The sequence below is a fragment of the Lactococcus sp. dk101 genome, assembly GCF_009601055.1.
GTDB lineage: Bacteria > Bacillota > Bacilli > Lactobacillales > Streptococcaceae > Lactococcus.
Window position 1 is genome coordinate 1 of record NZ_WITI01000005.1, and the last position, 114,892, is coordinate 114,892.

Genomic DNA, 114,892 nt, shown 5'->3' on the forward strand with positions numbered 1-114,892 from the left:
ACAAAAACGACTTCGAATGAAGTCGCTCGTATTGAAACTTGGATGAATCACTATCCAAGAAAAATGTTCAAGTATCAGACACCTTTTCAGATGTTACAGGGTGGCTAGATTAAATTTGCAATTTGCCGATTTTTTTTAATGTCATTTTTGATACAAGCACTGATAAGACGACTGCAAGTCCAAGCGGGAGAAATGCTGAATAGTCCAAATGAATAATTTCCACCATCATAAACATGGACATCAATGGTGCTTGCTGTGTTGCGGCCAACATGGCACAGGCTCCCAATATAGCCACCTGTGCGATATTTAGACCCGGGATGAAGTTGCTTAAGACGATAGCAATGATTGCGCCTAGACTGCCACCAATCGCTATAGATGGTGTCAACGTCCCTCCACTCGCACCAGACCGAATGGTAAATACAGTAACAGCGGCTTTCAGGACAGCACCTAGCAACAATAAAAGAATGAGATTGTGTCCTTTAGCATTCATCGACAACTGAGCCAATGCACGCCCATTTCCCATAATTTGAGGGAATGATATGGAAATAACACCTGTAATCAAAGCGATAAGAGGCAGTTGCCACAAGATTGCGCGACTTTTGGTTTGATTATTCTCTGCCCACTTGAAACTCTTGCGAAACCATGCACCGATAAAGCCACATAGAGGCGCTATCAGCACTGACAGAAACAAGATGCTCAAAGAAAATTTGCCATCAGCAACCAAATAATAAGGATTAAAGCCCTTAACTGTCGCCCCGATAAGCATGGCAATGATGGACATAGACAAGCTGACAGAAACCGTTTTGATGGATATTTTTTTGACCAGTATTTCGATACAAAAAAGCATCCCTGTAATTGGTGCAATATAGACACCCGCAAAACCGGCACCAGCTGCAGCCGCAATCAATAATTGGACATCTTCTTTTGGTAATTCTGCCAAATGGAATTTAGTCAGTAGCTTTTGCCATTTCTGCGCAATCATTGCTCCTGCTTCACGTGGCGCCAATTCGCGTCCGACTGAACCACCAGTTCCCACGTAAAAAATCTGCGTGATAACATGGACAGCCATCACTTTTCCGGGCATTTGTTTGCCCGTCAGCGCTGACGAAATGCTCACCGTTGGCGAACATTTTTCCCGCAAAAACCACCAGATACCCGCAGCAATAATACCACCAATAAAAACAGATAATAAGCGATGGACTGGTAAAGTTCCGACAGCCGCTGGTTGTAGGGCTGTTTCTTCAAAATTTAAAAATAATTTCTCGACAAAGTCCAGTATCAGACTGAGCCCTGCGGAACTCAATCCAACAAGACCGCCTAAAACGAGACAGGACAGGACTAAAATCCCGTTTTTCTGTGTGTTTTCAGTCATTTTCATAATTTGATTATATCACGATATGGCATTTTCGTGCATTTTTATTGAATAAAGTGCTGGAACTACACCAATAATCACAATTCCAGCCATGATAATTGCCATTCCGACACTTCCATAAAGGCTTGACAATGATAATAAAACACCTGACAGGACTGACGCAATGGGTTGTGTCACTGAAAACGCACCTGTATAAGTTCCAACTTGTTCGCCCTGCATCAAATCTGCACGCAAAGCCTGTGAAAATGGCACCAAAATCATCTCGCCGAACGTTGCCACAATCGCTGCAGCAACTTCCCAAGCCAAATTGTGTCCTAAAAAGGCGATGATAAATCCTGCCCCCTGCAAAATGACACCAATTCCAATCCCTGTACTTCTTGACCAATTTTTAGTGAGCTTATTCATGGTACTCATCAATAAGACAATGATGAGTGTATTGAGCATCAAGAAAATGGTTAGCATCCGTTGGCCGTAGATTTCAATGCCTAAAAAATGCGTGGAAGTAAACTCCCCACTCAAATGAACTGGTAAATAATAGTCCACCTGATTGAAAATCATGGCAATAAAAATGGATGCGAAGAGATAATACATGAAAACTTTGTCCTTAGCAACCGTAAAATATGCCTTGAGCATGTTGACGTTTTTCTTTTTCTCTTGCAATTTTGGAACGAAAGACTCGTCAATCCAGAAAAGTACAACAATAAAGCTCAATAATTCTTCAAGTGTAATTGCCAACAGGAGCCACACCAGATAATCTCTGAAAAACCAGCCCGATAAGCCCGAACCAATCATCATGGCAAAATTGATAATCCAATATTGAAGCGAATAGACAATTCGGCGGTTTTCACTATTTGTCAAATCAACAATCATGGCTTGACTCGCCGTGTTAAAGAAGCCAAACCCAAAATTCAAAATCAAAAAGCCAAAAAAAGTAACCCATGGATTGAAGAAAAAGCTTGAATTTGCAATCGTAGCGATAGCAGCACCAATCGTGGTTACGGCTGTTGAAAAGAGCATGACTGGACGTCTTCCACGTTGGTCAGTCAAATGCCCTGCATAAAGTCCGATAAGGAAAACCATAACACTACTGATGATGAGCAAAATTCCCGTAATTCCAGCACCCATGTATTTGTTGTAGTAGATGGTCATTGATCCGCCTACTGTACTGAAACAGAGGCTCCCGATAAAATTCATCAACAATCTGAGTTTGATTGTATGATGTAAGTTTTTAAAATCTTTCATTTTCTATTCTTCTATTTTTCTATTCATTCACTTGCTGTTTTTGCCAATTTTCTTTGGTGGCGATTGACCGCTATCACACAAAGTGTAATGGCAATGATTTCAGAAATGGCAAGTCCCATACTGACCCCTTTGGCACCGATGACAGGCGAAGCTGAAACCATGCTTGCTGCAATAATATTGGCTAAAGGCTGACGGACTGCACCCAATCCATTGTAAGCACCAATTTTTTCTGAATCCATCAATTCCGCACCCAAACTTTGCACACTTGGCGTATAAATAATCTCGCCAAAAGTATAAATCATTCCAGCAATAAATATTGGCGTAAAGGTCGTTGTCATGAAGGCAAAAATCATACCTGCAGTCATCAAAATACTGCCACTGATAAATCCTTTTTTATGCGACCAAGAATGCGTCCATTTGTTGAGTGTCGTCATCAAAGTAACGACCATCACGCAGGCCAATATCAGATAAATCGTCAACATACGTTGACCATAAATTTCGAACCCAAAGAAAGTAACGGTTTGAAAACTATCCGACAAATGAACAGGCAAGAAGTTATCAAATTGCATGACAATCATGGTGGTCAAAATATTGGCCAAAATAAAAATAACATAAGTTTTATCTAATAAAACTGTCTTATAACTTGAAAAAACACTTTCTTTTTTCTTGTCAGCACTGACAGAAGGAGTGAAACTTTCCTTCAACATGAAAATAACAATAAAAAGCGTCAGCACAATCATGACAAGTAAAATAATCAATAAAAGGAAAAAAGCTGGCTTAAATAGCCATGCACCAAGCGCCGCACCAATAATAACCGATAAATTTTGTGCCCAATAATTCAACATAAATACAACTTTTCGGTTTTCAGGTGTCGAGTCATCAATAATCATGGCAGAACCGGCGGTCACATCAAAGTTAAAGCCAAACGAAATCAGCAAAAAGCCTAAAAATGTCGTCCATGGATTGGCATGACCTGGCACATTTGACAGCAAAGCGATGACTGAACCGAGCACTTGAATGCATGTTCCCCATGTCATGACTGGTTTTCGACCAAATTTATCCGCCCAAAATCCAGCAAGCAGTCCTGAAACAAAGGTTGCCACACTTGAAATCGCCAAAAAAGCACCTGTGATGACGGCTCCGAGGTGCTGATTATAATAAATTGTCATTGATGAAAAAACGGTACCGTAACTAAACGATGCCAAAAACACAATCAAAATCCTGACTTGGATATTGCGTTTTAACTTCCAGAATTCCTTCATTTTATTTCCCTAAATACCTAATATATTAATTTATAATTTATCTTTCATTGTAACACAAAAACAGGCCAAAAACTTGATCTGCTTTTTTTATTTTGTCAGCGCTGACAGCTTCTTATCGTATTTTCCAATCGAAATCATGCCTGGTATCATGGCCAAAAGAGTTACCACAATCAAAATGACACCCATGCCAAAACCGCCGTAAAATGCAGACAAGCTGACAAGCAAACCACAAATGATTTGTGCCATTGGTTGAATTGCCGTAAAAGCGCCTGTATAAACGCCGACTTGCTCGGGATCCATCATGTCTGCACGCAAAGATTGTTCAAAAGGCACAAAAATCAATTCACCACAGACATTGATCAAAGCACCTAGTAAACCAAATGGCAAGGTTTGACTGAAGCAGATAATGGCAAAGCCAAGTCCCATCAAGCCAGCACCAACAGCAAAGCCATGTTTGTTTGACCAGTTGCTCGTTGCCTTGCGGACAGTTGATAAAAACATAACGACCATGACCGTATTTAAGATTGCAATAATGGTCAACATACGCTGTCCATAAATTTGCATTCCAAAGATACTGCTGGTCTTAAAGCTATCCGACAAATGCACAGGAATGAAAAAATCCAGTTGTAAAAAGAGCATGGTTACAAACAAGGTGGCAAGCAAATAAAGCATGAATATTTTATCTTTCGAAACTTGCAGATAGGCCTTAAAAATATTGGTCTCCTGATGTTCAACGTGCTTTTTCGGATCAAATGTTTCTTCAATCAAAAATGCCACAATCAGCATATTGAGCAAGTCTCCACAAACCACTAAGATGAGGAGGAAAAAAAGATGATCTCGGAACAACCAACCTGAAATGGCACTTCCAACAGCCATCCCAACATTCAGCATCCAATAATTCAGTGAGAAAACAATTTTCCGATCGGCTGGAGTCGTAATATCAACCATCATGGCACTCGCGCCCGCATTGAAAAAACCAAAGCCAAAGCCCGATAAGACCAGGCCCACAAATGTCAGCCACGGATTAAAGAGCAGCGGCGAATTAGAGAAAGCTGCCAAAGCCGCACCAAAAGTTGACGCCAAAGCCCCAATTAACATGGTCGGCCTACGCCCCTCAAGGTCCGTAAAGTGTCCCGCCCAAATGCCAACCAAAAATGAAATAACGCTCGAAATAATCAATAAAATCCCAGTTATGCCCGCACCGAGATATTGATTGTAGTAGATGGTCATTGAACTCCCGATAGTGGAGTAAGTCATAATGCCAATAAAAGTCATCAAAATCCGCAGTTTCAGATTTCGATTGAGTTGAAAAAAGTCTTTCATGTTATTTTCCCAAAATTCTAATCAATTCTTTATAATATGATTGATTATAGCACAATCAAAGCCATTTGTACGTTTTCAGATGACACAAAAAGCCCTGTCAGTGCTGACGGGGCTTGGTTTTAGAAAGACTTAATAAGCAGTCCATCCTCCATCTACAGGGATTACTGCACCATTAACAAAGCTAGACTCATCATTTGCTAAGAATACAGCAACTTCTGAGAACTCATCTGGTTTTCCTAAGCGTGGCATAACAACCATTCCTTTTTGGAAAATCTTACTGCCTTCTTGGTCAATGTTTGCGGATGTTTCCATGATATTGGATTCGACACCACCTGGCGCAATCACGTTAACGCGGATGTTTCTATCTGCGTAAGTATAAGCCGCATTTTGAGCCAATCCGATAACCGCATGTTTTGATGCAGTATATCCTGCACCTGAACGCGCACCACCAATTCCTGCTGCTGAAGCTGTAACGATAATGTTACCGCCACCGTTTTCAAGATAAAAGTTAATGGCTTCTCGCATTTGCATCATAGGCCCCTTAACATTGATATCAAAGGTTCTATCCCATATTTCATTCGTCATGTTACCGACAGTTCTAAAGCCGTCAATAATTCCTGCATTACAGAATAAAATATCGAGTTGACCAAATTTTTCAATAGCAAATTTAATCATTTGTTTATTGTCTTCTTCTGAACGGACATCCGTACGGATTGTTTCAATTGTTCCGCCAGCTTCACGCACCTCTTTTGCTGTTTCAGCTAAACGCGCTTCATTGATGTCTGCAATTACAACTTTTGCGCCTTCTTTGATAAAACGCTTTGCGACAGCACGTCCAATACCTGAAGCTCCACCTGTGATTACAGCAACTTTATTTTCTAATCTCATGACATCCTCCTATGAGTTTTGTAAATCGCATCATTTGTATACCCTTTCATTATAAAAAATATAAGAAAATAAAACTATCATAAAAATGATATTTTATACCCAAAAATTGCAAAACGTATTGATTATATTGTCACAAAATGCTTTAATAAAGCTATGCAAGAAGATGAATTAAATACAATCCTAAACCAGTATCTTATGTCAAATAATGACGAAGACTCTTCTCATATCAAATATGAAATAGAGCTTCGGTCGCTGACGTGTACAAGACTTGGTATCTCTCTCAAGCCTTACACGAAATGGCTCAAACAGTTCGACGAGAGTCAACCTCATTTTCCACATTATTTAGAGTACCAGATTGCCTCAGCACTGACAAAACATCGAACCGCTATGATTCAAGGAGGCATTTCTCCTGCCGTTGCCTACTCACTTTGTGACATCTATCTTCTTAAACTGTCTCATTGCAAGGATAATGTCGCTTCGATAAAGTTGATGCGCGAGGCGCAACAAGTTTTTGCTGAACAGGTTGAAAATGCTCAAAAAACATTTCAGCATGGCAGCTGGGCTCAAAAAATTAATTTTTATATTGAGCAACATCTGAATATTCCTTTTGACCTCGATCAACTGGCTGACGATTTGTTTGTTAATAAAGCACACCTTTCTCGGTGCTACAAACTAGAAACAGGAAAGACCATTATGGCAAGCACTCGAGAACGTCGCATCGAAGTCGCTCAAATCATGTTGGCCTACTCAGACGCACCAATTGTGACTATTTCAGAAAAGCTCTGCTTTGCCTCTCAAAGCCATTTCAGTAAAATTTTCAAATCGGTTGTTGGAATGACACCTAAGGAATATCGAAGAGTTACTTAAATACTACTTTTCTATCTCAACAAATAATTAAAAGCCCTGTCAGTACTGACGGGGCTTTGTTATTAAGTCATTATTCTGTCACACGATAATAGAAAGTGTTGATAAGTTCTTTTGAGCGAAAGAGGTCGGCACCGCCATTCGTTCCCCAAATCATTCGATCTTTGGTTCGGTCGGTCAAGTCTGTCGATACAGAATTTGTTTCATTTTCTGGTGATTGGTTCGCTTGCGCCATCATAAAAGCAATCACATTGGGCAATTTGTCACTGTTATCAATCGTTGCCGCATTGACATAAACAATGTTGGAACTCAAAGACGCACTTCCAAGTTCATAGGTCTCGTTGTCCATTCCTGACCCACTGACTTCAGCTCCTGAAAATGTAATGCTTTTACCGTTCGCATTTTTCCATGTGCCTTGAATACTACTAAAATCTCCCTTTGCGACTTGTTCGATATTCAATGCAACTTCTTTTTCTTGCGTTGATGAGCTAGAGCTGGAACTCACTTGACTACTGCTTGATGTCGATTTGCTGCTTGATGTTGAACTTGTTTTTTCTGAGCCACAAGCCGTCAAACTCAAAAGACTTCCCAAAATCAATACCGAAAAAATCATTTTCTTTTTCATTTTCATCCTCCCTCTCATTTTATTTTATCATAGAAAGCAGGTAAAAAATAGCTAAATTAACAAAAAAAAGACCTTGTCAGTACTGACAAAGTCTTTATCTATTCACATCTTAGAGACGAGCGTTAAGTTCGTCAGTGAGTTCTTCATATCCTGGTTTTCCAAGAAGTCCGAACATGTTTGCTTTATAGCTTTCAACACCTGGTTGGTTGAATGGATTGATACCGTTCAAGTAACCAGAGATTGAGATTGCAAGTTCGAAGAAGTAAATTGCATAACCAAGTGTGAATTCATCTTGTTCAGGGAGTTCAACAATCATGTTAGGCACGTTACCGTCAGTGTGGGCAAGCAATACGCCGTCAGCAGCTTTTTTGTTTACGAAGTCAACATCTTTTCCTTCGATGTAACGAAGACCATCAAGGTTTTCTTCAAAAACAGGAATATCAATGTTCTTACGTGGTTTAGCAACACGGATAGCTGTTTCAAAAACAGTACGTGTTCCTTCTTGGATCCATTGTCCAAGTGAGTGCAAGTCAGTTGAGAAGTTAGCTGATGTTGGATAAATTCCTTTACCGTCTTTACCAGTTGATTCACCAGAAAGTTGTTTCCACCATTCGCCAAAGTATTGAAGGCTTGGTTCGTAGTTAATCAAGATTTCTGAGAATTTACCTTTACGGTAAAGAATGTTACGCAATGCAGCATATGCATAAGCGTCGTTTTCACGAATATCAGTTGCAGTATATTCTTTACGAGCAGCATTTGCACCGTCCATCAAGGCTTTGATGTCGTGTCCAGCAGCAGCGATTGGCAAAAGTCCAACTGGAGTCAATACTGAGAAACGTCCACCAACTGAATCTGGAACAACGAAAGTTTCCCAACCATTAGCGTCAGCGTTAACTTTAACAGCACCTTTAGCTTTGTCAGTTGTTGCGTAGATACGGCTGTTAGCACCGTCACGGCCATATTTCTTAACAAGCATTTCTTCGAACACACGGAAAGCAATCGCTGGTTCAGTTGTTGTACCTGATTTAGAAATAACGTTAACTGAGAAGTCTTTGTCTTCAACAAATTCAACCAAATCAGCAAGGTAGTTTGATGAAATTGAGTTACCAGCATAAACGATAAGTGGAGCTTTACGTTGTTCAGGTGTTTGGTAGTTTGCAAATGTTGAGTTCAAGAAGTCGTTTGCTGCACGCGCACCGAGGTATGAACCACCGATACCAAGTACAACAAGTACTTCTGATTCAGCAGCAATTTTCTTAGCAGCTGCTTGAATACGAGCGAATTCTTCTTTGTCATAATCTTCAGGAAGATCAATCCAACCGAGGAAGTCAGAACCAGCGCCTTTTCCTTCACGGAGCAATTTATCTGCACCGTCGATTTGCCATTGGATTTCGTCCAATTCATTGTCTGCTACAAATGGAGTTAATTTTGAATAGTCAAATTTAATATGAGCCATGTTAATGTCCTTTACAGTTTTTCTTTGTCTATTTTATCACTTTCTTCTAGATTTCTCAATGGAGAATGTCTGAGAAAGTATTGATATGAGGATATATTTTCTCTTTTTTGCATAAAGCATGAAAAAGTTTTTCTATTTATTAAATATTAAGCGAACATATCAGCCAAAAACTCCGTCAGAACTGACAGAGTTGAATGGTATGTTTATTTCTTCAATTCATCAATACGTGCTTTTGTAGAGTCAAATTTTTCTTGGTGTGCTACCAATTTGGCACGTTCTTTTTCAACGATTTCAGGTTTTGCATTTTGAACAAAACGTTCGTTTGAAAGTTTCTTGTTAACCATATCGACTTCTTTTTGACATTTTTCAAGTTCTTTTTCAAGACGGGCAATTTCTTCATCAATGTTAATCAATCCTGCAAGTGGCAAGTAGATTTCTGCACCAGTCACGACTGCTGACATGCTCTGCTCAGGCACAGTGAGTTCCTTCGCGATTGTCAGTTCTGACGGATTGGCAAAACGTGTGATGTAAGGCGCAACGCCTTCCAAAAATTCCGCATAATCCGATTTGATAAACATTGGCACTTTTTTGCTGAGTGGTGTGTTCACTTCGGCACGAATATTACGAACAGCAGTGATGAGTTCAATCAAAAGTGCAACGCCATCTGTCGCTTTTTCGTCGTTAAATTCAGGGCGAACCACTGGATATGCTGCAACAACGATAGAACCCGTTGTATTTGGCATTTTTTCAAATACTTCTTCGGTAAAGAACGGCATAATTGGGTGAAGCAAGCGCAAAACGTTGTCCAAAACGTGCAAGAGTACCGCACGTGTGACGTCTTTTTCAGCTTCATCTTCGCCAAACATGACTTCTTTTGTCAATTCGAGGTACCAGTTGGCAAACTCATTCCAAATGAAATTGTAAAGAATGTGTCCAGCCACACCGAACTCAAACTTGTCCATTTGTTCTGTCACGCGCTCAATCGTATCATTCAAGCGAGTCAAAATCCAACGGTCAGTCACATTACCGGCAGTCTTGTCAGCGACTTTTGTCAGAGCTGACGAAACTTGGTCAGCTGACATTTCGCCAGCATTCATCAGAATATAACGTGACACATTCCAGATTTTGTTGATGAAGTTCCAAGCAGCGTCCATTTTGTCATAGCTGAAACGCACGTCTTGTCCAGGCGCAGAACCATTTGACAAGAACCAACGCAACGCATCTGCACCGTATTTTTCAACGACATCCATTGGGTCAATCCCATTGCCGAGCGATTTAGACATCTTGCGTCCTTCTTCGTCACGGATTAAACCATGGATTAAAACATTACGGAAAGGTGCTTTCTTCGTGAACTCAAGGGATTGGAAAATCATACGAGAAACCCAGAAGAAAATGATATCATAACCAGTAACAAGCGTTGAAGTTGGGAAATAACGGAGGAAATCTTCGCTTTCCGTATCAGGCCAGCCCATTGTAGAGAAAGGCCACAAAGCAGATGAGAACCATGTGTCAAGCACATCTTCTTCTTGTGTCCAGCCTTCACCCTCGGGAGCTTCTTCGCCGACATAAACTTCTTCGCCACGATACCAAGCAGGGATTTGATGTCCCCACCACAATTGACGTGAAATAACCCAGTCATGTACATTTCCCATCCATTGCATGAATGTGTCTTCAAAACGAGGAGGATAGAAATTTACTTTGTCATCTGTGTCTTGATTGTCCATGGCTTGTTTTGCCAGTTGATCCATCTTCACAAACCATTGTTTAGACAGACGTGGTTCAACAATCACACCCGTCCGTTCAGAATGCCCAACTTCGTGATGAATAGGTTCAACTTTAACCAAAATGCCCATTTTTTCAAATTCAGCAACCACTTTTTTACGTGCTTCAAAACGGTCAAGTCCGTTGTAGTCAGCCCCACAAAGTTCATTCATGGTGCCGTCAGCGTTCATGACATTTGGCATTGGCAAGTCGTGACGTTGTCCGACAAGGAAGTCATTTGGGTCATGCGCAGGCGTGATTTTAACGACACCTGTTCCCTTTTCCATGTCAGCATGTTCGTCACCAACGATAGGAATTTCTTTGTTAATGATTGGCAAAACAACGGTTTTTCCGATGTATTTTGCATAACGTTCGTCGGCAGGATTGACCGCAACCGCCGTATCCCCAAAGAATGTTTCGGGACGCGTTGTTGCGACTTCAAGCACGATAGAACCATCCGCTGAAGCGTAATTCACATGGTAAAATGCCCCTTCGACATCCTTGTGAATAACTTCGATGTCTGACAATGCAGTCATTGCTTTAGGATCCCAGTTGATGATTTTTTCGCCTTGATAAATCCAACCTTTTTTGTAAAGTTCAACGAAAACCTTCTTAACGGCCTTGTTCAAGCCTTCATCAAGCGTGAAACGTTCACGAGAATAATCCACTGAAATCCCCATTTTGCCCCATTGTTGCTTGATGGTTGCGGCATATTCGTCTTTCCATTCCCAGACTTTGTCGATGAATTTTTCACGACCAAGATCTTGTGGCAAAACACCATCTTCAGCCAAACGCGCAGCAACTTTCGCTTGTGTCGCAATCCCCGCATGGTCCATTCCTGGCAACCACAAAGTATCAAAACCTTGCATCCGTTTTTGACGAATGATAATATCTTGCAACGTCGTATCCCACGCGTGTCCCAAGTGAAGTTTCCCTGTAACATTTGGTGGTGGAATAACGATAGAGTAAGGATGTGCTTTTTTGTCGCCACTTGGCTTAAATACGCCACTGTTAACCCATTTTTCATAGCGTCCTGCTTCAACCTCAGTCGGGTTGAATTTTGTTGATAGTTCTTCTGTCATGTTGTTTCTTCTCCTTAAAAATTTATCTGAATTGCTAAATCAAGCCAATTAGCAATTTTCTTTATCGCTGTACTTGTTCCCTTTTTACTTAAGTTGACATATAAATATAAATTGGGCTCAAGTTGTTTTGTTGCAAGTTGTCCACTAGGAAATACATTTTCTTTAGTCCCTAGATTATTTTTAGCTGTGGCTTTATCAATTACAGCTAAATTTCTTAATTTCGTATTATATTTTTCATTAGATAATAAGCTTTCGATAAATTTAACTTGTAAATTTCGAGCAGAACTATCTACAAGCTGTTTTCCATCAAAATTAACAAATAAATCTTTATCAGAAATTTCATCAATAACTTCTTGGCTGTCATCAAACAAATCAATATTTGCGACATTATATAAAATATCAAAAACTGAATCAAGAAATTCTTCTGCAGAAAGTTGGGCATTCAAGCCAATTGGACTCGAATTTCCATTTGTTTTATTCAAAATAATAAAGCTTGAATTTTCTTTATAAAGAGAAATTAGATTTGCTTCTAATAAATCAGCCTGATCTTTTGAAAATTCCTCATTTTTTCGTCCAAAGAAAATGACCTTAGTAATATTTTCCATCCATATTTCTTTGTGTTGCAGAATTCTCATTTTTAAAGACTGACCGACGGCCTGACCGACATATCTTGTCTTATTATTTCCGATTAAAATATAAATTCCTGGTTGTTTCGCTAATTTTAGCTTATTTAATTTCGCAAAATCCTCATAATTTAATAGTGTCACAAAATTTGCAGCATTTTCATAAACAGAAATACTGTCATTTCCTGATTCCGCTATAGATATACTTCTCATTTCTAGTCCTCTCGATACAAATGATAGTCGCCTAATTCCATAATAACTTCCTTCAATTTTTCCACCAAAAAGTGGTATTGATTTTCAAAATCTAATGGGGAAATATCTAATAACTGGATCACTTTTCCAAGTTTCAGGGTATTATCATATCCGAACGGTACTACAACAACATCATCAACACCGATTTCTTCAAGATGACACGTGTCGTAGAAAAATCGCTTCCCTGCAACTTCTATTTCTGCAATGAGTAACGTCTCTTGATTATCTTCGTTTTCTTCACACAAGCTTGCAATTTTGTCAAGTCCAACTTGTAGCTTTTGCGGCGATGCTGAAAGATAATATGATTTATTCCCTTCTTGATTGAGGCCCATCACAATTCCTGTCACACCAGGCATTTCAAGATGAACCTCCTCTTGAATTAGATTGAACAAATCTAGTTCATCAAGCAAACTCAATATTTGTTCAGCATCATTTTTATTCAGGAGATTTTTATAAAACTGATTTTGAACTTTATTCCATGATTGATACAATACTTTTCCATCATAGACTTCGATTTTTTTAACGACATAATTTCCGCTAAAATCAATCTCTGATAAGCTCTGAGCGATATAACCTTCTGTGTTATACCAGATTATTTCCATCTTAGCCGTATCATCATGAGTTAAAAAATCTTCTTCTATTTCTGTTATTGAATACTTGGGTTGTCGAGCTGATTCAGACAATAAGAAAAAATGAATAATATCTTTTGCATCAATTTCCTCTTCAGAATAATTATCTGGATGATATAAGCTAGCATCCCCTTCGACAATCATTTTTGAAGCGATATAATAATTGCCTTGTTTTTTAAACGAAATTTCTTTATTTTTATGACCTGTCCACGAACGATAAAAATAGAGTGTCTCATTTTTCATATATAAGAACCATTTATCATCCATATCTTGCGGAATATAGCCTCTTTTCATCTTTTCAAATTCATCTTCAGAGAAAGAAAATTGAGCTAGGATTTCTTTAGGTTGAATAAAATCAATCAAATTTCCCCAAGAATCTTCATTTGTAATTTTCATTTTTTGACTCCCCCTTTCTTTATAAATTTGATTATTTCCTCTGATAATACCTCATAGCCGGCCTCACTAAAATGAATACCATCCCGTAACAAAAGCCTATCCGGGTTTTCAACACTAAACATTGCTTGGAAAACATCTATAACTTGTAGTTGATTGTCAGAAGCGAAATCAAGCAAGGCTTGTCTGAAAAGCTGGACTTCTGATAATTTGCTGTAATGTGTAGGCTCTGTTTCGTTGTAATAGGGCGGTGTAAGCAATACTGTGCGATCTAATCCCAATGTTTCTGCAATTTTCAATAGATTATGGCAATATTCGTCAGGTCTTATCAAAATGTATGGTGAAGCGTCATTTGCACCCAAAAAAACAATGTTTAAATCTGCATTTTCTGCTTTAACAGAATCAATGCGGAATTGTGCGCCATAAGTATCATCGCCGTTAATACCATGAAGTTTGACCGTAAGATTTGGCTCTTTACCCTCAATCATCTCTTTTAAGTAGTTACGATTTTCTGTTCCGAAACCATTTGTGATAGAATCCCCAAAAATGGTTATTTTCACCTTAACGCTCCTTTTCACAAAAAAATAACGCACATCACATCCCCAAAATAGGACGCTCACGCGCGGTACCACCTAAATTCATACGTTATCGTATGCACTCTTATATTCTTTATAATTTGAGATTTTCAAGCACCCGCGCTAAAACATTTGTCCGTTTTCTCTAATCGCTCGAAAAGATTTGTCCGTTTTCTCTAGTCGCTAAAGCGACTGATAAAAAGGCACGCGCGGTACCACCTAAATTCATACGTTATCGTATGCACTCATTATTATTAAACTGAAGTCATGCAACCTTCAAAACCGTCGTTTGAAGTCTCGCAGCACCGACTTCTCTCTCGAAAACTATGATTTTTACTCCTCATGAAGTTAGCTTTATTTTATCAGATTTGGCGGGCTTTTGCAAACTTAATTTGTTGTAATTCAAAAAAAATACCCTTCCTTTCGATTTCTGTTATAATCGATGTACTACGTTTTTTGGAGGAGTTATGATTGGTTTAGGAACGTTAATAAATGCAACTGCGGTTATTGTGGGAGGGCTCATCGGCTTATGGCTCAATAAAGGACTCGCTCAGCGGTTTCAAGATACCATTACGCAAGCGCAAGGATTGGCGGTCGTTTTTATTGGTATTTCGGGAACATTAAGTCAAATGTTCGTTGAAAGCCGTGGTACTTTAGATACTCAAGGCACCATGATGATGGTAATTTCACTCGTCTTGGGCGCCGTGATTGGCGAATGGTTTAATTTGGAATTATATATCGAAAATTTCGGAAATTTTTTAAAAAGTAAAATCAGCAGCAAAAACGATTCACGTTTTGTCGATGGTTTCGTAACAGCTTCACTAACTGTTTGTATTGGTGCAATGGCAGTCGTTGGTTCACTGCAAGATGGAATGTCTGGTGACTACACAATGCTAGCAACAAAAGCCATTTTAGATGGCGTCATTATTGTCATTTTTGCAGCGTCTTATGGCGTTGGTGCAATTTTTTCAGTCATTCCCTTGGTTATTTTTCAAGGGTCACTCACTTTATTGGCACGCTTAATTGAGCCTTGGCTCAATGCCACTGCGATTTCAAATTTATCCTTGGTCGGCTCAACTTTGATTTTATGTGTCGGCTTGAACATCATGTTCAACACTAAAATAAAAGTCGCTAACCTACTTCCCGCACTTGTTTTTGCAACTTTAGCAGGTATTATTTTTAAATAAAAGCTCTGTCAGCACTGACAGAACTTTTTTATTTTAGCTCTAAGCCATGACGAATGAAATTTTGTTCAATCACTAGCTGTAAAAGTTGTTTAAACTGAACTTCATCAAAGTCATAAGGAACTTGCAAACTGCCTTTGCCAGCAGTGACGCCATTCTCAAAAAAAGACTCAAATGCGGTCAAATCAATGGCTTGTGTTCCATAAATCCCAAGCCAATTTTTATTTGCCATCAGCAAGAACAGTTGTTGTGTTGCTTTTTTTGCTTTCTGCGGGTAAAAGCCCGGCATCGCATAGCTGACTCGTTCCTGAACTTCTGGATAAATGTCATGCACCAGTTTTCTGGTCAAAATCATTCGACTCAGCTTGTCTGATTCCAGTCGTTCATCATTAAAATAATCGTCAAAAGGTTTTGCTTTTTCCATGATTTTCTCATTTCATTATTATTATTTAATAAGATTCAAAAAATCTGTAGCCAAAACATCTGTCTCAGCTTAATATTTAATTTCCCCAAAATCTGGCATTTCATGAAATGGTTTGCCATTTTTATAGTTTTCAAATTTTCCTTTGATGAAATCATAAGCTTCCAAACGGCTTTCATAACGGACTTCCGCAGTTTCTGCCGCTGGATCTTCGTTTGCCATTGATTGTGCTGTTTTCATCGCCAAATCAGAAACCTGAATTTGTTGATCCACCCATTCTGAGAAATCCTTAAGAAATTCTTGTTCGTATGTCATTTTATTCTCCTTTTTATAAACTTTTCATATTTTTATTATTTTTTCGGTTTTATCAAATCGTAACTTTGCAAAATCATCTGCCGAAGCAAATCATCTGAAACATCTCCACCCACGCGAATGTCATTCCAATGCGTTTTGTTCATGTGCCAAGCAGGGTTCAAATCCTTGAAATGCTCCCGCAATTCTTCACTGAGTTCGGGTTTTTGTTTTACCGCAACAATCAGTTGATTTCCCCGCTCTGAAAGATAAGCAAATGATTTCTGATTTTTCAAGTGACGAACGACAATCGTTGGACTGCCTTTTTCCATTTTTGCAAACGGAGTTGATGAGAAAACAGGGCCCACTTCCTCACAAAAATTTAATAATTCATCTTTATTCATAGTTCTTTTTGGTAAGCTCGACGTAAGCCATCTATAATTACTTGACCGCGATAGATAAAGCCTTCACGTTCAAAAACATGTTGCATGATTTGGTTCATCTCATGCGTGTCCACACGAAAATCACGATAGCCTTTTTCATTCATTAAGCTATAAATATTTGAAAATAAGAATTTCGTGAGAGACTGACCTCTAAATTCATCAGAAAGCGCAATGCGATGGACAGTTACATAATCAAGGCTGTCATTTGACCATTTTCCATCAGTAATCTTAGTATAATTTGGTTCTTCACCTGTGATAACTGCACTATAGCCTGCGACTTTTCCATCAATCTCTAGTACATAAGCCACTTGATTGGCCAAATCTTCTTCTATATTTTCAATCGCTGGATATTCACCTTGCCATTGGTCGCTGCCAGATTTTCCGAGGAAAATTTTGGCTTCGGAAATAATTTGCATGATGTCTGTCACATCTGATGATGTAGCTTGTCTTAGATATAACATGTTTTTCTCACATTTTCTTAATTTAATTAAAATTCTTTCTGATAAGCGATGCAGGTTGTTAAAATTTTCTCATCTTTGTAAACGATAAGTCCGCGTTTTTCAAATCCCATCTTGAGCAAAGCTGCTTGCATAATTTTATTGTCCGCGTGGGTATCTGCACGAAAATCTGTATAGCCTTGCGATTTTCCGACTTTAAAGACAAAGTCCCAGATCAGCTTGTTAATGCCTCGACCACGGAAAGCCTGAGAAACCGCCAAACGATGCACTGTCACAAAATCAGTACTTTCGTTGCTCCAACTGCCTTGGCTAATCGTATGATACATGATGTCATCGCCCATAATAATCGCAAAATAAGCTGAAATCTGTCCGTCAGTACTGACAACATAGGCAGCCTCTTTTGACAAATCTGGCAAAATATTTTCGGCGGCAGGATACACACCTTGCCACTGGTCAATCCCCTGCTCTGCGAGGAATTCTCTCGCTTCTTGCATTATTTTTAAGATGTCAGGTAAATCTTCAACTGAAGCTTTTCTAATCTCGTTCATGCTGTTATTTTATCACAAAAAGAGGCATTCGATACCTCTTAAATCTTTCTTATTTTCGTTTATTAAACTTGCGTTCTAATCTGATTGGTTTGTCCCGTTTGGTCATTTTGACAACAGCTTCTGTACGGGCTGTATGTGGGAACATATCAACGGATTGGATGTAATCAACATTATAAAATTGTGAGAGAACAATTAAGTCTTTTGCCAATGTTGACACGTTACATGAGACATAAACCATTTTTTCTGGTTGGAATTTTGTGATGGTTTCAAGCAAGGCAGAATCCAATCCTGTACGTGGTGGGTCAACAAGCAATGCTGTTGGGCGTTGACCAGTCTTGTACCAATTTGGAATAATTTTCTCTGCACGTCCTGTTTCATAATGACAATTTTTGAAGCCAAGGCGTTTGGCATTGGCACGCGCATCAACGATTGCTTCTGGTGTTACGTCCATCCCATGGACAGATTTAACCTTATCAGCTACCGCAAAACCAATTGTTCCGACACCACAGTATGCATCAACAACAGTATCTGTCTTTCTTGGATGTAAGGCTTTTACTGCTTCGGCATACAAAACATTAGCTTGTGTTGGATTAAGTTGGTAGAAGGCACGAGGAGACAGTTCAAATTCATAATCAAGGACACCTTCAGTAATGGTATCTTTTTCATTGAATAAGATTTGCGTACGATCGCCGTAAATTTCACTGGTTTTCTTAGGGTGATAATTGACAGCAACAGTGACGATGTCTTTAAATTCTTCTGTCAGCTCTGACAAAATTTTATCAAATTTGACAAAGCCCATTTTTTCACGTTTCGTGATTTCTTGATCAGCATAAGGTTCTGGCCAAACTTGACCGTCCAAAACGACACGTGTTGAGCTGACGAAAATCATTTGAACTTGACCCGTTTTTTGACTTCTGCGAACCATTACAGTACGAATACCGCGGGTTTTACGTTCATCATCAACAGGAAGTTTGTATTTTTCTATCAAGCGACAAACTTGATTGACGATGGTTTGCGTCATTTCTTCTTGAACAACACAGCGTTCAAGATTGACCAAATGGTGTGAATTTTCACGGTAAAGTCCTGCAATGACTGTCCCGTCATTCAAACGACGAATTTGGTACTGCAATTTATTACGGTAATGACGCGGATTTTCCATTCCTAGCGTATCGCGCAATTCATAGTTCTTCCAACCTGTTGGTTTGTACTTTTCAAGTGCTTGACGCATCAAGTCTTTTTTGAACTCTAACTGCTGTGGGTAAGCCAAGTGCATGATGTGCGAACTTGACAAGTCAGCATAAACAGAGTCTTCAGGTTTCACGCGAAACTTCGATTTTTTATTAATTGTTACAACTTTGGCACGTGAAAAATTACGTGCATTTTCTGTGATTTCCGCCAAGATTGTCTCACCAGGCAGGGCATAAGGCACGAAAACAAGGCGTCCAGAGATTGAAGCAATCCCTTCACCATTAATTCCCATACGTTCAATATTGAGCGGGACTTTTTGTCCAATTTTAAGAGTTATCATGTTGCTATTTTACCATATTATCACTGATTTTTGGAGTTTATTTATTGGAAAATAAAAAGATTTAATTTTTAAAATTAAACCTTTCGAAAAATCATTTTGAATATTTACCATTTATGAAAGAAACGTCTTCTGTGTTTGAGTATGCACCGCCGTAAACTTTTATCAAAGCAATAATCCAATCTACAAATGCCCATATCCCTAAGGTCATCCAACCGAATAAAAGTTTACAAATGCCAACGCCGACTTGACCACGCATAAAGCGGTCAACCCCAAAGACACCCAGAAGCCATGCCCCAACCCAGACAAAAAGATGTTTATTGATTTTTGTCTCTTTGGCATTGACAAAATTTACAGCTCCGCTCACATTCTCAACAGCATTCACAAGGCCTTCTGTTTTAACTTTTGCAATCACAACTGTTGCTTCATTTTCGTCAACTTTTACCTATTCGTAAACTTTAACTTTGTCGCCAACTCTTACGCCTTGATAATTTAGAGAGCTTACAGGATATTCTTTTGCAGTCCCGTCTTCACTACCAATCATCACTTTTTCATCTGAAATGCTAATCACTTCATTCATCGTCGTTTCCTCTATCCTTAATTTAATAATTAACACAATTATTCAAATTTTTAAAAATTATATTTTCATATATTGTATTCTATAAATTATAATCTTTTTTGAACAATTTTGCAATGGCAAATCTCATCTTTTCCTCTAAATCTTGCGTTACAAACCTTCAATTTTTTCGTATAATAAAGATATGATAAAAATTACGGAACTTAAGAAGCTGAAACGTCTATACAAGATGAGTTTAGAGGGCGCAGAACTTGATAAAGTCTATATTTGTGAAGACACGATTGTGCATTTTTTCTTGACAAAAGACAAAAACATGACTAAACAAGAGCTGCAGGAAATTGTCAGCTATGACCAGTTTGCTCAAGGAAAAGCCTTAGCCATTTATTATCTTTCCTTCAAAGCACGTACCAAAAAAGAAGTCCAAAAATACTTGATTGAGCATGAGATTGATGAAAATCAAATCGACCAAGTCCTGTCAGCGCTGATGGACAATGGCCTTATCAATGACAAAGCTTATGCTGAAAATTTCATTCAAGGAAAAATTGCCATGGCATCATCTGGCCCTTTTCAAGTCAAACAAAAGCTGATGGAAAAGGGACTTGCAAGAGATACTATCGATGACGTCTTGGCCGAATTTTATGATGAGGAAAATCAGATTGAGGTCGCCACAAAGCTTGCTGAAAAAGTCGTCCGCACGAAAGCGAGTAGGCTCACGCTCAATCAACTAAAACAAAAGATTGCTCAAAACCTGACGAGCAAAGGTTTTTCGTATGCCATCGCCAGCATTGCGATTGATAGCCTAGAACTTGAAGCCGATGAAGAAAACGAGCTTGATTTACTCGATGCCGAACTTGAAAAGGCTTATCGGAAATATTCGAGAAATTACGAGGGATACGACTTGAAAAACCGTGTCACCCAAGCCTTAGCACGCAAAGGCTTTGACTTTGGAAGCATTGCAAGCGCCCTTCGGGATTATGAGTTTTAAGAAAACCTCTGCACAACGAATGTCCATTCTCGTTCTATCGCTATAGCGATAAGTCGAAATGACAGTCTTGACAGAGGTTTTTTTTATTATTATTATCTTAGGTTATTCGATTTTATTATTATTATTTTATATTAGGTTATTTTATTTTGATGATTGAAATGCTGCAACAAATGCTTTTGCATTATCCGTGACTGCTTGATAATCATCATGCAAAGCAGGTGCTGTTAAACCGCCTCCTGCACTTACTGCCACTGCTCCTGCTGAGAGCCACTCGCCAATGTTCTGAACATTGACACCACCTGATGGCAAAATATTGATATAGGGAAATGGGCCTTTTAAATCCTTAATCATTTTTGCACCAGTAATATCTCCAGGGAATAGCTTGATTAACTCAGATCCGTATTGCAATGCTTCCTGTGCTTCTCGAGGTGTTAAAACACCTGGAACATAAGGAATTTGATAGAGATTACACATTTTAGCAACCTCTTTACTAAACGATGGACTTACAATAAACTGTGCCCCAGCAATAATTGCAAGTCTAGCCGAAGTCGGATCCAACACAGTACCAGCACCAATAACAACATCAGTCCCTTGATATTTAGTAACCAAATCCGAGATAACCTCGTTTGCTCGCGGAACTGAATAAGTAAGCTCGATTGATTTTATTCCACCATCAACCACCGCTTCAACAATTTTCACTGCCTTTTCTGCGCTGTCAGCTCTGACAACTGAAACAATTCCTGATTCAATGACCTTATTCAATAAGGTTGCTCTTTGCATCATTTTTCTCCTTAATTTTCGTCATAAAAGGCATTCAACTGCTTTCTCGTTGGATAACCGTCATTATCTCCAGGAGCCATCACAGCCAATGCTCCAATCGCACATCCACGTGTTACAGCTTCTTTCAAATCCATCCCTTCAATCAATCCAGTCAATACACCAAGCGCAAATCCGTCTCCAGCACCAACGGTATCAACAACTTTTTCAACTCTAAATCCTGGTACAGTGTAAGACTGCCCTGTTTTCAGTTTTACGAAAGCTCCTGAGGCACCGAGTTTAACAATAACCGTTTGAGTAATATCACTTTGATTGAGATAAAAATCAGCAATTTTTTCTGGACTACGAGTCCCTACCAAAATTTCACCTTCTTCAATTCCTGGCATTACAATTTCACCAGCTTTAGCCAATTCATTAATGGTTTGTCGCATAGTATCTTCAGATTCCCAAAGGCTAGGGCGAAGATTTGGATCGAATGTCGTATGTATGCCTCGTGTTAATAATTGTTCAACCAAATAAGAAAAAGTCTCACGCGCTTGAAGTGAAATTGCTGGAAAAATACCCGATAAATGCGCCCATTTAACTTCAGAAAAATCAATATCATCAATACTTGATTTATTCATGTAAGCTGCTGCTGAACCTTTTCTAAAATAAAACGTTTCTGGATCTCCAGCATTTACAAATTCTTTCAAATAAAAACCTGTCCAATGTTGCATATCTTTACTGATATATCGATTTCCAACACCTTGATGAGCAATTTCTTTCACAACAAATTGCCCAAAAGGATCATCTCCCACCTGAGAGATATACTCAGTCGAATGCCCTAATCGCGAAGCTCCAATCATGACATTCAGTTCTGCACCTCCCATTACTTTTGAAAATTCAGTTGAATTAACTAAATTTTGATTTAAATTATTTGAGGCAAACACGACTAAAGGTTCACCAATTGTAATTATTTCCGCCATAATTCTGTCTCCAAATACGAACAAACCTTCGTCATGTCTTCTTCAATAATTTCATGATTAAATGTTGGATATTCTAATGCTATTGGGATTTCTTTTGACACTTTAAATAAGATTTCCCGCCAAGCTAATGTACCGCAATCAATTCCAACTACATCTACTTTTCCATCTTGGATAACAATATCTTTCAAGTGGATATATCGAATATCATCAATAAAAAGTATCATGGCTTCTTGGGCTGATTCACCAACAAATGACCAATTTCCAATATCAAATACAAACCCTAAATCAATTTTGTCAGCCCTAATTGCTTTCAAAAATCGTTGGATTGGTTGGATTGTTCCATTTTCCTCAGATTGATCGTTTTCAACATTTATTTCAATTCCATAATTAATCAATGGTGTTAATGCATCTGATAAATTTCCCTTAAAGTTAGCAAAATCCCCAATATTCCATTTGATTTTTTTAACCCCCATCGCTAACGCTTCATCCAAATAATGAACTAATTCAGGATTTATTTCTCCATCAATAAACACTTTATCTGGAACGCTGTAATATAATTCAACTTGAGTTTCCGAAACTGCACTATTAATCTCCAAGATTTCTGATTGGATATCAAAGAAATACTCTCGTCTAATTTCGACTGTCTCAAATCCTAAAGCTGCAGCCTCACGAATTAGCTGACTCTGTTTTATACCTGATTTCCATTCTCCTTCGAAAATAAGCAGATTGGCAACGATTTGTTTTTTCATTTTATTCCCCTATACGCAGACAACAGTACTTCAAAACAAAGTACTGTTATCCATACTTCAAATTATTTGTAATTACTCAGGTTGTTTTCCGATGTAAGCTAAAATTCCACCATCAACATAAAGGACATGGCCATTGACAAAATCAGAAGCAGGAGAGGCCAAAAATACTGCTGGGCCTTGCAAATCTGAAGTTTCTCCCCAACGTTCGGCAGGCGTTTTTGCAATAATAAAGCTATCGAACGGATGACGTGAGCCATCGGCTTGTACTTCCCGCAATGGTGCTGTTTGCGGAGTAGCAATATATCCAGGGCCAATCCCATTACATTGGATATTATATTTCCCGTATTCAGAAGCAATGTTACGTGTCAACATTTTCAATCCGCCCTTAGCTGCAGCATATGCAGAAACCGTTTCACGACCAAGTTCAGACATCATCGAACAAATATTGATAATCTTTCCACCGCCCGCTTTAATCATTCCAGGAATTACTGCCTTTGATACAATAAACGGACCATTCAAATCAATATCAATTACCTGACGAAAATCACTTGCTGACATTTCAATCATCGGAATACGTTTGATAATTCCTGCATTATTAACCAGAATATCAATTGTTCCCACTTCTTTTTCAACTTGTGCAACCATTGCATTAACAGCATCTTCGTCCGTTACATCGCACACATAACCGTGTGCATTAATCCCTGCTTCTTTATAAGCAACTGCTCCACGATCGACTGCTGCCTGACTGATATCGTTATAAACAATCGTTGCACCAGCTTTAGCGTATGCGCTCGCAAGAGCAAAGCCAATGCCATATGTTGCACCAGTTACAAGTGCAATTTTTCCGTTGAGTGAAAATTTTTCTAAATATGCTTCTGTCATGTATATATACCTTTTTCTAATTAATGATTGAAAAATAATTTTTGAATTTTAATTTTTTTATATTTTTAGGCTGCTTGATGGTCAACTGGTACTTCTACCGTTTTTTGCTCTTCTGTTGCTGCCAATTCTTTTAAGTATTCTTCTTTTTTCGCTGCAACCTTATCCGGAAGTGCCTTACGTCCTAATCGACGCGCACGTTTTTCCATTTGCATGGTAATAATGGGTGTCAAGATTGCTGTAACCAATACTGATGTAGCTACAATTGCTGTCGCTTGTCCTGCAATTGGTGCGTATTGAGGAGCAAGTTGAGCAATGGCACTTGGCACTGCAACTGCTGCTCCAGCCGTTGATGATGCTGCCCATCCAGCTACACCATCTGATCCAGTAATGAAACGATCCAAGAGTGAAAGCACACTTCCTGAAATAACAACAACTGCTACTGCCATCAAAATACCAACAAGACCAGATTTAAAGATAGCAGTCAAGTCAATTGCAAAGCCGAGTGTAAGTGCAAAAAATGGAATCATAGCAGGCACAACTGGTGCAAGGAATTTACGGAATTCCACATCAAGGGATCCAAGAATAATTCCTAAAACAAATGGAATTAAAGTTGAAACAAAGGCGGTGATTGGAAATGAGGCCATTCCTGCAACACCCATTGTAATCATGGTCATGAAAGGCCCAGATTCGATAGAAATAAATGGGAAACCTGCAGCATCTTCATCACGATTCAAAGTCGTCATAATTCCCATGTACAGTCCGCCGTTTGTTTCGTTAAATGACGCTATTACAGCTAGGGCAGACAATCCAGCAAATGCACCTGAAGTAATTCCATTTCCTGGTAAGAGATGTCCAACAACTATTCCTAGTAAACCAGCTAAAAGTACTTTACCGACCAGCAAAGTCAACCCTTTTTTAGCAACATATCCCGATGTCTTGAGATTAATTGTGGCTCCAACACTGACAAACCATATAAACAAAATTACAGAAGTTCCAGTTAGAAATGTACCTGTAAAACCTGGTAAAAACTCTGTCGGAAGCTTTGGATTAGGATAAATCACACGGATTAGTGCCCCGAGAAATAATGGCACAATCATCATCCCCGCAGGGATTTTTTCAATTGTTTTTTTAATTTGCATTTTAATTACCTTTTCAAAGATTTTCCCAAGACTTATCTCCATATTGTCTTGGACAATACAATAATTCTCACTTCAATTCATTGATTGGCACGACATCCATATCATCATATGTAATGTTTTCTCCAGCCATTAACCAGATAAATGAATAGTTACTCGTAGCAACACCACAATGGACAGACCAACTTGGACTAATGGCTCCTTGCTCGTTGTGTAAAAGAAGGTGTTTCGTTTCATCTGGTTTTCCCATCATATGAAATACAGCATCTTCTTCTGGTAATTCAAAATACATATAAACTTCTGCACGGCGCTCATGCGTGTGGCACGGCATCGTGTTCCATGCAGATCCTGGAGCAAGTGATGTTAATCCCATTTGTAGTTGACATGATTCGACTTGATTAGGATGAACGTATTGATTAATTTTTCGCTTATTCATATGTTCATCATCACCTGGAGTCAATGGAACAATATTTGCTAAAGCAATTTGTTTGTTAGGGTACTTGTAATGCGCTGGTGCTGATGCAATGTAAAATTTTGCTGGATTTTGCGGATTTTTTGATTTGAAAATTACATGTTGCGTTTCCTTACCAATATAATATCCATCTCGATGAAGCACTTCATCTTCAACACCATCAATTTCGACATAACCGTCTCCACCAATGTTAATAAATCCAAGCTCACGGCGTTCAAGGAAATATTCCACTCCTAGAACTTTATCTAAAACAATTTCTAATGGTTCTTCAACAGGTTCTACACCTCCAAAAATCAATCGATCATTGTGTGTGTAGGTAAGATGAATCCAACCTTCTTCAAAAATTTGCTCAACGGCAAATTCGCGACGTAATTCTTCTGTTGTGAAATCAGCAATATCACTTGGTGCATGTGTATATCGAGTTTCCATAGTTTGATGACTCAATTTCATTCTCCTTTAAAGCGTTTACAAATTATTTTAAAAAAAATATTTTAAACTTTTTCTTACATGCCGGCGTTGACAAAGTTTAGTTTATCGATTTAGTAAACCGATTTACTTTTATTATAAACGCTTTCATTTTATCTGTCAATAAGCAAATTAATTTTTTCACATTAAAAAACCTTTACAAAATATTAAATTTTGTAAAGGTTTTCATAATTTATAACGAATATCTGATATTTAGTTTTGAGTCAATACAAGTTAATTCCACCAGTTGCTTTTCGCCATTGATTTGCGCCAATAACTGGTCTGCTGCTTGGTACCCAATCGCTACTGGATTCTGTTCGATTGAAGTAATTCCTGGACTTACAAGATCAGCCCAGGAACCGTCATCGTATCCCACTACACCAACTTGCTCAGGAATAAGAATGTTTTTTTCTTTCATAAGCTTAATGATGCCGTATAGTAATCCACCATTAAAAGTATAAATGACGGTTTTAATATCATCACGAATATCATCTCTTAGCTGTTCCCATAAATCGTCATCTCTCGCTATGATATCTCTAATCTCTGTTGTAATGACTTGCTTGACCTCGATATCTGAGTCAGCTAAAAGATTCATCATTCCTTTTAGACGATTTACTCGAGGTGTTGCATATTCTATTGGCGGTGAAACTACGATAACTCTTTGATATTGTTTATCTAAAAAAAGCTGAGCAAGGTTTCTGGATTGGACAAAATTATCTGAAACCACAGCTGGCCATAAAAGCGGTTCAACGTAACGGTCAATTTGAACAACTGGATACTGATTTCCTATAATCTGATAATCCGATGAATGCTTAGCTAATGGTTGAAGGATAATTCCGTCAACTTGTTCATCTAAAAGCTTGTTAACGTTTTTAAGCTCTCGTTCGCGATTAATATCTGAATCCATTATCAAAGTATGGTATTCCGTATTTTTCAGTCGATCCATTATGCCTTTTACCATACGTGATGTGTACGGATTTGAGATGTCAACAACCACGATTCCAATAATCGATGAATGCTGAGCCTTCAAAGCTCTCGCTTGTCTATTTGGTCGGTAGCCTGATTCTGTAATTATTTTTTCAATCCTTAGACGTGTTTCTTCCGACATCCCATCATATTTATCGTTCAAAAACCTTGATACAGTTGTTTTTGATACTCCTGCTAAATTAGCAATATCATTTATCGTTATTTTCTTATTCATATTATTTTCATTATACGACATTTTCTTTCGAATTTTATCATAATTATCTTATCTGATTTTTTGGTAATTCTGTCAGTTCTGATAGAATTTTTGTACTCTCTAAAAGCTAATACAAATTATAACAAAAAAAGAGACCGTTTTGCCTCTTTTTTTATTATTATTATTTAACAAATACACTAATCAACATAACCATACCCAACCCAACAACAGCGATGATTGTTTCAAGGACTGTCCATGTTTTCAGGGTTTGTTTAACATCAAGGTCAAAGTATTCTTTGAACATCCAGAAGCCTGCGTCATTGACGTGACTACAAGCAATCGAACCTGCACCAATGGCAAGAACCATCAGAGCTGCCATATTTGGTGACATATTTGCCATCATTGGTTGAACGAGACCTGCGGCTGTCAGTGCTGCCACGGTTGCTGATCCTAAAGCAATACGTAAAATAACTGTGATAATCCACGCTAAAATCAATGGTGACAAGCTTGATCCTTTAAACATTTCAGAGATTTGAGCAGAGATACCGCCGTCAATCAAAATTTGTTTCAGAGCTGCACCACCACCGATGACAAGGAGTAACATTGCGATTGATTTGACTGATTCAACAACTGTTTCCATCATTTCTGATGTCTTTTTATTTTGTTTCCAGCCCATTGTCCAGAGGGCAAAGAGCAATGAAATCACCATGGCTGAAACTGGATTTCCGAGGAACATCATAACATTTTCAATAAAGCTTGTTGGATATGTCGTTGTTGTAACCACTTTTCCAGCTTTAATTGCACTTGATGTTGCTGCGGCAAATGGTTTCCCATTATTGTAAATAATGGAATAAACAGTACTGATAGCCATCAAAATCACTGGCATCAAGGCTGTCAGAATTGACAGTCCGAAAGATGGCGTTTCTTCAAGTTTCCATTTTTTGATTTCACCAAATGCGGACAATTTTGTTTTGATAACAAAGGCTTCAGGTACCCATTTACGAGCAATTTTAGTAAAGACTGGGCCTGCGATAATGACACTTGGAATGGCAGCAATAATCCCGAATAAAAGAACTGTACCGGGATTGGCACCTAAGGCACCGGCAATCGCGATTGGAGCTGGGTGAGGTGGCAGGAAGCCGTGTGTTACTGAAAGTCCAGCGGCCATTGGAATACCCAAGTAAATCAATGGTACTGATGCTTCAAGTGCGACTGCAAAAACAATAGGAATTAACAAGACCATGCCGACTTCAAAGAAGAGCGCAATCCCAATGATAAAGCTGGCAACCATAATAGCCCATTGAATTCGCTTCTTACCAAAGCTGTTAATCAATGTTTTAGCGATACGATAAGCACCACCGGCATCCGCAATCAAACGACCAAGCATGGCACCAAAACCAAAGACAATCGCGAGTTCGCCCAGTGAGCCACCAATCCCATTTTGAATGGAAACAGGGATTTGTCCCAAAGGCATTCCAAGACCAAGTCCAACTAAAACTGAAACAACAATCAAAGAGATAAAAGTGTTCATTTTGAACTTGATAATCATGACAAGAAGTATTAAAACTCCAATTAAAAGTACGAGTAAATCAAGCATTTAAGCTATCCTCCATAATATTTTAAATAATAATACGCTTACATTTTATGCTTAAAATCAATCCCAAATCAATGGGATAAATTTTATTTTGTTTCTTCCAACCAGCGTTGGAAATTCGAGATATTGGTATATTCTTGGTTCATTGTTCGAGCCAAACGAATAAAGATGGGTGTTAATTCTCGGTAAATATCAAAGTTTTGTCCATCTGGCTGATAAGAATGTGAACTTCCAACCATGTCATCAATGACAGAAAGGCTGTCAACAATTCCAAGTGCTTTTTCAGCCATGACAACTGCTGCAAGACAGCCTGCTTCTCTACTTTCAGGGACATTTATTGGCTGTTCAAAAATATCTGAAAGAATTTGTATCCACAGTTCTGAGCTGGTGAACCCGCCTGTTGCTTGAATCTGATTGAGTTCTCCTGTGACTTCAATCAAACTTAGAGCAACCATATAGAGATTGAACATGACGCCCTCTAGGACGCTCCTAGCCATGTGTTCACGCTTGTGGCTATAGTTCAACCCAAAGAACGATCCGCGTGCGTTAGCGTCCCAAATAGGAGCACGTTCGCCACCTAAATAAGGATGGAACAATAATCCATTTGCTCCTGCACCCGCCTTCTGTGCCAGCTCTGTAATTTCATCAAAGCTTAATTTGCCATCAAAAAGCGAATCTCGTACCCAACGATAAACGTCTCCGCCAGAGTTGACCGGCCCCCCAACGACCCAGTGCTCTTTATCCAAGGCGTAGGTAAATGTTCTCGCCTTGCTGTCTGTTTTCGGTTGATCTGTAACCACACGAATGGCACCAGATGTCCCAATCGTAATCGCAGCAACACCTGGTTTTATGGCATTTACACCCAGATTTGAAAGTGGCCCATCTGCAGCACCCCATACAAATTTAGTATCCACTGGAATTCCCATTTTCATGGCAAATTCATGCTTCATTCCTTGTTCAATTTCGTATGGTTCTACAACTTGCGGAAGCTGAGCTTTCTTGAGTCCTGTAAGTTCAAGTGCTTCTTCATCCCAGTCCAAATTAAAGATATTGAAAAGTCCTGTTCCTGTCGCAATGGATAAGTCCATCTTATTGACATCAAACAAGCGTCCAAAAATATAACCTTTGATGTCTAAATAATGTTTGGCTTGTGCAAAAATGTCTGCTTTTTCATTTTTCAACCAGAGCAGTTTAGACAAGGGTGCCATCGGATGAATGGGTGTCCCTGTCCGCTGATAAATCTCAAAACCTTTCCCTGATGCTTTCAACTCTTCTGTGTATTTAACCGCACGCGTATCCGCCCACGTGATGACTTCTGTCAGCTCACACCACTCTTCTGTCAGTGCAATTAAGCTATGCATTTGTGAGCTAAAAGATACTGCTAACAGCTCATCTGTTTCATTTAGATTGATCGAAACTTCCCGAATTGTCACAAGTACCGCATCAAAAATATCTTGGTAGCTTTCTTCTGCCATTCCTGACAAATCACGGTGCAAATCATACGCCTGACTGCTATTTGCAACAATCTCGCCGTTCACTTTAAACAAAACAGCTTTGGTTGCAGTCGTTCCTAAATCAACTCCGATAAGATACTGCATCATTTCTCCTTTACACCACTGGCTTCACTAAAATGAGTGATTCCACTTATTTTAAATTCATTGTACCGCTTACATTTTTCTTGTAAAATTTCATCGAACTTGCATTCGATGAGCTTTTTTATTATTTACTTTTTGTTACGTCGTGTCCACCAAAACCATTTCGGAGGGCAGCAACGACTTTTCCAGTCATTGTATCGTCTTGAAGGCTACGATTACGCATCATCAATGACAAGGCAATAACAGGAGCTGGAACAGCTAAATCAAGGCTTTCTTCGATTGTCCATTTGCCTTCACCTGACGCTTGAACACGTCCTGCGATTGCATCAAGTTTAGGATCTTTAGCGAATTGTTCTTCCGCAAGTTCCATCAACCAGCCACGAATTACTGAACCGTGGTTCCAAAGTTTAGCAACAGCTTCATAATCATAGTCAAAATCTGAAGCTTCAAGGATTTCAAATCCTTCAGCAATGGCTTGCATCATGCCGTATTCAATCCCGTTGTGAATCATTTTGAGATAGTGACCTGAACCAAGTTTTCCTGTATAAAGATAACCATCTTCTTGTGCCAAAGCTGCAAAAATAGGTTCAATCACTGTCCATGCCGCTTTATCATCGCCACCGACCATAAAGTTTCCGCCATTACGAGCGCCGTCCATGCCGCCTGAAGTTCCAGCATCAAAGAATTTTATTCCTTTTTCGCTCAAGAATTCATTTTGAACAAGATTGTCTTTGTAATTTGAGTTTCCGCCATCAATCAAAATATCGCCAGCAGTTAATTTTTCTGAGAGCATTTCAATTGTTGAGTTGGTTGCCTTTCCAGCAGGAACCATTACCCATACAATTTTTGGTGTTGGCAATTCTGAAAGCATTGCATCAATCGTCGTCACACCTGTAATGTGTTCTGAGTATTGATTTGCTTCTTGCACGGCAGTTTCATTGAGGTCGTAAGCAACCACATCAATGCCATTGTCCGCTGCATTTTTAGCAAGGTTCAATCCCATTTTTCCAAGACCAATAATCGCGAATTTCATTTCTTTGTTTCCTTTTTCGTTTATTCCTAAAAATATTATACGTAAATTATTTTCATTTGTCAAATAATTTGATGTAAAAAATTTACTCATAATAAAACTCTTCTTTTACATTGTCCAAAAGGGCTTCTGTGATATAATATAAAGCAAAGGAGCACACTGTATGAGGACTTTAGTATCACGCATCAATAGTTATTATGACGGTTTGAGCAAGGCAGACCAAAAAATATCTGACTTTTTACTTGAAAATATTGATTCTGCTGCGCGCTTGTCAATTCAAGAATTCGCTGAAGAAATCTCTGTCTCCACAGCAACAATTTCGCGCTATGCGAAGAAAATAGGCTTTAATTCGTTCCAAGAATTAAAATTGGCCATTCATGCGACTGACCAAAAGCAAGAAAACAACTTTTTCAGCGAGCTTTCACCCGATGATAGCAATATGGATATTCTCAACAAGAGTTTTAAGAGTAACATTTCCTCACTCAATTCGACCTTGCAACTGATTTCTGAAAAAGATTTACAAAAAGCCTTGAATCTTCTCTTAAAAGCAGATACAGTCGGCTTTTTTGGACTTGGTGGTTCAAATACGATTGCCAATTTGGCATTTCACAAATTCATTCGAATGCCTGTGAAAACAGTATTTCACCAAGATTTTCATTATCAACAAATGCTAGCAACCAAGCTGACAAAACACGATTGCGCCTTTGTCATTTCACATACTGGCCGCAACAGAGATACCATGCGTATTGTGGAAATTTTAAAAAATCACAAGGTTCCCATCATCGGCATTACTTCTTTTGCAAATTCAGCACTTGCTGTCAGCTCTGACATTGCCTTGGTTTCTGTTTCTGAGGAAATCTCTTTCCGTCCAGAAGCCGTCGCATCAACAGTTTCTCAAATCAGCATTCTTGATGCGATTTCCATGATGTATGGCATGCAAAGTCAAGACCAAACTGACCATACTATTCAAGACATTCGAGAAACAATCAAAAAATCACGTCTCTAATCATATCTATGTTAAGCTTTTAGAACGGAGGTAAAATATGGCATTCACAAATTCACGTCAACGTTTTGCAAGTTTCAGCACCGTTGCTTCTATTCCTGGCGAAGTAATCGATGCATTTTGGTATATCATTGATTACCAGCTAAAAAATGTATTTCCACTTGGCGAAGTGATTGATTTTCAGCTCATCAACTCTGACGGACTCTTGTCCATTCGCTTCAGTCAAAAAAATGACCCAACGACAATCACAGTTGATTTCGATTATCCATTCAACCATGATTGGCCAACACTTTTTCACGCCGTTGATAATAAAGGACGCGAAACAATCGTCACAGATAAAGAAATATGAAAAAAATGTGAAATTACTTTCACATTTTTTATATTTCATAATAAACTATTTCTGGGACAACACCAATTCTGATGGGTAAGAAAGTCAATCCAATCCCGCTGTTAACATACAAGCTGGTTTTTTCATTGATTTCATACTTTCCTTTGTCAAAATATTTTGAGCCTTTGTTATGCAAACGGAAATTGCCGATTCGAATTTGTCCACCATGACTATGCCCCGCAATGATCAAATCAAATGCCTTCAGTTGCTCTAGCTGGATCAACGAGTCTGGTTCATGAACCATCAGCAGTGAAAAATCAGCTTCTTGCGGATAAATCGCAAAATCTGGGACTCCTTCACGCATATCATCAATGCCTGAAATGCATATTTTTCCAGTCGGCTGAGCGTAGTTCGCATTGTGTGATTTGGATAAGACTTCAGAACGGTTGTTGACAATCGTGAAGCCTGATTTTTCTAAAATTTCTCTCACAAAATGAGAATTATTATCTTCAAAATCATGATTACCAAATATAGCAAACTTTCCGAGAGGTGCTGTCAGCTCTGACAAGACCTCGATATAAGCCGTCAAATCCCGTTCCTTTGCCCAAGACACCTTATCAAAAAGATCCCCTGTAAACAAAATAATATCTGGCTGATTTTCTTCGATATTTTTGGCAAATTTTTTCAAACGTCTGGCAGTGGTATGCCAAGTAAAATGGGTATCCGTAAATTGAGCAATTTTCAGACCCTGACCTCTGTCATAATCAATCGTCCGCACACGCATCAAATGTGGCTCAACAAAGATACCGTAAAGCAACAATAGCACAAGTGCTATTAAAATTATAATAATCCAAGTCATTGTTCTATTTTATCACAAATGCAAAAAAATTAAAGAAATACATTTTTGTCAGTGCTGACAGCACAAAAAAAGACATCAAATAATGTCTTTTGTTCATTTCTTAGTTTTCGCTTGATGCTACGAATGGAAGCAATGCCATTACACGAGCGCGTTTGATAGCTGTAACCACTTTACGTTGGTTTTTAGCTGAAGTACCAGTAACGCGACGTGGCAAGATTTTACCACTTTCAGAAATAAAGTGTTTCAAAGTTTCAACGTCTTTGTAGTCAACAACTTCAATTTTGTTAGCTGCAATAAAGTCAACTTTTTTACGACGTTTGAAGTTATTACGTTTTTGGAAAGCCATATTTTTTCTCCTTATATTATTCTTTGTTTTCTAATTTTTTAAATTAGAATGGAAGATCATCATCCGAAATTTCCATTGGTGAGCCACCAGCAAATGGGTCTGCATCACGAGAGAAATTTGGTGTTGAATTTGTTGAATTATTTGATGTATTCGTTGGGCGGTTTTGTTGTGGTGCAGAATATGAACCAGTATTTCCACCTTCGCGTACTTGACGACTTTCAAGCATTTGGAAATTATCAGCAATCACTTCAGTAACGTAAACACGTTGACCTTGTTGATTTTCATAATTACGAACTTGGATTGAACCCGTTACACCAATCAATGCGCCTTTTTTAGCCCAATTTGCCAAATTTTCAGCAGATTGACGCCAAATCACACAGTTGATGAAATCAGCTTCACGTTCTCCATTTGCATTTTTGAAACGACGATTGACAGCCACTGTAAATGTTGCAACAGCAACGTTTGATGGTGTATATCGAAGTTCTGGGTCGCGCACAAGACGACCAACTAAAACAACATTATTTATCATCTAATCCTCCAGTGCTTCCTTTAGGAAGCGACATCCAGTAGTAGTTAATTAAGCTTCTACTTTAACAATCATGTGACGAAGAATGTCGTCGTTGATTTTAGCAAGACGGTCGAATTCACTTGTAGCTTCTGAAGTTGTTTCAGCTTCAAGAGTTATGACGTGGTACAAACCTTCGCGGAAATCGTTGATTTCGTAAGCAAGTTTGCGTTTTTCCCAGTCTTTAGACTCAACGTTAACGGCACCATTGCTTGTTAAGATTTCATCGAAACGTGCAACAAGGGCATTTTTTGCTTCTTCATCAATGTTTGGACGAATAATGTAAAGAATTTCGTATTTTGTCATCGATTTTTCCTCCTTTTGGACTAATGACGTAGGTTGGAGCCTACGCAAGATGTGATATTTTTACCACAATTAGTAATTATATCAGAATTGTCCTCTTTTGGCAAGTTTTTGCCTTGATTTTTCGCCTATTTCATCCAAAAAATATAATTTAGTTTTCTATGATTGCATTTTCGCTAACTAATTTGCTTTATTGTTACCTTAATGATATATTTGAAATATAACAAATAAACAGTTGAAGGAGACTGCTATGAAAAAGATTATACCGTTAACAATGATTGGATTGTCAGCACTGACATTATCTGCCTGCTCAAAGAAAGATGACGCTGCGGCAAAGAAAGCTTATATTAACAGTATTGTCGAAGTAAGTAAGGATGATTACAATCAACAGGAAGTAAAACTTAAGGTTGACAAACTTGAGGTCAGCTCTGACGATAAATCGGATGCTAGCATTGCTAAAATGTTCAAAGATAGTGAAATGAACATTACCATGAATACAAACTATGAAAGTCGCGTCCTTGATTTTGATGGCTCTATCAAAGTAAGCGGACAAAAATATGGGCTCAATATGTTGATGAGTGACAAAGGCTTTTATTTGAACAGTGATGACTTGAAGAGCATTTACAAAGTCGCAAAACCACTCGTTAATGATAAAGTTGGCGATTACAGCAGTATTTTTGACAGTATGGTTGACGGCATCGACAAACCTTACTTGATGATGGATAAAGCAAGTATCAACAGCTACTCTGATGAGGCTGACAGTGATGAAAGCTGGTCTGAAACCATCGATGATATTTTCAAATCTCAAGAACTTTCAAAATCAGACATTGAAAAAGAGTATAAGGATGTAGATAACTCTGCCTTTACTCAAAAAGGGAATGAAGTAACATTTAAGATTTCTGAAAAAGATGTCACTTTTGATGCCTTGCTTAAAAAATTGCCTGGTGCAACTGCTGAACTTTCAAAGACACAGTTGAAAGACTTGATGAGCCAGATGAAAGATTATAAAGTTGAACAAATGGAATTTGTCTCAACGAAAAATATCAAGACCCAAGAAACAAAATCAACAATCACAGCTAAAATTACTGATGATGACAAAAACAGCATTGATTTGAAACTTTCAACGGATGCCAAAGCTTCAAAAGCAAGTAAAAAAGCAACTGAACCTGCTACCTCAAAAACAATGACACTCGAAGATTTACAAAACAAAGTTATTGAAAGCTTAACCGCTTCAACGGAACAAGCCAGCTAATCAAAAAAGCCACAAGATAACTTGTGGTTTTTTTGCGCAGACAGCGAACTCTGACTCAACTATATTTAGATTAGCTCAACTAAAATTTGTAATCGTCGTGAGATCGTAAAGTGTCGTCGATTGTTGACCTCCAGGCCCGCCTGAACTTTGAGTGCTACTTGCGGAAGTACTTGAAGTGCTTGAGCTTGTCGTTTTGGCACTACTTGATGCTGTTGGTGCACCTGATGGGGCTGAACCTGTTGGAGCCGTCCCTGTCATTCCTGTTGGGGCAGTGCCTGTTGGAGCTGTTTCTGTCATTTCTGATGGCGCTGTTCCTGTTGGGCTGTACTTGACGCACTTGTGGTCTTGCTGCTTGTCGATAACGCGGAGGTGCTAGAAACCGAGGTTACTTTTTTCGCGTTAGCTTCAATCCAAGATTCTATGGCCGAGATTTGGCTTGAGCTTCCGCCACCAGCTCCCATGCCTCCACCAGCAAGGAAGTATTTTACCTTTCCTTCTTTGACTAAAGTTTTGAATTTAGCCAATGTGATAGATGGGTCAGAGCCTGAAAATCCTCCCAGCGTCATTACTGCTTTGCCGGATTGGATGATATAAGGCTCTGAGGTTCCAGCACTCACTGTTGCAAACAAATAAGTTGCCGAACCTTGATGGGCTTCCGTATATTTCAAGACATTGGTGTCAAGATTTGACCCCATTCCGCCGCTTGCACCTTGGCCGCCGGACTGATAAAGACTTGGCCCAACTGTTGGTGTTTCAGCAGATTCGCTTGACAATGTAGGAGTCAATGCCCACCAGAATGTAAAGATAGATAGAACGGCAATACTTGCTGCAGCACGCGCCTTGAGTCCATGCTTACTTGGAATAAGCCAAGCAAGTGCAATAGCAATCGCCAGAACACCGACGACAAGCGTTGGTATCTTATAAGTTGAATAAGTAAAGCTAGCTTGCACGCCGTATGTTGCAAGGACAAGCAAGGCGCCAACGATATTTGCCCAATTTAATTTTGCCTTACTGGCTTTTGCAGAGCGCACTAATTCGACAATGGCAATTCCTGTTAATGCTGCGATAGGCGCACCCATCATGTCCAAATAATAACTATGGAAGAAACCTGCAACACTGAAGAATCCTCCAACAGGAATTAACCAACCTGCCCAAAGCAATGTTTCTTTCTGTTTATCTGTCAGCTCGTACCATTTTGATTTGCGTTTACGTGTTGCAAAGAAACCGATAAAGAGTCCAAAGAGAGCGGTTGGAAGGAACCAGCTTGACGTTGGGCCAAGTTCTGCATTGAACAGACGGAACAAGCCGACACCACCGTTATTAAATAAGCCACCACCTGCAGAATTTCCGCCGGAGCCGCTTGGGCCACCTTGATTAAATTGGCTAGATTGATTACTTTCGAGTGCTGAAGCAAGTTGACTTGTTGTGATACCTGCCTTACTGAGTAGACTTGTCAGTTGCGTTTTCTGTGTGCTTGTCAAACTTTCAAGACTTGTCAGTTCTGAGCTAGTCAATTTTTTGCTGGCTTGAGTCAAAAGACTGCCACTCAGACCGGTCATACTGCCAGAACTTGTCGGTGCCGTTGAAGATTTACTCATTGATGTTGTGTTTGACGTTAAACTGCCACTTGGCATACCGCTTGGTTTAGTTGAACTAGAACCACTCGGCGCACTTGAACTACTTCCTGAGCCACTTGACATTCCAAGTAAACGCTCGACACCATTGTAACCAAATGATAAGGAAATTTCGCTATCATCCGAAGTTGACCCCACCCAAGGACGTTGACTTTGCGGAATGGCATCCACCACCACCGAATAAGTCAAGCTGGTCACACCCAAAATGGCAAGTGCAGCAAAGAAATTAACCAGCAATTTCTTCCAAGGGAGTTTAATAGCAATGAAGTAATAAAGGAACATGCCAGGTACAACCATCCAAGCTTCCATCATTTTTACATTGTAAGCAACACCAATGGTTGCCATCGCAATAAAGACATAACGAATTTCTTGTTTTTTGCCTGCCTTAAGCATGAAATAATAGGCAAAGACACACAAGAAAACCAGCGTTGCATCCATATTATCAACCCGATTGTCAGCGACTGCCATTGGAACAATCGTCATCACAAGGGCAGAAATGCGTGCTGCCCATGCTCCCCAACGAGGTTTGATCATAAGATAAATCAAATAACAGGTTGCCACACCAAATAAAGCAGAGGGTAAGGTAACGGTCAGTGCATTAACACCAAAGATACGCCCGAGTAGCTCTGGTATCCAGAGGGCAACCGGTGGTTTATCCACCGTAATATAGTTTGCGGGGTCTATTGAGCCAAAGAAAAATGCTTTCCAGCTAAGTGTCCCTGATTTAATGGCTGCTGTATAAAAGGCATCCGCTGTGCCTGCATTCCAAAGATTCCAGATGTTCAGAAAGCCAGCGAGGAACAAGATGCTAACTAACCAATAATCCAGCCGCTTATACCAAGACAAATTGTCCTGATGTCTGTGCTGTTGTTTCATAATAAGTTCGCCTTTCGATTTGAATAAACTTATTCTAAAACTTACACGATAAAACAAGCTTAACCGCGTAATAAATAGAACTTAAATGTTTAAACAATTCAAATAGATCTTTTGATTTTCTTTCTAACGAAAAAACAACAAAAAAAATCACAAGCTGCACTTGTGATTTCTATATTATCAAGAGAAAATGGCACGAAAGCCTGCATAAATCAATAAAACGACACCGAGAACAATTCGATATTTACCAAAGAAAGTGAAATCGTGTTTTTTAACATAGCCCATCAGCCATCTGATTGCAAGCATTGATACGCCAAAAGCAACCAAACAAGCAACAAGTAAAATTCCAATTTGATTTAAACTGATGCTATTGTGAGCAAAGAATTTCACCATCTTCAAAAGGGACGCGCCAAACATGATTGGAATTCCCAAGAAAAATGTAAATTCTGCTGCAACACTACGGCTAACGCCTAAAAGCAAGCCTCCAATGATTGTAGCACCTGAACGAGATGTTCCTGGCAGCAATGACAAGATTTGGAAAACACCAATCAAGAAAGCCGTTCGGTAGGGCAGGCGATCAATGTCTGTCACCGTAAATTCGTGTTTTGGTACCCATTTTTTTTCGACATAAATAAAGATAAAACCATATAAAATCAGCATCAAAGCGACAAAGACAAAGTTATAAAAGTGTGCATTGAGCCAGTTGTCCAAAGCCAGACCTATAATCGCTGCTGGAATACAAGCAATGATAATTTTTGCCCAAAGACGCCACGTATATTTTACTTCACGTTCTGATTTTGTTTTTTCAAAGGGATTGAGCTTGTGGAAGTACAAGACCAAAACGGATAAAATCGCACCAAGTTGGATTACGACGTCAAACATTTCTTTGAATGCGGCAGATTGATTGAGTTTGATGAATTCGTCAGCAATGATCAAATGCCCTGTAGATGAAATGGGCAACCACTCCGTGATCCCTTCAATAATTCCGAGAATAATCGCACGAATATAGTCCATGTTTTCTCCATTTTCTATTTTTTATAAAATAAATTTCGTTTTAACACATTCCACGATGCACCACTTTTTAGATAAGGTATCGTGAAACATACCTATTATAGCACAAATAATTCTGTCAACTCTGACAATTTCTTTAAAAATAGATTGCATGATTATTCATGCTTGACAAGTTATCTAAATTGTTTTAAGATGTACCTTATACACATCGATAGAGGTTGCGACCAATATGAACTTACGTTGAGCTAAAAGCAAGCATTGACACGTAAGCCGGAGCGGTTGCCGAAAGGTTAATGTTGGCTTTAAACATTGACTTTGGGACAGCTCGAAATACGGGCTGGACTGTCGCGAATATATCGCGGGGGGCTATTCGTATTATAAAAATTCTATTTTTTATACGTTTAGCAATCTTCTGTTTAGTAGATTGCTTTTTTATTTTTTATTGATGTAGAAATTTTTTATTTAAGGGAGAGAATAATGGAAAATTCTCAACAAGAACACACACAAGTCAATCGTGGCTTGAAAAAAAGGCATTTAGAAATGATTGCCCTCGGTGGAACAATCGGAACTGGCTTGTTTGTCGCTTCTGGTGCTACCATTTCACAAGCAGGGCCTCTTGGCGCTCTTGTTGCCTATGCGGCAATCGGACTGATGGTCTTCTTCCTGATGACTTCACTTGGTGAAATGGCATCTTATTTGCCAATTTCTGGCTCTTTTGCTTCATTTGCTGACCGTTATGTTGATAAAGCATTTGGATTTGCAATGGGCTGGAACTACTGGTTTAATTCAGCCATTACCTTTGCTGTTGAAATGGCAACCGTTGGCGTTGTCATGCAATTTTGGCTTCCTAATGTTCCAACATGGATTTGGTCAGCCATTACTTTAGTTTTGATTTTGCTTGTCAACTTAACTTCTGCTCGTGCTTATGGCGAGACTGAATTTTGGATGGCAACCATCAAAGTCATTGCCGTCATCGCCTTTATCGCGATTGGACTTCTGTCCATCTTTGGTGCTTTCTCAATTCACACGGATGTCGTGCATAATCTGACTGCTGGTGGACAATCTGGCTTCGTTGGTGGATTTGGTGGAATGGTTGCCGTCTTTATGGTTGCTGGTTTCTCTTTCCAAGGAACAGAAATTGTCGGTATTGCAGCTGGTGAATCTGAAAATCCTGAAAAAGCAGTTCCTGCAGCGATTAAAACGACTTTCTGGCGTATCTTGCTCTTTTACTTTGTATCTATCTTTATCATTGGCGCATTGATTTACTATAAAGATCCTAACTTGCTTCGTTCTGCAAACACCGGCGATATCACTGTTTCTCCATTTACGCTTGTATTTGAACGTGCTGGACTTGCAGCAGCTGCTGCTGTTATGAACGCTGTTATCTTGACTTCTGTTATTTCAGCTGGTAATTCATGGCTTTATGCTGGTTCTCGTATGCTTTTCGGAATGGCACAAGAAGGACACGCTCCTAAGATTTTTGCCAAAACAAACAAACGCAATGGTATCCCACTTTATGCTGTACTTCTTACAGTAGCCATCGGTTTATTAACCTTCTTGACAAGTATTTTTGGTCCTCAAATGTACATTTACCTCGTTGCAGCATCTGGTTTGTCTGGTTTCCTCGCTTGGATTGGGATTGCCATTTGTCACTATCGTTTCCGTCGTGCTTTCATCAAGCAAGGACACAAACTTTCTGAACTTGGTTATCATGCAAAATGGTTCCCTGTAGGGCCAGTCTTGGCACTTGTTTTGTGTGTTGTCATTGTTATCGGCCAAATCACAACAACAAGCAACTTACAATCTGTTATTACAACTTATTTGGCATTGCCACTTTTCTTAATCTTGTATCTCGGCTACAAATTTACCAAGAAAACGAAACTTATTCCACTTGATGAAGTGAATTTGGATCGAAATTATAAATAAAAAAAGCTGCTCATTGAGCAGTTTTTTTATTGAAAAGTTAGTTCTCTTTTGGCTTTCTTTTCTGAGTAAATTTCCAACATTCCTAGAGGAGATTGAACAAGATAATCGCCAATTTTCCCAAATACTGGAACCCTCGGCTGATTGACTACCAAATAAATATTTTCTGGAAATGCATTTGAAAAGGAACCTATGTCAGCATAAAGGAGCAACCAGCTCAATGCTGCTTCCGTCGGATTAGCAACTTTTCCCTTCATACCTTGCACTTTTAATTTTGCTTTGTCTTGGGCATCCATGACGAGTTTGCCACTCCAAGCCAGTTGATGCATTTGAAATGCTTCAAGAAGCCAGTCCTCATTTTCTGGTTTATCCATCGAAATCTGCCAAACGTTGACCTTATCATTTCCTAATTTTGCTCTCATTTTTCCCCTTTCTAATTGCTTTTGCTTAAGTTCATTATACCCCTTTTCTGTCAGTCCTGACAGCTTTTCTCAAAATAAAAAAAGCATCGCATCGATGCTTTTAATCTTGTATTTCTTTCACTTTGTCGCCAAACAGTTCTTTCGCACGCGCTAAGCTTTCATTTTCAACTTTTTCAGGTTCTGCTTCAACTTGATTTTTCTTGGCCTTATATTCTGCAGCGTATTCGCTACGAATTTCTTTCCAATCTGTTTCAGCTAAAGCAATAATTTCTGGTGAAAACCCTGCTATCGAACTGAGCAAATTGCCACATGTTAGCTGTAAATCAGCGTTTTCCGTGACCCGTTTTGCTAGATTGACATGAGGGAAAGTGACCACCAAATAATTTGCACCTGCTGCGGCAGGTTTCGTGTTGTTGAGCAAGGCTTTTTCGGCAGGCATACTAATGCTGGCAACCAATTCTGGCCACGCTTCTGTAGCTGCATTGAGCGCTTCTCGCGTCGCTTCTCCTAAAGCCTTATAAATCAATTCGCGATTGATTGGACGTGCCTTTTCAGTCGCTTTTGGCGCTTGTTCTGCTTTCGGACTTTCTGTCAGTCCTGACAGACTTGCTCCGTTAGCGAGTTGCCCTTTCAAAGCCGTCATTTCTGTACTCAAAGCTTGGTATTTCTGCGTTAATTGAGCCAGTTCCTGAGATAAAGCTTGAACAGCTGTATCGTCAACGCTGACAGACGCTGAAAATTTACCAACTTCTGCCAAACGCATGGTCATCACGTCTGCTGCAATCTTAGTTTGCGTTGTTTCTTTGATGTTTTTCAAAGAATCAATCGCAATATCAATCCAAGCAAAAATTTGTGTGCGGTCTCCTTCGACAGCTTTCAATAACATGTCTCGGAAATAAGCCAGCAAATCTTCTGTGAAGCGCAGCATATTTTTCCCCTCGAGGAAAATATTATCCAAAGCGGTCAGCGCTGACGCTTCATCGTTTTCACTCAGGGCATTGACATAAGAAACCAAGGCTTCATTGGCAATCGATCCAGTCACTAACAGCGCATCTTTTTCCTGCAAATCCCCTTTAGAAAAGGACAAAGCTTGGTCAAGCAAAGACAAGGCATCACGCATACCACCTTCGGCTGATTTGGCAATAACATCTAAAGCTGATGCTTCGAATTCAATGTTTTCATCTGCCAAAACGGTTGCCAAATGACCTTTAATATCAGCTGTTGTGATTGATTTGAAGGCAAAACGTTGCACACGAGAAATGATTGTGGCTGGAATTTTTTGTAATTCAGTCGTTGCCAAAACAAAGACGACATTTTCAGTTGGTTCCTCAAGTGTTTTCAGAAGTGCATTAAAAGCACCTGTCGAGAGCATGTGAACCTCGTCAATGATATAGACTTTATAAGTGGCATGCGTCGCAGCATAAGTTGATTTATCCCTGATTTCACGAATTTCATCAACACCGTTATTACTTGCCGCATCGAGTTCGATGACATCCTCAAGCGTTCCCTTTGTGATTGAATCACAAATAAAACAGTTGTTACAAGGTTCGCCGTCAACTTGATTGGGGCAGTTGATTGCTTTCGCAAAAATTTTCGCAGCTGACGTTTTTCCCGTTCCACGAGGGCCACTGAAAAGATAGGCATGTGAAATCTGATGGTTAACAATCGCATTTTTAAGCGTCGTCGCTACAACCTCTTGCCCGACCATCTCGTCAAACCTCTGGCTGCGGTATTTTCTATATAATGCTTGGTATGACATGAATGCCTTTCTGTTTTTATGTGTTTATTATGATACTTAATACTGTTTCATTTTAGATGAATTCTTGCTCAGAAATGCCGCCGACATCGTAACCGTCAACGCCACCGATATAATGATAATCTTCTAAGATTTCTGTTAAACTATCACGCGATTGAATCAATTCGTCGATATCATCAGAATGGTACAAGTTCAAACCATTGCGAAGCGCCAAAAGACGGGCTCTGTCAATGCTCGCCTCATCTGCATCTGCTGCTGAGAAGAAAATTTTTCGTGCTTTTTCATCAAAAATCAGCCATGCGACTGCCAAATCCCACGCAGGGTCAGCAATAACTGCTTTGTCAGTGCTGACAATATTGGCTAATTTTCCATCAGTAGTGACTAAAATGTTTTTTGGCAAAAATGAGCCATGAACCCAGACTTTGTCAGCTGTCCAAGGCTTTTTAGCTGCCTTGTCAAACTTTTCATGTAAAAATTCTGCAGGAACGAGCTTTTCGTTTTTTAAGAGTAAATCATCAAATTCAGCTTCGAAAAGCAACAAATCGCTTCCGATAAATCCATTGTCAACGTTGGGCAATGGCGCATCCGTCGTATCAAGTTTATGAAGTGCCGCAAGGAAACTTCCTAACTCTTGTGCAAATTTTTTTGCATCTTTCATATTTCCGGGGTTGACTGCTTGACCAGTTGCATTTTTAAAACGGTTTTCAATAAATTCATGAATAGATTTTGACATCTTTTTCTCCAATTTTTATTATACTAGTTAACCTCTAAACGACTTTTTAGTCGTTTAGTAGATTAACTGCAAATATACTGCCTTGCGCTAGCGCAAGAGGTGGTTTGCGTAAGACGCAAACTTTAACTTCTATGCTTTTTAGAAGTTAAACAGTATTAATAATTTTTTATTTTCCGACCTTGAAAAACTCAAAGTCTGTTAAATCACATAATATTTGTACAAATTCAGTTAAATATTTTTGATCAATTTCATCATAAAATCCAATTTCGGTGCTGTCTAAATCAAGGACACCAACGAGTTCGCCATCTTTAAACATAGGCAAAACAATTTCTGACATGGCCTTGCTATCGCATGAGATATAATTTTTATGATTTTTGACATTTTCAACAATAATTGTCTGACCTTCTTCGGCTGATTGTCCGCAAACGCCTTTCCCCATTGCAATTTCAACGCAGGAAACAGACCCTTGAAAGGGGCCTAAAATCAACATTTCGCCATTAAACAAGTAAAAACCTGTATAAACCTGTTGGGGCAATGTTGCCCAAAGCAAGGCAGCAGCATTGGAAAGATTGGAAATCGTGTAATTTTGTTCACTCAAAAGTCCTTTGAGTTGCAAATTTAACAATTCATAAGCGTCTATTTTTTCTTGTTTATTCATTTTTCTCTCACAATCTCATATAAAACTAAGTTTTTTCACAAAATAAAAAACTCCCAATGATATTTACATTATTATACCATTTTTTAGGACGAAATTTATGGCTGGATTGACCAAAAATAAAAAGAGAAGCAATTCTCTTTTGAATATCATAACCAAAGTTCTAAGCCACGGCGTTGCGTTTTGAAGCCATTCTCTTCGTAAAAATGTAAGGCAGAGCCTGGGAACTCCCAAACATTGAGCTCAATACGGGAGCAGTTTTCTTCTCTGGCGAAGGTTTTGATGGCTGTCATCAGCTGGCTGCCAATGCCTGATTTTCTATCCTTTTCATTGACGCACAAATCATCCAGATATAGCACGCGAAACGGCACAAAAACAGAATGATCCTTTCGTTCACGGATTTGGCACATGGCATAGCCTTGTACATTATCAAGGGCATCAACGGCGACAAATATGGGTTTGTCAGTACTGACTAGCATTGTTTTGACTTGTTCTGCTGTATATTTTGAGCTGTTCGCTGTGAAAATGTCCGGCCGTGCTTCAAAATGATAGTCGGCAATCGTTGTCAGCAATGACAAAAGCTCTGGAATATCCTTTTCTTGTGCTTTTCTAATCTTCATTTTAGTCACACTTTCTTTTTTAATATTATACACTTTTAAATAAAATTCTGATATAATAAACACATGAATTTAGAAGAAATTAGAAAGCAAATCGACAGTACAGACAAAGCTTTGACTGCCTTGATTGAACAGCGAATGGCACTCGTTTTGCAGGTTGCCGAGTACAAAAAAGCAAGTGGAAAAGCGGTGCTTGATCCCTCTCGTGAACAAATCGTTTTGGACAAAATCGCTACTTACGTTGAAAATCCCAATTATACGCAGACCATTGTCAGTACTTACAAAGACATTATGGCGCATTCGCGTGAGTTCCAAACAGCTTATCTCAAAAAATAAAATCTTGCCACAAGTGCAAGATTTTTTTAATCAGCTGAGAAAAGATAAATTCTCGCATGAGGCGATTTTATTTTAATGAAATTCGATTATGCCAGAAAATGCGTCGCGCAAGGTCATGAATTCGATGGTTGGCAAGTCAAGTAAAACAAGTTTCGTGTCTTTCAGCAAGTCTTTTGCCAATAAAGTATTGACGAAAACTTTAATTTCTGTTGTTCCCAAGAAAAGACATTCAACCAAAACCAAGTGTTTTTTGGCTGTCATTTGATTGACATACCAGTCAATGTCAGATTGTGTCATGGCTTCATCTTCGTCTTTACGGCGGACAATCAGCAAGTCTTCATCTTCAGCCTTGATTTCAGTCGCAAGATCTGTGAACTTACTTGATTTGAACTTTGAGGCACAAGATGTTTCATCTGCTTCTGGCTCTGCGACGTCTTCAGGTTCAGCATAAGCCCCGCGTTCAACCATTGCTAAGGTTGCAACTTTTCCGTATTCTAAGCCCAAAAGTGAGGCTTTTATGTTCTCCATATTATCCATATCATTGATCCGCTTTCTTATGTTTTTCTTATTTAATTTTAACGGATAATAAACAAAATTACAAAGAAATAGCCTGTTAAATTGGCAAAGTAAGCCATTACAAGTTTGTTCGCTTTTTCTCTATTTTTTTATAAAGAATGAAGGAAATATAAATAACACGGTCATCAGCATCATTACCATCAGCGCTGACAGATAATATCCGATTTGGAGTTCAAGCCTTAAAACCACGGGCAACTGATTCCTCAGCACTGAAAAATCGTTAAATTGCAAGGACTGAAACGGTAAACTATAAAAATATAACAAAACAATGCTAATCAGACTCGCTAACAGAAGCTTGATTTTTTTGCTCTCAAAGCGTATCCAAAGAACAAGCAAAAGAACTAAAATCATAAAAGTAACCCAATGATATGAAACAATCGTCCATCCCGAAAGCGAAACTTGACGATAAGTTTTCATGCTAATCGTACGACTAAATGGCAAAAACAGCGTTAATAAATATAAAACAAGTGTCAGAAATAGCCCTATTTTCTTCATGTGTTGGCCCTTTCTTATTTTAATTGAGTGTTCACAAGCCTATGGATTTCTCTTTAAAAAATTATATTTTTTACATGCATGAATGACTAGAAGAGTAAAAAGAATTGTCATTAGTGACAAATTTAGATAAAATCCCCAAGTAAAGCTAGGTGCAACATTCCTCATGTACCAAGTGAATTCTTCAGTATTCATAGTCAAAGCACCACTAAAAAAAGAGGTTTGCTAAGAAATAAAGGTAGGCAAAATATGTGCATAGGAGTAAGAGAATTGAACCTTTATTTCTTAAACTTAAAATAAGAGTTAAACTGAACAAGAATAAAAATGGAAGAAGATAGAGAAAACGAATTTCAACAAATTGAAAACCAGAAAAATAGAGTGTCTTTGTAGCCTTACCTGTTTCTGTAATCACGCTTGACGAAAAAGGAAGAAAAAAACTGATGAGCGCCAAAATAAATAAGGCGATTGGAAAAGAGAAATAATGAATTTGCTTTTTCATGTTAAGTTCCTCCCATCGATTTTATAGCCGATTGAAGCGCAGCACCACCAAGCCCTCCGCTCCATAATGTATTGTCAATATGCATTGACCATGTAGAGCTATTTCTCTTCAAATTTGCATAATAATATGTGTACCCTACACTTCCATTTGTCGTTGTATTAGGGAAGTTAGTAGATTTATTCCATGAACTTCCTGTACCACTATTAAAAGCTAACGCGTTACAAGCACTAGTCATTGGAAAGCCCTGTTTCGCTCCAGCACTTGAACCTACTACTGAAATAGATAAATCTTGTCTAGTATATCCTCCTGAAATACTAGTGATTTTTTCCTGATTGCCTTCTACTTGCCAATGAGAAGTTAGACTGAAATTAACACCTAACGTCGAATCGCTTTTACCATATGTACTCGTTTGATAATTTGTATCAGCAAAAACCTTATTACCAAATAGCAAATTCTAAAATAGGTAACCAACACTCAAGCTTGGCAAGCTTTGAGAATCATCTGGTACTGCTTGACTCAAATCAGCAGTAATTGTTGATGTTCCTTGAACATTTCCAGCTGTATCGTTGTTTTCTTGACTATCAACTGTAATAGGTGCAGTAAAGGACTGCCCCTTGCTATTTTTTAACTTCACAGCATTGTTTACCGTATATTTTACGTGATTTGAATCATTTTGGCTTATGCTACTCGCATTATTAGGAACTGTTAAATCAAGTTTATTTTTATTTGAATCAGCGTATGATGAAAGTGTGGTTACACTAACAAAACCAAATAATACAATTGTTCCAAAACATAATTTAGTTAATTTATACATATTTCTTCTCCGAATTTTCTAATCAGCTCTCCTGACTCATGTGATTATAAGCATTCAGATTTTTATAACCACCGCTACTTGCAACATTTCATTAGTATGTTGTTCCTCCTCGTTTTTTTCTATATGTTTATCTTACATCAAAATTTCTTTGATTTAAAAAAAGCACCGATTTTGATTGCTATTTTTTGAATTAAAAGGAGAAATAAACTATAATATATTTTATAGAATACATAATAAAAATTGGAGGTGTTGTTATCGTTTATTATAGATATGGTCGGATTTTTCGCTTCTTAAGAGAAGAACGGCAGCTAACACTAAATGATTTCAAAGCATATCATATTAGTAAATCAACGCTAGAAAAATTTGAAAATGGGCAAGGAAACCTTCCCTTTGATAAACTTGATGAAGCCCTTCAAGCGATGAATGTCACGCTTCATGAGTACAGTTACTTGCTCAACAATGGAACGAATGATTATTTTATTGAAATTTTTGAAGAAATCGACCGCGCCTTTTATTTAGAGGATAAAAGTACGCTAAAACAAATCTATGACGATAACATTATTTATCCTGAAGGTTGCTATTATGCGCTCTGTGCAAAAGCGTGCTACACTGCTTTAGAAAAGGAAGAACAAGAAAAGATAGCCGACCTCCTAATCGGCACTGAATACTGGGGCGCTAAGGAATTATGGATTTTCACAGACACCATCGATCAGCTTTCTAATCCACTACTCCTCTCACTTTTAAATGAATTTTTAGCCAAGTCGAATTATTTCCATCGTATTGTTGACTACAACCGCTTAATCACTCAAGCAATCAATACTGCTGTTCTAACCTTAATCAATCGAAATATGGGCAAAGAAGCAAAAATGGTATTGGACAAAACAGCTCAAGACTTGTGGGAGGTTGACCTTTTTTCACGAAATGTTCATCTTTTTTTACTTGGATTGTGGCTTTACTCTTTTTCCAATCAGACAAACGGCGAAGAAAAAATGAAACATTCTATTCAAATATTCAATATGCTCGGTTCTACTCATTTAGAAAATAAATATCAAAAAATTTATGACACGACATTAAAAAAACACGCCTAAGCGTGTTTTCATTTTATCTTAATAAAGTTCCAAGTAGTTGTCGATTTCCCATTGGGTAACGAATTGTGCGTATGACGCCCATTCGATTTTCTTTGCTTCGACAAAGCTTGTGAAAACGTGAGTTCCCAAAGCTTCAATGACAACTTCATCTTCGCGCAAGGCTTTAACTGCATTGTGCAATGTTGAAGGCAAATCAGTGATACCATGCGCTTTACGTTCTTCTTCTGTCATCACATAGATGTTTGATTCGATTGCTTCTGGAGCTTCCATCTTGTTATTGACACCGTCAAGACCTGAGGCAAGCAATACTGAAAGTGCAAGATATGGGTTAGCGGTTGGGTCAACTGAACGAAGTTCAACACGTGTTGAAAGTCCACGTGAAGCAGGAACGCGAATCAATGGTGAACGGTTGCGACCAGCCCAAGCCACATATACAGGTGCTTCATAGCCAGGTACCAAACGTTTGTATGAGTTAACTGTTGGGTTTGTGATAGCTGTAAAGTTATAAGCGTGTTTCAAGAGACCAGCGATAAAGCTATGTGCTGTATCTGAAAGGCCCATGTCGCCAGCTGCATCAGCAAAAACATTTTCACCTTTATCATTGAAAAGTGACATGTTGCAGTGCATTCCTGAACCGTTAATTCCAAATTTTGGTTTTGCCATGAATGTTGCATGAAGTCCATGTTTGCGTGCAATTGTCTTAACAACAAGTTTGAAGAGTTGGATATTATCGCAGGCTTTCAAAACATTAGCATATTTGAAGTCGATTTCGTGTTGACCAACCGCAACTTCATGGTGTGAAGCTTCAACTTCAAAGCCAAGTCCTGTCAATACATTAACGATTTCACGGCGTGTATTGCCGGCAAGGTCTGTAGGAGCAAGGTCGAAATAGCCACCTTTATCGTTAACTTCAAGAGTTGGTTCGTTGTTTCCGTCGAGTTTGAAAAGGAAAAATTCTGGTTCTGGGCCAAGGTTGAAACTTGCAAAGCCAGCTTCTTCCATTTTCTTAAGGTTGCGTTTCAAGACGCCACGTGGGTCTCCAGCAAATGGCAAACCTTCTGGTGTGTAAACATCACAGATAACACCCGCAACTTTTCCATATTCGTCTCCCCAAGGGAAAACAATCCATGTATCAAGGTCTGGGTAAAGATACATATCTGATTCATTGATACGAACAAAACCTTCGATTGATGAACCGTCAAACATCATTTTGTTTTCAAAAAGTTTGTCTAATTGTTCGTCTGTTGCTGGAACTTCAACGTTTTTGAGAGTTCCAAGAATGTCTGTAAACATCAAACGTAAAAATTTAATGTCTTTTTCTTTAACATCGCGACGGATGTCAGCTGCTGTGATTGTCATACAAAATGCTCCTACATTTTAAGTTTAGCGATGAAAGAAAATTCTTACATCCTATGTTGACTAAAGTTATTGTGGTCAGAATAATTATTGAAGCGGCCTTGTTGAGCAAATTCGCGCTCCAAAGCAGCGTGAACTTCATTGAGCGACAATGTCTGTGCTCTTTTAGCTTGCTGCTTGGTGAAAATTTGCTTGATTTCAGCGATGTTGTTTCCTTCAGAAAGTAAATCACTAATCTCAAAAAGAACGTCAATATTATTGAGCGAGTACATTCGTCGATTTCCCTCATTTCGTTCGGGATAAATCAGGCTTTGTTCTTCGTAATAACGAATTTGTCTGGCTGACAAGCCCGTTAATTTCATGACGGTTCCAATCGGCAGAACTGCCATTGAATGTCGTAATTCACGCTCTCTCAATATTCATTCCTCCATGTCGTTTATTATATCCCTTGAATGTGCAACTGTCAAGCAACGATGTTATAAAATCTAACATCAGTTATATTTTATTTTTGTGTCAGCGCTGACAGCACAAAAAACTGCTCAAAGAGCAGTGATTTTATTCTTCCGTTGGATAGGCGTAGCCCAAATGCTCATAAGCACGGCGGGTCGCTTTTCGACCTTGTTTGGTTCGCATGATAAAGCCTTTCTGGATCAGATAAGGTTCATACATATCTTCCACTGTTTCACGATCTTCAGCGATATTGACGGCGATAGTTGACAAGCCGACCGGCCCACCATTGTACATCTCAATCATATTGCGCAGGATTTTTTGGTCAATATAATCAAGCCCTTCATTATCCACATCAAGAATGGTCAAAGCCTTGTCTGTGATTGCCTTATCAACAATACCATTTCCCATGATTTGAGCAAAATCTCGCACACGCTTGAGCAATCGATTGGCGATACGTGGCGTCCCACGACTCCGAAGTGCAATTTCAAGTGCCGCTTCATCAACGGTCTCAACCTCAAAAATGTCAGCTGTTCGTTTGATGATTTCTTCCAAATCTTTTTCTTGATAATACTCCATGTGTGCCGAAATTCCAAAACGTGCCCGCAATGGATTTGACAACATGCCTGCTCTTGTTGTTGCTCCAACAAGCGTAAATGGAGGCAGCTCCAAGTGAACCGAACGTGATCCGTCGCCATTTCCTAACATAATATCAATATAAAAATCTTCCATCGCCGAATACAAAATTTCTTCAACCTGCATCGGTAAACGATGGATTTCATCAATAAAAAGGACGTCTCCAGGTTCCAATTCATTCAAAATTGCGACCAAATCGCCTGGCTTTTCAATCGCGGGACCAGCGGTCTGCTTGATATGAACACCAAGTTCATTTGCAATCACAAAAGCCATGGTTGTCTTCCCAAGTCCTGGAGGGCCAAACAAAAGAACGTGATCCAGCACTTCTTCACGCATTTTTGCAGCTTTAATGAATATTTCTAGTTGTTCTTTAACTTTGTCTTGACCAATATATTGACTAAAAAGTTGAGGACGGAGCGATTTCTCCATCGCCACTTCATCGTTCATTGGTTCCTTATTTAAAATATCGTTCATCTTACATTTATTATACCAAAATACCAAAGATTTGGTATTTTGGGTGCTAAAGTATTGAACTATGCGAAAAGAAAAAAGCACGGGAAGTGCTTTTATTTTCTTTATTTTTGTTTGCTTAAAATGCGACTAAATAGAACAAAGTTCAAGAGACCAAGCACGAGGAATAAGATGAAGACATTTTGAGTTCCTTGCATCATGTTTCCTGTTTTGGTCACAATCAAACTTGAAATAACTGTACCTGCTGAAGCAGCAAATTGTTGCGCTGTCTGGAATACAGCATTTGCAGAGCCTTGTTCTTCACGGCTGACTTGCGTTACTCCGTGTGTATTTGACGTTAAAAATCCCATGCTTCGTCCTAAAGTAAACAGAATATAGATAAGAATAACACTAATCAAGCCTAGATTTTTTGAGAAAATAACAAACAAGAGCAGTGACAAAACGTACAGGCTATTCCCAGCCCAAAATCCAATTTTTGGCCCTTTATTATCATATAGCGATCCAATCGAGTGATTGGATAAGGCACCCACCAATGTCCCTGGCAGCAATGACAAACCAGCCAAAGCACTTGTCAGACCAACTGACAACTGCAAGAAATTAGGAATAATCATATTTGCCCCAATATTTGAAAATTGGAAAATGGCGTAAGCAATGACAGAAAGTGTAAAAGCTGTGTTTTTAAAGACACGAATGTCCAAAAATTCTTTGTCACTGTGCAAAGCACGGTAAATAAATGCAACGAGACTCACGACAAAGACAATCAACCAAGCCCATTCAAAATGAACGGCGGTTAAAGAATTGAGGGTCAAAAGCAAGCTCACTAACATCAATGACATCAGCACAAAGGCAATAAAGTCTAATTGAGCAGGAGATTTCTTTTCGGAATTTTCAATGGATTTGGCACCCAGAATAAATGAAATCACTGGCACAATCAAAATGAAAGCAAAAATTGCGCGCCAACCTAGATTTCCAATCAAAAGTCCACCATAAGTTGGGCCAATGGCTGGTGCAATACTCATAATCATACCACCCAAGCCCATCCAAGCACCAACGTGACTGCGTGGAACACGCGCCAAGATAATGTTAAACATCAGGGGAACTGCAATCCCCGTACCCACACCTTGAATGAGACGCGCAACAATCAACATTGAAAAATTGACCGATAGCATGCCGACAATGTCGCCGACTGTGAAAAAGAGTAAGGCCGCAAAAAAGAGCGGACGTTCACGAAATCTTCTGTACAGATACGAGCTGGTTGGCATAACGATGGAAACCGCCAATAGATAGGCAGTCGTTACCCATTGGATACTAGCTAGCGGCACATTGAAAACTTCCTCTAATTTTGGAAAAGTAACATTCATGCTGGTTTCAGATAAAATTCCTGAAAAGGCAACTAATGCGAGTGCGATAATTGAATATTTTGTTTTTGATGAAACAGTCTGTTCATTCATTTTTTTCATTTCCTCCTTGATGATTGATAATACCCGTCAAAAAGCTCTGAATTAAAACAGCTTCATCTTCTGTCAGCCCTGACAGAATACTGTCATCGTGATGTTGAATAAAGGCCTTGATATCTGAAACCAATTTTATTGCTTTTTCTGTTAATTTCAGGACTTTTTGACGTGCGTCTTTGCTCCCTTGGCAACGGTCTATCAGTCCATTTTTTTCCATTCTTTGTAAAATAGCAGTTGTTGCAGAGCGCCGGATATTGAACTCATATTCGACTTGATTTTGTATAATGTCTTGAGTGTTGTTATTGTAGAGAAAATCAATGATCAGCATTTGCTGACCAGTCAATTCAAACTTTGCGGCAAACTTATCAAATTCTCTTGAAATTTGATTGTTCGCTTTCTTTAACAATCTTCCGATTGGATCATATTTTGTTCGCATACGAACTATTATAACACAACAAAAAAAGTTCGTCAACGAACTAATTTTGTTATTTCATCATTTGTTTCAATGCAGCTTTAATATATTCCTCGCTCGTCATATTTGGTTCAGTTTGTAAGCTCTTTTTAACTTTTGTCAGCTCTGACGCACGATAACCCAGTGCTTGCAAGGCTTCCAAGGCTTCGTCAAGAGCAATATTTCCAGCAGGCGTTGCGTCCAATAAAGAAATCCCGACGCTACCTGATGCATCAAATTTACCAGCCAAATCCAAGATCATTTGCATGGCTGTCTTTTTGCCAACCCCTGGGAATTTTGTCAGGTATTTAATGTCGTTATTGTCAATCGCATTGATCAAGCCTTCATTATCGCTAGCTGCAATGATTGCAAGGGCAGACTTTGGCCCAATGCCCGAAACACTAATCAGGCGCAAGAACAAGGCTTTTTCTGCTTCATTAGTAAAACCATAAAGCGTATGCGCATCTTCACGAATGACTTGATGCACATAAATCGTGATGACCGTATTCATCAATCCTGACCAAGCGTAAGGATTGGCAACATTGATAAGATAACCAATCCCATTTGCTTCGACAACAATATAGGTTGGTGTGATTTTTGTTAATTTTCCATTAAAATATTCGTACATCTTATTTTTTCTTTTCTATCATGCTCATTTAATTGTAATCTTTCCAACTTGCTGCTTTGGAGCGGTGATTTTCCTGAATACGTCTAAACATTTTTTGAACATCTTGGTCTGAAAAATGAATAATCGTTGGACGACCGTGCGCACAAGAATAAGGATTTTCGCATTGTTCGAGTGATTTAATCAGTGTCCTTGCGGACTCATCATCAAGTGGATAGCCAGCTTTGATTGAACTCTTACAGGCAACCATTGCCGCCAAATCATGCCTATATTGCTTAAGTGAAAATTGATTTGATGAGAGAACGATGTCAATCATCTCATAAACAACTTTTTCCAAATCAGCTTCTTTTAACCAAACTGGATTTTCTCTTAGAATAAATTTATTTTCTCCGTATTCTTCTAAGAAAATTCCTGCTTCATGCAACTTGTCTTTTTGTTCATTGAAAAGGAGTGCATCATTTTTTGGCAATTCGAAATAATAAGGAGTCAACAAGATTTGCTGATCAATACTAACTTCTCCAATTTTTTCTTTCCAATATTCATAATTCACACGTTCCTGAGCAGCGTGCTGATCAATCAAATACAACCCTTCAGGCGCCTGACAAAGCAGGTATGTCCGATGAAGCTGAGCCAGATATTCCAAGTGTGGAAATTCTGAAATTCCTTCTTTTTCTTGAATAGGCGCAACCTGATCAGCTACAGAGCTGTTCTCTTTTACTGGATTTTCAAAAAGATTTACTTCTTCTTTAACAAGCATTGAAAAATCGTTTGTTTTCTCATTTTTTTCTTCTTTAATAAAGAAATCTCTTTTTTCTTTATCATAATAAAGTGAACTTGATTGGAGAGGAAGTCTTGTTTGGCTTGCTTTTTCGACTGGCTTTGCGGGGCGCATCGACGTCGGCGTGAAATTTTCCAAGGCATCTGGAATCAAAACGCCTTCTGAAAGTGTCTTTACAATCGCTTGTGAAATCAAAGCCATCAGTTCTTTTTCTTTTGAAAGTCGGATTTCTTGCTTGGTTGGATGAACGTTAACATCAGCTAATTGCGGATCAATTTCTATGGAAAGCACGGCAAGCGGATAGCGGCCAACCATAATTCGATTGCCGTAGCCTTCAAGAATGGCTCTTCTCAATAAGAAATTTTTAATGTATCTGCCATTAACTAATAAAGTCATGTAATTTTGGTTTGAACGTGTCAGCTCTGGCAGACTGATGTAACCTGTCACTTTAAAATCAAGGTCTTCTGCTTCGATGTGACGCATTTTTTTGGCTTGACCAATCCCATAAATGGCTGCAATCACTTGACGTAAATCACCAGAACCAGTTGTTTTCAGTAGTTCATGACCATTGTTGAGCAAACTAAAGGAGATTTCGGGATGAGCCAAGCTCAAGCGGTTAAGAATGTCCGTAATGTGTGACAGTTCTGCCTGCAATGAGCGAATGTATTTCAGACGTGCCGGCGTGTTGAAAAATAAATTTTCCACACTGATTTTCGTACCCGCGCGTTTAATGGTCGGCTCTAATGTAGCAATCACCCCACCATGTGCCACAAGCTTGGTTCCTGAAGCCTCAGTATCAACACTTGTTTCGAGTGAAAAATCACTGACCGAAGCAATAGACGGAATGGCTTCGCCACGAAAACCGAGCGTACGAATTCGAAACAAGTCATTTTTGTCTTTAATTTTACTCGTAGCATGTCGTTTCAGTGCAACAGAGACGTCTGATTTTTCAATTCCCGTTCCATTATCGACAACTTCAATGCGTTTGAGCCCCGCTTCTTCAATCTTGACCGTAATTTTAGTGCTTCCTGCGTCGATTGAATTTTCGACCAATTCTTTGACGACACTGGCTGGACGTTCAACAACTTCTCCTGCAGCGATTTGATTGGCAAGTGCTTCGTCAAGCTCAATAATTTTACCCAATTTTATGTCTCCTTTCTCATTTTTTCTAGCATTTCCCGTTCAATTATAACATAAAAAAAGCGGTCTCCCGCTTTTATATTTTAAGCAAAATCATCGATAAATTTCGCATCAAAGGACATGAATTAGTTGAAACTTTGTGAAATTCCGTATTGGAAATCAGGACTATTGACGACAAAAGTAAGCATGATAATAACCAGCAAGATGAACAATAATACTACCGCAATCATAACGATGAAACCAATTAGCCCTGCACGGTTCCAGCTGTCCATGATTTTGCGGAATTCTTCCTCATCGCGATAATGATTGTCTCGATTTTCAAGCGCCCATTTTTCGCCGTGGAAACCAAAGACGATAGACCAAACCAATGCAAAAATTGGGCCAATCCATGGAATCATGCCGAGCAAAATCAACAAGCCGAGGTAAGCACGATGTCCGACACCAAAGAACAATGGAAAGGAAAAGGCTCCCCAGTTCCACTTGGCCTTAATCGGTTCTTGGCTGGCAGTGTCACTATCATCTGTCAGCACTGACGAAATCGTTGTCGCCGCAATGACAGGCTCAGCAATATCAGCCTCAGAAATAATAGGTTCGGAAATAACAGGTTCAGAAATCTCAGCTTCTGCAATTTCAGGTTCAGAAACTTCTGATTCTTTTGCTGCGAAATCGCCCCATTCTGGTTCAAAACCAGTGACATCTTCTACTTTTTCAGTTCCTAAATCAATCTTATTTTCTTCTTCCATTGTTATCCCTTTCTCTGTTTCATTGATAGGTTAAGTATATCAATTTTATAGCCTAATTCAAAATTTTTTATGTCTTTTTTATAATAAATCTTTCAAATCCCAAAGGAAGTTCATGGCTTCTCTAGCCGTCATGCTATCAACATTCGCCGCTTTCAATTTTTCAATGATTTCTGATGACGTTTCATCGAATTCAAATAAACTTAGTTGTTCTTCATGTTTTTCTAATGATTTAACAGGGAGAGGTTGATGTTCTAATTTTTGCAGGATGACATCCGCTCTCTCTAACAGTTCTTGCGGTAAACCTGCAATTTTAGCAACGTGAATCCCGTACGACTTGTCAGCAGCGCCTTTTGCAATCTTGTGCAAAAAAGTAACATCGCCGGCTTGCTCAATGGTTGCAACATGGACATTTGTCAGCCCTGACAGCTTATCTTCAAGCGTTGTCAGCTCATGATAATGCGTTGCAAAAAGCGTTTTTGCTTTTATTTTGTCATGAACAAACTCAACAATGGCCTGTGCCAGCGCCATTCCGTCATAAGTCGCTGTCCCGCGACCTAATTCATCAAAAATAATCAGTGAATGACTGGTTGCATTTTGAATGGCATGATTTGCTTCAGACATTTCAACCATAAAGGTTGATTCACCAGAAATCAGATTGTCGCTCGCACCGATACGGGTAAAAATAGCATCAAATATTGGAAGTTCAGCCACTTCAGCCGGAACAAATGAACCAATTTGCGCCATGATTACAGTCAACGCAAATTGACGCATATAGGTTGATTTACCTGACATATTTGGCCCTGTAATCAGCTGAATGGATGTGTCTTGGTCAAGGTCAATATCGTTTGGTACATATTCTTGCGCACCCATAACGGCTTCTACAACTGCATGTCGTCCATTTTTGATGTTCACTTGTTTGCCATTTTCCGTTAAAACAGGACGAATGTAGCCCCCTTTTTCCGCAACAGTAGCAAAACTTTGCAGGCAGTCAATCTCAGCAACTGCTTTGGCAACTGCTTGGACGCGTGAAATATATTGCTCCGTCTGATTTCTTACTTCTAAGAAAAGGTCATATTCAAGAGCGCTTGATTTTTCCTTGGCTTCAAGCATGATTTCTTCAATTTCAGACAATTCTTTCGAGCCAAAACGTTCCGAATTTTTGAGGGTCGCTTTGCGATAAAAATGCTCAGGAACGCTATTGAGCTGACTTTGCGTGATATGGAAATAATAGCCATCTTTCCTGTTGTAATCAATACGAAGGGTTGGAATGCCACTTTTAATCTTCTCATCTGCTTCTAATTTAGCAATCCAAGACGTTCCATTTTCTAAAGCTTCACGATACTTGTCAAGTTGCTCATTGTATGCTTTCTTGATGATCCCGCCCTCAGTAATCGTCCGACTCGCCGTGTCATCAATCGCCTTTTCAATCAAAGCAATCAATTCTGGAACTTCATCCAAACGCTCTATCAGCTCTGACAAAACAGGTTCTTGCATACTTTCTAAGATATTTTTAATCAAAGGAACATTAGATAAGGAATGTGCAAGCTGTAAAAAGTCAACCGGTACAGCTTTCCCGAAAGAAATCCGTGAAGCCAGTCTCTCCAAGTCATAAACACCTTTGAGCGACTCAATCAAATCCGCACGTTCAAAGAAATTGTCAATGAAAACTTGAGTAATTTCCGCACGTTTACTGATTTCATTTGCTTTGAGTAAGGGACGTTCAATCCAAGAACGAAGCATTCGCGTTCCCATCGCCGTTTTGGTTGCATCCATCAGCCAATACAAAGTCCCGTGTTTCTTGCCTTCACGCTTGTTTGTTGTCAATTCTAAAGATGATTTTGTCGCAAAATCCATTTGCAAAAAGTCTTTAATTTCATAATGTTCGAGTTCTTGAACATGGCTCAAATCACGCATCTGCGTCCGTTTGACATAAACTAATAATTTGCTTGCCACCTGATTTTCAAGTTCTGTCAGCTCTGACAGGTCAATGCGTAAATTTTCATCAAAATCTAATTGTTCGGAAAGAAGCAAATTCAACTGTTTAGACAATAAATTTTGCTCTTTTTCAGCCAACTCATAACCAACAACGATTTCCCTCGATTTGAGCGAAGCAATTTCACCGATAAGATCTGAAAATGTCGTCAAGCTTGTGACTTTAAACTCGCCAGTGGACAAATCCATGTAAGACAAGGCATAAAGATGATCAAAATCGATTGCAACAAGGAAGTTATTTTCCGAACTGTTTGAAGAATCGACTGCTGTCCCAGGTGTAATCACTTGTGTGACCGCCCGTTTAACAATCCCGACAGCTTTCTTCGGGTCTTCGATTTGGTCAGCAACAGCGACTTTGTATCCCAAATTGACTAATTGATCAATGTATTCTTGAATGGCATGGTGAGGCACGCCTGCCATTGGCACAGGGTGTTCCGAATTTTTATTACGTGAGGTCAGCGTCAACTCCAAAATTTGAGCTGCATTGACGGCATCCTCATAGAAAAGTTCATAAAAATCTCCCATGCGAAAAAGTAAAAAGGCATCAGGATAGTCTTTCTTGATGTCCAAATACTGTTGCATTCCTGGTGAAATTTTCTCAGGCATTTCTTTCTCTTTTCTTATTATTTAACCTTTGTCAGTACTGACAAAGGCTATTTTTCATCATTTTCTAATAAATGGTTCACTTTTTGTTCAATTTCATGCGTCACATACTGAACTAAGTCATTGACATCTTTCAACTTGATAAAATATTGTTCAACGAGCGGGTCTTTCTTCAGTTTTTTTTCAATTTTTTGTGCAGCTTGTGACGTTTCTTTAAAGGCCTGCATTTTGCCAATTTTTTTATATAAGACGGCATCTTTCTGGAGTTGCTTCATCTCATTTTGTAATGAAAAAAGCTCAGTATTGGCACGCAATTTTGCTTCTGTTTTTCTAAAATCTTGAACATAATCAAGCTCAGAGACAGCTTTTGCCAACTGAGCAACTTTCTCATCGTAAGGCATCTTTTATCTCCAAAACTAGCGTTTTTGCAGCAGTTTCTGAAGCACATGTAATCAGCAAGGTGTCCGCACCCGCAATCGTTCCCAAAATGGTTGGACGGTTTTCAGCATCAATCGCGTTAGCAAGTAAATCTGCTTCCCCAAGATGCGTATGAACCACGACCATCACGCTCGCAGTTGCTACTTTAACTACGAAGCGAGCAAAATGAAGCTGTAAATTTGAACGGTTTGCACTTTTCTCGTCAGTCAAAAAAGAGTAAAAACTTTTGCCATTTTCACGTTTTTTAATGATATTTAATTCGCGAATGTCGCGTGACAAAGTAGCCTGTGTAATTTCGATGCCTTGTTGCTCCAAATAAGATTGTAAATCTTCTTGCGTCGAAATTTGATAACTTGAAATAATTGATGTGATTAGTTTTAATCGTTCCGCTCTCTTCATGTGTATAATTATAACATATTTACTACAGTTTTTTAACAAAAAACATACCGAAAATCAGGAATTAGCGGGAATTTTCTGCTTAATTTCCAAGAAGAAGAATTATCATGAAAAATGGATATTTAATAGCTTTTTTTACTGCAAAATATGATAAAATAAAAGCATGAATGAAAAAAATTTAGTATCGTTAGCTCTTTTTAACGCACTTGACGGAGCGTTAGAATTAGAACAAATTGAAAAACTTATCGAGAAACCAAAAACTTCTGAGCTTGGTGACCTTGCTTTCCCAGCTTTCCAACTTGCAAAAATCATGCATAAAGCACCACAGATGATTGCAGCTGATGTAGCTGAAAAGATTGACACAACAGGCTTCGAAAAGGTCGTTGCAACTGGGCCTTACGTCAACTTCTTCCTTGACAAAGACGCCGTAGCAACTACCGTCATCAATGAAATCACTGACAAAGAAAATTATTATGCTGATCAAAATGCTGGAAATGCGGCCAATGTAACGATTGACATGAGTTCACCAAACATTGCAAAACCTTTTTCTATCGGTCATTTGCGCTCAACTGTCATCGGTGACAGCCTGGCAAACATTTACCAAAAGATGGGCTACAATCCTGTCCGTATCAATCACCTCGGTGACTGGGGCAAACAGTTTGGTATGCTGATTACGGCTTACAAACTTTGGGGCGATGAAGCTGCTGTAAAAGCTCATCCTATCGATGAACTCTTGAAACTTTATGTCCGTATCAATGCCGAAGCCGAAGAAAAACCTGAACTTGATGAAGAAGCACGTAACTGGTTCCGTAAACTTGAAAATGGCGACGAAGAAGCTCTTGCCTTGTGGAAATGGTTCCGTGACGAATCACTCGTTGAATTCAAACGTATTTACGACAAGTTGGACGTTGATTTTGATAGCTACAACGGTGAAGCTTTCTATAATGATAAAATGGCTGAAGTTGTTGAAATCCTTGGACTTAAGGGATTGCTCAAAGAGTCTCAAGGCGCAACCATTGTTGAACTTGAAAAATATGACTTAAATCCAGCATTGATTAAGAAATCTGATGGCGCAACGCTCTACATCACGCGCGACCTTGCTGCTGCTATTTATCGCAAACGAACTTATGATTTTGCGAAATCATTGTATGTCGTTGGTGGCGAACAAACTGGCCACTTCAAACAACTCAAAGCTGTTTTGACTGAAATGGGCTACGAATGGGCAAAAGACATCGAACATGTTCCATTTGGTCTCGTTACACGTGATGGCAAGAAATTGTCCACACGTAAAGGAAACATCATCCGCCTCGAACCAACGATTGACGAAGCTGTTGAACGTGCTTTGAGCCAAATCAATGCGAAAAATCCTGACCTTGCCAATAAAGAAACAGTTGCTCACCAAGTCGGTACTGGTGCCATCAAGTTCTATGACTTGAAAACTGACCGTACAAATGGATATGACTTCAATCTTGAAGAAATGGTTTCATTTGAAGGCGAAACAGGGCCTTATGTACAATATGCTTATGCGCGCATCCGTTCAATCTTACGTAAAGCCAATTTTGCACCAAGCCAAGTTCAATTTACTGAACTTCCTGCTGAAGCCTGGGAAATCGTTAAAATTCTCCAAAACTTTGGCAATACCATTGGACGTGCTGCTGACAAATATGAACCAAGTATTATTGCTAAATACGCCATCACATTGGCCCAAGCATTTAACAAATACTATGCACACGTTCGTATCTTAGAAGCCAATGAAGGCTTGCAAAGCCGTCTTGCACTTGCCAATGCAACAGCGATTGTATTGAAAGAAGCACTGCGCTTGCTTGGAGTGGAAGCCCCTGAAGAAATGTAATTTCTCAAGCGCTGATAAAAAACTGTCCTTATCTGAGGACTGTTTTTTGTTGTCATTTTTATTTAGTTGCATAACGCTTTAACATTATTAGTCTTTTTTCGTAAGAAATATAACTAATAAAACAATGAGCCACAAGCCTCCTGTGATAAAAATTAAAAACAAGTGAAGTAATAACTTTCCCATATTTTTTATCCTCTCTGTCTGATTTCATAAAACTAGAAAAATTCATATCTTTAATTTATCATATTCAACACGCCCATAGGTTCATTCTCTATACTTCACGGGTGTGCTAGTTGTCATAAACTATAGAGAATGAATTCGCAAGTTTTACATCGCGTACAGTAGGAGGATTTCATATCATGAAAAAAATTACCTCCGCTGGAGGACAAATGTCAACTGAATTTATTGCAATGCGACTATCCGGATTACGTAAATCCCGCAAGTTAACACAAGCAGAACTTGCCTCAAAAATTGGATGTGCTGAAGGAACAATCGGACACTACGAGCAAGGGACTAAGCTTCCCTCAATGAATAACTTTGTGAAAATTTGTGAAGTATTAAATTGTAGTGCAGACTACCTTTTAGGCCGTACGGATGATTTAAATTTCTACCTGAACGGTGGTTTACCAAATGATTTAGGTAATGCACTTAATATAATTGTTGCTGCGTTGGAAAATCAAATCTAGTTATAAAAAATAGGAGAATAAATTCAATTCTCTTATATTTTTCTAACTTTAACCATATCATGTTATAATTAAACCACTATAAGCTGTCAGCGCTGACAGTCAAAATCAATAGAGGAGCATCAATGAAAGCATTGGGAAAAGCTTTAGCAAATAAAGTCGCAACCATTATTATCGTCGTCCTTGTCCTAGTCATTGGATTTTTTGTCGCAAAGTCGTATTTTAAAGGACTTAATCCATTTTCTGGTACTACAAGCGCCGAATACACGAGCGTTGTCAATAAATTTTCACAGAAATCAGAACTCGTTGTTGCTGCTGCTGAGTCTGACACTACAACCACGCAGACCTTTACCAACAATGCTATTAAAGACTGGCCAAGCTGGTCTCAACCATTAACTTCATTTTTCGTTAGTCGAAACTTGACTGTTGAAGTCCCTGTTAAAACGGAGTTTAAACTTGCGCTTCAAGACATTACGGAGCAAGACGTCAACATTAAAGACAATGTTTTGACCTTCAAAAATCCGATTACTGTCAATGTTGATTCTCAGCAAAATGGAACAATCACGACGGTAAAAACAGGCGCAGGACTTGTGGATCGAGTGGTTGATGCCGTCACAGCTGGAGCCGAAGCTCAAAAATTCTTCAGTGAAAAAACACAAGAAACAGTTTCAAAAACGACAAACACTGTCATGAATGACAAAGATCGCCAAGAAAAAGTGCGTAAATATGCTCAAGAGGACCTTGAAAATCTACTCAATCTCAAATCAGGAGAGCAACTCACTGTAAAATTACAAGCCAGTGATTTAAAGTTCGTCAATAGTGACAATTAACCCCGTCATTACTGACAAAAATAAAAACGACTGATGTTCAGTCGTTTTTATTTTTAGAAAAGTTCACGCAAGATTTTACAATATATTATTTTGCTTATTTTTATCACTATTATTTACACAATTGTATTATTTACATGTTTTTGTTACAATATATACGTATTGAAAAGAATAAATATTTTTATTTTCTCGGAGAAAAATTTATGAAAAACACATCAGATGGCAGAGCAAAATTTGGCTTCTCAAAGATTAGGAATTTTTTTAAAAAATATCTACTCATTGGCATTCTTGCCCTTGTACTCATTTTAGTGGGTCCCTTATTATTGAAACAATGGATGAGTGTCATGATTGACACCTTCAATCCATTCCACGATCAACAAGTTGCTGTTGCAAAACATAATAGATCTAACGATGCTTTTTCAGCAATTCAAGGCACTTCAGTTGATAGTATACCTCTCAATGGCATTGAAAAGATGTTTAATTGGACAAGTAAATCTAAAGATGAACTTATTATTTCCATTCCAAAAGTTAACAACACCAGTTCCCTTTTTTCAGACGATGCCTATAGCAAGGAACTCAAAGAAGCCTGGATTAACTCTATTAACTCAGACGAACTGGAAAAGGAAGCAAAAAATTATCAGATTGATTATAATGGTTCACCAGTTAAAACCTATAACGATGGTGTTACCACAACTTATGGAGATATCACTAAAAACCAAGAAAATGATCTGACAAGCAAATTCAGTAAATATCTACACAACAACACAAAATTGGAATTTGGAAGTTGGGAAAAAGTTGACAAGACTCCCAATGTAGAATTTACACGCAACAAAGATAAAAGCATTACGGTTAAAGGAATTTCATTGTAAAACACAATACTTTAAATCTTTTTCGTAAGATCAAAAATGACATCAGACACGTCTCGATGACATTTGACAAAAAGGATAGTACTTATCTCCTTGATGAAAAAACAGTAGAAATCAAAGGAGTAGAATGAATGAAAACTTCAAAACGAACACACGTCATACAAATAAGTATTGTCTTACTCGCTCTTTTCGTAACAATTTTCATTGCTTATTCCAAAGGGAAAGATGATGTCGTCAATCGCTATAATACTGAGGAAAAAATTGAATCTGAGCTTTTTACAAATGTAAAAGGGACAACGGTCACTGGAACACCGCAAAGTAGCTTTAGTTCAAAAAAGACTTTCAAAAATCTGAAAATCGAAATTCCTAGTTTCGCTTCTGTTTACGATGATAAAAAAGCAGAATCTGTCAAGGCAACACAAATTATTAGTCGAGAAGATTTAGACCGCGATATCACAAGCTGGTTAAAAAAATCATATAATAAAAAAGAAGCTGCAAAAATTACTGACCATGTTGAAGTCTGGTATCGTGACAACAAAATTATCGATGAATCCTACAATTAACCCCGTCATTACTGACAAAAATAAAAACGACTGATGTTCAGTCGTTTTTTATCATTTCCCGTTACGAAAATAAATTCACTTCACAATTTTACTTACAATCAGGACGCTTACCGTCCAGCCACCACAATTTAATCAGGGCTTGTGTGCCATCATTTTCGAAGCCTTTATCTGCCAACTGATCATATAAGCGCTTCGCTCCAGCAGTAGCAGGAAGATCAAGCGACATTTTCTCCGCTTCGGCAAGTGTAATGCCTAAATCTTTGATGAAATGTTTGACGAAAAAGCCAGCCGTGAAATCCTCTCGCAGGATGCGAGGGGCATAATTTGTCAAGCTCCATGTAGCCGCAGAGCCACCACCGACAGTGGTCAAAACAGTATCAAGATTGAGTCCTGCTTTATCTGCATAAACCATCAGTTCAGTCATGGCGGTCATCGTTCCAGCAATCGCAATTTGATTGGCCATTTTTGTATGCTGTCCGTTACCAGATTTACCTTGATAAGCAATCGTTTTTCCCATGATTTCAAACAGAGGTTTGACTTTTTCATAGACTTCTTCGTCCCCACCAACCATGATGGTCAAACTTGCATTTTTTGCACCAATATCACCACCAGAAACTGGCGCATCAAGGCTGTCAGCGCTGACGGCTTTTGCTTTTTCAAAAATTTCAACAGCAAGAGCTGGTTCTGATGTCGTCATATCAACAAGAATTTTGCCAGTCACATCAGCTTTAAAAACACCCGCCTCGCCAAAGTAAATTTCGCGTACGTCTTTTGGATAACCTACCATCGAAATGACAACTTCTGCTGCCTCAGCTACTTCTTGAGGGCTAGCGCAATAGGTTGCACCACGCGCAACCAAGTCATCTGTCTTTGCTTTTGTTCGATTGAAGACAAAAAGTTGATGTCCACCATCGAGCAAATGCCCCGCCATGCTAGCACCCATAACGCCCGTGCCAATAAATCCAATTTTCATTTTTGACCTCCGCCAATTTTTTTATATTAGCAAGCACGAATCGTATCAAGAAACAAGAAAACTTCTTGATGACAAAGCGTCCATTGCAAAAAAATCAATTTTATCGTTCTACATTATCTTTGCGTTTGCGTCCTTCTTTACGACGCAATTTCTTAATTTTTTCTAATCTGTAAGCATCTAATTTATAAGTTTTCATCAATTTTTCGATGTCTGCTCTTGATTGACCAACCGTCTCACCGATATTACTGAGCGAGCGGAGCGGGTTCTCATCTATCAATGCTTGCAATTCTGTTTTACTAATTCTCATCTTTCCCTTTCTACACAAAAAGCGACCAGCTTTCCAGCCAACCGCCTTTCATTATGATGGGGAAGAGGGGATTTGAACCCCCACACCCTAACGAGTACATGCACCTGAAGCATGCGCGTCTGCCATTCCGCCACTTCCCCAATAGGTCAAATGTCAAGCTTTTGAAAACTCAAACATTTTATCAACCTCTCTATGATACCAGTTTCATGGGAAATTTGCAAGAACTTTTAAAGCAGAAGCTTAGTTAAACATGAGTTTAAATACCGTTGCGGCAATGACACCACCTAAAAGTGGAGCAACAACAGGAACCCAAGCATACCACCATTTTGAGTCTGTTTTTTCGCCCAAAACAGATGTTGGCATGAACTTATAAACCAAACGTGGACCGAGGTCACGCGCAGGGTTAAGCGCTGCACCAGTTGGGCCACCAAAACAAGTGATAAGACCAACGAGCAACAAACCGATTGCCAATGCGCCAACCATTTTAGAGGCAGATGCACCTGAAACAGAAGTCCAGATTTGACTTACAGTGCTGCTTGATGTAATGTCTGCACCTTGTTCTTTAGCGTAATTCATATACCATTTGATTGATTCTGCACCGAAGAAATTGGTTGTGAATCCCATAATACCAAAGACAAGAACAAATGTACCAATCATTTCGTTAACAAAACCATTGATCATGGCTTTTGTACGACCTAAATCTTCAAGGGCATTTGTTGTAGCAAATGTGCCTAAAGCTAAGTCGCCATCGTTTGTTTTAAGGTAATATTGGTTGTAAATCGCAACAACGAGTAACTGACCAACAATAGCCCCCAAAAGTTGCGCCAAGATATATTGTGCAACGTGTGCCCAAGGGAAAAGTCCTGCAGAAGCAAGTCCGAGTGTCAACGCTGGGTTGACATGTGCACCTGAAACATTTGCAAAAACCAATACAGGAAGCATCAACGCAATCCCATATCCCCAAGCGATAGACAAGCCGCCCATCCCTTTGTTCTTAGATCCTTTCAACGTTACTGCAGCAATGGTCCCATTACCAAGCAAAACGAGAAACATTGTACCGATGCCTTCAGCAAGGTACTTAATCATCCATGAATCTGTCATAATAAGTTCAATATCCTTTCAAATTGAAATATACCTTTATTTTATCATATAGAACTTAAATATAACTAATTTCATCATCTTTTTTTAATCTTTTTTTAATTTGTCGATGAGTTGTTAACAATACTCGTATTGCCTCTTGATGTGATATAATTAACTTAACTTATTTTAAATCATCAAAGGAGGCGTCATGACTAAAGAAGAACTTGAAAACCGACTGAGAAAAGAACTCAATTTGCCTTTTTATAATGCAAAAATCGCAAACCGTGATTACACTGAACTTGAGTATCAAGATTTTAAAGCCACTCTACAAAAAGAGTATCTGGATTATGTCGATGAATACATTGATTATGCTGAAAATGATGTGTAATACTGTTTAACTTCTAAAAAGCATAGAAGTTAAAGTTTGCGTTTTACGCAAACCACTTCTTGCGCTTAAAAGATTTGACCGTTTTCTCTAGTCGCTGAAGCGACTGATAAAAAGGCAAGCGCAAGGCAGTATATTTACAGTTAATCTACTAACCGACTTAAAAGTCGTTTAGAGGTTAACTAGTGTAAACTTGAGCATAAAATGTGTAAACTTAGTTTACAGTGATTGATTTAAAGATGGAGAAAAGGAGAAATCATGAACGACAGTCAAGCTGTTTTATTTACTATTTTTGGAGCAACAGGAGATTTGGCAAAGCGTAAACTTTACCCCTCCTTGTTTAGACTTTACAAAAAAGGAGAGATTGCAGAAAACTTTGCAGTGATTGGTACAGCACGTCGTCCGTGGACAGATGAGTTTTATCGTAGCATCGTCCTTGATTCGATCAAAGACTTGATGCGTTCAAAAACTGAAGCCGAAGAATTTGCAAGTCACTTCTTCTATCAAAGTCACGATGTTTCAGACGCTGAACATTACATCACTCTGAAAAATTTAGGCGAAAAATTAGCTGCGGAATACAAAACCAACAGCAATCAGGTCTTTTTCTTAGCCATGGCACCACAATTTTTTGGAACCATTGCAGAACATCTGAAATCTGAACAAATTTTGACTGGAAAAGGTTTCGAGCGTATCGTTATCGAAAAACCATTTGGAACAAGTTTTGAAACTGCCAAAGCACTCAACGATAGCTTATCAAAAGTATTTACTGAAGAACAAATTTTCCGTATCGACCATTATCTTGGTAAGGAAATGATTCAGTCTGTCTCTGCTGTTCGCTTTGCAAATCCTATTTTTGAAGCCTTGTGGAACAACCAACACATCGACAATGTACAAATTACATTTTCTGAATTCATCGGTGTCGAAGATCGTGGAGGCTACTACGAAACTTCTGGTGCTTTGAAAGATATGATCCAAAATCACGTCTTACAAGTCTTGAGTTTGATTGCAATGGAAAAACCTGTCAAATTTGACGAGCAACATATTGTTGAAGAAAAAGTAAAGGCGCTCAAAGCCATTCGTCAATACTCACCAAAAGAAGCACTCGAAAACTTCGTCCGCGGACAATATGCAGTGGGTAAATTTGATGGCGAAACTTACATTGACTACACGAATGAAGACTCTGTCAGCACTGACAGCCGCACAGAAACTTTTGCAGCAGGTAAATTCTTGATTGACAATGAACGTTGGGCAGGCGTACCATTTTATGTTCGTTCTGGAAAACGAATGACTGAAAAAGGAACACGAATCAACATCGTCTTTAAGAAATCTGATGATAATCTTTTTGACACTTCATACGGACAACCCGTCCAAAACGTGTTGACCATTTATATTCAACCGACTGAAGGATTTTCTCTTTCAGTCAATGGAAAGGCTGCTGGTCAAGGCTTCCACTTGGATCCCCTGCGTTTGAGTTTCCGTCACGATTCAGAGTTTTTGGGAAATTCTCCTGAAGCTTATGAAAAATTGTTCTTGGATGTGCTTCAAGGCGATGGAACGAACTTTAGCCATTGGGAAGAAGCTGCTCGCGCTTGGGAACTGATTGACGTGGTACGTCAAGCTTGGGACAATGAAGAAGGATCATTGCCAACATATCCTGCTCGTTCTATGGGCCCTGTCGAAGCGTTTGATTTGCTCGCTCGTGACGGTCGCGAATGGGCATGGCAACCAGATATTTGGTACCGTGAACGCGGTTATTTCGATAAATAATATAAAAACACCCTTTGTCAGTACTGACAGAGGGTATTTTTTTATGCTTATCTCTCAAAAAGCATGATATGTATAATAAATAGAATTTAGCATTTATCTATTAGATTTTTTATCTGTCAGTTAAGCGCATGCCAAGGAACAGATTGGGTGCCTGCGTAGAATGGAGGTGCCATGATTTTTCCTAAAATATTGATATAAACTGTATTGTAAGTATTCCTTGCATTTGGAAAAGCGAGGTAGAAATTTGGATTTGAACATCCAATATAAACTTGATATTGTTGGAAATTCATTTGAGGATAGTCAACCGCAGCAACACGCTTTAATTGGTCAAGCACATTGAGTGTATAGCCTCCCATACTACCTGCAAAATAGTAAGAAAGTCCCTTTGTTTGGTCATGAGTTAAGCTGTATTCCACAAAATTGTACACAACAGCTCGATAATCAATCGGCGCAATAACTGTGTTTCCTGAAGCATACCAAGCAATGGCGTTGCTTCCATCTGCTTTCCAGCCTTGCTTTAAAAGGGCATTCTTTTCATTAACATCAGCCGTCTGAAAATGAGAACCAATCCCTGCTTTTGAATTGTACAAGCCGTAAACAGGAATGCTTCCATTGGAATAAAATACAGGATTTCCACCGTTATCTTTAGTCCAACCTTCTTGTGTGGTTAAAACACGGATTTGATTGAGGTCTTTCGTATAAAGATGTTCGCCTGAAGCTGGATTATAGACACGATAAATCGGTGTTCCAGTTGATGAAGTCTCAAATTTGACACCTTCTCCTGTCCAACCATTACCATCTAGCGTCATGTATTCATTGGTATCTGAGGTGTAAAGATGTGCACCTGTCGAGCTTGATAAACGGTAAATGTTAGTGTCAGCTTTGACCGAAATACTTATTATTCCAAGTGCAAAAACAGTAGAAATAAACATGAGTGTTTGTGATAAGATTTTATTCATGAAATCATTCCTTTAAGTTTTAATTAAGGACATTATAACATAAAAAAAGAATTTTGTCTTTTTTTTATTACAGTTTTTTTGTTTTTTGAGCATAACTAGCTTATTTTATCCACAGTTTTCCACATTTTTGTGGAAACTACCCTAAAAACTGTGGATAACTGTTAATAACTTTTAACAAACCGCCTAAAATCAAGCTTTAAACTGTGAATTACTTTTTGGGCCACTTATCAACAGAAAAAAGATTGGAATTTTCCAATCTTAAAGTTTCGTTTTCCACACTGGTTGTCCATCTCGAGCAATGATTTTTTTCCATGTTCGACGCTCGCGCCAACGATTGAACTGAGTGTTCCATGCGTCAGAGCTGACAAGTGGCTGAACCAAGATACTTTTGACGCCTGCACGGTGAGCAGCACGAATATCGGTCATCAACTGATCGCCAACCATGACAACTTCTTCTGGCTTTTCGCCAAATTGTTTGAGTGCCTTGTTAATCCCAAAAGCAAAGGGCTTCATTGCCCGCCAAATATAATCAACGCCAAACTTTTCCACAGCACGCGCCACACGCGCCTGCTTATTATTTGAAACAACGATGACTTTGACTTCATTTTCGCGCATTTTTTTGAGCCAGTCGAGTAATTCTGGTGTTCCGTCTGGATTGTTCCAAGCAATCAAAGTATTGTCCAAATCAACCATGACCGCCTTAATTCCCAATTTTTTCAAACTTTCAGCATCGAGCTGATAAACAGCTTCAATCATGTAATCTGGTTTATAATTATCAATCTTCATAAATTCATTATACCAAATTTTTGTGTATTTGTTTGAAGCCTTGACAAGCGTTTTTTATTAAATAAAAAAACCTGTCAGTACTGACAGGCTCTTATTTTATTTAAATTTGTCAAAGAAACCTTTTTTCCCGTTCGAAACTTCGATACCACTTGCTTTAGCAAAGGCTTGAAGGGCTTCTTTTTGTGCATTATTCATGTTCTTAGGCGTTGAAATCGTAACGATGACATATTGATCGCCGTTTCCTGAACCACGAAGTTTTGGTGCTCCTTTTCCTTTCAAGCGGAAATTAGCACCTGTTTGTGTTCCAGCAGGGATTTTCAATTTGACATTGCCATGAACTGTTGGCACTTCGATTTCATCACCAAGCGCAGCTTGTACAAATTCGAGTGGCATCTTGTAATAAATTTCAGAACCATCACGTTCAAATTTATCTGAAGCAGCAACTTGGAAGATGACATACAAATCGCCGTAGCCACCACCATTTGTACCAGCATCACCTTGACCTTGAAGTCGCATCCGTTGACCAGACTCAACACCAGCAGGAACATTGACTTTGACAGTGTGAGCTGATTTTTCGTGACCAGTTCCACGACAAGTTGTACAAGGTTCCTTGATTTCTTTACCTGTTCCATGACATACATCACACACTTGTGTAGATTGCATCCGGCCAAGTGGTGTATCACGAACAACGTTGACTTGACCGCGACCATTACATTTGCGACAAGTTTCAGCATGTGTACCAGCTTTTGCGCCCGAACCATCACAGGTGTGACACAATTCTTCACGATTATACTTGATTTCTTTTTCAGTTCCAAAGATTGCTTCTTCAAACTTCAAATTAACGCGATACTGGAGGTCATCTCCTTGACGTGGAGCGTTTGGATTGACTTGACTTTGGCCACCACCAAAGAAACTTGAGAAAATATCCTCGAAGCCACCAAAACCACTTCCGCCACCGCCGAAGCCTGAGAAGCCGCCGCCTGCACCGCCACCAAAGCCAGCGTTGGCACCAGCAGAGCCGTATTGGTCATAAGCGGCACGTTTTTGGTCATCAGAAAGTGTTTCATATGCTTCTTGAACATCTTTATATTTCTGTTCGGCACCCTCCTCTTTATTCAAGTCTGGGTGATATTTTTTAGACATCTTCCGATATGCTTTTTTAATTTCATCTGGGTTGGCATTTTTATCCACACCTAATCGTTCATAGTATTCTGTGTTATCCATTTATATTCCTTTATCATCATTTTTTCAATAGCACTATTTTAACACTTTTTCTTCAATTTGGCAAAAAAATTAGCACTCTTTTTGATAGAGTGCTAATTTTGCTTGTTTTTTAAGTCGCTGGCTTGTAATAAACATTATAATCAAGCTCAAATGCACTCAAAATTGATTTCGATGCATCATCAAATGCAATTTCTTTTGTCAAATCACCCTGTACAATAATACGATCATCTGATCCACGTGTTTCACAGGTTACTAAAGTAATCATCTTGCGATTTGCCACGTCATCAATCACTTCAACGTGAGAACGATTGACCACTTTGACACTGGTAATTTTATACTCATAAATATGTGCTTTATCAGTAATATAAATCATCATGCCGTCTTTCGCATTTTGCAGTGGCGTAAACAAGTTATTCTGATTGATACCAGCAAAGCCACTTGAAGTATGACTAGCAAGGGCGTAATTGCCTTTCCCCATCACTTGATCAGCTTTCATTGTGCCAGCACCATACATGAGTGAAGTGTTGTTGACCCCTTTAAAAATCGGAAGATTAACCTTCAAATCAGGGATTGCAATTCCTCCAATAACTGGAAGAGGTTGACTATCCATCTGCGAAGCCAAGACCGACTGAATGCTTAATGACTCAACCGCGTCAAAATCAAAGGAAACATCCTTTTTCGTGTTTGCTTCAATCTGTTTTGTTGTAACGTGTGCAATCTGATAACGATTTGTATTTTGAGAAATGATAAAATCTCTTATCTGAGCGTTAAAAATCAACGCCAAACCTGCTAAAAATAAGAATACAATCGCTAGATTTATCGGCCATTGCCGTTTTTTCTTTTTTTTGTCCATATTTTATCCTTTGGTAAAAGTATAACATATCTTGCTAAAAGCACAAAATACCATCATAAAAACTTCTGACTTTCAGAAACTTAAAAGCCTGATTTTGTAAGTTTTGGATAAAATGTTCTAAATTTCTTGATTTGTTTTAACATGGCAAGATATTGATAGATCACGCGTTTCAAACTTTTATCATTTTCATTCAAAGTAGGATTGATTACATTACCATCACGATAAAGGGCTTTGATTTCTTTGCGCATCGTAGGATTATCAATATAACGCAAGAGCAAACGCTTTGGAATAATCGTATAAAGAACTTTTTTAGAAGCAATTACGCGTTTCTTTGGGTCATTTTCAATGATGTCAGAAACCAAAAATTCCATTGGATTTGCACCAGCACCAGTGATATAAAAATGATTGCGCCCAATACGTGGATTGACTTCGAAGAAGTAAAATTCGCCCGTTTCCTCATCACGTTTAACATCAAAATTAGCAAAACCAAAATAAGTAAAGCCTTGCTTCTTTAATTCTGCAAAGAAGCGTTGCACTTGCTCAAAAAGCATCGGATAAGATGTCGTAATCATTGAACAAGGAATTCCAAGCGTCGCTGGTTGATGTTCCTGCAACAATACGTGAGCTGAGCTCAACAAAGTAACATCGCCTTTAGAATCCACATAAGTGGTAATCGAGTAAAGTGCTGTTTCGGCACCTTGTACAAATTTTTGAACGATAAATTTATCATCAAATCCTGCTTCGAACAAATCATTCCAAAGTTGTAAGAGCTGACTTTCATTGTCCAAAACATAAACTTTTTTGAAGCCATGATTGAGACGAAGTAAATCATAAGCCGAACTGTTAGCTGGCTTTGCTATCAATGGATATACAAAATCAGCAGATGGAAGTTGGGTCATCAATTCTTCTTTGGTCATCTTGTCAAAGCTGACATAAAAGCTGCCTGGAACTTTCATTCCAACAGATGTCGCTAATTCATCGAAAGATTCTTTATCAGCAACTTTTTCGATTGCATCAAGTTCAGGTACGGGTACGATGAAATATTTTTCCAAATCTTTACGATGATGAGCCAATAAAACAATCAAATTGTCCGAATTGGCAAGCAAGAAAAGCTTTTGAGCTGGATCTTCTTTTTTCAATCGTGAACCCAAGAATAACAATTCTTCAATCGTTTTTTCATCTGTTGAAGTATCTGCTTGATAAGTTGTAACAATCTGTGAATCAATCAAAACAGTCTGCGTAAAGCGACTGAAAATGATTGGTTTGATGCCATAAGCGTCATTTAATTCGCGCGCAAATGCGTAAGCACTGATATCAGAACCTACAATTACGGCTTGAAATTTTTCTGTCATAGCTGATTTCTTTTCTCTTTTTATCACACGTGCTTTTTACGCATCATGTATAATTTGTTAACGATAGGATACATCAATGGATTGACAGCAATGTCAAATTCGCCAACATATTCTTCAATTTTTGGATTGAAATTCTTTTTAAACTTCAACAAGCCATTTGTTTCAAGCAATGAATTTTCAAGTCCACCCATGTTTACTGTTTCAGCGCCACGGTCAAACATATACTGAATTGACTCAAACCAAGCCAAGTAGGCAGTATAATATTTTTGGTAAGTCGTATCGGTTCCTGCATATAAATGCTCCGTATGTACTCCAAAATTCACTGTCAGTGCTGACGAAACCGGGATAACATCGCCGTTAATTAAAATCAAATCTGTCAGCTCTGCCACATCTTTTGTAGCCTTGGCAAGTGCTGCTTCAAGCTGTTTGATTTTCTTTTCATTCGTCGTTTCTTTGGAAGCCAACGCTTGTTTTGCCTTTGCAAATGCTTCTTGAGCATCTGCAAGTAAAGCCTGCAAGTCCAGATAAACAATTGTGATATTGGCGTCTTCTTCATAAGTGTCCACCAATTTTTCAAAATAATCACGATTGCGCAAACTAATGCCTTTTCGACTTTCAGTCTTAGCAATCATATTGGCAAAATCATCTAGCAATTCATCGCGGCCAAATTTGACAATCGTGTGCGAATTTCTTGCTTTTCTGAGGGCTTGTTTTGTCTTTTTATTGAAATTTTCTTCAGCAAAATCGTCTTTATAAACGACAGCATTAAAACGAGGCTGAATCGTATCGTGCATTTCAGCAGTCAGGCCCATCCACTTTGCCCCTAATTTCTTTAATTTTTTGATAATGTTATCATTTTCTGGTTTATTCTCAATGGCTGGATCAAATTTGATGAAAACAGCTTTTTGAGTCTTACCGTATTTTTTCAACTCTGAAAAAACATAGGCCAATAATTTCTCATCATTATAATCCATCGCAATGCCACGCGGAATGTAAAGCATGGTATAACCAAGTGGCAAAGGGCGTATCAAGACTGACACGCTGGCTACTAATTTATCATCGTCAAAAAAACCGATAAGCTCGGAATTCCAGTTGTCCTTAATTTGATGCCATTTTGAAGATTGCAACAAATGGCTTAATGGTTCTGATTTAATGTAACTATCATGAATAGCTGGCTCTAAGCCAATTTTTGTCGTGTACATGGTTACAATTATAGCAAATTTTCAAGCAAAATTAAAGCCTCCTTTTTCAAGGAGACTTTTATAAATTCTTTGATTAGATACCACCAGAAACGAATGTTGCTGGAGTACTTGCTGCAACGTGATATGAGAACACACCAGCAGTTGAACCATTATAGATTTGGTAAGAACCATCAGCATAAACGGCTGTTACAACGGCAACGTGTCCATAAGGAGATGACGTTGTAAATCCGCCACCACCAACGAATTGGATATATGTTCCACCTGAGTATGATACAAGCGCACCTACGTGTTTGCTTGTTCCAGGTAAGCTGTATGCCCAGTCTCCACCATTACCAAGTGATGCTGGAAGCTTGATGCCATAATTGTTATACATATAGTTCCAAGCGTACCAAGTACAGTTGTAAGGCGCATAGTTATTATAACCATTACCAGTAATTGTACCAGAACCAGAACCTGAGTTACTGTTACTGTTGCTGTTTGAGTTCGAATTGCTGTTATTGTTGCTATTGCTATTTGAACTATTATTTGAGCTTGAGTTGTTTGAGCTTGTGTTGCTAGATGATGAGCTTGAGCTTGAGCTTGAGCTTGAGCTTGAGCTTGAGCTTGAGCTTGAGCTTGAGCTTGAACTTGAAGCTGCATTTGAAGTTGAACTTGATACAGCAGCAGATTGAATTGCTTTTTGTTCAGCTGCATATTTAGCTTTAGCTTCAGCAGCTTTCTTAGCTGCTGCTTCTGCAGTTGCTTTTTCAGCAAGCAATTTATCTTTTTCACCTTGAGCGCTTGTGATTGTTAATTGATAATCAATCGTTGCAACGCTAAGTTGTGCTTGTTGATCAGTCAAAGTTTTAGCTTGTTCAGCCAAATCTGAATTCAATTTGTCGTATTCACCAACGTTTTTTTGCATTGCAACAAGTTTTGTTTGTAATTCTTTTTCTTCTTGTTGTTGTTGTTCCAACATTTGTTGGCTAGCTCCAGAAACTGTTGCCATTGCAACAACTTTTTGAATAGCATCAGTCAATGATTTTGAATCCAAAAGTGTTGTAATGTTGTTTGTAGCTGAAGTATTTACCTGTGCACTACGCGCTTGAGCTTGAAGTGAGATATTTCTTTGTTTAATACTATCACGTAATTCCGCTGTTTGAGTATTGAGTTTCTCAGCCTCTTTTACAGTTGCATCAAGTTTTGCCTTGGCATCTGCTTGTTGAGACTTCAATTTATCAACAGATGATTGCAAGCTTGACATTTTTGCTTGAGCCTGAGCTTTAGCACTTGTTGCACTTGCAATTGTTTTATCTTGTTGAGCAATCTTAGAATCTGTAGTTGCAGCGCTGACAGAAGTCATGCTTGCACCAGCAGATAGGATAACTGTAGATAACAATAGAGTTGAGATAATTCTTTTTTTCATAACGATAATTTTAATTTTCCTCCCTGTTAGGTTCGGTGATTGATTTAAGTATAACACTCTAGGATAGAATGAATGTTACAAAGCAGAAACAATTTCATTTCAGTTTATAACGAGGATGACTTTTTCTTAATTTGTAAAAATACTCTAACGGATATTGCAACACTAATGCGAAAAAGATATTTAGAATTAAAGTTGGTGCCAATTGATAGACAACAAAGTTAATAAAATTCAGGCTTGAGAAGCCAAATGCACTTGTTATCACTGCACTTGCAACCTCAAAACTACTGATAATTATGATTATTGTAAAAAGTCGAGTCCAACGGTTTGTAAAAACCGTACTTTGTATATTATATACAAAAAGAGCGATTAGAGGAAACAATAAGGTTGCGATGCCGTAAATTCCGACGTAATAACTGTCGTAAATAATCCCTAAAAAGAGGGCTACAATCACCATATAACTGTGACGATGTTGAGTGATTGAGTACACCAGAAAAATCAGCATTAAATGACTGACTGGTGTCAGAGTTCCGCCACTCAAACTTTGAGCAACACTTGTAATTTGTCCATCAAGCAACATCAATAGAAAGAGCAATATTGGCGTAAAAAATTGAAAAGTAAAGCGGCTCATCAATTTCCTCCAATCATTTGTTTAACAACAAATACAAATCGGATATCATATAAATTACTTGCAGGTTTGATGTAAATTTGACGATCAAGACCATCATTGGAGTTCTTTTCACCAATCACGGTACCAACGAGTAAGTCGCGGACGCTACCCACACCACCACCAAGACCAGATGTAAATACTTGGCTGCCTTTGGCAAATTTGGTTGTTGTCGTTACTTGGCTGACAACATAAGCGTTTTGAGTGCTATCGTAGCTTGACAAAATACCATATGAAGGCGATCCATTTGAGCTGAGATAAACTGGAATTTTATTTTCAATTCCTTTTGATGAGCTCAATAATGAAACTTTGGCTGTGCTTTTATTGACTTGGCTGACACGACCGATGAGGCCACCGTTTGCCATTACTGGCATATTGTTCTTTATGCCGTCATCAGAACCGCGGTCAATCACAAGGGTGTCATTCCATGAAGCAGGATTTCTTGTAATTACATTAGAAGAAACTGTTTCATAATCTGTCAATGTTTGTTGCAATTTCAATGCTGTTTTTAATTCTTTATTTTCTGACTCCACACCTGTCAACTTATTCTTTTCGTCTGTCAGAGCTGACAACTGAGTCTTTAAGCTTTCATTTTGCTTGTAAGTGTCCATCAAATTGGAAATGACATTGACTTTATCCTGTACAAAATGAATTGGTGCAGAGATGACTTGGTCAACAAAACCAGTGCCATCATTGATGGTTTGAGTCATTGCCGCAGGATTTTTGTCTGTTTTAAAGTTTTTCGCTGAAACGATAATGGCTGACATCGCTGCGATAACAATGATTAAAGCAATAATAATCAATTTACTCAGGTTGAATTTTTTCAATTTTTATATCCCTCTCGAATCAGAGCAATTTTGCTCTCACTAGTACTTTATTTTATCAAATTTCAGCAATTTTTGATAGAATAGTGATAAATATTTTTCGTGTAAGCGGTTTTCAACCTGTAAAGTCACGATTTTATAGGCTTTTATCGCAAACGAAACTTGATTTTCAATAACAAAAATGATTTGGAGAAAAAAGATGAGCGAAATCCCTTATTTTGGTGAAAAATTAACTAACGTGACTTATGTGGAACGTCTTGGTGTCTATGGCATTGTTTCTCGTTTTGATAACAGTGAAATCTGTCTCATTCAAGCCCCTAATGGTTCATTTTTCTTACCTGGCGGTGGCATTGAAAGAGGTGAAAATCAAGAAACTGCACTCAAACGCGAACTCATTGAAGAACTCGGCGTTCATGCAGAAGTCGGAACTTATTTTGGACAAGCTGATGAATACTTTTATAGTTCACATCGCGATACTTATTATCACAATCCTGCCTTTATTTATGAAACAACAAACGCAGCATTTGATCAAGCACCACTTGAAGACTTCAACGGAATTTTCTGGTTTGATGTCGAAACGGCTATCGATAAGCTCAAACGTGGCAGTCACAAATGGGGCGTTCAACAATGGCGCTCACAACTTTAAGCAGAAACAAAAACGAATTGACTTAACAATTCGTTTTTTCTATTATATTGTCTTGATAAGCTCGACAAATCGGAAGCTCTTGTTTTTTTCGTCATATGTAAAATGCAACAGATCCAAATTGTGCAGCCCTTGAAAAGTAAGTGGCTCAAATGCTGTTTTTTCGTGCATGAAATACCAGATAGCAGCGCCATGACTCAAACAAAAAACATTTTGATGACTTTCATTTTCCATCAGCGCTGACAGACAGTCAGCCATGCGGTCAGCCACCTGATAATGTGTTTCTCCACCATACTGACCAAAAAATGTTGACTTGCCCTCTGTTGTCTGAGGTTCCAGATACTGCTGGTGGCCCTCAAATGCCCCAAAATTGGCTTCTTTAAGTCCTTTGAGTCGATCATAGCTCACACCTGGAAAAACAAGCTCAAGCGTGTCTGAGGCCCTCTCCTGAGTCGAGCTGTAAAAATGATCAAAAGCCACGGGATATTGCTTCATGAAGTCGCCTGATTTTTTTGCATCAGCAATCCCTTTTGCAGTCAATGGCGAATCCGACCAGCCTTGTGTTCTTCCTTGAACATTAAATAAAGTTTCTCCATGTCGCATCAAATATAAATGTTTCATCTTCTTCCACTTTTCTATTTTTCAAGTTTGTCAGCACTGACAGCCTTATTTTGAGATGACACGCACGCCATCTTTACCTGCTACAATCACTTTTTTGACCATGTCAATAAATAAACCATGCTCAACCACGCCAACCATCAAATCAAGTTCACGCGCCAATTTTTCAGGAGCATCAATTTCATCAATGTGCAAGTCAATAATATAATGATGCATGTCAGTTACTAATTTGTCATTGCTGTCAGCACTGACAAGACGCCAAGTAGGCTTGTATCCTGATGCTTCAAACTTACGAAAAACCTGTTCAGAGCCATAAGGAATCACTTCAACTGGCACTTTGAAAGAACCAAGCTTTTCTGACAGTTTGCTCTCATCAACAATCCAAATATAATCATGCGAATAAGTAGCCACAATTTTTTCCATCAACAAGGCAGCACCGCCACCTTTAATGCCATTGAGCTTGGCATCAATTTCATCTGCGCCATCAACCGTCAAATCCACAGATTCGACTTGGTCGATTGATTTGAGCGGAATGCCTAATTGACGTGCTTGTTCACTTGTAACACTTGATGTGGTTACACCAGTGATTTCAAGACCTTCTTCACGCACACGGCGTCCCAATTCAGCCACAAAATAATAAGCCGTTGACCCCGTGCCAAGTCCTACAGTCATGCCAGATTCCACAAATTCTGCTGCTTTAATCCCAACTTGTTCTTTTAAATTTGTCATTTCATCTCCAATTTTGTAAACGTTAGCTTTATTATAGCAAATAATTCAAACAAACTCTGCAGTAAAGACGATTTTTCTATTAAAATAATTTCCCTGTAGCTTTTTTACTTTTTAGCAATCATTAATCAAAAGATAATAAATAAAACAGTTGTTAAAAATGAAATCTCATCTGCTAAATGAAGTTACTATTTTTCAACGCCCATTATATCAAATTTTTCATTACACACTTCTTTGAGATTTGTCCTTTAGAATAAAAATAATAATCAAAACAAGCAGGCAAACTAGAGCAATCATATCAAAAGTCCATCGCACACCAATAAAATTCGCAAGAAGAATAAAAAAAGAACTCCCAATCGGAACAATAAAAGTAAATAAGGAATTAATTCCCCCGCCAATTTGCCCTAGATTCTCCTCCGATACATTTTCAACAATTAAGCTATTAATTTTAGGAACTATTTTTGCCGCAACATAAGCCATCAATAAAATCACAACTGGTGCAAGAAAGCTGATATTCACGATGAAAAAGGAAAATAACACAATTAAAATAAAAGTGATTTTCAATAATTGCTCAATTTTCAAATTTGTAATTTTATCTTTAGTGTTAAACGATCCCAAAATCATTCCAACTGAGAGTGCGCTATTAAAAATAAGTACAGAAACTCCATATTGCCCCACAAGAAGTGGAAAACGAATCATAAATAAATCCGTAAGCGGACCAATTCCAGAAAAAATAAAATTTGCAAAAACAATCATGAGTAAAATGACCACAAAATAAGAGGAATTTTCTCCCTCAAAAACTTTCTTTATTTGCCCAAAATTACTTTTTAAATTAAACTTTTGATTGTCAAGTCTTTCGAATACTAGTTTCTCTGACATTTTCACCAGAACAAGTCCAGAACAAAGATATAAGATAGCATTTATTATTCCAACAAAATAAGCTGACGAGCCTAAGAAAGTAAACACTGAAACCCCTAGTGGCTGTCCGATAAGTTCCATAATTGAATTTATTCCTTGAAGTTTTCCAAAGGCGCTCGATATTTCATCATTTCTTAAAATTCGTTTCAAGATTGGCAACCTCAAACCATTTTTGAATGTTGCTAGAGTATCAGAAATAAGCTTGATAAAAGCAATCAATGCAAAAGTAGTAATACTTCCTTGTTGAATGATTAAACTCCCAATTCCCAAGAATAAAAGGCTTTGTATCCAACTCGTCCATTTCAACAATTCTATTTTTTTTGAACATTTATCTGCTAAATATCCCGTATATACTGACAAAATAAAAGGCAATAAAATAACAAACTCAGCAATGGAAACAAAAATCGAAGAATGAACAAATCTTGATGCATAGACCAAAAATACAATATTAAAAAAGCTCATTCCTAGTGTATTAAATGCACTATTTATGAGAAGTAGATTGTAACTTTTATTTTTATATATCATCACTCTCCAATTTCGTAAGTAATAAGGTTTTGTCTTTCAAGAAGTAGTACCATGTCTTTAATCCTATTCATATCATATCTTTTATTTTCTCTTGTAGAATCAATTTTATTAAGTGGACATCTATTATTTAGACAATATTCCATTATTGAACAGGTTTTAATTTTTTTTCATCAAAATCTTGTAACCAAAGCTCTTCTTTCTTATTGTTGATTCTAAGATTTCCCTCCTTATCGATTATACCCAACAAGTTTTTCGCATTATAGAGTGCCACTGTACATTTATATACACATCCTGTTGAGCCTATTACATAGTGATTCTTTTTCGAAGCATAGCATATACTCTCGTTAACCATATTCCACAAAATAGGAGCAGAGTTTCCTCCTTTATCAATAACTTTATTTAACAGTTCTATTTTTATGTCTTGCTTTATAATATCTGTCTGGTTCTGACCCCAGTTACCAATGTTATGAAACGATAGATAAATTTGCTCGCTATCTCCAAATAGTCTTATTAGGTTATCTATATGTCTATCCATATCATTAAAATTGTCTTTTCCAACATTTGTTCTAACAATAATGCAGGTTTCACTAGGAATTACGCTTTTAAACGATTGAATATTATTTATTATTCTGTTAAATGTTCCATGACCATTTTTTAATATTCTTTGCTTATCATGGTAATCTTCTGTACCGTCAATTGTTATTTGAAAAGTATTTATGTTGAATTTTATCAACTTACTGAAAACTTTTTTATTTAATAAATATCCATTCGTTGTTATATCTGAGCTATATTCAATATTGTTTTGTTTGGCTATATCCATAAATTTTAAACTCATATATTCAATCATATTTAAATTTAATAATGGCTCACCGCCAAACCAAGAAATTTGAATTCTATCATAATCTTCCTTATGATTCTCTATCTCATTTGAAACGTATCTTATAACTGAATCACCAGTTTCTTTTTTCATTGCTCCACGCTCAAACTTTTCATAACAATACGTACATCTAAAATTACAATCTTCATGTACAAGTACTATTAATTGTAAGGTTCTGGACATTTCCTTTTGCAAATCAAACACTTTTAAATCCAAAAAATTTTCTGATTCCAATAAATCAAATACTTCTTCTTGACTTATGAAACTACCCACATCTTTAAAATCTATTTTTGAATACTTGATAGAAATACCATTATAATAATTGAAAAGTATAACCTTATTTCCATCCTCGATTTTTACAACATATTTATTTAATTTCACCATATTATTTTTCCTTTGAAAAAGAAGGCCCAAGGCCTTCTTTGGAGTTATCAGCAAATATTGATAACGTGTTTATGATTAGAGTTAGATTTTGGGTTCTTTTTAATCGTTACTTTCATGATGCATCCCCCTTTCAATAAAACTATTTTATCACTCAAATTTTATAATTCTGTATCGTCACTTATTTGTGACTTTGTTTCATTGATTTCATTAGTTCCGCTGTTTTTGGATAGTCTAGTAAAGTATAAATTTGATATAATTTATCAAAAATTTTTTCTCCTTTGCTCATATCTCCAATCAAAAAATAATATTTTCCTTCCACAACCATATATTCTTTTCGATTATAAATATCAACTGTTGTTCTAGCGATTAGATTTTTATAAATTTCTAGCATAATTTTAGCTTGTTTTTGCTCTGATTTTTCAATGAAATAAAGGACACAATCTCTAATTGTTAAAATTACTTGCTGACGATAATACGATGATTTACTATTGAAGTTTGTTCGCTTCACAATCTCTTGAGAAAATTCGAAGACTTGAAAAATCGATAAAAAGGGAATAAATTCACCAAATAATGATAATTCTGTTTCTCCCCAATTTAGAACAGAGAAAAGATAATCGCTTACCTCTTCAATATCATCTTCCGTAATATAATAAGACTTATATGATTTTAAAGCTAAATATGATTTATATTTTAACTTATCCCATTTTTCCGAGTCCTGAAATTTTAAATACCACTGTTCTATCATTTCTAGATTATTCAATTCTTGATACTCAGAAAGGAGCAGATTTATATTTTTTTCGTGTTCGAGCTTAAATCCTCTCACATGGTAAAGATATTCTTCAAAAGAAACCCCAAGATTATTGAGTAAAGCTGATATTTTAGTTAATGTAATATCCGATTCTCCAAGCTCAAATCTTGATACTTGCTGTTTTGAAGTAATATATTCTGACGCCCCTTTATAATCTCCAGCTACTTTTGAAAGAGATACATTTTTAGATTCTCTAATTTCTCTAAAAATCGCCCCCCAATTTTCATTACTCATTATTTTTCAACCTTTCAAATTTTTTAATCATGCGCCGTGTGGCAGGAATTAGAACGGCGGTGCTTCCTATCCAAGCGACACTTTCTGAGATAAAAACAATCCAGACATTTTGGAGCATGACTCCGATAATAGCGAAAATCGTGCGAAAAACAAGTTCCATCGTTCCAGCAAGCGTTGGTGCCTTGATGTCGCCGAGTCCTTGCAGCATATATCGCGTCACAAATAAGACGCCCAAAAGCCAGTACAAACTGCCTGTTGAGATGTAATATTGCATGGCCACATGATAGATTTCAGGATTACTTTGTGCGTTGAGGAAAAGGCCCGTGAAAGCGCGATTAAAAATGAGCAATACACTCGTAAAAATCACACTATAGCCAATCGCAAGGGCAAGTGCTTGTTTCATTCCTTTTTCAATTCTTGAATAAGCGCCTGCGCCGAGATTTTGTGCCGCAAAAGTAGCCATCGCAATCCCCAAACTCGATGTAACCATGCCTGCAAAGCCATCGTATTTTTGTCCAATCGTCTGCGCAATAATTACGACAGTTCCCATTTTATTTAGGGCTACTTGTTGAATGATGGAGCCAAGCGAAATTACACTGGCTTGCAGGCCCATAGGCAAGCCAATCCGAAGATGTGCTTTGATGTCCGTCCTCGAAAAATGAACCAAATGAAAACTCAAAATCTTTGCTTTAAATACGATATAAACAACTAAAAAGACAACAGAAACAAGCTGAGCAGCCACCGTTGCAAGTCCTGCACCTAAGACACCCAGATGAAAATGCATGACCAAAAGTGCCGAAAAAGCTGCATTAAACACATTGGCAATGATTAAAGCTACAAAAGAAATCCGAGAATTTCCCAATGCCCGAATACTAGCAGAAAGATAATTGTAAAGATTAGTAAAAATCATTCCAGCAAAAATCGTACTCAAAAAAGTCCGACTCAAATCAAAAATAGACGATGGTGTTTGCATCAATAGCAATAAAGGATTGATAAAAATTAAACCCAAACTGGTCAGCACAATGGAAATACCAACTGAAAAACAAAGCCCAATAGTAAATGACCTTTGAACATTTTCCTTGTCTTTAGCACCAAAATAACGGGAAATAAGCAACGACATTCCCGTTGTGACACCTTGTCCTGAGCTAATGATTAAACTAGAAATAGAACCCGTCGCGCCGATTGCACCGACAGCTACTGCTCCAATGGTCTTGCCAACAATCAAAGCGTCAACCGTTGTGTAAAACATTTGAAAAAAATTCCCTAAAAGTAAGGGAATGACAAACAGCAATATGCCTTTTAAAATCGAGCCTTTTGTTAAATCTTTCATGAACTGACTTTCTTGTATTTTATTGATTTGATTATAGCATTTAAGATGTAAAAAAACCGCCAAAAGAGCGATTTTTTCTGATTTATTTTAACTTTTTTTGCAGACGTTCAACAAATTCATAAGTTGCAGGACAATAAACTTCATTTTGAATGGTTAGATGATTGATTTGATAGATTTTTTTACGATCCGTATGTGGAAAATCACGACAGGCTTTCGGCCGAACTTCATAAATGGTGCATAAGTCGTCAAAGCCCAAAAATGGACAAGGCATACTTTGGAAAACCTTGTCGCCGTCCTCATCGACGCGTAAATATTTCGCCTCAAAATCAGAAACTTTCATGTGTAAATATTTGGCTATCCGCTCAATATCTGCTTCCTTAAAATCTGGCCCCAGCGTTTTGCAACAATTGGCGCATTTGGTACAATCAATCTCACGAAAAACTTCATTGTGGATTTCTTGTGTTATTTTATCCAAATTCTTAGGTGCTTTTTTCTTCAATGTCCCTAAAAACTTACTGTGTTCTTTTTGTTTTTGGAGCGCAAGATCTCGATAATGCTCCACATCTATCGTGTATTTCATGGTAATTTTATTTTATCAAAAAAGTCGCCTATTAGCGACTTTAATTATCATTTTTTAGTGGGCACCCATGGACATGATTTCAATTTTCGGATTTTCCTTATCCATGCGCTTTTTTGCCGTTGCCATCATCAGACGGATACGGTTGAGTTGATTGACCGCAGAAACGCCTGGATCATAGTCAATCGGGCTAATATTAGCGCCTGGATATTGACGACGCAACTCTTTCATCATTCCCTTGCCAACGATATGATTGGGCAGACAGCCAAAAGGTTGGAGACAAACGATGTTCATGACGTCTTTTTGAAGAAGTTCAATCATTTCGCCTGTAAGGAACCAGCCCTCACCCGTATGATTACCAACTGAAATCACTTCTTCAGTATTTGCTGCAATGTCATAAATACTTTCTATTCCGTCAAAACGTTTCGAAGCCTGAAGTTGCTTGTTCATTGGCTTTTCCATCATATTGATAATCCCGATAAATGTCTTAGCAATCAGTTTGTTTTTCTTGGCAAATCCGATTTCGTCTGTGCGCCAAATTTGATTGTACAAGGAATAATTCATGAAGCCAATCAAATCAAGCACAACAGCTTCGCCACCTTCTTCTTCAATAATACTGACAATATCATTATTTGCCGTTTTACTGTATTTGACTAGGATTTCCCCAACAACCCCCACACGTGGTTTCGAACCATCGTTGGTCAGGCTAATTTCATCAAAATCACGAATGATTTCTTTCATGTTTTTGTTGAATTCGAAGATACTTGCTGATTTGACATTGTGCTGCGCTTTCTTAAGCCACTGGCCATGGAGCGCGTCAACAGCCCCCGCAACCGATTCATAAGGACGCGTCCGATAAACCACACGTTCAAACAAATCGCCATAGAGTACCGCAATCATAAACCGTGTCAGCAATGGCACTGTAAATTTAAATCCTTTTTCAGTTCCCTGATTGCCCATCGACAGACTGACAACAGGAACTTGAGGGAAGCCAGCGTCAATCAATGCTTTTCTAAGCAGTGGAATATAGTTTGTCGCACGACAACCGCCACCTGTCTGAGTCATCATAACAGAAGTGTTATTGACGTCATACTGACCAGATTGGAGTGCTTCAATCAGCTGTCCAATCGTAATAATGGCCGGGTAGCAGCTGTCATTGTTGACAAAGCGTAAACCATTGTTGACAGCTCCTGTCGTTTCAGGCAAGCTTACCACATGGTAGCCGGATGCTTCAAAAGCACCATCGAGCAATCCTTCTTGATGAATTGGGCTGAGCATTGGCATCAAAAGTGTGTGCGTTTTTGCCATTTCTTTGGTAAATTGTGGCGTTTGAGCTGTCACGATTTCTGTCAGCTCTGACGGTTCGATATGATGTTTGGTTCGCTCTGCGACTGCTGCCTTGAGACTTCTCAAGCGGATACGTACCGCACCCATATTGGAACCCTCATCAATTTTTAGGACCGTATAGAGCTTGTTATGGGCACGCATGATTTCTTCAACTTGGTCAGTGGTGACAGCGTCAAGCCCACAGCCGAAACTGTTGAGCTGAACCAGTTCCAAATTCTTATTTTTACAAACAAATTGAGCAGCAGCGTACAGGCGTGAATGATAGACCCATTGATTGACCACACGCAAACCTGCTACATCTTCAAGATGTGAAATACTATCTTCCGTCAGAACGTGAAAACCTTCTTGCGTGATAATATCCGCAATGCCATGATTGATTTCAGGATCAAGATGATAGGGACGACCAGCCAAAACAATCGCTTTTTCTTGGTTTAAATTGATTTTTAAAAGCAAATCTTCTGCCTGTTTGCGTAAGTCTTGCTTAAAAGCTTCCATCTCTTCAAATCCGTGATTGACAGCAGCTTGTACTTGCTCCAATGACAAATCAAATCCCGCTTTTGTCAGTGCTGACAGAACATTTTGCGCAACTCCAATCGGATCTGCAAGATTGATAAAGGGATGAATATAAGCCACTTGGCCATTTCTAATTTCATCAATATTATTTTTGATGACTTCTGGATAGGACTGAACTATCGGACAGTTGTAATTATTCTGTGCTGCTTTTTGTTCCTTTTGTTCAAATAAAACCGAAGGATAAAAGAGCGTTGGAATTCCCGAATTGATCAAACTCATAATATGCCCGTGTGCCATTTTTGCTGGATAACAAACGGTATCAGATGGAATTGTCTCAATCCCTTGTTCAAATAATTCTTTATCCGACTTGGGAGACAAAACTACCCGAAAACCAAGATCTGTCAGCATGGTGTGCCACAGTGGATAGTTTTCGTACATGTTGAGCACACGAGGAATGCCGATCTCGCCAAGCGTCTGCTTTTTCTTCGTCAAACTGCGATATTTGAACAATTTTTTATATTTGTAATCAACTAAATTAACTTTTTTATCTTTGCGATCAATTTTGATTTGCGTTGCTTTTTCGGCACCGCGTTCACAACGATTTCCTGTGACAAATTTTGAGCCATCATTAAAGACCGTCAATGTCATCTTACAGTTATTTTCGCAAAGCCCACAAACCATAAATTCTTTATGTGTATTGAATGCTGTCAGCTCTGACAGGGTCAAAAGATTGGATTGCTTGCCGATTTCTTCCTTATCAAGTGAAATCAAAGCACAGCCGTAAGCACCCATCAATCCAGCAATGGATGGACGGACAACTTCACGCTCCGAAATTTTTTCAAATGCCCGTAGCACGGCTTCATTATAAAATGTGCCACCTTGAACAACGATTTTTTCGCCCAATTCTTCAGGCCTTTTCACTTTGATGACCTTGTATAGCGCATTTTTGATAACACTATACGACAAACCAGCCGAAATATCTCCGACAGTTGCCCCTTCTTTTTGAACTTGTTTTACTTTGGAATTCATGAAAACAGTACAACGAGAACCAAGATTGACAGGATGTTCAGCGAGTAATGCTTTTTGAGCAAAATCACGCACATCATGCTTCAAGGAATTGGCAAAAGTCTCGATAAATGAGCCACAGCCTGAACTACACGCTTCATTGAGTTGAATGCTAGACAGGGCACCATCACGAATACGCATGGCTTTCATGTCTTGACCACCAATATCAAGGATAAAATCAACACCAGGATTAAAATAATCCGCAGCTTTATAATGCGCCATGGTTTCCACTTCACCGTAATCAACGTGTAAACCTGACTTTATCAAATGCTCTCCATAGCCCGTCACCGTTGACTTTGCGATGTAAACTTCAGCTGGCAACTTACTGTAAACGTCTTTTAAAATCTCAATAACAGACTCCAACGGTTCTCCATTGTTTGAACCATAATGGTCATATAAAATATTGCCTGCTTCATCAATCAAAACCAGTTTTGTCGTTGTTGAACCAGCATCAATTCCAAGAAAAACAGCTCCTGAATGTTCGGACAGAGGCTTATAATTTGCGGTTGCTTTTGCGTGTCGCGTACGGAATTCATCAAGTTCATCTTGATTTTCAAACAGTTTGTCCATCGTATCTTGAGGAATTAAACTGTCACTATCATCATTTTCAAGGCTATGAATTAATTCATTTGCCGTTTTTTCAGTCGTTTCATCAGCTAAAGCAGCTCCCATAGCGACAAAAAGTTGCGGATTTTCTGGGAAAATCACATTTTCTTCAGCTAAATCAAGCGTCTCAATAAATCGTTTGCGAAGTTCCGACATGAAAAACAATGGGCCACCTAAAAATGCCACATTTCCTTTGATTTTACGTCCTGAAGCGAGTCCTGCAATGGTCTGATTGACCACTGCCTGAAAAATAGAGGCCGCAATATCTTCACGCCGAACGCCTTCATTTAAGAGTGGCTGCACATCTGTTTTCGCAAACACGCCACAACGTGAAGCTATGGGGTAAATTTTTTCATAGTGCTTAGCAAGCTCGTTGACACCATTGGCATCAACCTTTAAAAGAGCTGCCATTTGGTCAATAAACGCTCCAGTCCCACCGGCACAAGTCCCGTTCATACGAAGTTCTTGCATGCCGTTATCAAAGAAGGTCATCTTGGCATCTTCACCACCAAGTTCAATCATAACATCTGTTTGTGGAATAAATTTTTCAATCGTAATTGAGCTTGCAATCACTTCTTGAACAAATGGGACATCAATCACCTCAGCCAGCCCCATACCACCTGAACCTGTAATGGCAAGTGACAAATTTAAATCGCCCATTTCAGCTACAAAGTCGTTCAGAACTTTAATCGTCGCTTGTTTGACATCAGAAAAATGGCGTTCATACCGCGAAAAAATGAGTTGATAGTGTGCATCAAAAACAACGAGTTTGACCGTTGTTGACCCGACATCAATTCCTGCTTTATAGATTTGTTTCATGTGCGTCTCCTAGTTATGTGAGAAAAACATCATATTTTAGACATTCTGTTGCATATCTTATTCACTGTCTATTTTATCATGACAGATTTTTATTTCAACCAGCAAAAAGGCTGATTTTGTCCAGTTAGACAACATTTGGCAACAGCTTGTCGCTTTTGGAAAAGTTGTTTGACATTGATGGAAAATAGATTTTACAGCACTCTTTTGTGAAATAATTATCAATAAAGTTTATAATTAAGACAACAAATAGATTTAAAACGTTAGTTAAAAGACAGAGTATGGAGATAAATGATGGCTAAAGTTGAAGATTTAAGAGTAAAACGAACGCGAAAATTGATTACCATGGCTTTTTTCAACCTGTTGCGCACCAAAAAGTTTGAAAAAATATCCATTCAAGAAATTGCAGACAACGCCATGATTAACCGAGCGACCTTTTACGCTCATTATGCGGATAAACAAGACTTATACGATAGTTTGATTGAGTCATTTTTCCTTGATTTTTCAAACATTTTGGACGAAAGCAGCCTTGTTGATGGCCATGATGTTCATGTGCTTGAGATTGAAGGTATTCTGTCACGCTTTTACGAATTCGTCCGTATTAATCCTGAAGTGGCTCAGATTGTGATTGATAAGTCTCAAGATCAGGTTATTCTTCAACGCTTTTTGCAAATTCTAACTGCAAGATATGCCGAACTTTTTGAAAAACTTGAAGTACGGGAGCAAGATGTCCTTATCCCAAACAATTTTGTCATTAACTATATCACTGCGCTCCTCGTTGGCACTTTAAAATGGTGGGGCACCGACTCACAAGACATGAAGCCTGACGATTTTGCCCATCTAATGATAAAACTCATCTCAAACGGACATTTGACCGTACTGGGAGTAAATATCAATAGAGAAAAATAAAGCACTGTCAGCTGACAATGCTTTTTATTTTTCTGTCAGTACTGACAGTTTAAGTGCGGCGGAGCGATTTGAGTGCAACAACATTAAGACCATATAAAATGACTGCGATAAGCACTAAAATCAGCAAATCAAACCAAATCATTGAAAAACCAAGTCCCTGTTTGACAACTTTTGTCAATGCATCAATTCCGTAATACAGTGGCATGATATGTGCAATCCATTGGAGTGGTTGTTCCATTGTGTCAACATTGATTAGTCCACTAAACAAAACTTGTGGCACAAGTGCAATCGGAATAAACTGAATGAATTGAAATTCATTTTTGGAAACAGCAGATAAAAGTAAGCTAAACATTAAGGCAATAATTGCCAAAACCAAATTGATGACGATAACCCAAACAAAGTTCCCCACAACTTCCATGCCCAAAACGTAACGGACAAAGAACAAGACCAATAAAGTCTGCAAAATCGCTAAAATCCCATAAGCAACCGTGTAACCCAAGACTATTTCTTGGCGTTTGACTGGCGAAATCAACTGCCGAGTCAATGTCCCTGAACTTCGTTCGCCCACCAAACTAATGCCCGAAATTAAAAAGACAAAGAAGAAAACAAAGACGACGACGAGGACTGGAGCCAAGCTATTAAATGGGTTCAATTTTGAATTGCCATAAAGATAATGACTTTCGATTGTTGGACTCGATAAAGTGGGCAGTTTAGGTGTTTCAGATTGATTAAGGTCAATGGCAACACCTGCTTCTGCTGCTGATTTGACGACAGATTGGACTGTCTTTTCTGACGAAGTCAAAATCGATTCAATCGTTGCTTGCACGCTGGCTTGCGATTTTTGACCTTCAACTTTTTGCACCGTTTGTGCTAACAAACCGCTAACAACTTGCGTTTTCGAATTATCCGTGTTGGCATAAGTAACGCTAATTTTTTTGTCAGTAATGACAATGGCAGCAGCCAAATTTTTATCATTGATGGTCTGACGATTGGCGTCTGAAACACTGATTACATCTAGCTTGTCTGATTTTTTGAGCTGATCAACTAGGGCAGTACTGTTGCTTTGATTATCTACACCAACACGATAAGTCAGATTACTAGGGATTTGCAAGAGAAAATACAACAAAGTCAAAATCAAAAGTGGAGCAATAAACATCAAAGCTAAACTCCGCTTATCTCCCTTGCGTTGCAACAAAATTCGTTTAATAAGGGCACGCGTTCTCATTTTTCTGCCTCCTTGTGTAAGCTCTGACCAGCCTTGATGAAGGCTTCTTCAATCGAATTGACCCCATAAGCTGCTTTCAAGTCTGCTGGACTTCCTTGAGCCACAAAATGACCTTCTCGTAACATCAAAACACGATCACAACGCTCTGCTTCGTCCATAACGTGTGTCGTTACCAAAATTGACTTCCCTTTTGTCGCCAAATTTCTAAGTTCTTGCCAGATTTCTTGCCTTAACTCTGGATCAATCCCAACAGTCGGCTCATCTAATATGATCAATGGCGCATCAGTTTGGAGGGCAATCGCCAATGACAAGCGCCGTTTCATACCACCAGAATATAAACTTGCAGCTTGATCCAAATCATCTGTCAAATTGACCATTTTAGCAACAGAAACACTCACTTCAGCGCATTCTTTTTTGGAAAGACCTTGTAAGCTCCCAAAAAACTCCAAATTCTGTCGTCCGGTTAATTCACCAAAAAGTGCATCTGATTGACCCATAAAGCCAATTTTTTCCATCACTTTTCGATTGGGCATGGTTTTTTCAAAAACCTCCACTTTGCCCCCACTAACTTTCAACATTCCCAAAATCGCATTGATTAAGGTTGATTTGCCAGCTCCCGATGGCCCGATTAAGCCAACGATTTCGCCCATTTTTAACTCAAGTGACAGTTGATCTAAGATTTCTTTCCCATCAAATTTTACTGTCAACTCTTTCACAACAACTGCAGTATCCATATGAATTCACCTCATTGCTTATTTTCAAGTAGTGAGTGAACACTCACTCACTTCAAAAAACATTATATGCTTTTATTTAAAACTTGTCAAAAAAAACATGTTTTATTTCTGTGGACGAAAAGCTAGCAGTAATAACTGGCTACTCTCTTCGATTTCTTTTTCAACATCTCCTGCAAAACCAAACAACAACTTCCCAAAATAACTAATAAGAGTGCCGAACACCAACTGAACAACATTGTCATAAGATATTTTATTCATTTCTTGATTTGTTTGATACTGGCTTAAAACTGGAGACAGCAAATGTTCAAACTGTTGCGCAAAAAATGCTTGAACTTCTCCTCTGAAGTCTTCATTAGTTAAGATTTGGCTCAATAAAAGCTGAATGGCCGGAAAATTATCCTGAATAAAATAAAAACGGTCTCTCACAACTGCCTGAACAAATTCGTCTAAGCTTGGATACTTTTTATTTAAGGTTTCATCAGCCAACTCATTTACGACTGTTTGCAGAGTGCCTTGAAAAAGAGGCGCTAACACCGCTCTCAACAATTCTTTCTTATTTTTAAATTGCTTATAAACAGAGCCAGAAGCAACGCCTGCTTCTCTGGCGATTTGGCTTGTCGATGTGGCCTCAAAGCCTTGCGATGAAAATAATTTTAGCGCTGCTTTAAGGACTGATTTTTGTAGCTCTGTCAAATGCTCCTGTTCACTCAAGGTTTTTTCATACAATGTCACTAAATTTTGCTCTGTCATTTTTTCTCCTTATGATGCCATATAAAAAAGTGAGTGCTTACTCACTCACTATTATATCACTTTTTTAAACTTTCAATTTCATTTTCTGTCAGTGTTCGATATTGGCCCAAAGCTAAATCATCATCCAGCTGCAAATTTCCCATGCGAATGCGTTTCAGATACAGCACATACATCCCCACAGCCTCAAACATCCGTTTGACTTGATGAAATTTTCCTTCATGTATAATAATACGAATTTCACTCATCATGCCACTCTGCGTCTGACTTTCCATTGTTTTTTCAACAAATACTTCACCAGGCTTAACTTTTTCTCCATTTTTCAAAGTCAACCCATCAGCAAATCTTTGTACAATTTCAGCTGTAACCTCGCCATCAATATGCGCAAAATATTCTTTTTCCACATGTTTTTTTGGCTGTGTCAAATCATGCCCTAAAGCACCATCGTTGGTCAAAATCAACAAGCCTTCTGTATTTTTATCCAATCGGCCAACTGGAAAAATATCTGATCGAAAATCTTCAGCCGCTAATAAGTCAACAACCGTGCTATCCAGATTGTCTTTCGTTGCAGAAACAACCCCCTGCGGCTTATTGAGCAAATAATAATAGTATTCTTGATAAATCAAAGGTTCCCCTTCAAAAGCAACCTCGGTCGAATTTTTATCGACTTGAAAACGGCCGTCTTTGATAACGAGCCCTGCTACTGTTACTTTTCCCTTTTTCAAAAGTACTTTTACTTCACTTCTAGAACCCAAGCCAGCTTCTGCTAAAAATTTATCTAATCTCATGTTCTTATTTTACCAAAAAATAAAAATAATACACCACACAAAAGCCATAGCAATCACTATTATTGGAGAAGATGATTGAAAAAACACCTAATAAATGTTACAATTTGTATCAATAGTTAGTAACTTAAAACAAAACTTAAGAATCTTTTAAGGAGTATTATCATCAATGAGCAAATACATTATTAGTTGTGAATCAACTGCCGATTTAACAAAGAAACATTTAGAAGAACGTAATCTTCAGTACATTTGTTTCCATTTTGAATTAGATGGCAAGCAATACCTTGATGATTTGGGCGAATCACTGCCATTTTCTGACTTTTATCAAGCCATGCAAGACGGTGCCGAAACCAAAACTTCTCAAATCAATGCTGAAGAATTCCAAGATTATTTCGAACCATTTTTGAAAGACGGCTATGATATTTTACACCTTAGCTTGTCATCTGGACTTTCTGGTGTTGTTAACTCAGCAAACATTGCAAAAACAATGCTTGAAGAAAAATATCCAGACCGCAAGATTTTGATTTCTGACTCTTTGGCTGCCTCATCAGGTTTTGGCTTATTAGTTGATAAAGCTGCTGATCTCCGCGATTCTGGCATGGACATGGACGAAGTTTATACATGGATTGAAGCCAATAAACTGAAGTTGAACCACTGGTTCTTCTCAACGGATTTGACTTTTTATATCAAAGGCGGACGTGTTTCAAAAACATCTGGTGCAATTGGTAATATCTTGAATATCTGCCCTTTGCTTGACATGAATAACGCTGGGAAATTGATTCCACGTTTCAAAATCCGTGGCAAACGTAAAGTCATTCAACAAATTGTCAAAAAAATGCAAGAGGGTGCTCAAGACAAGCTTGATTATTCTGGAAAATGCTACATTTCGCATTCAGCTTGCTATGATGATGCCCGTGCAGTAGCTGATTTAGTTGAAGCTTCTTTCCCTAAATTAAATGGAAAAGTTGAAATCTACGATGTTGGCACAACAATCGGTAGTCATACTGGACCTGGAACGGTGGCCCTCTTCTTCTGGGGGGAACAACGTGGAGATGAGTAAAAGTGATTTACTTGCCAAAATTATTCGCGTGGTTTCTATTCCACCATTGATGGTAATTTGGCTCCTTCTTGTTCTTGCTTTAAAAAGACCAGATATTTTTAGCCAACCAAGTGAGATTTTTCTTTGCTTTTTAATGCTTGGCATCGTTCCTATCTTGGCTTATCCATTGCAAATGCTTATCCCAGCCTTGAAAAAAGGAGGACGAGACAGCCAACGTAAATTGGCTTTTGTCCTCAGCTTAGTTGGATACACTGCTGCTTTAATCTGGTCTATCCTGGCTCAAACAGCAATCGAAATTAAACTTATTTGTTTGACTTATTTTATTTCTGTCGTTATTTTGACGATTTTTAACAAGCTATTTCATATCAAAGCAAGTGGCCATGCCTGTAGTTTTACTGGCCCACTGATTTTCTTTGTTTATCTAGTGGATTGGAAATTGATTATCCCTTGTCTTATTTCTGCTGTGTTGGTCATTTGGTCTTCATTGCACCTCAAACGACACAGTTTAAAAGATTTGAGTTTCGGTATTTTGACTTGTTTACTCGCATTTGTTATCGCAAGACTTATATATTAAAATAAAAGCTACTTCTTTGGAAGTGGCTTTCTTGTATGAAAAGAATAAATAATAACATTTGCTATCGCACCTCATTTTGACTTATAATAGAACTAAGAACTGATGACTGTTTGAAATAAACAGATATAAAGGATTATTAAATGACATTAACACAAGAATTCGATACAATCGCGGCAATCTCAACACCACTTGGTGAAGGAGCGATTTCGATTGTTCGTTTATCAGGAACAGAAGCTGTAAAGATTGCGACTTCTGTTTTTAAAGGGAAAGACTTAACTCAAGTCAATTCACATACCATCAATTATGGTCATATCGTTGAAAAGGAAACTTTGATAGATGAAGTCATGGTTTCTGTCATGCGTGCGCCAAAAACATTTACGCGTGAAGACATTGTCGAAATAAATACCCATGGTGGTATTGCGGTAACACAAGAAATTTTGCAAGTTCTGCTCAGAAACGGGGCTCGATTAGCTGAACCTGGTGAATTTACCAAACGGGCTTTCTTAAATGGCCGCATTGACTTAGCTCAAGCCGAATCAGTCATGGATTTGATTCGTGCAAAGACAGACAAGGCTGCAAACATTGCGATTAAGCAACTTGATGGTTCACTTTCAACATTGATCAATAACATTCGTCAAGAAATTCTCGAATCACTGGCTCAAGTTGAGGTCAATATTGATTATCCGGAATACGACGATGTTGAAACGATGACTTCACAAATGTTGCTTGAAAAGACGGCCCATTTCCAAAACTTGTTGGAAAATCTTTTGTCAACGGCTAAACGTGGTAAAATTTTGCGTGAAGGTTTAAAAACGGCAATTATTGGACGACCAAATGTCGGAAAATCAAGTTTGCTCAATCAACTTTTGCGTGAAGAAAAAGCGATTGTAACTGATATTGCTGGAACAACGCGTGATGTCATTACAGAGTTTGCCAATATTGGTGGCGTGCCACTCGAATTGATTGATACAGCAGGTATTCGTGATACAGAAGATATTGTCGAAAAAATCGGGGTCGAACGTTCTAAAAAAGCGCTCAACGAAGCTGATTTGGTGCTTTTAGTGCTTGATGCGTCGTCAGAGCTGACAGACAAAGATTTGGAACTTTTGGAGCTGTCTGCTTCAAGCAACCGCATTGTCCTATTGAACAAGACAGATTTGCCAGAAAAGATTGAATTGGACAAGCTTCCAGCTGATTTCATTCGTATTTCTGCTTTGAAAAATGAAAACCTTGATGCTGTTGAAGAAAAAATCAACGCCATCTTTTTTGCTGGCGAAATCGAAGCCAAAGATGCTACAGTCCTTTCAAACGCCCGTCACGTTGGCTTGGTCGAAAAGGCATTGTCAGCATTGACAGAAGCAAATGAAGGCCTTGCTGCAGGCTTGCCTGTTGATTTAATCCAAGTTGATGTAACGCGTTGCTGGCAAATTCTTGGAGAAATTACTGGGGACGCCGCTCCTGATGAGCTGATTACGCAACTCTTCTCACAATTCTGTTTGGGAAAATAAAAAAAGAGCGTTTTTGCTCTTTTTTAGTTTAAAAAATTTGTTAAAATACCCCATATGGTATATAATTTGATTATCAAATAAAACTTATTGGAGAAAACAATGAAATCTGTCAACATGCAAGAGCTTATCGAAGCAATGAAAGATGACGCTATAGTCATCGACGTCCGCGAATCATTCGAATATGAAGCAGGTCATGTTCCAACTGCTAAAAATATTCCACTTAGTGAGCTTGACAGCCGCGTTTCTGAAATCAAAGACGGTAGCTACATCATTTGCCAATCAGGTGCGCGTTCAATGACGGCCTGTCAATATTTAACTGCTCAAGGTAAAGAAGTCATCAATGTACTTGGTGGAACTTCTGCTTGGGACGGTTGCTTGGCGGTGTAAGATGTTTGGATTTACAAAAATAGACAGCGTCAGTACTGACGAACTTTCTCAACTCTTACAACAACACAAAACTCAGTTAATCGACGTTCGTGAACCAAGTGAATTTCGTGCTGGTCACATCAAAGGGGCAAGAAATATCCCACTTGGTCAGATTGGTCAATTTTCAGCACCATCAGACACTAAAGTTTACACCATTTGTCAATCTGGTTTACGTAGTAAAAATGCTTATAAAATATTAAAAAAGAAAAACATGAATGTTGTCAACGTCAGTGGTGGCATGAATTCATGGCGAGGTAAGGTTATTAATGGCTCATAAATATCTCATTGTTGGCGGTGTTGCTGGTGGCATGTCAGCTGCGACACGTTTACGTCGTTTACAGCAGGATGCTGAGATTATTGTCTTCGAAAAAGTCCCCCATGTTTCATTTGCAAACTGTGGACTTCCCTATTATGTAGGTGGCGAAATCGAAAAACGGGAGAAATTGATTGTCCAAAGTGCTGAAGCATTGACAAAACGTTTTGATCTCGATATTCGTGAAAACTCGGAGGTAATCGAGATTCATCCAGACAATCATGAAGTAGTTGTCCGTGCTGACGGAAAAGTTTATACGGAAACCTATGATCAACTCATCTTGTCTCCTGGGGCAAAACCAATCGTTCCAAATCTCGAGGGTCTGTCAGAAGTGACAAATGTCTTTACGCTGCGTAATATTCCTGATGTTGACAAGATTGTTGCACATATTGAGCAACGTCCTTTAAAAACTGCGGTTGTTGTTGGTGCTGGATTTATCGGCTTGGAAATGGCTGAAAATCTTGAAAAACGTGGCATGAAAGTTACCATTATTGAACGAGCTGATCATGTCTTACCAACATTAGATATTGAAATGGCAGCTTTAGTTCGAGAAGAACTTGTTAAAAATCATGGCTTGATTGTTTTAACAGGTAAATCAGTCGTTAAAGTTGCGAAAGACCGTGTTTTTCTTGATGATGGCTCTGAGATTTCAACTGATTTGACCATTCTTTCTGTCGGAATTCAACCTGATGGAAGCTTAGCCGAAAAAGCTGGTGTAAACCTTGGTTTACGCGGGGGTATTTTGGTTGATGAAAACTATGAAACTTCTGTCAAGGATATTTATGCTGTAGGTGATGCCATTGTGGTTAAAAATCAAATTTCACAGCAAGATAGTTTGATTTCTTTAGCAAGTCCTGCAAACCGTCAAGGTCGGCAGGTTGCAGACATCCTCTCTGGATTGCCTGTTAAAAATAAAGGAAGTATTGGGACAGCCATTGTTCGTACTTTTGATTTGGCTGCTGCTTCCACAGGACTTTCTGAACAGACTGCGATTCAACTGGGATTGACACATAAAGTGGTTCACATTACCGCAAATAACCACGCTGGTTATTATCCTGGAAGTAGCTCTATTTTGTTAAAATTGATTTTCAATCCTGAAAATGGTGAAATTTACGGTGCTCAAGCGGTCGGAAAAAATGGTGTTGACAAACGAATTGACATTCTCTCAACGGCTATCAAAGCTGGCTTGACCATTTACGACTTGCCTGAACTTGAATTTACATATGCTCCTCCATTTGGCTCTGCAAAAGACCCTGTCAATATGATTGGTTATGCCGCAATGAATATCGCAATGGGAATTTCTGATAATATTCAATGGCACGAATTGAAAGCTGAGTTGACAGCCGGTAAACTTTTGCTTGACGTCAGAAATCCAGGAGAAATCAAACGCGGAAGTTTCAAAAATTCAGTAAATATACCACTTGATGAGCTTCGCGGTCGTCTATCTGAACTTGACAAAAATCAGGCTTATATCGTAAGCTGTCAATCTGGTTTACGCTCTTATAATGCCGAACGCATTCTTAAAGCGGCTGGATTTGATGTGAAAAATCTTGACGGCGCTTTTGGACTTTACAGCAAAGTTGACAATGAACTTCTTAATAAATAAGATTGGATAAAAATGAACCATAATATCACAGATGCAACATTTAAAGATGAAACACGAAATGGACTTGTATTGATTGACTTTTGGGCAGAATGGTGTGGCCCTTGTCGTATGCAATCCCCTATTCTTGAACAACTGGCTCAAGAATATTCAGAAGACCAACTCAAAATCGTCAAATTAAATGTCGATGAAAACCCAAATACGCCATTTAATTTCAATATCATGAGTATTCCAACTTTGATGTTCAAGAAAAATGGACAAGTCGTTAAAAAAATTGTTGGCGTCCATACAAAAACACAACTTCAGGAAATCATTCAACAACTTTCCTAATATAGAAAGGGCATCACATGGAGATTTATGACAAAAAAATGGTCAACCGACTCAAGCGAGCTGACGGGCAACTTCATGCCGTTTTGCGAATGATGGCGGAAGAACAAGACTGTATCAATGTCATTACTCAGCTGACTGCGGTTCGCTCAAGTATTGACAATTTGATTGGGGTAATTGTGGCAGAAAATCTCAAGAATTGCCTTTTAACAAGTAATCCTGACAATCAAGATGCAAAAATTGATCAAGCAATAAAAATGATTGTCAAAAAATAAAGCTGTCAGTTCTGACAGTTTTATTTTGCATTTTTTTAAAAAGGTTGTATAATGACGCTATCTGAAGTAAAGAAGGTTACTCATGAAATCTATCCTACTGGTCGATGATGAAAGTCGGCTGCTCAATTTACTAACTTTGTATCTCGAAGACGCTGGTTATCACTGCGAAAAAGAGCTGTCAGCTCTGACGGCCATTGAACGTGTGAAAAATGAAGCATTTGATTTGATTTTACTTGATGTGATGATGCCAGAAATGGATGGCTGGCAAGTTTGCAAGCACATTCGGGAATTTAGTCAAATTCCAATCATCATGCTAACGGCTAGAGATGCTGCTGATGACATGGTTTTCGGTTTGGAAAATGGTGCCGATGATTATATTACAAAGCCCTTTGATGAGAAAATATTGCTGGCTCGGGTTGCCGCTTTGCTCCGCCGATCAGACAAGACTGATGGACTCAACTTTCAAGGTATTTCTCTCAATCCGACGACTTTTCAAGCGCGCGTCAATGCTCAAATTCTGGTTTTTACGCCAAAAGAATTTGAATTATTGACTTTGTTTTTGGAAAATCAGAACCAAGTTTTCAGTCGTGACCACTTGATAGAAGCCGTTTGGGGATATACTTCAGATGTTGACAATCGCACGGTTGACTCGCACATCAGAAATCTACGTGAAAAATTGCGCGACACTGGTTTTCAAGTCGATAATTTCCTAAAAACAATCTATGGAGTGGGATATAAATGGGAAAGTTAAGAAATTTATTTGTAAAAAATGATAAAACGCACCGCTTCCGCGATAAAATATCTGTCAAAATTAGTTTTCTTTATTTAATCCTCATTTTACTGATAGAATTATGGCTGTTTGTCGGATTTTATCTGTTCATTTTCAATTCGGTCATCAACAACCAGGTTAATTCATTGGTCAATCGTGGTGAAAATTTTTCTTCCGTTTTAAGTATGGAATTTGATACAAATATGGTCAAACACGCCATTATGCTTGAGAAAAATAGCAGCCAAGAAATTGTCATCCAAAATGAAAATCACGACATCATTGGAAGTTCGAATGCTGTCACTGCTCAAATGCAAACTCACATTAAATCCTTAGAAAATGTTAATTCAAGTCAAAAAGTCCTCCATTATCAGCTTTTCAAAGATGATTATATCGTTTCGATGAATCGAATTGAGAAAGATGGAAAAATTTTGGGGACGGTTTACTTATTCTTAGAAACGAAACCAATCCGTCAAACACTGCTTCAAATTGGTCTTGTTTTCCTACTTCTTCTGTTTTTAACATTCATTTTGACTGCCATTTTGACATATTATCTGTCTCGAAAAATCACAAAACCTTTGCTCGAATTGAAAGATACGACCGAAAAAATAGCCAATGGTGCGTTTGATTTGACAACTGACATTCATTCGCAAGATGAAATTGGAGACTTGGCTCATGCCATTGAAAACCTGGCTTCACGGCTCAATCAGTTACAAAAACAACGCAACGAGTTTTTGTCAGCTGTTGCCCACGAATTGCGAACACCGCTCACGTTGATTAAAGGCTATGCTGATTTTGCTAGCCGAAAAAATGTTTCAGAAAATCAGCGTTCGGAGTACTTGTCCATCATCAAAGAGGAAATCGAGCGTCTGACAAAGCTCGTCGAAAATCTAATGACGCTGGCAAGATTAGAAGAAAATGAATTTACCATTAGTAAAAAAGAGACCAATCTGGCAGAACTTATCCAACAAGTTGCGACCGACATTACGCTTCTCTTGAAAGACAAACAAATGCTGCTAAATATCCAAGGTAACGCCAATTTTTCTGCCCAAATTGACCCGGTTCGCATTCAACAAGTTCTGACCAATTTATTAATGAATGCTTACAAATATTCACCTGAAAAATCAACCATTACGCTGTCTGTCAGAGCTGACAAAGCTGATTTTTCGATTGTCATTCGTGATGAAGGCCCCGGAATTTCTGAAGAAAATTTGCCTCATATTTTTGACCGTTTTTATCGGGTAGATTCGTCTCGAACACGAAAAACGGGGGGATTTGGTCTCGGTTTGAGTATTGTCAAAGACATCATTTCTCTTCATGGCGGACAGATTTCAGCGGAAAGTATCGAAAATCAAGGTACCAAAATTAAAATAAGATTGCCTTATCATTAAAAAAAAATCAGTAGTACTGATTTTTTTTATTTTATTTTCAAATCTGCACAAGTTCTGCACATTTGAGTTTTATAATGAATTTATCAAGAAAAAGAAAGAAGAAAAGCAAATGGGACTTTTTGGATGTGGAAGTATTTTCCGCGACATGGCGTATATGGGAGAAGCCAGTCATCATCAGCATAATAGCATAATGACACAAGGATCTCGGATGACTGATCAAGAATTACGAGATGAACTCGCGCGACGCAATCAAAATCTTGCCTTACAAGATGAAATCGCAGCCCTCCGTCAAGAAATTGCCGACATGAAACAAGCAAAAAATGACAACTGGTCAAATTTTTAAAATTTTTTTCAAATCTGCACAAGTTCTGCACATTTAAAATTTATAATGAATTTATCAACAAAGGAAAAAGGAAAAATTTATAATGAACACTCAAATGACAATCGAATATCTCGTATCACTCCTCGCAATCTTAGCTGTTGCAATCGGAGGATTTGCACTCTATCGTGCAACGCGGCCAACAAGTCAAACTGAAATCGACAGTCTCAAACATGAAAACGAAGCATTGTTCCAAGAAAATGTCATGCTGAAACAGAATCTTTAAATCAGCAGCTCAATGAGCCAGCTGATTCAGCACAAGTCCCCCTAATCAAATAATAATAATCACTACTTGTGTTGAACCAACTGACTCAACATCCACACATTCACAAATGAAAAGAGAAACTAAAATGAAAAAAACACTCCTTATCGGCGCAAGCCTCGTCGTTCTTACTGCAGCTGGCACATTTGCCCTTTCACAAAATGCCCAAAAAGTTGAAGCTCAAACAACAACCAGCAGTTTTAACCAAGAACTGTCAGCAATGACACAAGCCATGAAAGCTGGAAATTTTGCAGGAGCGAAAGCTGATTATACTCAAGCACAAAACGCAATGGCACATATTTCTAGCAAAAAATTGCAAAACACAAACTGGATTAGCCAAATGACAAAAATCATGAGCGAAAATCAAAACACCTTATCAGCCATGATGACCAATAAAACGGCTCTGTCAGCTATGACAACGGCTATGAAAGCTGGTCAAACGGTAAATGCTTCGACTGACTACAAAAATGCTGTCAATGCCATGACAACAATTATGCAAAATGCTAATCTTAAAAACTCAACTTGGGTCAACCAAATGACGCAAGCCATGACCACATATCACAGTCAGCTCGGCTCAATGATGACGGGCACAACAGCTTCAAATGCTACAACTTACAGCAATATGATGAGTGGACGCACGACTGGAACTGCTTCAACTTATAGCAATATGATGAACGACACTTACACGTCAGGAGCAACTTCAAATGCCACTTCAAATTATAATTCAATGATGGGAAATAAATAATATGATGAGTTCAAGTTACGGTTATGGCGATATGATGGGCAGCTTTGGTATCAGTACTGGCGCCATACTCATCTTAATTTTGATTGGGGCGGTGGTTTATCTGCTTTGCAAAAATTCACACAATGGTCGCTCGAAACACAATGAAGCACTCGAAGATGAAATCAGACAGTTGAAAAAGGAAATTCAAGACCTAAAAAAAGATAAATGGAAGGACTACTAATCATGATGTCAGGTTGGTTTAACAATAATAATGCACAAAATTTCCGCAACTTCTGCGGGTCAAATGGAAATAATGGATTTACTGCAAACAACGGCTATACAAACTTTTTTTAACGGAGGAATGATTATTATGATGATTGCTATTTTTGCATTGCTGATTGGCGCAGCTTACTTGATTTGGAAACAGACTCGGTCAAACACAAGTGGCCACCAAAGCGTGTCAGCACTGACAGAGCAAGAGTTGCGCGATGAATTAGAACATCGCAAATCGAGCAAAGATTTAGAGCAAGAACTCGCTGATTTGAAACGTGAAATCAAAGCATTAAAAGAAAAATAAAAAGCTAGCGCAAACTAGCTTTTTATTTTGAGTACAAAAAAATGAGCCTTAGCTCATTTATTGATGCGGTGGAAGGGACTTGAACCCTTACAGCCTAAAGCGGCCACAGGATCCTTAATCCTGCGCGTCTGCCAATTCCGCCACCACCGCAAAACAGTACTCAACTATAATACCATTTTTAAGCCTCCAGGTCAAGAATTAAGTCATTTTTTAATTCTTTTATGCGAAAACATTCGGTTTTGTCAGTACTGACAGCCTTTGTTTCATGAGAAACATCAGTCAAAACTTCCATTCACATCGATCTGATCCAGCAAATCTTTGAAATCTTCACTGTGTTTAAAAATCCCCACAGCTTCTGCTCTTGCGACTTCCAAAATATTGTAATCATTAACCAAATCTGCTGCAATAAATTCTGGGATCCCCGATTGGCGAACGCCAAATATTTCACCAGACCCACGCATTTTCAGGTCTTCTTCTGCTAAAGTAAAGCCATTTTGCGTTTCGGTCATGATTTTCATTCGCTTCTTACCTGTGTCTGATTTGGGATTTGCAACCAAAATCGTAAATGATTTCTTACTTCCACGTCCGACACGACCACGGAGCTGATGGAGCTGAGAAAGCCCAAAACGATCAGCATCCATGATGACCATGATTGTGGCATTTGGCACATCGACACCGACTTCTATTACCGTTGTTGAAACAAGGACATCAAGCTTTTTCGCTTTAAAATCCTGCATAACAGCATCTTTTTCATCTGCCTTCATTTTTCCGTGCAAGAGCCCAATCTTTGCAAATAAACCAAAATAATCCATCAGTTCTTCATACAAAGCGACTGCATTTTTTAAGTCCAATGCTTCAGACTCTTCAATCAATGGCGAAATAAAATAAACTTGAGCTTCATTATCAAGCTCTGTCTTTATCCATTTCAAAACTTCACCGAACTGCTCATGCTTGACCCAACGTGTCGTAATCGGCTGACGGCCTTTAGGCAATTCATTGATGATTGAAACGTCCATATCACCAAAAGCAGTAATCGCAAGCGTTCTTGGAATTGGCGTTGCTGTCATCATCAAGACATCTGGATTTTGTCCTTTTTCACGAAAAACCTTACGTTGATTGACACCAAAACGGTGTTGCTCATCTGTGACAACCAGTCCAAGCCGATAATAATCCACATCGTTCTGGATTAAGGCATGCGTCCCAACAATCATATGACTTTTTCCACTTGCAATATCCTCAAGTGCAAGGCGTTTCTCAGCCGTTTTCAAACCACTAACCAGCAAAGTAATGTGCAATTCTGGAAAGAGTTGACGCAAGTTTACCACATGTTGACGTGCCAAAATTTCCGTTGGAACCATGATGGCTGCTTGAAAATTTGCCAAACAGGCTGCATACATGGCAAGACTTGCGACGACTGTTTTTCCTGAACCCACATCGCCTTGCAAGAGGCGATTCATGTGATACGGACTTGCCATATCAGCCAAAATTTCTGTCAGTGCTGACGACTGAGCCCCTGTCAATTCATAAGGAAGCTCTGCCATTTTGGCATTGACCTCTGCTTGTTCGAAATCAATCTGTAAGCCCGATTGACCCACTTTATCTTTGTTTTTAAGTGCCTGAAGCTTGAGTTGGAAGAGAAACAGCTCTTCGAATTTCACGCGCCGTAAGGCCTGCTTATGAGCCTCCATGTCTTTCGGGAAATGCATGGCTTGGACAGCTTCTTGACGTCCCATCAACCGATATTTTTCAAGTAAATACTGAGGCAGATTTTCCGAGAGTTCATTTAGCAATCCAGCTTCCAAAACCTGCTGAATGGCCTTGACCAACGTTGACTGTTTCAGGCCAGCCACCAGATGATAAACAGGTTCAAAACCCAAATCATCATCTGTTTCTGTATTTGTTTTGCTGGCAACAATCTTCATTCCTGAGAGTTGCTGTTTAGCCTGTTCCCATTTGCCATAGACGGCAATTTCGCTTCCAACTTCGACTTTATCTGCTAAATAAGGCTGATTGAAAAAGCTGATGCCGACAACAGCTTCATCTTGTTTTATTTTAAAAGTCAACCGATTGCGTTTAAATCCATAATACTGAACATTTGCTGGCGTAACCACCGTTCCCGAAATCGTTGCTTTTTCACCATCAAGCAAGTCAAAAATACTTCGACTGGCAAAGTCTTCATAGCGAAATGGAAAATAAAGTAATAAATCTTGCATGGTAAAAATGCCTAATTTATGAAAATTTTCCGCAGCTTTCGGCCCTACACCTTTCAAAAATTGGATACTATCTGTTAGTTTCATAACTTTATTATATCAGAAAATGCAAGGCTTTTTCTGACATTCAATATTTAAAGTCAAATAAAAAAGCATGATTACCACGCTTTTTAATTTCGTCTTGATTTTTTATTTTTTCAATTTCACAACATTGAGCAATAAAGAACTCACAACCACTGTAATCGAACTCAAAGCCATAGCAAGACCGGCAAATTCAGGAGATGCTGTAATTCCCCAAGCCACGAAAACACCCGCTGCAATCGGAATTCCAATCACATTGTAAATGAAAGCCCAGAAAAGATTGAGCCGAATCCTGTTAAAAGTCTTTTTGGCCAACGACAAGGCGACCACAACATCTTCCAGATCATTCTTGACCAAAACAATACCACCAGATTCGATTGCAATGTCCGTTCCAGATCCCATTGCAATCCCCACTGTTGCTGTTGTCAGTGCTGGTGCATCATTGATTCCATCGCCCACAAAAGCAACTGGTGCTTGCATTTCTAAACGGTGAATGGCTTCTGCCTTTTCACTTGGTAGCACGCCTGCAATAACTTCATCAATGCCAACTTCATTTCCAATCGCTTGTGCAACAAGTTGATTATCCCCAGTCAACATGACCGTTCGTAAGCCACTTTCCTTCAAGGCATGAATTGCTTTTTTCGAACTGGCTTTTGCAATGTCTTGAATACCAATCAAGGCAATAATTTCGCCATCAAAGCCGACAATAACAACCGTTTTTGCTTCCGACTGCAGACTTTGCATTTTTTCAACAGAGGACTTGTCCATCTCGAAATCTTCAACAAGTTTATCATTTCCAATAAATGCTGGCTTGCCGTCAATCAATGCGGAAACACCTTTTCCTGAAATGGCTTCAAAGTTTTCGGCTGAGTAAGCGGCTACATTATCCTCTTTAGCTCGATTCATGACCGCCAAAGCCAATGGATGCTCAGATGGCTCCTCAAGTCCTGCAGCAATCACCAGAATTTCAACTTCAGATTTACCACTCACACTGACAATATCCGTAACCTGCGGTTTTCCCACGGTGATTGTCCCCGTCTTGTCAAAAACAACCGTTTTAACATTGTGCGTTGCTTCGAGAACTTCTCCATTTTTAATCAAAATCCCAAGTTTTGCTGACCGACCTGTCCCAACCATCAAAGCCATCGGCGTTGCAATCCCCAAGGCACACGGACAAGCAATGATCAAGACAGAAACAGCATAAACCAGAGCATTTACGAAACTATCGCCGATAAAGACATACCAGATGGTAAAGGTCAGAATGGCAATAATCAAAACAATCGGAACAAAAATATTAGAGATTTGATCCACTGTTTTTTGGATTGGTGCGCGCGAACTTTGCGCTTGACGAACCATTTCAGCAATATTTGCAAGAAGCGTGTCGCCACCAACTTTCGTTGCTTCAAAGCTAAACGTCCCTGTACTATTTACTGTGGCGCCAATAACACTGTCCCCAACTGACTTTTCGACCGGCATTGATTCGCCAGTTACCATTGATTCATCAAGCGTTGATTTACCTTCACGAATGATTCCATCGACAGCAACCTTTTCGCCTGGCTTCACACGAATCAAATCGCCAACTCGAATTTCATCAAGTGGTAATTTGACATAGTTGCCATCACGAAAAACTTCTGCATCTTTGGCTTGCAAATCCATCAATTTTTCAACAGCACTAGAGGCTTGTGCCTTCATCCGTTCTTCAAATAAGCTTCCAAGCAAAATCAAAGTGATGACGACAGCAACAGCTTCAAAATAAGTTCCTTTATTGACCGTCATGGCGTAAAGACTATAAAGATAAGCAATACTTGTACCTAATCCAACCAACGTATCCATATTGGCATGGTGGTTTTTAAAGGATGCCCATGCTGATTGTAGAAAGGGCAGACCTGATCCAAAAAACACCAATGAACCAAGTACAAATTCAAGCCAAACAGGAAGCATCAATCCGACAAAACCTGTAAACATACTGATAACTAACGGAATTGATCCAATCAAACCAATAACAAAACGTTTTGTGATTGACATTTATGACCTCCTTATTTTACTGTGTAGCTCCCATGAACCATTTCCATTCCACAAGAAAAGCCAAATTTTCCTTTTTCTTCTGGTGTAAAATCAAATGTAACTGGTGTATTCAAGGGCAATTCCCGTTTTTCTCCGTTGAAAATTACTTCATCAAGACAGCCTTTTTCGCTCATTCTCTTAAATGTAACTTTTGCAGCTTGATTTGCTTTAAGTTTGAAATCTTTTGGTTCATACCCACCGTCAACAATGACAGTAACTTCATTTGATGTTTTTAATCCGAACATTTTAATTTTCTCTTTTCTTTTTATAAATTTATTTGACAATTATTTTCCCGTGAAACATATTCATGCCACAGGCATAATTGATTTCACCATCTTTTGATGTCTCTAATTCAATGACATGATCTTCATTTTGTGGCAAGAAATCATTGATACCAAAATCTGGAAAGACCACATGATCCAAACAACTTGATGGATCTTTACGATTGAAGGTCACGCGCGCTGAAATGCCTTTTTTCAAGGTTAGCACTGCCGGATTGTAGCCACCATTGACTGAAATGACAGCTTCCTGAATGCCATCATGAATTTCTGCTTGTGCCGTACTTGCTTCGTGATTTCCAAAAAACCACCATAAAATAAAAGCAATCAAGGCAAGCGCTATAAGTACGATAAGTACTGACACCATTGTTTCTCCTCCATTATTCTAGCATGAGCAGATATCCATCTTACTCATACAATCACAAGTGACTTGCTCAACACTTTCCTTTTGAGCAAGTGTCTGCTCAAGCAAGTTTTTATCAGCTTTAGTAAAATCACTTTCTTGAACGGCTTGAAGCAAAACGGAAATATGTTTTTTTGCGCACACTTTTCTCAAAAATTCACTGGTCATGGTGTGAATGGCTTCATCTTCTGTGCAAGTGGGCGAATAAATATATTTGCGTCCATCGCGTCGAGTAACCAATAATTCTTTTTTGACCAGCCTTGCTAAAAAGGTTTTCACCGTCGATATTGACCAATCAAAACGTTGCAAAAGCGAGTCGTTAATTTGATTTAGACTTCCCTCACCGAGTGACCAGACCACGCGCATGACAACCAATTCGCTGTCTGATAAATTGAGTTCCATTTTTTCTTCCTTTCTTTTTATATCTACAAGTGTAGTTTAACATTAATTTTTTTGTTTGTCAATAATGAAACTACGTTTGTAGATTTATTTAAAAAAAAAAAAAAACAGTGCTGATTGACATTCATCGTTTGTCAGCACTGACAGTCTTATTCTATTCAATTGCTTTATCAATAATCGATCTGACAACAGACTCTCGTTTTTCAAGAGAACCAATTTTATCCTTTTTCTCGTAGTATTTAACAAGCATTTCACAAATAAAAAGTTGTGAAAACTTACCAGAAAGTGAACCACCATCAAAAAAATCATCCGTTGCCGTTTGCAAAACAACATCAGATAATTGAGCAATCGGAGACAATAAATAATTGGTAATGGAAATTATTTTTGCCTCATTTTTTCTTGCGATTGATAGTGAATCGATAATATCTTTAGTTTTACCCGAAAGTGAAATCCCAATGACTAAATCATCAGAGCGTAAGATTGAAGCAATTTGTGCCTGAAAATGCGGATCTGTAACTACTTTCAACTGAACACCTATTCTTAGAAACATCGCTTCCAAATCACGACCGGTATTTCCGCTACTTCCAACACCAAAAATATAAGCAGGTTTTGCCGTCGGAATAAGGTCAACAGCTTTTTCTAGTGAATCTTGATTCAGCATTTTTTTAGTGATGCTAATTGTTTTATGCAGGTCTAACTCACTCTGATCAAACAAATCATTATTGGTAGAATGTGTTTCCTTTTCGTAGTAATCATCTTTCGCAATATCAATTTTCAAATCTGAATAACCCGAATAGCCCAATTTTTGACAAAAACGAATGATTGTTGCATCTCCAACATTCGTATATGTCTTGATATCATTCATTGTACCGTGTACAACGCGATCACTTGCAGATAGAACGTAATTCGCCACTTTTTTCTCAGACTTAGTCAATGTATCATATTTTTCTTTAATTAATTGCTTAACATTCATATCTGTTTCTTTCCTTCTTTTCATTTTTTATCTAACACTATATTTAGCATATATTTTTTTTTATTTCAACTATTTTTCTTATCTTATTTGTTTAAAGAAAATCCCGTCAGTAATGACAGACTCTCTCTTTTGTTTTTAACAAAAACATTTTATTTTTAATAATGTTATAAAAATAGCAAAAATGAGCTTGACAATAATGTAAGCGTATGCTATATTATTTGTGGAGAAACAATCCGAAAATAATAAATTATGGAGAAAAACTGAATGGTGAATGAAAAAGCGTTCTTGGAAAAAGTTAAATCTGGCATCATTATTTCTTGTCAAGCACTACCTGGAGAGCCATTGTACACCGAAGAAGGTGGCGTAATGCCTCTTATGGCAACAGCTGCAAAAATGGCTGGTGCAGTCGGTATCCGGGCAAATTCCGTTCGAGATATTGAACAAATCAAAGCCGTTGTCGATCTTCCAATCATTGGAATTATCAAACGTGATTATTTGCCGGAAAAACCTTTTATCACGGCAACTATGAAAGAAGTCGATGAACTCGCTGCAACAGGTTGTGATGTGATTGCCTTTGATTGTACCCTTCGAAAGCGTCATGATGGCCTTAGTATCAACGCATTCATTGAACAAATCAAAACTAAATATCCCGACCAACTGTTAATGGCTGACTGTGCAACATTTGAAGAAGCTGTCAATGCTTACAAGGCTGGAGTTCATTTTGTTGGTACAACTCTCAGCGGATATACTGATGAAAGTATCAAACAAGAAGGCCCTGATATTGAACTTATTTCAAAACTCGTCAAAGAAGGAATTCCTGTCATTGCTGAAGGGCGTATCCATACTCCTGAACAAGCACAAGAAATCAAAAAATTAGGTGTTGTCAGCATGGTCATCGGGGGTGCAATTACACGTCCTTTGGAAATTGCCAGTCGCTTCATCGACGCCGTTAAATCTGTCTAAGTATTTCATGATTTTATTTTATAGAAATCAAAACCATCCTATTGATACGGTCTTCCAATCTATCTTCTAGATAGAAAGCAACAAAAATATTTCACTACCAATAGGTCTTTTTTTAAGTTTTAAATGGAAACGCTATCACAAGTTGTATTCTCGTAAACAGCGCTGACGAGGAGCTTCCAATTTTTGTGAACTTCGTTTCAAATATTTGCATCTTGGCGACTTGATTCGTTTACTTTTTAGTAAGTCCCAATTTTTAGTTTTAAAAATATCGTTTAAATCATGAATAAATCAATGATTTGAGCAAGGAGATTAGAAAAATATGAGAATAAAAACCAAAAACACGAGTGGTTCTCGAAGTATTGACAATCCATTATCAGGCTATGCATTTATTATCCCCCAAGTCCTTTTGATGGTTGTGTTTATCATCTACCCTGTCATCAAAGGTTTTAAAATGAGTTTCTTCGCAACTTACGGCATGGATTCGTATTTTGTTGGATTCGACAATTTTAAAACACTGTTTTCAGATCCTATCTTTTTGAAATCAATCGTCAATACCCTGCTCTTTGTTGCAGCTATTGTTATCTTAACGATTGTTTTTGCTTTATTTGTTTCAACAACTGTTTACGATAAAAATCCCAAATACATTTCATTTATTAGAGCAAGTTACTATCTACCTGTTATGGTATCCATGGTTGTCATGAGTATCATCTGGAACTTCTTACTCACACCAACAAGCGGATTAATCAGCTATCTGATGGGAAATATGGGAATCCACAATGTTAATCTTCTAGGAAGTCCAAACATTGTCATGTGGGTCATCATCTTCGTTACATTTGTTGGGAATGTCGGACAAGCAATCATCTTGTACTTAGCAGATATGATTGGAATTCCTGAAGATTATTTTGAAGCTGCTCAATTAGACGGCGCTTCAAGATGGGAAAGAATTCGTTACATTTTAATTCCACTTTCAAAACCAACAACAATCTATTTAGTAGTCATCAATTTCATTGCTGTCTTAAAGATTTTCGTTGTTATTCAATTATTGACTGGCGGTGGACCAAACAATGCTTCTGTAACAATGATGTACTACTTGTATCAAAATGCGTTTGTTTATAACCATACTGGAATTGCCGCAGCC

General features: G+C 38.4%; 121 protein-coding genes, 2 tRNA genes and 1 riboswitch (1 of these 124 cut by a window edge). Of the genes, 35 read left to right on the top strand and 88 right to left on the bottom strand.

Going from position 1 to position 114,892, the window contains the following annotated elements; genetic code table 11:
- Positions 1 to 109: 109 nt before the first annotated feature.
- The 5 genes from GHI45_RS05240 to GHI45_RS05260 all read right to left on the bottom strand — a co-directional run bounded on the left by GHI45_RS05240 (position 110) and on the right by GHI45_RS05260 (position 6,087).
- Positions 110 to 1,378 carry a chloride channel protein gene (locus GHI45_RS05240; RefSeq protein WP_370450747.1) on the bottom strand — a complete coding sequence of 423 codons (1,269 nt, stop codon included), beginning with the start codon at positions 1,376 to 1,378 and terminating at the stop codon, positions 110 to 112.
- Positions 1,379 to 1,390: 12 nt separating this feature from the next.
- Positions 1,391 to 2,614 carry an MFS transporter gene (locus GHI45_RS05245; RefSeq protein WP_147779774.1) on the bottom strand — a complete coding sequence of 408 codons (1,224 nt, stop codon included), beginning with the start codon at positions 2,612 to 2,614 and terminating at the stop codon, positions 1,391 to 1,393.
- 23 nt (positions 2,615 to 2,637) lie between these two features.
- Positions 2,638 to 3,876, bottom strand: a complete 1,239-nt coding sequence (locus tag GHI45_RS05250) for an MFS transporter (protein ID WP_147779775.1) — start codon at positions 3,874 to 3,876, stop codon at positions 2,638 to 2,640.
- 87 nt (positions 3,877 to 3,963) lie between these two features.
- Positions 3,964 to 5,199, bottom strand: coding sequence for an MFS transporter (locus GHI45_RS05255; protein WP_147779776.1), 1,236 nt, complete (start codon positions 5,197 to 5,199; stop codon positions 3,964 to 3,966).
- 129 nt (positions 5,200 to 5,328) lie between these two features.
- The gene (locus GHI45_RS05260) at positions 5,329 to 6,087 is read right to left on the bottom strand and encodes a glucose 1-dehydrogenase (protein WP_147779777.1); all 759 of its coding nucleotides are present in this window, start codon (positions 6,085 to 6,087) and stop codon (positions 5,329 to 5,331) included.
- 153 nt (positions 6,088 to 6,240) lie between these two features.
- Here GHI45_RS05260 and GHI45_RS05265 point away from each other — a divergent pair, with 153 nt between their 5' ends.
- The gene (locus tag GHI45_RS05265) at positions 6,241 to 6,954 is read left to right on the top strand and encodes a helix-turn-helix transcriptional regulator (RefSeq protein ID WP_147779778.1); all 714 of its coding nucleotides are present in this window, start codon (positions 6,241 to 6,243) and stop codon (positions 6,952 to 6,954) included.
- Between the two features lie 70 nt (positions 6,955 to 7,024).
- Here the strand turns inward: GHI45_RS05265 and GHI45_RS05270 are convergent, their stop codons facing one another.
- From GHI45_RS05270 to GHI45_RS05295, 6 genes are all read right to left on the bottom strand, one after another.
- Entirely contained in the window at positions 7,025 to 7,576 is a 552-nt protein-coding gene (locus GHI45_RS05270) for a DUF6287 domain-containing protein (protein ID WP_147779779.1), read from the bottom strand.
- Between the two features lie 109 nt (positions 7,577 to 7,685).
- Positions 7,686 to 9,032, bottom strand: a complete 1,347-nt coding sequence (locus GHI45_RS05275; protein WP_147779780.1) for a glucose-6-phosphate isomerase — start codon at positions 9,030 to 9,032, stop codon at positions 7,686 to 7,688.
- A 203-nt stretch (positions 9,033 to 9,235) separates the two neighbouring features.
- A complete protein-coding gene (locus GHI45_RS05280; RefSeq protein WP_147779781.1) occupies positions 9,236 to 11,875 on the bottom strand; it encodes a valine--tRNA ligase in 2,640 nt (879 codons plus the stop codon).
- Positions 11,876 to 11,889: 14 nt separating this feature from the next.
- Positions 11,890 to 12,711, bottom strand: a complete 822-nt coding sequence (locus GHI45_RS05285; protein ID WP_147779782.1) for a hypothetical protein — start codon at positions 12,709 to 12,711, stop codon at positions 11,890 to 11,892.
- A 2-nt stretch (positions 12,712 to 12,713) separates the two neighbouring features.
- The gene (locus GHI45_RS05290; protein WP_147779783.1) at positions 12,714 to 13,775 is read right to left on the bottom strand and encodes a hypothetical protein; all 1,062 of its coding nucleotides are present in this window, start codon (positions 13,773 to 13,775) and stop codon (positions 12,714 to 12,716) included.
- Positions 13,772 to 14,332, bottom strand: a complete 561-nt coding sequence (locus tag GHI45_RS05295; protein ID WP_187230082.1) for a GDSL-type esterase/lipase family protein — start codon at positions 14,330 to 14,332, stop codon at positions 13,772 to 13,774. The genes GHI45_RS05290 and GHI45_RS05295 overlap by 4 nt, the downstream gene beginning before the upstream one ends.
- A gap of 482 nt (positions 14,333 to 14,814) precedes the next feature.
- Here GHI45_RS05295 and GHI45_RS05300 point away from each other — a divergent pair, with 482 nt between their 5' ends.
- Positions 14,815 to 15,534: a DUF554 domain-containing protein gene (locus GHI45_RS05300; protein ID WP_147779784.1), complete on the top strand. Its 720-nt coding sequence runs from the start codon at positions 14,815 to 14,817 to the stop codon at positions 15,532 to 15,534.
- A gap of 28 nt (positions 15,535 to 15,562) precedes the next feature.
- On the opposite strand, the gene GHI45_RS05305 is transcribed toward GHI45_RS05300, so the two are convergent.
- The 8 genes from GHI45_RS05305 to GHI45_RS11505 form a co-directional block, all read right to left on the bottom strand.
- Positions 15,563 to 15,955, bottom strand: coding sequence for a DUF1801 domain-containing protein (locus GHI45_RS05305; protein ID WP_147779785.1), 393 nt, complete (start codon positions 15,953 to 15,955; stop codon positions 15,563 to 15,565).
- 69 nt (positions 15,956 to 16,024) lie between these two features.
- Positions 16,025 to 16,267 (bottom strand): DUF1912 family protein, encoded by a 243-nt coding sequence (locus tag GHI45_RS05310; protein WP_147779786.1) that lies wholly within the window; start codon positions 16,265 to 16,267, stop codon positions 16,025 to 16,027.
- A 35-nt stretch (positions 16,268 to 16,302) separates the two neighbouring features.
- Positions 16,303 to 16,647, bottom strand: coding sequence for an MmcQ/YjbR family DNA-binding protein (locus GHI45_RS05315; RefSeq protein WP_147779787.1), 345 nt, complete (start codon positions 16,645 to 16,647; stop codon positions 16,303 to 16,305).
- The gene (locus GHI45_RS05320; protein ID WP_147779788.1) at positions 16,644 to 17,147 is read right to left on the bottom strand and encodes a GNAT family N-acetyltransferase; all 504 of its coding nucleotides are present in this window, start codon (positions 17,145 to 17,147) and stop codon (positions 16,644 to 16,646) included. The genes GHI45_RS05315 and GHI45_RS05320 overlap by 4 nt, the downstream gene beginning before the upstream one ends.
- 26 nt (positions 17,148 to 17,173) lie before the next feature.
- Complete coding sequence (locus GHI45_RS05325; protein WP_147779789.1) at positions 17,174 to 17,692, bottom strand: GNAT family N-acetyltransferase; 519 nt, start codon at positions 17,690 to 17,692, stop codon at positions 17,174 to 17,176.
- 49 nt (positions 17,693 to 17,741) lie between these two features.
- Entirely contained in the window at positions 17,742 to 19,220 is a 1,479-nt protein-coding gene (gene rlmD / locus GHI45_RS05330) for a 23S rRNA (uracil(1939)-C(5))-methyltransferase RlmD (RefSeq protein ID WP_147779790.1), read from the bottom strand.
- 91 nt (positions 19,221 to 19,311) lie between these two features.
- Positions 19,312 to 19,632, bottom strand: coding sequence for a TM2 domain-containing protein (locus tag GHI45_RS05335; RefSeq protein ID WP_255514338.1), 321 nt, complete (start codon positions 19,630 to 19,632; stop codon positions 19,312 to 19,314).
- Between the two features lie 30 nt (positions 19,633 to 19,662).
- On the bottom strand, positions 19,663 to 19,797 hold the full coding sequence (locus GHI45_RS11505; RefSeq protein ID WP_255471391.1) for a hypothetical protein: 135 nt from the start codon (positions 19,795 to 19,797) through the stop codon (positions 19,663 to 19,665).
- Positions 19,798 to 19,978: 181 nt separating this feature from the next.
- Between GHI45_RS11505 and recX the strand changes: the two genes are divergently transcribed.
- Positions 19,979 to 20,779: a recombination regulator RecX gene (recX, locus tag GHI45_RS05340; RefSeq protein ID WP_147779791.1), complete on the top strand. Its 801-nt coding sequence runs from the start codon at positions 19,979 to 19,981 to the stop codon at positions 20,777 to 20,779.
- Between the two features lie 141 nt (positions 20,780 to 20,920).
- Here the strand turns inward: recX and GHI45_RS05345 are convergent, their stop codons facing one another.
- From GHI45_RS05345 to gnd, 10 genes are all read right to left on the bottom strand, one after another.
- Complete coding sequence (locus tag GHI45_RS05345; protein ID WP_147779899.1) at positions 20,921 to 21,559, bottom strand: bifunctional 4-hydroxy-2-oxoglutarate aldolase/2-dehydro-3-deoxy-phosphogluconate aldolase; 639 nt, start codon at positions 21,557 to 21,559, stop codon at positions 20,921 to 20,923.
- Positions 21,560 to 21,570: 11 nt separating this feature from the next.
- Positions 21,571 to 22,521, bottom strand: a complete 951-nt coding sequence (locus GHI45_RS05350; protein WP_147779792.1) for a sugar kinase — start codon at positions 22,519 to 22,521, stop codon at positions 21,571 to 21,573.
- Positions 22,509 to 23,270 carry a sugar phosphate isomerase/epimerase gene (locus GHI45_RS05355; RefSeq protein WP_147779793.1) on the bottom strand — a complete coding sequence of 254 codons (762 nt, stop codon included), beginning with the start codon at positions 23,268 to 23,270 and terminating at the stop codon, positions 22,509 to 22,511. Before GHI45_RS05355 ends, GHI45_RS05350 begins: the two co-directional genes overlap by 13 nt.
- A gap of 72 nt (positions 23,271 to 23,342) precedes the next feature.
- Positions 23,343 to 24,152 carry a gluconate 5-dehydrogenase gene (locus tag GHI45_RS05360; protein ID WP_147779794.1) on the bottom strand — a complete coding sequence of 270 codons (810 nt, stop codon included), beginning with the start codon at positions 24,150 to 24,152 and terminating at the stop codon, positions 23,343 to 23,345.
- A gap of 65 nt (positions 24,153 to 24,217) precedes the next feature.
- Positions 24,218 to 25,291, bottom strand: a complete 1,074-nt coding sequence (locus tag GHI45_RS05365) for a 2-keto-3-deoxygluconate permease (RefSeq protein ID WP_147779795.1) — start codon at positions 25,289 to 25,291, stop codon at positions 24,218 to 24,220.
- Between the two features lie 67 nt (positions 25,292 to 25,358).
- Entirely contained in the window at positions 25,359 to 26,189 is an 831-nt protein-coding gene (kduI, locus tag GHI45_RS05370) for a 5-dehydro-4-deoxy-D-glucuronate isomerase (protein WP_187230085.1), read from the bottom strand.
- Between the two features lie 229 nt (positions 26,190 to 26,418).
- Positions 26,419 to 27,447 (bottom strand): LacI family DNA-binding transcriptional regulator, encoded by a 1,029-nt coding sequence (locus GHI45_RS05375; protein ID WP_228386021.1) that lies wholly within the window; start codon positions 27,445 to 27,447, stop codon positions 26,419 to 26,421.
- Positions 27,448 to 27,586: 139 nt separating this feature from the next.
- The gene (locus GHI45_RS05380) at positions 27,587 to 29,002 is read right to left on the bottom strand and encodes a gluconate:H+ symporter (protein ID WP_147779798.1); all 1,416 of its coding nucleotides are present in this window, start codon (positions 29,000 to 29,002) and stop codon (positions 27,587 to 27,589) included.
- A gap of 83 nt (positions 29,003 to 29,085) precedes the next feature.
- Complete coding sequence (gntK, locus tag GHI45_RS05385) at positions 29,086 to 30,597, bottom strand: gluconokinase (protein ID WP_147779799.1); 1,512 nt, start codon at positions 30,595 to 30,597, stop codon at positions 29,086 to 29,088.
- 121 nt (positions 30,598 to 30,718) lie between these two features.
- Complete coding sequence (gnd, locus tag GHI45_RS05390; RefSeq protein WP_147779800.1) at positions 30,719 to 31,627, bottom strand: phosphogluconate dehydrogenase (NAD(+)-dependent, decarboxylating); 909 nt, start codon at positions 31,625 to 31,627, stop codon at positions 30,719 to 30,721.
- Between the two features lie 160 nt (positions 31,628 to 31,787).
- Between gnd and GHI45_RS05395 the strand changes: the two genes are divergently transcribed.
- Positions 31,788 to 32,630 (top strand): MurR/RpiR family transcriptional regulator, encoded by an 843-nt coding sequence (locus GHI45_RS05395; RefSeq protein WP_147779801.1) that lies wholly within the window; start codon positions 31,788 to 31,790, stop codon positions 32,628 to 32,630.
- A 37-nt stretch (positions 32,631 to 32,667) separates the two neighbouring features.
- Positions 32,668 to 32,976 (top strand): DUF960 domain-containing protein, encoded by a 309-nt coding sequence (locus GHI45_RS05400; protein WP_147779802.1) that lies wholly within the window; start codon positions 32,668 to 32,670, stop codon positions 32,974 to 32,976.
- Positions 32,977 to 33,004: 28 nt separating this feature from the next.
- Here the strand turns inward: GHI45_RS05400 and GHI45_RS05405 are convergent, their stop codons facing one another.
- The 4 genes from GHI45_RS05405 to rpsF all read right to left on the bottom strand — a co-directional run bounded on the left by GHI45_RS05405 (position 33,005) and on the right by rpsF (position 35,031).
- Entirely contained in the window at positions 33,005 to 33,814 is an 810-nt protein-coding gene (locus GHI45_RS05405; RefSeq protein WP_147779803.1) for a metallophosphoesterase, read from the bottom strand.
- A gap of 100 nt (positions 33,815 to 33,914) precedes the next feature.
- On the bottom strand, positions 33,915 to 34,160 hold the full coding sequence (gene rpsR, locus GHI45_RS05410) for a 30S ribosomal protein S18 (protein WP_147779804.1): 246 nt from the start codon (positions 34,158 to 34,160) through the stop codon (positions 33,915 to 33,917).
- Positions 34,161 to 34,203: 43 nt separating this feature from the next.
- A complete protein-coding gene (gene ssb / locus GHI45_RS05415) occupies positions 34,204 to 34,689 on the bottom strand; it encodes a single-stranded DNA-binding protein (protein WP_147779805.1) in 486 nt (161 codons plus the stop codon).
- Positions 34,690 to 34,737: 48 nt separating this feature from the next.
- Positions 34,738 to 35,031 carry a 30S ribosomal protein S6 gene (gene rpsF, locus GHI45_RS05420; protein ID WP_147779806.1) on the bottom strand — a complete coding sequence of 98 codons (294 nt, stop codon included), beginning with the start codon at positions 35,029 to 35,031 and terminating at the stop codon, positions 34,738 to 34,740.
- 247 nt (positions 35,032 to 35,278) lie between these two features.
- Here rpsF and GHI45_RS05425 point away from each other — a divergent pair, with 247 nt between their 5' ends.
- On the top strand, positions 35,279 to 36,280 hold the full coding sequence (locus GHI45_RS05425; RefSeq protein WP_147779807.1) for a hypothetical protein: 1,002 nt from the start codon (positions 35,279 to 35,281) through the stop codon (positions 36,278 to 36,280).
- Positions 36,281 to 36,355: 75 nt separating this feature from the next.
- On the opposite strand, the gene GHI45_RS05430 is transcribed toward GHI45_RS05425, so the two are convergent.
- From GHI45_RS05430 to GHI45_RS05440, 3 genes are all read right to left on the bottom strand, one after another.
- The gene (locus tag GHI45_RS05430) at positions 36,356 to 36,577 is read right to left on the bottom strand and encodes a hypothetical protein (protein ID WP_147779808.1); all 222 of its coding nucleotides are present in this window, start codon (positions 36,575 to 36,577) and stop codon (positions 36,356 to 36,358) included.
- Positions 36,574 to 38,790 (bottom strand): glycosyltransferase family 39 protein, encoded by a 2,217-nt coding sequence (locus GHI45_RS05435; RefSeq protein ID WP_147779809.1) that lies wholly within the window; start codon positions 38,788 to 38,790, stop codon positions 36,574 to 36,576. The genes GHI45_RS05430 and GHI45_RS05435 overlap by 4 nt, the downstream gene beginning before the upstream one ends.
- Before the next feature lie 177 nt (positions 38,791 to 38,967).
- Positions 38,968 to 39,801 carry an undecaprenyl-diphosphate phosphatase gene (locus GHI45_RS05440; RefSeq protein ID WP_147779810.1) on the bottom strand — a complete coding sequence of 278 codons (834 nt, stop codon included), beginning with the start codon at positions 39,799 to 39,801 and terminating at the stop codon, positions 38,968 to 38,970.
- Between the two features lie 201 nt (positions 39,802 to 40,002).
- Positions 40,003 to 40,175, top strand: a riboswitch (Lysine riboswitch).
- A 100-nt stretch (positions 40,176 to 40,275) separates the two neighbouring features.
- On the opposite strand from GHI45_RS05440, the gene GHI45_RS05445 reads away from it, so the two are divergent.
- Positions 40,276 to 41,724 (top strand): amino acid permease, encoded by a 1,449-nt coding sequence (locus tag GHI45_RS05445; protein WP_147779811.1) that lies wholly within the window; start codon positions 40,276 to 40,278, stop codon positions 41,722 to 41,724.
- 26 nt (positions 41,725 to 41,750) lie between these two features.
- Here GHI45_RS05445 and GHI45_RS05450 read toward each other — a convergent pair whose 3' ends face one another.
- The 5 genes from GHI45_RS05450 to GHI45_RS05470 all read right to left on the bottom strand — a co-directional run bounded on the left by GHI45_RS05450 (position 41,751) and on the right by GHI45_RS05470 (position 45,907).
- The gene (locus tag GHI45_RS05450; RefSeq protein WP_147779812.1) at positions 41,751 to 42,143 is read right to left on the bottom strand and encodes a hypothetical protein; all 393 of its coding nucleotides are present in this window, start codon (positions 42,141 to 42,143) and stop codon (positions 41,751 to 41,753) included.
- Positions 42,144 to 42,243: 100 nt separating this feature from the next.
- On the bottom strand, positions 42,244 to 43,902 hold the full coding sequence (gene dnaX, locus GHI45_RS05455) for a DNA polymerase III subunit gamma/tau (protein WP_147779813.1): 1,659 nt from the start codon (positions 43,900 to 43,902) through the stop codon (positions 42,244 to 42,246).
- A gap of 52 nt (positions 43,903 to 43,954) precedes the next feature.
- Positions 43,955 to 44,632 carry a phosphotransferase gene (locus GHI45_RS05460; RefSeq protein WP_147779814.1) on the bottom strand — a complete coding sequence of 226 codons (678 nt, stop codon included), beginning with the start codon at positions 44,630 to 44,632 and terminating at the stop codon, positions 43,955 to 43,957.
- A 166-nt stretch (positions 44,633 to 44,798) separates the two neighbouring features.
- The gene (locus GHI45_RS05465; RefSeq protein WP_147779815.1) at positions 44,799 to 45,290 is read right to left on the bottom strand and encodes a GAF domain-containing protein; all 492 of its coding nucleotides are present in this window, start codon (positions 45,288 to 45,290) and stop codon (positions 44,799 to 44,801) included.
- Positions 45,291 to 45,436: 146 nt separating this feature from the next.
- On the bottom strand, positions 45,437 to 45,907 hold the full coding sequence (locus tag GHI45_RS05470; protein WP_147779816.1) for an N-acetyltransferase: 471 nt from the start codon (positions 45,905 to 45,907) through the stop codon (positions 45,437 to 45,439).
- 63 nt (positions 45,908 to 45,970) lie between these two features.
- Here GHI45_RS05470 and GHI45_RS05475 point away from each other — a divergent pair, with 63 nt between their 5' ends.
- Positions 45,971 to 46,240 carry a chorismate mutase gene (locus GHI45_RS05475; protein ID WP_147779817.1) on the top strand — a complete coding sequence of 90 codons (270 nt, stop codon included), beginning with the start codon at positions 45,971 to 45,973 and terminating at the stop codon, positions 46,238 to 46,240.
- Between the two features lie 72 nt (positions 46,241 to 46,312).
- Here GHI45_RS05475 and GHI45_RS05480 read toward each other — a convergent pair whose 3' ends face one another.
- From GHI45_RS05480 to GHI45_RS05495, 4 genes are all read right to left on the bottom strand, one after another.
- On the bottom strand, positions 46,313 to 46,768 hold the full coding sequence (locus GHI45_RS05480) for a hypothetical protein (RefSeq protein ID WP_147779818.1): 456 nt from the start codon (positions 46,766 to 46,768) through the stop codon (positions 46,313 to 46,315).
- A 129-nt stretch (positions 46,769 to 46,897) separates the two neighbouring features.
- Positions 46,898 to 47,311: a hypothetical protein gene (locus GHI45_RS05485; RefSeq protein ID WP_147779819.1), complete on the bottom strand. Its 414-nt coding sequence runs from the start codon at positions 47,309 to 47,311 to the stop codon at positions 46,898 to 46,900.
- 497 nt (positions 47,312 to 47,808) lie between these two features.
- A complete protein-coding gene (locus GHI45_RS05490; RefSeq protein WP_147779820.1) occupies positions 47,809 to 48,258 on the bottom strand; it encodes a hypothetical protein in 450 nt (149 codons plus the stop codon).
- Positions 48,259 to 48,261: 3 nt separating this feature from the next.
- Positions 48,262 to 48,621, bottom strand: coding sequence for a hypothetical protein (locus GHI45_RS05495; RefSeq protein WP_147779821.1), 360 nt, complete (start codon positions 48,619 to 48,621; stop codon positions 48,262 to 48,264).
- A 278-nt stretch (positions 48,622 to 48,899) separates the two neighbouring features.
- On the opposite strand from GHI45_RS05495, the gene GHI45_RS05500 reads away from it, so the two are divergent.
- Positions 48,900 to 49,709 (top strand): helix-turn-helix domain-containing protein, encoded by an 810-nt coding sequence (locus tag GHI45_RS05500; protein WP_370450749.1) that lies wholly within the window; start codon positions 48,900 to 48,902, stop codon positions 49,707 to 49,709.
- A gap of 18 nt (positions 49,710 to 49,727) precedes the next feature.
- Here GHI45_RS05500 and glnA read toward each other — a convergent pair whose 3' ends face one another.
- The 11 genes from glnA to argR all read right to left on the bottom strand — a co-directional run bounded on the left by glnA (position 49,728) and on the right by argR (position 61,242).
- Entirely contained in the window at positions 49,728 to 51,068 is a 1,341-nt protein-coding gene (gene glnA / locus GHI45_RS05505; RefSeq protein WP_147779823.1) for a type I glutamate--ammonia ligase, read from the bottom strand.
- Between the two features lie 44 nt (positions 51,069 to 51,112).
- The gene (locus tag GHI45_RS05510; RefSeq protein ID WP_147779824.1) at positions 51,113 to 51,481 is read right to left on the bottom strand and encodes a MerR family transcriptional regulator; all 369 of its coding nucleotides are present in this window, start codon (positions 51,479 to 51,481) and stop codon (positions 51,113 to 51,115) included.
- A 139-nt stretch (positions 51,482 to 51,620) separates the two neighbouring features.
- Positions 51,621 to 52,622, bottom strand: a complete 1,002-nt coding sequence (gene ruvB / locus GHI45_RS05515; RefSeq protein ID WP_147779825.1) for a Holliday junction branch migration DNA helicase RuvB — start codon at positions 52,620 to 52,622, stop codon at positions 51,621 to 51,623.
- Between the two features lie 101 nt (positions 52,623 to 52,723).
- Entirely contained in the window at positions 52,724 to 54,079 is a 1,356-nt protein-coding gene (locus GHI45_RS05520) for an MFS transporter (RefSeq protein WP_147779826.1), read from the bottom strand.
- Complete coding sequence (locus GHI45_RS05525) at positions 54,063 to 54,509, bottom strand: MarR family winged helix-turn-helix transcriptional regulator (protein ID WP_147779827.1); 447 nt, start codon at positions 54,507 to 54,509, stop codon at positions 54,063 to 54,065. Before GHI45_RS05525 ends, GHI45_RS05520 begins: the two co-directional genes overlap by 17 nt.
- A 49-nt stretch (positions 54,510 to 54,558) precedes the next feature.
- Positions 54,559 to 55,152 (bottom strand): Holliday junction branch migration protein RuvA, encoded by a 594-nt coding sequence (gene ruvA / locus GHI45_RS05530; RefSeq protein ID WP_147779828.1) that lies wholly within the window; start codon positions 55,150 to 55,152, stop codon positions 54,559 to 54,561.
- Between the two features lie 28 nt (positions 55,153 to 55,180).
- Positions 55,181 to 57,070 (bottom strand): DNA mismatch repair endonuclease MutL, encoded by a 1,890-nt coding sequence (mutL, locus tag GHI45_RS05535; RefSeq protein ID WP_147779829.1) that lies wholly within the window; start codon positions 57,068 to 57,070, stop codon positions 55,181 to 55,183.
- A 122-nt stretch (positions 57,071 to 57,192) separates the two neighbouring features.
- Entirely contained in the window at positions 57,193 to 57,810 is a 618-nt protein-coding gene (locus GHI45_RS05540; protein ID WP_147779830.1) for a hypothetical protein, read from the bottom strand.
- A gap of 78 nt (positions 57,811 to 57,888) precedes the next feature.
- On the bottom strand, positions 57,889 to 60,408 hold the full coding sequence (mutS, locus tag GHI45_RS05545) for a DNA mismatch repair protein MutS (protein WP_147779831.1): 2,520 nt from the start codon (positions 60,406 to 60,408) through the stop codon (positions 57,889 to 57,891).
- A gap of 47 nt (positions 60,409 to 60,455) precedes the next feature.
- Positions 60,456 to 60,806 (bottom strand): YlbF family regulator, encoded by a 351-nt coding sequence (locus tag GHI45_RS05550; protein ID WP_147779832.1) that lies wholly within the window; start codon positions 60,804 to 60,806, stop codon positions 60,456 to 60,458.
- Positions 60,793 to 61,242 (bottom strand): arginine repressor, encoded by a 450-nt coding sequence (gene argR, locus GHI45_RS05555; RefSeq protein ID WP_147779833.1) that lies wholly within the window; start codon positions 61,240 to 61,242, stop codon positions 60,793 to 60,795. Before argR ends, GHI45_RS05550 begins: the two co-directional genes overlap by 14 nt.
- 160 nt (positions 61,243 to 61,402) lie before the next feature.
- On the opposite strand from argR, the gene argS reads away from it, so the two are divergent.
- From argS to GHI45_RS05580, 5 genes are all read left to right on the top strand, one after another.
- Complete coding sequence (argS, locus tag GHI45_RS05560; RefSeq protein ID WP_147779834.1) at positions 61,403 to 63,091, top strand: arginine--tRNA ligase; 1,689 nt, start codon at positions 61,403 to 61,405, stop codon at positions 63,089 to 63,091.
- 359 nt (positions 63,092 to 63,450) lie between these two features.
- Entirely contained in the window at positions 63,451 to 63,777 is a 327-nt protein-coding gene (locus tag GHI45_RS05565; protein WP_147779835.1) for a helix-turn-helix domain-containing protein, read from the top strand.
- Between the two features lie 122 nt (positions 63,778 to 63,899).
- Positions 63,900 to 64,604: a hypothetical protein gene (locus GHI45_RS05570; RefSeq protein ID WP_147779836.1), complete on the top strand. Its 705-nt coding sequence runs from the start codon at positions 63,900 to 63,902 to the stop codon at positions 64,602 to 64,604.
- Positions 64,605 to 64,804: 200 nt separating this feature from the next.
- The gene (locus GHI45_RS05575) at positions 64,805 to 65,470 is read left to right on the top strand and encodes a hypothetical protein (protein ID WP_147779837.1); all 666 of its coding nucleotides are present in this window, start codon (positions 64,805 to 64,807) and stop codon (positions 65,468 to 65,470) included.
- A gap of 128 nt (positions 65,471 to 65,598) precedes the next feature.
- Positions 65,599 to 66,030, top strand: coding sequence for a hypothetical protein (locus GHI45_RS05580; RefSeq protein WP_147779838.1), 432 nt, complete (start codon positions 65,599 to 65,601; stop codon positions 66,028 to 66,030).
- Between the two features lie 88 nt (positions 66,031 to 66,118).
- On the opposite strand, the gene GHI45_RS05585 is transcribed toward GHI45_RS05580, so the two are convergent.
- From GHI45_RS05585 to GHI45_RS05600, 4 genes are all read right to left on the bottom strand, one after another.
- Complete coding sequence (locus GHI45_RS05585; protein WP_147779839.1) at positions 66,119 to 67,003, bottom strand: NAD(P)-dependent oxidoreductase; 885 nt, start codon at positions 67,001 to 67,003, stop codon at positions 66,119 to 66,121.
- Between the two features lie 100 nt (positions 67,004 to 67,103).
- Entirely contained in the window at positions 67,104 to 67,310 is a 207-nt protein-coding gene (locus GHI45_RS05590) for a hypothetical protein (RefSeq protein WP_147779840.1), read from the bottom strand.
- A 57-nt stretch (positions 67,311 to 67,367) separates the two neighbouring features.
- A tRNA-Leu gene (locus tag GHI45_RS05595) sits at positions 67,368 to 67,450 on the bottom strand.
- Positions 67,451 to 67,550: 100 nt separating this feature from the next.
- Positions 67,551 to 68,411, bottom strand: a complete 861-nt coding sequence (locus GHI45_RS05600; RefSeq protein ID WP_147779841.1) for an MIP/aquaporin family protein — start codon at positions 68,409 to 68,411, stop codon at positions 67,551 to 67,553.
- A gap of 187 nt (positions 68,412 to 68,598) precedes the next feature.
- Between GHI45_RS05600 and GHI45_RS05605 the strand changes: the two genes are divergently transcribed.
- Both GHI45_RS05605 and zwf read left to right on the top strand, forming a co-directional pair.
- Complete coding sequence (locus tag GHI45_RS05605) at positions 68,599 to 68,778, top strand: hypothetical protein (RefSeq protein ID WP_147779842.1); 180 nt, start codon at positions 68,599 to 68,601, stop codon at positions 68,776 to 68,778.
- A 255-nt stretch (positions 68,779 to 69,033) separates the two neighbouring features.
- On the top strand, positions 69,034 to 70,542 hold the full coding sequence (gene zwf, locus GHI45_RS05610; RefSeq protein WP_147779843.1) for a glucose-6-phosphate dehydrogenase: 1,509 nt from the start codon (positions 69,034 to 69,036) through the stop codon (positions 70,540 to 70,542).
- Positions 70,543 to 70,658: 116 nt separating this feature from the next.
- On the opposite strand, the gene GHI45_RS05615 is transcribed toward zwf, so the two are convergent.
- From GHI45_RS05615 to mreC, 9 genes are all read right to left on the bottom strand, one after another.
- Complete coding sequence (locus GHI45_RS05615; RefSeq protein WP_147779844.1) at positions 70,659 to 71,501, bottom strand: hypothetical protein; 843 nt, start codon at positions 71,499 to 71,501, stop codon at positions 70,659 to 70,661.
- A gap of 258 nt (positions 71,502 to 71,759) precedes the next feature.
- The gene (locus GHI45_RS05620) at positions 71,760 to 72,287 is read right to left on the bottom strand and encodes a YqeG family HAD IIIA-type phosphatase (RefSeq protein ID WP_147779845.1); all 528 of its coding nucleotides are present in this window, start codon (positions 72,285 to 72,287) and stop codon (positions 71,760 to 71,762) included.
- A gap of 96 nt (positions 72,288 to 72,383) precedes the next feature.
- A complete protein-coding gene (gene dnaJ, locus GHI45_RS05625; RefSeq protein WP_147779846.1) occupies positions 72,384 to 73,511 on the bottom strand; it encodes a molecular chaperone DnaJ in 1,128 nt (375 codons plus the stop codon).
- A 109-nt stretch (positions 73,512 to 73,620) separates the two neighbouring features.
- Positions 73,621 to 74,364 (bottom strand): class A sortase, encoded by a 744-nt coding sequence (locus tag GHI45_RS05630; protein WP_147779847.1) that lies wholly within the window; start codon positions 74,362 to 74,364, stop codon positions 73,621 to 73,623.
- A gap of 80 nt (positions 74,365 to 74,444) precedes the next feature.
- Positions 74,445 to 75,716 carry a hypothetical protein gene (locus GHI45_RS05635; protein WP_147779848.1) on the bottom strand — a complete coding sequence of 424 codons (1,272 nt, stop codon included), beginning with the start codon at positions 75,714 to 75,716 and terminating at the stop codon, positions 74,445 to 74,447.
- Positions 75,717 to 75,739: 23 nt separating this feature from the next.
- Positions 75,740 to 76,918, bottom strand: coding sequence for a peptidoglycan bridge formation glycyltransferase FemA/FemB family protein (locus GHI45_RS05640; RefSeq protein WP_147779849.1), 1,179 nt, complete (start codon positions 76,916 to 76,918; stop codon positions 75,740 to 75,742).
- A 73-nt stretch (positions 76,919 to 76,991) separates the two neighbouring features.
- A complete protein-coding gene (locus GHI45_RS05645) occupies positions 76,992 to 78,323 on the bottom strand; it encodes a CHAP domain-containing protein (RefSeq protein ID WP_147779850.1) in 1,332 nt (443 codons plus the stop codon).
- Positions 78,324 to 78,417: 94 nt separating this feature from the next.
- Positions 78,418 to 78,951, bottom strand: coding sequence for a rod shape-determining protein MreD (mreD, locus tag GHI45_RS05650; RefSeq protein ID WP_147779851.1), 534 nt, complete (start codon positions 78,949 to 78,951; stop codon positions 78,418 to 78,420).
- Positions 78,951 to 79,814, bottom strand: a complete 864-nt coding sequence (gene mreC, locus GHI45_RS05655; RefSeq protein ID WP_147779852.1) for a rod shape-determining protein MreC — start codon at positions 79,812 to 79,814, stop codon at positions 78,951 to 78,953. Before mreC ends, mreD begins: the two co-directional genes overlap by 1 nt.
- A gap of 196 nt (positions 79,815 to 80,010) precedes the next feature.
- On the opposite strand from mreC, the gene GHI45_RS05660 reads away from it, so the two are divergent.
- Positions 80,011 to 80,457 carry an NUDIX hydrolase gene (locus tag GHI45_RS05660; RefSeq protein ID WP_147779853.1) on the top strand — a complete coding sequence of 149 codons (447 nt, stop codon included), beginning with the start codon at positions 80,011 to 80,013 and terminating at the stop codon, positions 80,455 to 80,457.
- A gap of 42 nt (positions 80,458 to 80,499) precedes the next feature.
- On the opposite strand, the gene GHI45_RS05665 is transcribed toward GHI45_RS05660, so the two are convergent.
- The 8 genes from GHI45_RS05665 to GHI45_RS05700 all read right to left on the bottom strand — a co-directional run bounded on the left by GHI45_RS05665 (position 80,500) and on the right by GHI45_RS05700 (position 91,801).
- A complete protein-coding gene (locus tag GHI45_RS05665) occupies positions 80,500 to 81,075 on the bottom strand; it encodes a histidine phosphatase family protein (protein WP_147779854.1) in 576 nt (191 codons plus the stop codon).
- Positions 81,076 to 81,120: 45 nt separating this feature from the next.
- A complete protein-coding gene (gene rpiA / locus GHI45_RS05670) occupies positions 81,121 to 81,801 on the bottom strand; it encodes a ribose-5-phosphate isomerase RpiA (RefSeq protein ID WP_147779855.1) in 681 nt (226 codons plus the stop codon).
- A gap of 219 nt (positions 81,802 to 82,020) precedes the next feature.
- Positions 82,021 to 83,241: an MFS transporter gene (locus tag GHI45_RS05675; RefSeq protein ID WP_147779856.1), complete on the bottom strand. Its 1,221-nt coding sequence runs from the start codon at positions 83,239 to 83,241 to the stop codon at positions 82,021 to 82,023.
- Between the two features lie 142 nt (positions 83,242 to 83,383).
- Positions 83,384 to 84,502 (bottom strand): radical SAM protein, encoded by a 1,119-nt coding sequence (locus tag GHI45_RS05680; protein ID WP_228386023.1) that lies wholly within the window; start codon positions 84,500 to 84,502, stop codon positions 83,384 to 83,386.
- 178 nt (positions 84,503 to 84,680) lie between these two features.
- Entirely contained in the window at positions 84,681 to 85,544 is an 864-nt protein-coding gene (locus tag GHI45_RS05685) for an Rgg/GadR/MutR family transcriptional regulator (RefSeq protein WP_147779857.1), read from the bottom strand.
- A complete protein-coding gene (locus GHI45_RS05690) occupies positions 85,537 to 86,874 on the bottom strand; it encodes an MATE family efflux transporter (protein ID WP_147779858.1) in 1,338 nt (445 codons plus the stop codon). Before GHI45_RS05690 ends, GHI45_RS05685 begins: the two co-directional genes overlap by 8 nt.
- An 82-nt stretch (positions 86,875 to 86,956) precedes the next feature.
- Positions 86,957 to 87,454: a YkgJ family cysteine cluster protein gene (locus GHI45_RS05695; RefSeq protein WP_147779859.1), complete on the bottom strand. Its 498-nt coding sequence runs from the start codon at positions 87,452 to 87,454 to the stop codon at positions 86,957 to 86,959.
- A gap of 54 nt (positions 87,455 to 87,508) precedes the next feature.
- Positions 87,509 to 91,801, bottom strand: a complete 4,293-nt coding sequence (locus tag GHI45_RS05700) for a 2-hydroxyacyl-CoA dehydratase (RefSeq protein WP_147779860.1) — start codon at positions 91,799 to 91,801, stop codon at positions 87,509 to 87,511.
- Between the two features lie 291 nt (positions 91,802 to 92,092).
- Here GHI45_RS05700 and GHI45_RS05705 point away from each other — a divergent pair, with 291 nt between their 5' ends.
- Positions 92,093 to 92,707 carry a TetR/AcrR family transcriptional regulator gene (locus GHI45_RS05705; protein WP_147779900.1) on the top strand — a complete coding sequence of 205 codons (615 nt, stop codon included), beginning with the start codon at positions 92,093 to 92,095 and terminating at the stop codon, positions 92,705 to 92,707.
- A 49-nt stretch (positions 92,708 to 92,756) separates the two neighbouring features.
- Here GHI45_RS05705 and GHI45_RS05710 read toward each other — a convergent pair whose 3' ends face one another.
- The 4 genes from GHI45_RS05710 to GHI45_RS05725 form a co-directional block, all read right to left on the bottom strand.
- Positions 92,757 to 93,932, bottom strand: a complete 1,176-nt coding sequence (locus tag GHI45_RS05710; protein ID WP_147779861.1) for an ABC transporter permease — start codon at positions 93,930 to 93,932, stop codon at positions 92,757 to 92,759.
- Positions 93,929 to 94,666 carry an ABC transporter ATP-binding protein gene (locus GHI45_RS05715; protein WP_147779862.1) on the bottom strand — a complete coding sequence of 246 codons (738 nt, stop codon included), beginning with the start codon at positions 94,664 to 94,666 and terminating at the stop codon, positions 93,929 to 93,931. Before GHI45_RS05715 ends, GHI45_RS05710 begins: the two co-directional genes overlap by 4 nt.
- Positions 94,667 to 94,768: 102 nt before the next feature.
- Positions 94,769 to 95,416, bottom strand: coding sequence for a TetR/AcrR family transcriptional regulator (locus GHI45_RS05720; RefSeq protein WP_147779863.1), 648 nt, complete (start codon positions 95,414 to 95,416; stop codon positions 94,769 to 94,771).
- A 56-nt stretch (positions 95,417 to 95,472) separates the two neighbouring features.
- Positions 95,473 to 96,201: a pseudouridine synthase gene (locus GHI45_RS05725; protein WP_147779864.1), complete on the bottom strand. Its 729-nt coding sequence runs from the start codon at positions 96,199 to 96,201 to the stop codon at positions 95,473 to 95,475.
- A gap of 166 nt (positions 96,202 to 96,367) precedes the next feature.
- Here GHI45_RS05725 and GHI45_RS05730 point away from each other — a divergent pair, with 166 nt between their 5' ends.
- The 15 genes from GHI45_RS05730 (at position 96,368) to GHI45_RS05800 (ending at position 106,383) form a co-directional block, all read left to right on the top strand.
- Positions 96,368 to 97,258, top strand: coding sequence for a DegV family protein (locus tag GHI45_RS05730; protein ID WP_147779865.1), 891 nt, complete (start codon positions 96,368 to 96,370; stop codon positions 97,256 to 97,258).
- Positions 97,251 to 97,832: a hypothetical protein gene (locus GHI45_RS05735; protein ID WP_147779866.1), complete on the top strand. Its 582-nt coding sequence runs from the start codon at positions 97,251 to 97,253 to the stop codon at positions 97,830 to 97,832. The genes GHI45_RS05730 and GHI45_RS05735 overlap by 8 nt, the downstream gene beginning before the upstream one ends.
- A 140-nt stretch (positions 97,833 to 97,972) precedes the next feature.
- Positions 97,973 to 99,340, top strand: coding sequence for a tRNA uridine-5-carboxymethylaminomethyl(34) synthesis GTPase MnmE (gene mnmE / locus GHI45_RS05740; RefSeq protein WP_147779867.1), 1,368 nt, complete (start codon positions 97,973 to 97,975; stop codon positions 99,338 to 99,340).
- A gap of 99 nt (positions 99,341 to 99,439) precedes the next feature.
- Positions 99,440 to 99,727 (top strand): rhodanese-like domain-containing protein, encoded by a 288-nt coding sequence (locus GHI45_RS05745; protein ID WP_147779868.1) that lies wholly within the window; start codon positions 99,440 to 99,442, stop codon positions 99,725 to 99,727.
- Position 99,728: 1 nt separating this feature from the next.
- Complete coding sequence (locus GHI45_RS05750) at positions 99,729 to 100,043, top strand: rhodanese-like domain-containing protein (protein WP_147779869.1); 315 nt, start codon at positions 99,729 to 99,731, stop codon at positions 100,041 to 100,043.
- Complete coding sequence (locus GHI45_RS05755) at positions 100,033 to 101,685, top strand: FAD-dependent oxidoreductase (protein ID WP_147779870.1); 1,653 nt, start codon at positions 100,033 to 100,035, stop codon at positions 101,683 to 101,685. Before GHI45_RS05750 ends, GHI45_RS05755 begins: the two co-directional genes overlap by 11 nt.
- A gap of 12 nt (positions 101,686 to 101,697) precedes the next feature.
- Positions 101,698 to 102,012: a thioredoxin gene (gene trxA / locus GHI45_RS05760; protein ID WP_147779871.1), complete on the top strand. Its 315-nt coding sequence runs from the start codon at positions 101,698 to 101,700 to the stop codon at positions 102,010 to 102,012.
- A 17-nt stretch (positions 102,013 to 102,029) separates the two neighbouring features.
- Positions 102,030 to 102,284, top strand: coding sequence for a metal-sensitive transcriptional regulator (locus GHI45_RS05765; RefSeq protein ID WP_147779872.1), 255 nt, complete (start codon positions 102,030 to 102,032; stop codon positions 102,282 to 102,284).
- An 82-nt stretch (positions 102,285 to 102,366) separates the two neighbouring features.
- Complete coding sequence (locus GHI45_RS05770; RefSeq protein ID WP_147779873.1) at positions 102,367 to 103,035, top strand: response regulator transcription factor; 669 nt, start codon at positions 102,367 to 102,369, stop codon at positions 103,033 to 103,035.
- The gene (locus GHI45_RS05775; RefSeq protein WP_147779874.1) at positions 103,023 to 104,441 is read left to right on the top strand and encodes a cell wall metabolism sensor histidine kinase WalK; all 1,419 of its coding nucleotides are present in this window, start codon (positions 103,023 to 103,025) and stop codon (positions 104,439 to 104,441) included. The genes GHI45_RS05770 and GHI45_RS05775 overlap by 13 nt, the downstream gene beginning before the upstream one ends.
- Positions 104,442 to 104,550: 109 nt before the next feature.
- The gene (locus GHI45_RS05780; protein WP_147779875.1) at positions 104,551 to 104,784 is read left to right on the top strand and encodes a hypothetical protein; all 234 of its coding nucleotides are present in this window, start codon (positions 104,551 to 104,553) and stop codon (positions 104,782 to 104,784) included.
- Positions 104,785 to 104,866: 82 nt separating this feature from the next.
- Entirely contained in the window at positions 104,867 to 105,046 is a 180-nt protein-coding gene (locus GHI45_RS05785) for a hypothetical protein (RefSeq protein WP_147779876.1), read from the top strand.
- Between the two features lie 124 nt (positions 105,047 to 105,170).
- Positions 105,171 to 105,827: a hypothetical protein gene (locus GHI45_RS05790; protein WP_147779877.1), complete on the top strand. Its 657-nt coding sequence runs from the start codon at positions 105,171 to 105,173 to the stop codon at positions 105,825 to 105,827.
- 1 nt (position 105,828) lies between these two features.
- Positions 105,829 to 106,047, top strand: coding sequence for a hypothetical protein (locus GHI45_RS05795; RefSeq protein ID WP_147779878.1), 219 nt, complete (start codon positions 105,829 to 105,831; stop codon positions 106,045 to 106,047).
- 30 nt (positions 106,048 to 106,077) lie between these two features.
- Positions 106,078 to 106,383 carry a hypothetical protein gene (locus tag GHI45_RS05800; RefSeq protein WP_147779879.1) on the top strand — a complete coding sequence of 102 codons (306 nt, stop codon included), beginning with the start codon at positions 106,078 to 106,080 and terminating at the stop codon, positions 106,381 to 106,383.
- A 64-nt stretch (positions 106,384 to 106,447) separates the two neighbouring features.
- Here the strand turns inward: GHI45_RS05800 and GHI45_RS05805 are convergent.
- The 7 genes from GHI45_RS05805 to GHI45_RS05835 form a co-directional block, all read right to left on the bottom strand.
- A tRNA-Leu gene (locus tag GHI45_RS05805) sits at positions 106,448 to 106,533 on the bottom strand.
- 125 nt (positions 106,534 to 106,658) lie between these two features.
- A complete protein-coding gene (recG, locus tag GHI45_RS05810; RefSeq protein WP_147779880.1) occupies positions 106,659 to 108,680 on the bottom strand; it encodes an ATP-dependent DNA helicase RecG in 2,022 nt (673 codons plus the stop codon).
- A 102-nt stretch (positions 108,681 to 108,782) separates the two neighbouring features.
- Positions 108,783 to 110,699 (bottom strand): copper-translocating P-type ATPase, encoded by a 1,917-nt coding sequence (locus GHI45_RS05815; RefSeq protein WP_147779881.1) that lies wholly within the window; start codon positions 110,697 to 110,699, stop codon positions 108,783 to 108,785.
- Between the two features lie 11 nt (positions 110,700 to 110,710).
- Positions 110,711 to 110,983, bottom strand: a complete 273-nt coding sequence (locus GHI45_RS05820; RefSeq protein ID WP_147779882.1) for a cupredoxin domain-containing protein — start codon at positions 110,981 to 110,983, stop codon at positions 110,711 to 110,713.
- 28 nt (positions 110,984 to 111,011) lie between these two features.
- Positions 111,012 to 111,383 (bottom strand): cupredoxin domain-containing protein, encoded by a 372-nt coding sequence (locus tag GHI45_RS05825; RefSeq protein WP_147779883.1) that lies wholly within the window; start codon positions 111,381 to 111,383, stop codon positions 111,012 to 111,014.
- Between the two features lie 18 nt (positions 111,384 to 111,401).
- Complete coding sequence (locus GHI45_RS05830) at positions 111,402 to 111,821, bottom strand: CopY/TcrY family copper transport repressor (protein WP_147779884.1); 420 nt, start codon at positions 111,819 to 111,821, stop codon at positions 111,402 to 111,404.
- A 151-nt stretch (positions 111,822 to 111,972) separates the two neighbouring features.
- Entirely contained in the window at positions 111,973 to 112,791 is an 819-nt protein-coding gene (locus GHI45_RS05835) for a MurR/RpiR family transcriptional regulator (RefSeq protein WP_147779885.1), read from the bottom strand.
- A gap of 267 nt (positions 112,792 to 113,058) precedes the next feature.
- Here GHI45_RS05835 and GHI45_RS05840 point away from each other — a divergent pair, with 267 nt between their 5' ends.
- A complete protein-coding gene (locus tag GHI45_RS05840; RefSeq protein WP_147779901.1) occupies positions 113,059 to 113,754 on the top strand; it encodes an N-acetylmannosamine-6-phosphate 2-epimerase in 696 nt (231 codons plus the stop codon).
- A gap of 319 nt (positions 113,755 to 114,073) precedes the next feature.
- A protein-coding gene (locus GHI45_RS05845) for a carbohydrate ABC transporter permease (RefSeq protein ID WP_147779886.1) crosses the window boundary here: on the top strand, positions 114,074 to 114,892 show its 5' portion. Its footprint extends 75 nt past the window's final position; the window shows 819 of its 894 coding nt (coding positions 1–819); its start codon is at positions 114,074 to 114,076; its stop codon lies beyond the right edge, outside the window.

Bases quoted from the DNA above. Each gene is read 5' to 3' on its own strand.
- GHI45_RS05240 (WP_370450747.1), bottom strand. From the start codon at position 1,378: ATGAAAATGACTGAAAACACACAGAAAAACGGGATTTTAGTCCTGTCC.
- GHI45_RS05245 (WP_147779774.1), bottom strand. From the start codon at position 2,614: ATGAAAGATTTTAAAAACTTACATCATACAATCAAACTCAGATTGTTG.
- GHI45_RS05250 (WP_147779775.1), bottom strand. From the start codon at position 3,876: ATGAAGGAATTCTGGAAGTTAAAACGCAATATCCAAGTCAGGATTTTG.
- GHI45_RS05255 (WP_147779776.1), bottom strand. From the start codon at position 5,199: ATGAAAGACTTTTTTCAACTCAATCGAAATCTGAAACTGCGGATTTTG.
- GHI45_RS05260 (WP_147779777.1), bottom strand. From the start codon at position 6,087: ATGAGATTAGAAAATAAAGTTGCTGTAATCACAGGTGGAGCTTCAGGT.
- GHI45_RS05265 (WP_147779778.1), top strand. From the start codon at position 6,241: ATGCAAGAAGATGAATTAAATACAATCCTAAACCAGTATCTTATGTCA.
- GHI45_RS05270 (WP_147779779.1), bottom strand. From the start codon at position 7,576: ATGAAAAAGAAAATGATTTTTTCGGTATTGATTTTGGGAAGTCTTTTG.
- GHI45_RS05275 (WP_147779780.1), bottom strand. From the start codon at position 9,032: ATGGCTCATATTAAATTTGACTATTCAAAATTAACTCCATTTGTAGCA.
- GHI45_RS05280 (WP_147779781.1), bottom strand. From the start codon at position 11,875: ATGACAGAAGAACTATCAACAAAATTCAACCCGACTGAGGTTGAAGCA.
- GHI45_RS05285 (WP_147779782.1), bottom strand. From the start codon at position 12,711: ATGAGAAGTATATCTATAGCGGAATCAGGAAATGACAGTATTTCTGTT.
- GHI45_RS05290 (WP_147779783.1), bottom strand. From the start codon at position 13,775: ATGAAAATTACAAATGAAGATTCTTGGGGAAATTTGATTGATTTTATT.
- GHI45_RS05300 (WP_147779784.1), top strand. From the start codon at position 14,815: ATGATTGGTTTAGGAACGTTAATAAATGCAACTGCGGTTATTGTGGGA.
- GHI45_RS05305 (WP_147779785.1), bottom strand. From the start codon at position 15,955: ATGGAAAAAGCAAAACCTTTTGACGATTATTTTAATGATGAACGACTG.
- GHI45_RS05310 (WP_147779786.1), bottom strand. From the start codon at position 16,267: ATGACATACGAACAAGAATTTCTTAAGGATTTCTCAGAATGGGTGGAT.
- GHI45_RS05315 (WP_147779787.1), bottom strand. From the start codon at position 16,647: ATGAATAAAGATGAATTATTAAATTTTTGTGAGGAAGTGGGCCCTGTT.
- GHI45_RS05320 (WP_147779788.1), bottom strand. From the start codon at position 17,147: ATGTTATATCTAAGACAAGCTACATCATCAGATGTGACAGACATCATG.
- GHI45_RS05325 (WP_147779789.1), bottom strand. From the start codon at position 17,692: ATGAACGAGATTAGAAAAGCTTCAGTTGAAGATTTACCTGACATCTTA.
- rlmD (WP_147779790.1), bottom strand. From the start codon at position 19,220: ATGATAACTCTTAAAATTGGACAAAAAGTCCCGCTCAATATTGAACGT.
- GHI45_RS11505 (WP_255471391.1), bottom strand. From the start codon at position 19,797: ATGAATGAAGTGATTAGCATTTCAGATGAAAAAGTGATGATTGGTAGT.
- recX (WP_147779791.1), top strand. From the start codon at position 19,979: ATGATAAAAATTACGGAACTTAAGAAGCTGAAACGTCTATACAAGATG.
- GHI45_RS05345 (WP_147779899.1), bottom strand. From the start codon at position 21,559: ATGCAAAGAGCAACCTTATTGAATAAGGTCATTGAATCAGGAATTGTT.
- GHI45_RS05350 (WP_147779792.1), bottom strand. From the start codon at position 22,521: ATGGCGGAAATAATTACAATTGGTGAACCTTTAGTCGTGTTTGCCTCA.
- GHI45_RS05355 (WP_147779793.1), bottom strand. From the start codon at position 23,270: ATGAAAAAACAAATCGTTGCCAATCTGCTTATTTTCGAAGGAGAATGG.
- GHI45_RS05360 (WP_147779794.1), bottom strand. From the start codon at position 24,152: ATGACAGAAGCATATTTAGAAAAATTTTCACTCAACGGAAAAATTGCA.
- GHI45_RS05365 (WP_147779795.1), bottom strand. From the start codon at position 25,291: ATGCAAATTAAAAAAACAATTGAAAAAATCCCTGCGGGGATGATGATT.
- kduI (WP_187230085.1), bottom strand. From the start codon at position 26,189: ATGGAAACTCGATATACACATGCACCAAGTGATATTGCTGATTTCACA.
- GHI45_RS05375 (WP_228386021.1), bottom strand. From the start codon at position 27,447: ATGTCGTATAATGAAAATAATATGAATAAGAAAATAACGATAAATGAT.
- GHI45_RS05380 (WP_147779798.1), bottom strand. From the start codon at position 29,002: ATGCTTGATTTACTCGTACTTTTAATTGGAGTTTTAATACTTCTTGTC.
- gntK (WP_147779799.1), bottom strand. From the start codon at position 30,597: ATGCAGTATCTTATCGGAGTTGATTTAGGAACGACTGCAACCAAAGCT.
- gnd (WP_147779800.1), bottom strand. From the start codon at position 31,627: ATGAAATTCGCGATTATTGGTCTTGGAAAAATGGGATTGAACCTTGCT.
- GHI45_RS05395 (WP_147779801.1), top strand. From the start codon at position 31,788: ATGAGGACTTTAGTATCACGCATCAATAGTTATTATGACGGTTTGAGC.
- GHI45_RS05400 (WP_147779802.1), top strand. From the start codon at position 32,668: ATGGCATTCACAAATTCACGTCAACGTTTTGCAAGTTTCAGCACCGTT.
- GHI45_RS05405 (WP_147779803.1), bottom strand. From the start codon at position 33,814: ATGACTTGGATTATTATAATTTTAATAGCACTTGTGCTATTGTTGCTT.
- rpsR (WP_147779804.1), bottom strand. From the start codon at position 34,160: ATGGCTTTCCAAAAACGTAATAACTTCAAACGTCGTAAAAAAGTTGAC.
- ssb (WP_147779805.1), bottom strand. From the start codon at position 34,689: ATGATAAATAATGTTGTTTTAGTTGGTCGTCTTGTGCGCGACCCAGAA.
- rpsF (WP_147779806.1), bottom strand. From the start codon at position 35,031: ATGACAAAATACGAAATTCTTTACATTATTCGTCCAAACATTGATGAA.
- GHI45_RS05425 (WP_147779807.1), top strand. From the start codon at position 35,279: ATGAAAAAGATTATACCGTTAACAATGATTGGATTGTCAGCACTGACA.
- GHI45_RS05430 (WP_147779808.1), bottom strand. From the start codon at position 36,577: ATGACAGAAACAGCTCCAACAGGCACTGCCCCAACAGGAATGACAGGG.
- GHI45_RS05435 (WP_147779809.1), bottom strand. From the start codon at position 38,790: ATGAAACAACAGCACAGACATCAGGACAATTTGTCTTGGTATAAGCGG.
- GHI45_RS05440 (WP_147779810.1), bottom strand. From the start codon at position 39,801: ATGGACTATATTCGTGCGATTATTCTCGGAATTATTGAAGGGATCACG.
- GHI45_RS05445 (WP_147779811.1), top strand. From the start codon at position 40,276: ATGGAAAATTCTCAACAAGAACACACACAAGTCAATCGTGGCTTGAAA.
- GHI45_RS05450 (WP_147779812.1), bottom strand. From the start codon at position 42,143: ATGAGAGCAAAATTAGGAAATGATAAGGTCAACGTTTGGCAGATTTCG.
- dnaX (WP_147779813.1), bottom strand. From the start codon at position 43,902: ATGTCATACCAAGCATTATATAGAAAATACCGCAGCCAGAGGTTTGAC.
- GHI45_RS05460 (WP_147779814.1), bottom strand. From the start codon at position 44,632: ATGTCAAAATCTATTCATGAATTTATTGAAAACCGTTTTAAAAATGCA.
- GHI45_RS05465 (WP_147779815.1), bottom strand. From the start codon at position 45,290: ATGAATAAACAAGAAAAAATAGACGCTTATGAATTGTTAAATTTGCAA.
- GHI45_RS05470 (WP_147779816.1), bottom strand. From the start codon at position 45,907: ATGAAGATTAGAAAAGCACAAGAAAAGGATATTCCAGAGCTTTTGTCA.
- GHI45_RS05475 (WP_147779817.1), top strand. From the start codon at position 45,971: ATGAATTTAGAAGAAATTAGAAAGCAAATCGACAGTACAGACAAAGCT.
- GHI45_RS05480 (WP_147779818.1), bottom strand. From the start codon at position 46,768: ATGGAGAACATAAAAGCCTCACTTTTGGGCTTAGAATACGGAAAAGTT.
- GHI45_RS05485 (WP_147779819.1), bottom strand. From the start codon at position 47,311: ATGAAGAAAATAGGGCTATTTCTGACACTTGTTTTATATTTATTAACG.
- GHI45_RS05495 (WP_147779821.1), bottom strand. From the start codon at position 48,621: ATGTATAAATTAACTAAATTATGTTTTGGAACAATTGTATTATTTGGT.
- glnA (WP_147779823.1), bottom strand. From the start codon at position 51,068: ATGACAATCACAGCAGCTGACATCCGTCGCGATGTTAAAGAAAAAGAC.
- ruvB (WP_147779825.1), bottom strand. From the start codon at position 52,622: ATGAACGATATTTTAAATAAGGAACCAATGAACGATGAAGTGGCGATG.
- GHI45_RS05520 (WP_147779826.1), bottom strand. From the start codon at position 54,079: ATGAAAAAAATGAATGAACAGACTGTTTCATCAAAAACAAAATATTCA.
- GHI45_RS05525 (WP_147779827.1), bottom strand. From the start codon at position 54,509: ATGCGAACAAAATATGATCCAATCGGAAGATTGTTAAAGAAAGCGAAC.
- ruvA (WP_147779828.1), bottom strand. From the start codon at position 55,152: ATGTACGAATATTTTAATGGAAAATTAACAAAAATCACACCAACCTAT.
- GHI45_RS05540 (WP_147779830.1), bottom strand. From the start codon at position 57,810: ATGGAAGAAGAAAATAAGATTGATTTAGGAACTGAAAAAGTAGAAGAT.
- mutS (WP_147779831.1), bottom strand. From the start codon at position 60,408: ATGCCTGAGAAAATTTCACCAGGAATGCAACAGTATTTGGACATCAAG.
- GHI45_RS05550 (WP_147779832.1), bottom strand. From the start codon at position 60,806: ATGCCTTACGATGAGAAAGTTGCTCAGTTGGCAAAAGCTGTCTCTGAG.
- argR (WP_147779833.1), bottom strand. From the start codon at position 61,242: ATGAAGAGAGCGGAACGATTAAAACTAATCACATCAATTATTTCAAGT.
- argS (WP_147779834.1), top strand. From the start codon at position 61,403: ATGAATGAAAAAAATTTAGTATCGTTAGCTCTTTTTAACGCACTTGAC.
- GHI45_RS05565 (WP_147779835.1), top strand. From the start codon at position 63,451: ATGAAAAAAATTACCTCCGCTGGAGGACAAATGTCAACTGAATTTATT.
- GHI45_RS05570 (WP_147779836.1), top strand. From the start codon at position 63,900: ATGAAAGCATTGGGAAAAGCTTTAGCAAATAAAGTCGCAACCATTATT.
- GHI45_RS05575 (WP_147779837.1), top strand. From the start codon at position 64,805: ATGAAAAACACATCAGATGGCAGAGCAAAATTTGGCTTCTCAAAGATT.
- GHI45_RS05580 (WP_147779838.1), top strand. From the start codon at position 65,599: ATGAAAACTTCAAAACGAACACACGTCATACAAATAAGTATTGTCTTA.
- GHI45_RS05585 (WP_147779839.1), bottom strand. From the start codon at position 67,003: ATGAAAATTGGATTTATTGGCACGGGCGTTATGGGTGCTAGCATGGCG.
- GHI45_RS05590 (WP_147779840.1), bottom strand. From the start codon at position 67,310: ATGAGAATTAGTAAAACAGAATTGCAAGCATTGATAGATGAGAACCCG.
- GHI45_RS05600 (WP_147779841.1), bottom strand. From the start codon at position 68,411: ATGACAGATTCATGGATGATTAAGTACCTTGCTGAAGGCATCGGTACA.
- GHI45_RS05605 (WP_147779842.1), top strand. From the start codon at position 68,599: ATGACTAAAGAAGAACTTGAAAACCGACTGAGAAAAGAACTCAATTTG.
- zwf (WP_147779843.1), top strand. From the start codon at position 69,034: ATGAACGACAGTCAAGCTGTTTTATTTACTATTTTTGGAGCAACAGGA.
- GHI45_RS05615 (WP_147779844.1), bottom strand. From the start codon at position 71,501: ATGAATAAAATCTTATCACAAACACTCATGTTTATTTCTACTGTTTTT.
- GHI45_RS05620 (WP_147779845.1), bottom strand. From the start codon at position 72,287: ATGAAGATTGATAATTATAAACCAGATTACATGATTGAAGCTGTTTAT.
- dnaJ (WP_147779846.1), bottom strand. From the start codon at position 73,511: ATGGATAACACAGAATACTATGAACGATTAGGTGTGGATAAAAATGCC.
- GHI45_RS05630 (WP_147779847.1), bottom strand. From the start codon at position 74,364: ATGGACAAAAAAAAGAAAAAACGGCAATGGCCGATAAATCTAGCGATT.
- GHI45_RS05635 (WP_147779848.1), bottom strand. From the start codon at position 75,716: ATGACAGAAAAATTTCAAGCCGTAATTGTAGGTTCTGATATCAGTGCT.
- GHI45_RS05640 (WP_147779849.1), bottom strand. From the start codon at position 76,918: ATGTACACGACAAAAATTGGCTTAGAGCCAGCTATTCATGATAGTTAC.
- GHI45_RS05645 (WP_147779850.1), bottom strand. From the start codon at position 78,323: ATGAAAAAAAGAATTATCTCAACTCTATTGTTATCTACAGTTATCCTA.
- mreD (WP_147779851.1), bottom strand. From the start codon at position 78,951: ATGAGCCGCTTTACTTTTCAATTTTTTACGCCAATATTGCTCTTTCTA.
- GHI45_RS05660 (WP_147779853.1), top strand. From the start codon at position 80,011: ATGAGCGAAATCCCTTATTTTGGTGAAAAATTAACTAACGTGACTTAT.
- GHI45_RS05665 (WP_147779854.1), bottom strand. From the start codon at position 81,075: ATGAAACATTTATATTTGATGCGACATGGAGAAACTTTATTTAATGTT.
- rpiA (WP_147779855.1), bottom strand. From the start codon at position 81,801: ATGACAAATTTAAAAGAACAAGTTGGGATTAAAGCAGCAGAATTTGTG.
- GHI45_RS05675 (WP_147779856.1), bottom strand. From the start codon at position 83,241: ATGATATATAAAAATAAAAGTTACAATCTACTTCTCATAAATAGTGCA.
- GHI45_RS05680 (WP_228386023.1), bottom strand. From the start codon at position 84,502: ATGGTGAAATTAAATAAATATGTTGTAAAAATCGAGGATGGAAATAAG.
- GHI45_RS05685 (WP_147779857.1), bottom strand. From the start codon at position 85,544: ATGAGTAATGAAAATTGGGGGGCGATTTTTAGAGAAATTAGAGAATCT.
- GHI45_RS05690 (WP_147779858.1), bottom strand. From the start codon at position 86,874: ATGAAAGATTTAACAAAAGGCTCGATTTTAAAAGGCATATTGCTGTTT.
- GHI45_RS05695 (WP_147779859.1), bottom strand. From the start codon at position 87,454: ATGAAATACACGATAGATGTGGAGCATTATCGAGATCTTGCGCTCCAA.
- GHI45_RS05700 (WP_147779860.1), bottom strand. From the start codon at position 91,801: ATGAAACAAATCTATAAAGCAGGAATTGATGTCGGGTCAACAACGGTC.
- GHI45_RS05705 (WP_147779900.1), top strand. From the start codon at position 92,093: ATGGCTAAAGTTGAAGATTTAAGAGTAAAACGAACGCGAAAATTGATT.
- GHI45_RS05710 (WP_147779861.1), bottom strand. From the start codon at position 93,932: ATGAGAACGCGTGCCCTTATTAAACGAATTTTGTTGCAACGCAAGGGA.
- GHI45_RS05715 (WP_147779862.1), bottom strand. From the start codon at position 94,666: ATGGATACTGCAGTTGTTGTGAAAGAGTTGACAGTAAAATTTGATGGG.
- GHI45_RS05720 (WP_147779863.1), bottom strand. From the start codon at position 95,416: ATGACAGAGCAAAATTTAGTGACATTGTATGAAAAAACCTTGAGTGAA.
- GHI45_RS05725 (WP_147779864.1), bottom strand. From the start codon at position 96,201: ATGAGATTAGATAAATTTTTAGCAGAAGCTGGCTTGGGTTCTAGAAGT.
- GHI45_RS05730 (WP_147779865.1), top strand. From the start codon at position 96,368: ATGAGCAAATACATTATTAGTTGTGAATCAACTGCCGATTTAACAAAG.
- GHI45_RS05735 (WP_147779866.1), top strand. From the start codon at position 97,251: ATGAGTAAAAGTGATTTACTTGCCAAAATTATTCGCGTGGTTTCTATT.
- mnmE (WP_147779867.1), top strand. From the start codon at position 97,973: ATGACATTAACACAAGAATTCGATACAATCGCGGCAATCTCAACACCA.
- GHI45_RS05745 (WP_147779868.1), top strand. From the start codon at position 99,440: ATGAAATCTGTCAACATGCAAGAGCTTATCGAAGCAATGAAAGATGAC.
- GHI45_RS05750 (WP_147779869.1), top strand. From the start codon at position 99,729: ATGTTTGGATTTACAAAAATAGACAGCGTCAGTACTGACGAACTTTCT.
- GHI45_RS05755 (WP_147779870.1), top strand. From the start codon at position 100,033: ATGGCTCATAAATATCTCATTGTTGGCGGTGTTGCTGGTGGCATGTCA.
- trxA (WP_147779871.1), top strand. From the start codon at position 101,698: ATGAACCATAATATCACAGATGCAACATTTAAAGATGAAACACGAAAT.
- GHI45_RS05765 (WP_147779872.1), top strand. From the start codon at position 102,030: ATGGAGATTTATGACAAAAAAATGGTCAACCGACTCAAGCGAGCTGAC.
- GHI45_RS05770 (WP_147779873.1), top strand. From the start codon at position 102,367: ATGAAATCTATCCTACTGGTCGATGATGAAAGTCGGCTGCTCAATTTA.
- GHI45_RS05775 (WP_147779874.1), top strand. From the start codon at position 103,023: ATGGGAAAGTTAAGAAATTTATTTGTAAAAAATGATAAAACGCACCGC.
- GHI45_RS05780 (WP_147779875.1), top strand. From the start codon at position 104,551: ATGGGACTTTTTGGATGTGGAAGTATTTTCCGCGACATGGCGTATATG.
- GHI45_RS05785 (WP_147779876.1), top strand. From the start codon at position 104,867: ATGAACACTCAAATGACAATCGAATATCTCGTATCACTCCTCGCAATC.
- GHI45_RS05790 (WP_147779877.1), top strand. From the start codon at position 105,171: ATGAAAAAAACACTCCTTATCGGCGCAAGCCTCGTCGTTCTTACTGCA.
- GHI45_RS05795 (WP_147779878.1), top strand. From the start codon at position 105,829: ATGATGAGTTCAAGTTACGGTTATGGCGATATGATGGGCAGCTTTGGT.
- GHI45_RS05800 (WP_147779879.1), top strand. From the start codon at position 106,078: ATGCACAAAATTTCCGCAACTTCTGCGGGTCAAATGGAAATAATGGAT.
- recG (WP_147779880.1), bottom strand. From the start codon at position 108,680: ATGAAACTAACAGATAGTATCCAATTTTTGAAAGGTGTAGGGCCGAAA.
- GHI45_RS05815 (WP_147779881.1), bottom strand. From the start codon at position 110,699: ATGTCAATCACAAAACGTTTTGTTATTGGTTTGATTGGATCAATTCCG.
- GHI45_RS05820 (WP_147779882.1), bottom strand. From the start codon at position 110,983: ATGTTCGGATTAAAAACATCAAATGAAGTTACTGTCATTGTTGACGGT.
- GHI45_RS05825 (WP_147779883.1), bottom strand. From the start codon at position 111,383: ATGGTGTCAGTACTTATCGTACTTATAGCGCTTGCCTTGATTGCTTTT.
- GHI45_RS05830 (WP_147779884.1), bottom strand. From the start codon at position 111,821: ATGGAACTCAATTTATCAGACAGCGAATTGGTTGTCATGCGCGTGGTC.
- GHI45_RS05835 (WP_147779885.1), bottom strand. From the start codon at position 112,791: ATGAATGTTAAGCAATTAATTAAAGAAAAATATGATACATTGACTAAG.